General features: G+C 68.4%; 92 protein-coding genes and 2 pseudogenes (1 of these 94 cut by a window edge). 55 read left to right on the top strand and 39 right to left on the bottom strand.

Annotated elements, in window-relative coordinates; translation table 11 throughout:
• From CFP71_RS09885 to infC, 7 genes are all read right to left on the bottom strand, one after another.
• Positions 1–1,505: phenylalanine--tRNA ligase subunit beta (locus tag CFP71_RS09885; protein WP_143267057.1), on the bottom strand; the 1,505-nt coding region annotated here is incomplete at its 3' end.
• On the bottom strand, positions 1,506–2,570 hold the full coding sequence (pheS, locus tag CFP71_RS09880; RefSeq protein ID WP_093933520.1) for a phenylalanine--tRNA ligase subunit alpha: 1,065 nt from the start codon (positions 2,568–2,570) through the stop codon (positions 1,506–1,508).
• A gap of 274 nt (positions 2,571–2,844) precedes the next feature.
• Positions 2,845–3,675 carry a DUF6159 family protein gene (locus CFP71_RS09875; RefSeq protein WP_093933519.1) on the bottom strand — a complete coding sequence of 277 codons (831 nt, stop codon included), beginning with the start codon at positions 3,673–3,675 and terminating at the stop codon, positions 2,845–2,847.
• A 40-nt stretch (positions 3,676–3,715) separates the two neighbouring features.
• Positions 3,716–4,546, bottom strand: coding sequence for a TrmH family RNA methyltransferase (locus CFP71_RS09870; RefSeq protein WP_093933532.1), 831 nt, complete (start codon positions 4,544–4,546; stop codon positions 3,716–3,718).
• Positions 4,543–4,920: a 50S ribosomal protein L20 gene (gene rplT, locus CFP71_RS09865; RefSeq protein WP_005163284.1), complete on the bottom strand. Its 378-nt coding sequence runs from the start codon at positions 4,918–4,920 to the stop codon at positions 4,543–4,545. Before rplT ends, CFP71_RS09870 begins: the two co-directional genes overlap by 4 nt.
• 62 nt (positions 4,921–4,982) lie before the next feature.
• Positions 4,983–5,177 (bottom strand): 50S ribosomal protein L35, encoded by a 195-nt coding sequence (gene rpmI / locus CFP71_RS09860; RefSeq protein WP_007028043.1) that lies wholly within the window; start codon positions 5,175–5,177, stop codon positions 4,983–4,985.
• A 70-nt stretch (positions 5,178–5,247) separates the two neighbouring features.
• On the bottom strand, positions 5,248–5,823 hold the full coding sequence (infC, locus tag CFP71_RS09855) for a translation initiation factor IF-3 (protein WP_051137636.1): 576 nt from the start codon (positions 5,821–5,823) through the stop codon (positions 5,248–5,250).
• 270 nt (positions 5,824–6,093) lie between these two features.
• On the opposite strand from infC, the gene CFP71_RS09850 reads away from it, so the two are divergent.
• The 3 genes from CFP71_RS09850 to CFP71_RS09840 all read left to right on the top strand — a co-directional run bounded on the left by CFP71_RS09850 (position 6,094) and on the right by CFP71_RS09840 (position 8,210).
• Positions 6,094–6,453, top strand: a complete 360-nt coding sequence (locus tag CFP71_RS09850; protein WP_093933518.1) for a DUF1844 domain-containing protein — start codon at positions 6,094–6,096, stop codon at positions 6,451–6,453.
• Between the two features lie 117 nt (positions 6,454–6,570).
• Positions 6,571–7,218, top strand: coding sequence for a GntR family transcriptional regulator (locus CFP71_RS09845; RefSeq protein ID WP_093933517.1), 648 nt, complete (start codon positions 6,571–6,573; stop codon positions 7,216–7,218).
• A complete protein-coding gene (locus CFP71_RS09840) occupies positions 7,215–8,210 on the top strand; it encodes a 1-aminocyclopropane-1-carboxylate deaminase (protein WP_093933516.1) in 996 nt (331 codons plus the stop codon). Before CFP71_RS09845 ends, CFP71_RS09840 begins: the two co-directional genes overlap by 4 nt.
• A gap of 77 nt (positions 8,211–8,287) precedes the next feature.
• Here the strand turns inward: CFP71_RS09840 and CFP71_RS09835 are convergent, their stop codons facing one another.
• The 3 genes from CFP71_RS09835 to CFP71_RS09825 are packed head-to-tail and all read right to left on the bottom strand — an operon-like array spanning position 8,288 to position 10,370.
• Positions 8,288–8,671 (bottom strand): RidA family protein, encoded by a 384-nt coding sequence (locus CFP71_RS09835; RefSeq protein ID WP_093933515.1) that lies wholly within the window; start codon positions 8,669–8,671, stop codon positions 8,288–8,290.
• Entirely contained in the window at positions 8,668–9,432 is a 765-nt protein-coding gene (locus tag CFP71_RS09830) for an IclR family transcriptional regulator (protein WP_093933514.1), read from the bottom strand. Before CFP71_RS09830 ends, CFP71_RS09835 begins: the two co-directional genes overlap by 4 nt.
• Positions 9,429–10,370, bottom strand: a complete 942-nt coding sequence (locus tag CFP71_RS09825) for a sugar kinase (protein WP_244199617.1) — start codon at positions 10,368–10,370, stop codon at positions 9,429–9,431. Before CFP71_RS09825 ends, CFP71_RS09830 begins: the two co-directional genes overlap by 4 nt.
• 150 nt (positions 10,371–10,520) lie before the next feature.
• Here CFP71_RS09825 and CFP71_RS09820 point away from each other — a divergent pair, with 150 nt between their 5' ends.
• The 10 genes and pseudogenes from CFP71_RS09820 to CFP71_RS09775 all read left to right on the top strand — a co-directional run bounded on the left by CFP71_RS09820 (position 10,521) and on the right by CFP71_RS09775 (position 22,833).
• On the top strand, positions 10,521–11,825 hold the full coding sequence (locus CFP71_RS09820; protein WP_093933512.1) for an amino acid deaminase: 1,305 nt from the start codon (positions 10,521–10,523) through the stop codon (positions 11,823–11,825).
• Between the two features lie 205 nt (positions 11,826–12,030).
• Positions 12,031–13,623 carry an N-acyl-D-amino-acid deacylase family protein gene (locus CFP71_RS09815; protein WP_093933511.1) on the top strand — a complete coding sequence of 531 codons (1,593 nt, stop codon included), beginning with the start codon at positions 12,031–12,033 and terminating at the stop codon, positions 13,621–13,623.
• Between the two features lie 87 nt (positions 13,624–13,710).
• Positions 13,711–15,099, top strand: coding sequence for a GntP family permease (locus CFP71_RS09810; protein ID WP_093933510.1), 1,389 nt, complete (start codon positions 13,711–13,713; stop codon positions 15,097–15,099).
• A gap of 27 nt (positions 15,100–15,126) precedes the next feature.
• On the top strand, positions 15,127–16,257 hold the full coding sequence (locus CFP71_RS09805) for a lactonase family protein (RefSeq protein WP_093933509.1): 1,131 nt from the start codon (positions 15,127–15,129) through the stop codon (positions 16,255–16,257).
• A gap of 13 nt (positions 16,258–16,270) precedes the next feature.
• On the top strand, positions 16,271–17,554 hold the full coding sequence (locus CFP71_RS09800) for an extracellular solute-binding protein (RefSeq protein WP_093933508.1): 1,284 nt from the start codon (positions 16,271–16,273) through the stop codon (positions 17,552–17,554).
• Positions 17,555–18,514 (top strand): carbohydrate ABC transporter permease, encoded by a 960-nt coding sequence (locus tag CFP71_RS09795; RefSeq protein WP_093933507.1) that lies wholly within the window; start codon positions 17,555–17,557, stop codon positions 18,512–18,514.
• The gene (locus tag CFP71_RS09790; RefSeq protein WP_093933506.1) at positions 18,505–19,380 is read left to right on the top strand and encodes a carbohydrate ABC transporter permease; all 876 of its coding nucleotides are present in this window, start codon (positions 18,505–18,507) and stop codon (positions 19,378–19,380) included. The genes CFP71_RS09795 and CFP71_RS09790 overlap by 10 nt, the downstream gene beginning before the upstream one ends.
• 1 nt (position 19,381) lies before the next feature.
• Positions 19,382–20,794, top strand: a complete 1,413-nt coding sequence (locus tag CFP71_RS09785) for a beta-N-acetylhexosaminidase (protein ID WP_093933505.1) — start codon at positions 19,382–19,384, stop codon at positions 20,792–20,794.
• 83 nt (positions 20,795–20,877) lie between these two features.
• On the top strand, positions 20,878–21,459 hold the full coding sequence (locus CFP71_RS09780) for a hypothetical protein (protein WP_093933504.1): 582 nt from the start codon (positions 20,878–20,880) through the stop codon (positions 21,457–21,459).
• Positions 21,460–21,580: 121 nt separating this feature from the next.
• A pseudogene (locus tag CFP71_RS09775) lies at positions 21,581–22,833 on the top strand (HNH endonuclease signature motif containing protein).
• Positions 22,834–23,078: 245 nt separating this feature from the next.
• On the opposite strand, the gene CFP71_RS09770 reads toward CFP71_RS09775, so the two are convergent.
• On the bottom strand, positions 23,079–24,152 hold the full coding sequence (locus tag CFP71_RS09770) for a DUF5005 domain-containing protein (protein WP_093933503.1): 1,074 nt from the start codon (positions 24,150–24,152) through the stop codon (positions 23,079–23,081).
• Positions 24,153–24,209: 57 nt separating this feature from the next.
• Between CFP71_RS09770 and CFP71_RS09765 the strand changes: the two genes are divergently transcribed.
• Complete coding sequence (locus tag CFP71_RS09765) at positions 24,210–25,463, top strand: choice-of-anchor Q domain-containing protein (RefSeq protein ID WP_093933502.1); 1,254 nt, start codon at positions 24,210–24,212, stop codon at positions 25,461–25,463.
• Between the two features lie 67 nt (positions 25,464–25,530).
• Here the strand turns inward: CFP71_RS09765 and CFP71_RS09760 are convergent, their stop codons facing one another.
• From CFP71_RS09760 to CFP71_RS09740, 5 genes are all read right to left on the bottom strand, one after another.
• Entirely contained in the window at positions 25,531–26,079 is a 549-nt protein-coding gene (locus tag CFP71_RS09760; protein WP_093933501.1) for a snapalysin family zinc-dependent metalloprotease, read from the bottom strand.
• Positions 26,080–26,231: 152 nt separating this feature from the next.
• Positions 26,232–27,182, bottom strand: a complete 951-nt coding sequence (locus CFP71_RS09755) for an alcohol dehydrogenase catalytic domain-containing protein (protein WP_093933500.1) — start codon at positions 27,180–27,182, stop codon at positions 26,232–26,234.
• 18 nt (positions 27,183–27,200) lie between these two features.
• Positions 27,201–27,566, bottom strand: a complete 366-nt coding sequence (locus CFP71_RS09750; protein ID WP_093933499.1) for a MerR family transcriptional regulator — start codon at positions 27,564–27,566, stop codon at positions 27,201–27,203.
• Between the two features lie 36 nt (positions 27,567–27,602).
• Positions 27,603–28,271, bottom strand: a complete 669-nt coding sequence (locus CFP71_RS09745) for a response regulator (RefSeq protein ID WP_093933498.1) — start codon at positions 28,269–28,271, stop codon at positions 27,603–27,605.
• A complete protein-coding gene (locus CFP71_RS09740; RefSeq protein WP_093933531.1) occupies positions 28,268–29,869 on the bottom strand; it encodes an ATP-binding protein in 1,602 nt (533 codons plus the stop codon). The genes CFP71_RS09745 and CFP71_RS09740 overlap by 4 nt, the downstream gene beginning before the upstream one ends.
• A 210-nt stretch (positions 29,870–30,079) precedes the next feature.
• Here CFP71_RS09740 and CFP71_RS09735 point away from each other — a divergent pair, with 210 nt between their 5' ends.
• Together CFP71_RS09735 and CFP71_RS09730 are read left to right on the top strand one after the other, a co-directional pair.
• Entirely contained in the window at positions 30,080–31,399 is a 1,320-nt protein-coding gene (locus CFP71_RS09735) for a cation:dicarboxylate symporter family transporter (RefSeq protein ID WP_093933497.1), read from the top strand.
• An 82-nt stretch (positions 31,400–31,481) separates the two neighbouring features.
• Entirely contained in the window at positions 31,482–32,063 is a 582-nt protein-coding gene (locus tag CFP71_RS09730; protein WP_093933496.1) for a DUF6000 family protein, read from the top strand.
• On the opposite strand, the gene CFP71_RS09725 is transcribed toward CFP71_RS09730, so the two are convergent.
• The 5 genes from CFP71_RS09725 to CFP71_RS09705 form a co-directional block, all read right to left on the bottom strand.
• The gene (locus tag CFP71_RS09725; RefSeq protein ID WP_093933495.1) at positions 32,053–32,454 is read right to left on the bottom strand and encodes a winged helix-turn-helix transcriptional regulator; all 402 of its coding nucleotides are present in this window, start codon (positions 32,452–32,454) and stop codon (positions 32,053–32,055) included. The genes CFP71_RS09730 and CFP71_RS09725 overlap by 11 nt on opposite strands.
• A 138-nt stretch (positions 32,455–32,592) precedes the next feature.
• The gene (locus CFP71_RS09720; protein WP_244199616.1) at positions 32,593–33,297 is read right to left on the bottom strand and encodes a carbon-nitrogen hydrolase family protein; all 705 of its coding nucleotides are present in this window, start codon (positions 33,295–33,297) and stop codon (positions 32,593–32,595) included.
• 9 nt (positions 33,298–33,306) lie between these two features.
• Positions 33,307–33,768: an SRPBCC family protein gene (locus CFP71_RS09715; protein ID WP_093933494.1), complete on the bottom strand. Its 462-nt coding sequence runs from the start codon at positions 33,766–33,768 to the stop codon at positions 33,307–33,309.
• Positions 33,765–34,475: an anti-sigma factor family protein gene (locus tag CFP71_RS09710; RefSeq protein ID WP_093933493.1), complete on the bottom strand. Its 711-nt coding sequence runs from the start codon at positions 34,473–34,475 to the stop codon at positions 33,765–33,767. The genes CFP71_RS09715 and CFP71_RS09710 overlap by 4 nt, the downstream gene beginning before the upstream one ends.
• Complete coding sequence (locus tag CFP71_RS09705; RefSeq protein ID WP_167406059.1) at positions 34,472–35,023, bottom strand: sigma-70 family RNA polymerase sigma factor; 552 nt, start codon at positions 35,021–35,023, stop codon at positions 34,472–34,474. The genes CFP71_RS09710 and CFP71_RS09705 overlap by 4 nt, the downstream gene beginning before the upstream one ends.
• Before the next feature lie 259 nt (positions 35,024–35,282).
• On the opposite strand from CFP71_RS09705, the gene CFP71_RS09700 reads away from it, so the two are divergent.
• On the top strand, positions 35,283–35,918 hold the full coding sequence (locus CFP71_RS09700; RefSeq protein ID WP_093933492.1) for a fibronectin type III domain-containing protein: 636 nt from the start codon (positions 35,283–35,285) through the stop codon (positions 35,916–35,918).
• A 73-nt stretch (positions 35,919–35,991) separates the two neighbouring features.
• Here the strand turns inward: CFP71_RS09700 and uvrA are convergent, their stop codons facing one another.
• Both uvrA and CFP71_RS09690 read right to left on the bottom strand, forming a co-directional pair.
• Positions 35,992–38,847, bottom strand: coding sequence for an excinuclease ABC subunit UvrA (gene uvrA / locus CFP71_RS09695; protein WP_093933491.1), 2,856 nt, complete (start codon positions 38,845–38,847; stop codon positions 35,992–35,994).
• Between the two features lie 77 nt (positions 38,848–38,924).
• Positions 38,925–40,148 (bottom strand): acyltransferase family protein, encoded by a 1,224-nt coding sequence (locus tag CFP71_RS09690; RefSeq protein ID WP_093933490.1) that lies wholly within the window; start codon positions 40,146–40,148, stop codon positions 38,925–38,927.
• Positions 40,149–40,255: 107 nt separating this feature from the next.
• On the opposite strand from CFP71_RS09690, the gene CFP71_RS09685 reads away from it, so the two are divergent.
• Entirely contained in the window at positions 40,256–40,933 is a 678-nt protein-coding gene (locus CFP71_RS09685; protein ID WP_093933528.1) for an MBL fold metallo-hydrolase, read from the top strand.
• Between the two features lie 50 nt (positions 40,934–40,983).
• Here CFP71_RS09685 and CFP71_RS09680 read toward each other — a convergent pair whose 3' ends face one another.
• Positions 40,984–41,580 (bottom strand): hypothetical protein, encoded by a 597-nt coding sequence (locus tag CFP71_RS09680; protein ID WP_093933489.1) that lies wholly within the window; start codon positions 41,578–41,580, stop codon positions 40,984–40,986.
• Positions 41,581–42,078: 498 nt separating this feature from the next.
• Here CFP71_RS09680 and CFP71_RS09675 point away from each other — a divergent pair, with 498 nt between their 5' ends.
• From CFP71_RS09675 to CFP71_RS09645, 7 genes are all read left to right on the top strand, one after another.
• Positions 42,079–42,483, top strand: coding sequence for a hypothetical protein (locus CFP71_RS09675; protein WP_093933488.1), 405 nt, complete (start codon positions 42,079–42,081; stop codon positions 42,481–42,483).
• A 78-nt stretch (positions 42,484–42,561) separates the two neighbouring features.
• Entirely contained in the window at positions 42,562–43,056 is a 495-nt protein-coding gene (locus tag CFP71_RS09670) for an AMIN-like domain-containing (lipo)protein (protein WP_093933487.1), read from the top strand.
• 190 nt (positions 43,057–43,246) lie between these two features.
• Positions 43,247–43,960, top strand: coding sequence for a HEAT repeat domain-containing protein (locus tag CFP71_RS09665; protein ID WP_093933486.1), 714 nt, complete (start codon positions 43,247–43,249; stop codon positions 43,958–43,960).
• A 36-nt stretch (positions 43,961–43,996) separates the two neighbouring features.
• Positions 43,997–44,683: a hypothetical protein gene (locus CFP71_RS09660; protein WP_005159205.1), complete on the top strand. Its 687-nt coding sequence runs from the start codon at positions 43,997–43,999 to the stop codon at positions 44,681–44,683.
• Positions 44,684–44,840: 157 nt separating this feature from the next.
• A complete protein-coding gene (locus CFP71_RS09655) occupies positions 44,841–47,741 on the top strand; it encodes an alpha-L-fucosidase (protein ID WP_093933485.1) in 2,901 nt (966 codons plus the stop codon).
• A gap of 46 nt (positions 47,742–47,787) precedes the next feature.
• Entirely contained in the window at positions 47,788–48,591 is an 804-nt protein-coding gene (locus CFP71_RS09650) for a MerR family transcriptional regulator (RefSeq protein ID WP_093933484.1), read from the top strand.
• Positions 48,588–49,583 carry a BtrH N-terminal domain-containing protein gene (locus CFP71_RS09645; protein WP_093933483.1) on the top strand — a complete coding sequence of 332 codons (996 nt, stop codon included), beginning with the start codon at positions 48,588–48,590 and terminating at the stop codon, positions 49,581–49,583. Before CFP71_RS09650 ends, CFP71_RS09645 begins: the two co-directional genes overlap by 4 nt.
• Here the strand turns inward: CFP71_RS09645 and CFP71_RS09640 are convergent.
• The 3 genes and pseudogenes from CFP71_RS09640 to CFP71_RS09630 all read right to left on the bottom strand — a co-directional run.
• Complete coding sequence (locus CFP71_RS09640) at positions 49,565–50,362, bottom strand: DUF1684 domain-containing protein (RefSeq protein WP_208635919.1); 798 nt, start codon at positions 50,360–50,362, stop codon at positions 49,565–49,567. The two genes, CFP71_RS09645 and CFP71_RS09640, sit on opposite strands and share 19 nt — an antisense overlap.
• 85 nt (positions 50,363–50,447) lie before the next feature.
• Positions 50,448–50,744 (bottom strand): antibiotic biosynthesis monooxygenase family protein, encoded by a 297-nt coding sequence (locus tag CFP71_RS09635; protein ID WP_093933482.1) that lies wholly within the window; start codon positions 50,742–50,744, stop codon positions 50,448–50,450.
• Positions 50,745–50,989: 245 nt separating this feature from the next.
• A pseudogene (locus CFP71_RS09630) lies at positions 50,990–51,344 on the bottom strand (hypothetical protein); the annotation flags it as partial.
• Between the two features lie 198 nt (positions 51,345–51,542).
• On the opposite strand from CFP71_RS09630, the gene CFP71_RS09625 reads away from it, so the two are divergent.
• From CFP71_RS09625 to CFP71_RS09570, 11 genes are all read left to right on the top strand, one after another.
• A complete protein-coding gene (locus CFP71_RS09625; RefSeq protein WP_093933481.1) occupies positions 51,543–52,796 on the top strand; it encodes a DUF222 domain-containing protein in 1,254 nt (417 codons plus the stop codon).
• Positions 52,797–53,222: 426 nt separating this feature from the next.
• Positions 53,223–53,732 carry a hypothetical protein gene (locus CFP71_RS44880; protein ID WP_244199615.1) on the top strand — a complete coding sequence of 170 codons (510 nt, stop codon included), beginning with the start codon at positions 53,223–53,225 and terminating at the stop codon, positions 53,730–53,732.
• A complete protein-coding gene (locus CFP71_RS09615) occupies positions 53,729–56,026 on the top strand; it encodes a UvrD-helicase domain-containing protein (protein ID WP_244199614.1) in 2,298 nt (765 codons plus the stop codon). The genes CFP71_RS44880 and CFP71_RS09615 overlap by 4 nt, the downstream gene beginning before the upstream one ends.
• Positions 56,027–56,314: 288 nt before the next feature.
• The gene (locus CFP71_RS09605) at positions 56,315–56,692 is read left to right on the top strand and encodes a DUF1801 domain-containing protein (protein ID WP_093933479.1); all 378 of its coding nucleotides are present in this window, start codon (positions 56,315–56,317) and stop codon (positions 56,690–56,692) included.
• Between the two features lie 19 nt (positions 56,693–56,711).
• Complete coding sequence (locus tag CFP71_RS09600; RefSeq protein WP_093933478.1) at positions 56,712–57,098, top strand: YchJ family protein; 387 nt, start codon at positions 56,712–56,714, stop codon at positions 57,096–57,098.
• Between the two features lie 52 nt (positions 57,099–57,150).
• Positions 57,151–58,389 carry a hypothetical protein gene (locus CFP71_RS09595; protein WP_093933477.1) on the top strand — a complete coding sequence of 413 codons (1,239 nt, stop codon included), beginning with the start codon at positions 57,151–57,153 and terminating at the stop codon, positions 58,387–58,389.
• A gap of 125 nt (positions 58,390–58,514) precedes the next feature.
• On the top strand, positions 58,515–61,613 hold the full coding sequence (locus CFP71_RS09590; RefSeq protein ID WP_208635917.1) for a glycosyl hydrolase 2 galactose-binding domain-containing protein: 3,099 nt from the start codon (positions 58,515–58,517) through the stop codon (positions 61,611–61,613).
• 124 nt (positions 61,614–61,737) lie between these two features.
• Positions 61,738–62,142, top strand: a complete 405-nt coding sequence (locus CFP71_RS09585) for a helix-turn-helix transcriptional regulator (RefSeq protein ID WP_093933475.1) — start codon at positions 61,738–61,740, stop codon at positions 62,140–62,142.
• Between the two features lie 5 nt (positions 62,143–62,147).
• Positions 62,148–62,543, top strand: coding sequence for a VOC family protein (locus CFP71_RS09580; RefSeq protein ID WP_093933474.1), 396 nt, complete (start codon positions 62,148–62,150; stop codon positions 62,541–62,543).
• A 40-nt stretch (positions 62,544–62,583) separates the two neighbouring features.
• Positions 62,584–64,455 carry a Na+/H+ antiporter gene (locus tag CFP71_RS09575; RefSeq protein WP_208635916.1) on the top strand — a complete coding sequence of 624 codons (1,872 nt, stop codon included), beginning with the start codon at positions 62,584–62,586 and terminating at the stop codon, positions 64,453–64,455.
• Positions 64,456–64,474: 19 nt separating this feature from the next.
• The gene (locus CFP71_RS09570) at positions 64,475–65,161 is read left to right on the top strand and encodes a histidine phosphatase family protein (protein WP_093933473.1); all 687 of its coding nucleotides are present in this window, start codon (positions 64,475–64,477) and stop codon (positions 65,159–65,161) included.
• On the opposite strand, the gene CFP71_RS09565 is transcribed toward CFP71_RS09570, so the two are convergent.
• Together CFP71_RS09565 and CFP71_RS09560 are read right to left on the bottom strand one after the other, a co-directional pair.
• Positions 65,124–65,891 (bottom strand): ABC transporter permease, encoded by a 768-nt coding sequence (locus CFP71_RS09565; protein ID WP_093933472.1) that lies wholly within the window; start codon positions 65,889–65,891, stop codon positions 65,124–65,126. The genes CFP71_RS09570 and CFP71_RS09565 overlap by 38 nt on opposite strands.
• A gap of 22 nt (positions 65,892–65,913) precedes the next feature.
• Positions 65,914–66,408, bottom strand: coding sequence for an MmpS family transport accessory protein (locus tag CFP71_RS09560; protein WP_093933471.1), 495 nt, complete (start codon positions 66,406–66,408; stop codon positions 65,914–65,916).
• Between the two features lie 239 nt (positions 66,409–66,647).
• Here CFP71_RS09560 and CFP71_RS09555 point away from each other — a divergent pair, with 239 nt between their 5' ends.
• The gene (locus CFP71_RS09555; protein WP_244199613.1) at positions 66,648–67,355 is read left to right on the top strand and encodes a helix-turn-helix domain-containing protein; all 708 of its coding nucleotides are present in this window, start codon (positions 66,648–66,650) and stop codon (positions 67,353–67,355) included.
• Here the strand turns inward: CFP71_RS09555 and CFP71_RS09550 are convergent.
• Positions 67,298–68,785 carry an FGGY-family carbohydrate kinase gene (locus CFP71_RS09550; RefSeq protein WP_093933469.1) on the bottom strand — a complete coding sequence of 496 codons (1,488 nt, stop codon included), beginning with the start codon at positions 68,783–68,785 and terminating at the stop codon, positions 67,298–67,300. The genes CFP71_RS09555 and CFP71_RS09550 overlap by 58 nt on opposite strands.
• Positions 68,786–68,899: 114 nt before the next feature.
• On the opposite strand from CFP71_RS09550, the gene CFP71_RS09545 reads away from it, so the two are divergent.
• The 3 genes from CFP71_RS09545 to CFP71_RS09535 all read left to right on the top strand — a co-directional run bounded on the left by CFP71_RS09545 (position 68,900) and on the right by CFP71_RS09535 (position 71,551).
• The gene (locus CFP71_RS09545) at positions 68,900–69,880 is read left to right on the top strand and encodes a LacI family DNA-binding transcriptional regulator (RefSeq protein ID WP_093933468.1); all 981 of its coding nucleotides are present in this window, start codon (positions 68,900–68,902) and stop codon (positions 69,878–69,880) included.
• Between the two features lie 334 nt (positions 69,881–70,214).
• Positions 70,215–70,796, top strand: a complete 582-nt coding sequence (locus CFP71_RS09540; RefSeq protein WP_093933467.1) for a DNA-binding protein — start codon at positions 70,215–70,217, stop codon at positions 70,794–70,796.
• A 98-nt stretch (positions 70,797–70,894) separates the two neighbouring features.
• Positions 70,895–71,551: an RES family NAD+ phosphorylase gene (locus CFP71_RS09535; protein ID WP_007028108.1), complete on the top strand. Its 657-nt coding sequence runs from the start codon at positions 70,895–70,897 to the stop codon at positions 71,549–71,551.
• 667 nt (positions 71,552–72,218) lie between these two features.
• Here the strand turns inward: CFP71_RS09535 and CFP71_RS09530 are convergent.
• Both CFP71_RS09530 and CFP71_RS09525 read right to left on the bottom strand, forming a co-directional pair.
• Positions 72,219–74,180, bottom strand: coding sequence for a S9 family peptidase (locus CFP71_RS09530; RefSeq protein WP_093933466.1), 1,962 nt, complete (start codon positions 74,178–74,180; stop codon positions 72,219–72,221).
• Positions 74,181–74,210: 30 nt separating this feature from the next.
• Positions 74,211–75,185 carry a TerC/Alx family metal homeostasis membrane protein gene (locus CFP71_RS09525; protein WP_093933465.1) on the bottom strand — a complete coding sequence of 325 codons (975 nt, stop codon included), beginning with the start codon at positions 75,183–75,185 and terminating at the stop codon, positions 74,211–74,213.
• 318 nt (positions 75,186–75,503) lie between these two features.
• On the opposite strand from CFP71_RS09525, the gene CFP71_RS09520 reads away from it, so the two are divergent.
• The 5 genes from CFP71_RS09520 (at position 75,504) to CFP71_RS09500 (ending at position 82,371) form a co-directional block, all read left to right on the top strand.
• The gene (locus CFP71_RS09520) at positions 75,504–78,410 is read left to right on the top strand and encodes an alpha/beta fold hydrolase (protein ID WP_167406054.1); all 2,907 of its coding nucleotides are present in this window, start codon (positions 75,504–75,506) and stop codon (positions 78,408–78,410) included.
• Positions 78,403–79,362, top strand: coding sequence for an ABC transporter permease (locus CFP71_RS09515; RefSeq protein ID WP_052014488.1), 960 nt, complete (start codon positions 78,403–78,405; stop codon positions 79,360–79,362). The genes CFP71_RS09520 and CFP71_RS09515 overlap by 8 nt, the downstream gene beginning before the upstream one ends.
• A 259-nt stretch (positions 79,363–79,621) precedes the next feature.
• The gene (locus CFP71_RS09510; RefSeq protein WP_093933464.1) at positions 79,622–80,044 is read left to right on the top strand and encodes a hypothetical protein; all 423 of its coding nucleotides are present in this window, start codon (positions 79,622–79,624) and stop codon (positions 80,042–80,044) included.
• A 43-nt stretch (positions 80,045–80,087) separates the two neighbouring features.
• Positions 80,088–80,858, top strand: a complete 771-nt coding sequence (locus tag CFP71_RS09505) for an enoyl-CoA hydratase/isomerase family protein (RefSeq protein WP_093933463.1) — start codon at positions 80,088–80,090, stop codon at positions 80,856–80,858.
• A 103-nt stretch (positions 80,859–80,961) separates the two neighbouring features.
• Complete coding sequence (locus CFP71_RS09500; protein ID WP_093933462.1) at positions 80,962–82,371, top strand: S28 family serine protease; 1,410 nt, start codon at positions 80,962–80,964, stop codon at positions 82,369–82,371.
• Between the two features lie 340 nt (positions 82,372–82,711).
• Here the strand turns inward: CFP71_RS09500 and uvrB are convergent, their stop codons facing one another.
• Both uvrB and CFP71_RS09490 read right to left on the bottom strand, forming a co-directional pair.
• Positions 82,712–84,868, bottom strand: a complete 2,157-nt coding sequence (uvrB, locus tag CFP71_RS09495; protein ID WP_093933461.1) for an excinuclease ABC subunit UvrB — start codon at positions 84,866–84,868, stop codon at positions 82,712–82,714.
• Positions 84,869–84,922: 54 nt separating this feature from the next.
• Positions 84,923–86,218, bottom strand: coding sequence for a DUF5685 family protein (locus tag CFP71_RS09490; RefSeq protein ID WP_093933460.1), 1,296 nt, complete (start codon positions 86,216–86,218; stop codon positions 84,923–84,925).
• A gap of 142 nt (positions 86,219–86,360) precedes the next feature.
• Between CFP71_RS09490 and CFP71_RS09485 the strand changes: the two genes are divergently transcribed.
• From CFP71_RS09485 to CFP71_RS09475, 3 genes are all read left to right on the top strand, one after another.
• Complete coding sequence (locus CFP71_RS09485) at positions 86,361–86,876, top strand: ribonuclease FAU-1 family protein (RefSeq protein ID WP_093933523.1); 516 nt, start codon at positions 86,361–86,363, stop codon at positions 86,874–86,876.
• Between the two features lie 138 nt (positions 86,877–87,014).
• Complete coding sequence (locus tag CFP71_RS09480; RefSeq protein WP_093933522.1) at positions 87,015–88,547, top strand: ArnT family glycosyltransferase; 1,533 nt, start codon at positions 87,015–87,017, stop codon at positions 88,545–88,547.
• Between the two features lie 89 nt (positions 88,548–88,636).
• On the top strand, positions 88,637–90,157 hold the full coding sequence (locus tag CFP71_RS09475) for an ArnT family glycosyltransferase (protein ID WP_093933459.1): 1,521 nt from the start codon (positions 88,637–88,639) through the stop codon (positions 90,155–90,157).
• Between the two features lie 3 nt (positions 90,158–90,160).
• Here the strand turns inward: CFP71_RS09475 and coaE are convergent, their stop codons facing one another.
• The gene (gene coaE / locus CFP71_RS09470; RefSeq protein WP_093933458.1) at positions 90,161–91,345 is read right to left on the bottom strand and encodes a dephospho-CoA kinase; all 1,185 of its coding nucleotides are present in this window, start codon (positions 91,343–91,345) and stop codon (positions 90,161–90,163) included.
• Positions 91,346–91,542: 197 nt separating this feature from the next.
• Here coaE and CFP71_RS09465 point away from each other — a divergent pair, with 197 nt between their 5' ends.
• Positions 91,543–91,767: a hypothetical protein gene (locus CFP71_RS09465; RefSeq protein ID WP_093933457.1), complete on the top strand. Its 225-nt coding sequence runs from the start codon at positions 91,543–91,545 to the stop codon at positions 91,765–91,767.
• 150 nt (positions 91,768–91,917) lie between these two features.
• On the opposite strand, the gene rpsA is transcribed toward CFP71_RS09465, so the two are convergent.
• The gene (rpsA, locus tag CFP71_RS09460) at positions 91,918–93,417 is read right to left on the bottom strand and encodes a 30S ribosomal protein S1 (protein ID WP_093933456.1); all 1,500 of its coding nucleotides are present in this window, start codon (positions 93,415–93,417) and stop codon (positions 91,918–91,920) included.
• A gap of 304 nt (positions 93,418–93,721) precedes the next feature.
• Here rpsA and CFP71_RS09455 point away from each other — a divergent pair, with 304 nt between their 5' ends.
• The 6 genes from CFP71_RS09455 (at position 93,722) to CFP71_RS09430 (ending at position 99,765) form a co-directional block, all read left to right on the top strand.
• The gene (locus CFP71_RS09455; protein ID WP_093933455.1) at positions 93,722–94,573 is read left to right on the top strand and encodes a class I SAM-dependent methyltransferase; all 852 of its coding nucleotides are present in this window, start codon (positions 93,722–93,724) and stop codon (positions 94,571–94,573) included.
• On the top strand, positions 94,570–95,472 hold the full coding sequence (locus CFP71_RS09450; protein WP_093933454.1) for a GNAT family N-acetyltransferase: 903 nt from the start codon (positions 94,570–94,572) through the stop codon (positions 95,470–95,472). Before CFP71_RS09455 ends, CFP71_RS09450 begins: the two co-directional genes overlap by 4 nt.
• Before the next feature lie 32 nt (positions 95,473–95,504).
• On the top strand, positions 95,505–96,434 hold the full coding sequence (locus CFP71_RS09445) for a GNAT family N-acetyltransferase (protein WP_093933453.1): 930 nt from the start codon (positions 95,505–95,507) through the stop codon (positions 96,432–96,434).
• A gap of 156 nt (positions 96,435–96,590) precedes the next feature.
• Positions 96,591–97,298, top strand: a complete 708-nt coding sequence (locus CFP71_RS09440) for an ATP-binding cassette domain-containing protein (RefSeq protein WP_093933452.1) — start codon at positions 96,591–96,593, stop codon at positions 97,296–97,298.
• The gene (locus CFP71_RS09435; RefSeq protein ID WP_093933451.1) at positions 97,295–99,190 is read left to right on the top strand and encodes a YhgE/Pip domain-containing protein; all 1,896 of its coding nucleotides are present in this window, start codon (positions 97,295–97,297) and stop codon (positions 99,188–99,190) included. Before CFP71_RS09440 ends, CFP71_RS09435 begins: the two co-directional genes overlap by 4 nt.
• Positions 99,187–99,765, top strand: a complete 579-nt coding sequence (locus CFP71_RS09430) for a TetR/AcrR family transcriptional regulator (RefSeq protein WP_005159342.1) — start codon at positions 99,187–99,189, stop codon at positions 99,763–99,765. Before CFP71_RS09435 ends, CFP71_RS09430 begins: the two co-directional genes overlap by 4 nt.
• A 121-nt stretch (positions 99,766–99,886) precedes the next feature.
• Here CFP71_RS09430 and CFP71_RS09425 read toward each other — a convergent pair whose 3' ends face one another.
• The 3 genes in view from CFP71_RS09425 to CFP71_RS09415 are tightly spaced (at most 10 nt apart) and all read right to left on the bottom strand, a layout consistent with a single transcriptional unit that may run on beyond the window.
• On the bottom strand, positions 99,887–100,213 hold the full coding sequence (locus CFP71_RS09425) for a CU044_2847 family protein (protein ID WP_093933521.1): 327 nt from the start codon (positions 100,211–100,213) through the stop codon (positions 99,887–99,889).
• A 10-nt stretch (positions 100,214–100,223) separates the two neighbouring features.
• Positions 100,224–101,513 (bottom strand): ABC transporter substrate-binding protein, encoded by a 1,290-nt coding sequence (locus CFP71_RS09420; protein WP_093933450.1) that lies wholly within the window; start codon positions 101,511–101,513, stop codon positions 100,224–100,226.
• Positions 101,510–101,585, bottom strand: partial view of a hypothetical protein gene (locus CFP71_RS09415; protein WP_093933449.1) — the final stretch only. Its footprint extends 1,013 nt past the window's final position; the window shows 76 of its 1,089 coding nt (coding positions 1,014–1,089); its start codon lies beyond the right edge, outside the window — the gene reads right to left on this strand; it ends in the stop codon at positions 101,510–101,512. The genes CFP71_RS09420 and CFP71_RS09415 overlap by 4 nt, the downstream gene beginning before the upstream one ends.

Raw genomic sequence — 101,585 nt, 5'->3', positions numbered from 1 at the left:
TCCTCGACCAGGTCGGCGGGCTGCACCAGGTCGCCGCGCCAGCTCGGCGGGACGGCGGTCACCAGCGCGGTGCCGTCCTCGGACGTGCCCACGTTGACCTTGCAGCCGATTTGCGAGAGCCGCTTGACCGTGACACCGCGCTCGTAGCGCACCCCGGCCACCTGGTCGGGCATGCTGATCGGCATGGTCACCGGCTGGTTCGGCTCGACGCCGCCCTCGTCGGTGCGGCCGGGCAGGATCGAGCCCTCGCCGTACTGGCGCAGCAGACGCGCGGCGAATTCGACCGCCACCGCGCAGAGCTGCGGGTCGGTGTAGCGCTCGAAGCGCTTGGCCGCCTCGGAGAACAGCTTGTGACGGCGGGCGGTCCGGCTGATCGACGACGGGTCCCAGTGCGCCGCTTCGAGCAGCACGTCGGTGCTCTCCGGCGTGATCTCGGTCGACGCGCCACCCATCGTGCCCGCCAGCGAGATGACCCCGCTGTCGTCGGCGATGATCACGTCGTCCACGTCGAGTGTGCGCTCGACATCGTCCAAAGTGGTCAGCTTCTCGCCCGGCTTCGCCTTGCGCACCACCAGATCGCCCTTGACCGAACCGGTCGCGAACGCGTGCAGCGGGTGCCCGAGTTCGAGCATGACGTAGTTGGTCACGTCGACCGCGAGCGAGATCGAACGGATCCCCGCCAGCATCAGCCGCCGGCGCATCCACCACGGCGTCGGCGCCGTCGCGTCGAGGTTCTTCACCCGGCGCAGGACGAACCGCTTGCAGCCTTCGGTGTCTTCGAGGCGCACCGGCCAGGCGTCGCTCTCGGCCTCGGGGACCTCGATGGACGCCGGGTCGCCGAACGCGACGTCGAGCGCGTTGGACAGCTCACGGGCCAGGCCGCGGACCGACAGGGTGTACCCGCGGTCCGGGGTCGGCGTCACTTCGAGGACGGTGTCTTCGAGACCGAGCAGCTTGTTCGCGTCCTCGCCCGGGCTGGCGGTGCTCGGGGGCAGCACCAGGATGCCGGAGTGGTCGTCGCCGATGCCGAGTTCGCGCGCGGAGCAGATCATGCCGTCGCTGAGACGGCCGTAGGTCTTGCGCGAGCCGATCTCGAAACCGCCGGGCAGCACCGTACCGGGCAGCGCGACGACGACCAGGTCACCCTCGGCGAAGTTCGTGGCGCCGCAGATGATCCCGCGGGTCCTGATCCCGGCGGGGCCGTCGTCTTCGAACGGACCTTCGTCGTCGTCCTCGTCGTCGTCGAGGTTCTCGTCCGGCTTGTCGGCCTCGGCATCGTCGGACTCGCCGACGTCGACCCGGCAGAACCGGACCGGCTTCTTGAACTCGGTGAGCTCCTCGATCTCGGCGACCCGGCCGACCACGAGCGGGCCGGTGACCGGTTCGAGCTTCCGGACGTCGTCGACCTCGATGCCGATGCGCACGAAGGCGTCGGCCAGATCCTGGGCCGTGACCTCTTCGTCGACGTCGAGGTGTTCGATCAGCCAGCTGGCTGGGACCTTCACTCAGGCCTCCGTTCCGAAGGGCAGGGTGAACCTGATGTCGCCCTCCACCATGTCGCGCATGTCCGGGATTCCGTTGCGGAACTGCAGGGTGCGCTCGATACCCATGCCGAAGGCGAAGCCCGAGTAGACCTCGGGGTCGACGCCGCAGGCACGCAGGACGTTGGGGTTGACCATGCCGCAGCCGCCCCATTCGACCCAGCCCGGTCCGCCCTTCTTCTCCTCGAACCAGACGTCGACCTCGGCCGACGGCTCGGTGAACGGGAAGAAGTGCGGTCGCAGGCGGGTCTTCGAGGTCCCGCCGAACATCGCGCGGGCGAAGGCGTCGAGGGTGCCCTTGAGGTGGGCCATCGTCAGGCCCTTGTCCACCGCGAGTCCTTCGACCTGCGAGAACACCGGGGTGTGCGTGGAGTCGAGCTCGTCGGTGCGGTAGGTGCGGCCGGGGCAGACGACGTAGACGGGCAGGTCGCGGTGCAGCAGCGTGCGGGCCTGCACCGGCGAGGTGTGCGTCCGCAGCACCAGGCCCGAGTCCTCCTCGCCGAGGTAGAACGTGTCCTGGAGCTGGCGCGCGGGGTGGTCCTTGCCGAAGTTCAGGGCGTCGAAGTTGAACCACTCGGCTTCGAGTTCCGGACCGTCGGCGACCTCGTAACCCATCGCGACGAACGCGTCGGCGATGCGCTCCGACAGGGTCGCGATCGGGTGCCGGGCGCCGCGGGGCACGCGGTCCCACGGGAGCGTGACGTCGACGGTCTCCTCGCGGAGCACCTTTTCGTCACGTTCGACTTGGAGCACGGCACGGCGGTCGTCGAAGGCGGCTTGGATGCCCTGGCGCGCCTCGTTGACCCGCTTGCCCGCCTCGGCCTTCTCCTGTTTCGGCAGCGCGCCGATCTCGCGGCGGGCGAGCAGCAGCGGAGACTGGTCCCCGAGGTGAGCGGGCTTGACCGCCGCCAGCGCGTCGAGATCCGCCGCGGCCGCGAAATCCGTCTCGGCCTGCTTGACGGCGGCCGTCAACGTTTCCGGCGCGAGGGCTCCCGCCTGGGGGTCCTGCTTGTCGTTGGCTTCGGACATAACTCCTCGGCGTCCGCTGGGACTGGTCCGGTGCACGCGAGCGCACGCATGGGTTTAGCAGCAGCTGAATTCTATGGGACAGCGAACGACGGCCCCCGATCACCCTCGGGCTGGGCACAGCGTCGCTCAGGAGTGCGAAAAACGCGCTCTACGCCGTAAACAAGGTGCTGGAACGAACACTGCGTTCCATGAGAGCTCCCTTGGTGTCGTGGTGCGACGGCGTGGTGCCCGCGACTCTACGTGGCCGCGGGCACCGAAGCCATTCGTTTCCGGCTCAGCGCCCGGCGAAGGCACCTTCGAAGTCCACCTTGCCGAACTCGTCGGGGACGATGCCGTCGGCGGCGTAGCGGTACAGCGCGGTCTGGTAGATCCCGGCCAGCGTCGTGCAGAGGATGGAGACCAAGAACCCCCACACGAGTGAAATCCCGATGGAGACGACGATCGTGATGGTTCCGCCGAGCAGGAAACCTGCACCCATGAAGACCGCGAATCCGGCCAGCGTCAGCAGGACACCGACCAGCCCGATGCCGAACCTTCCGGCGGCCTGCTCGCCCCAGGTCCGCTTGAGCAGCTCCGCCGAGCGCTTGGCCCCGTGCCGGACACCGGCGTCCTCGATCATCATCACCGGCAGGACCAGATATGTGATCAGGTTCCAGGCGGCTCCGGCCAGCCTGCCGACGATCAGGCCGATGAACCCGAACCGCTGCTCGATCTCCCGCAGGATCAGGGAAACCGTCGCGGTCACCACCGACCAGCCCAGCAGTGGCAGCCATCGGCGGCCTGCTTCGGCCAGCCCCGCGGCCACACGCGGATCGTCACCGCGCAGCGCGACGTCGGCCTGCGAGATGAGGGCGGCGTTGAAGAACACCGTGACGAAAGCGGCCGCGAGGTAGAACAGCCCGATCATCACGTACGAACCGGGCGTCAGCCGGGAGTGGTCGGCGATCTCGGTGTGGGAGATCCAGTAGCCGCTCCCGAGGAAGACCGCGGCGACCAGCAGCCCGGCGACGGCGGCGAGCACCGGGAAGATCGCGAGTTCCTTGCGGGACCGCAGAACTCGCCAAGAAGCACCGAACAAAACGAAAGAACGGGCGATACGCCCCATGATTACCCCAGTGAATCAACGGAAACGGTGACGCCGCAGCTTAACGATCAGTCCGGGACGCCATCGCGTTGGTGTACACGCAGATCGCGGCGGCCGTCGCGAGGTTCAGGCTCTCCGCCCGGCCGTACATCGGGATCTTGACCGCGAGGTCGACAGTCTCCTGGACGCTCCGCGGCAAACCATGTGCCTCGTTGCCGAAAACCCACGCGGTGGGCTCGTCGAAGGTCACTTGATCGAGTTCGGTGTCGGCGTAACCGTGCGCGCCGAGCGTGCGGAGTCCGGCGGCGGAGCAGGCCTTCAAGGCCGCGTCGACGTCCCGGATCCGGGTGATGGCGGGGTGGAACAGGCTGCCGGCGGCCGCGCGGACGCATTTGCCGTTGTGCGGGTCGACGCTGTCCCCCGCGAGGACGACCGCGTCGGCGCCGGCGGCGTCCGCGACCCGGATCACGGTGCCCGCGTTGCCGGGGTCCGCGACGTCGACGAGGACGACGACGAGCTTGGCGCCCGGCTTGAGGACGGTCTCTTGTGGACGGTCGACGAGCGCGCAGACGGCGACGATGCCCTGCGGTGTCACGGTCTCGGACAGTCCGTCGGCGGCGCGGTCGGTGATCGGCGAGACGGGGACACCGGCCTCGCGCGCGGTGACGAGCAGCCGCTCGTGCTGCGCGGCCGCGCGTTCGGTCACGAACAGCTCGTACACCTTGCCGCCGTCTTCGAGGGCGGCCTCGACGGCGTTCGCGCCCTCGGCGAGGAACCGGCCGGTCTTTTCACGCTCGGCCCGGCGCGTGAGCTTGCGCGCGGCAACGACCCGGGGTGTCCGTTCGGTGAACGGAGCCGCCCCGGGTCGCGGAAAAGCGCTGTCGCCGGTCAGGCCGACTTCTTCTCTTCGGTGTTCACGTTCGCCTTGGCCAGCTCGGCCAGCGCGGTGAAGGCGGCGGCGTCGTTGACGGCGAGGTCCGCGAGGATCTTGCGGTCGACCTCGACACCCGCGGCCTTGAGGCCCTGGATGAACCGGTTGTAGGTCACGCCGTTGGCGCGGGCCGCCGCGTTGATACGGGTGATCCACAGCTGGCGGAAGTCACCCTTGCGGGCACGACGGTCCCGGTAGGCGTAGTTCAGCGAGTGAAGCGTCTGCTCCTTCGCCTTGCGGTACAGCCTCGAACGCTGGCCGCGGTAGCCGCTGGCGAGCTCGAGAGTCGCGCGACGCTTCTTCTGGGCGTTGACAGCCCTCTTGACGCGTGCCACTGGTCCATCCTGTCGATCTGGGGGCGCGGCGGGCGCGCCCGGGGTTTACAAGTGCGGGGGTGTCAGCGGCCGAGGAGGCGCTTGACGCGGCCGACGTCGTTCTTGGCGATCTCGGTCGTGCCTTCGAGGCGACGGGTGAGCCTGTTGGACTTCTTCTCCATCAGGTGGCGACGGCCGGCCTTCTGGCGGCGCAGCTTGCCCGAACCCGTGACGCGGACACGCTTGGACGTCCCGCTGTGCGTCTTCATCTTCGGCATTACGTTGTCCTCTTTCGTGCGGCGGCACACCGGGGTGCTCCGGTGTGCCGCTGACATGTGCTGGTCGGCGCTACGCGTCGGCGGGCGGCTCGGACGAATCGTCCTTGGCTGCCTTCGCGGCCTTCTGCGGCTTCACGTTCTTGTGCGGAGCCAACACCATGATCATGTTGCGGCCGTCCTGCTTCGGCGACGACTCGACGAAACCGAGTTCCGTCACCTCGTCGGCGAGCTTCTGCAGCAGCCGGAAACCGAGTTCCGGCCGGGACTGCTCGCGACCACGGAACATGATCGTGACCTTGACCTTGTTGCCTGCCGCGAGGAAGCGCGACACGTGACCCTTCTTGGTCTCGTAGTCGTGCTGATCGATCTTCGGCCGCAGCTTCTGCTCTTTGATGACGGTGAGCTGCTGGTTGCGGCGGGACTCGCGGGCCTTCTGCGCGCTCTCGTACTTGAACTTGCCGAAGTCCATGAGCTTGCATACGGGCGGGCGTGCCTGAGGAGCGACCTCGACGAGATCGAGATCGTTCTCCTGTGCCAGCCGCAGCGCATCTTCGATCCGGACGATGCCGACCTGTTCACCGGCGGGTCCGACGAGGCGGACTTCCGGCACCCGGATTCGGTCGTTGATGCGTGTCTCGGAGCTGATGGGGCCTCCCTGGTTCGAGGTAAATTCTTCTACCGTTTCGACCTGGTGCCCACATGCCGAAGGCCCCGGTACCGTGAGGTACTCGAGGCCCACTCATTCCGATCGCGTTCAGTCTCCAGAACCGAACACACCGCCTCGGACGCCCGAAATCGTCTTTGGCGAGACCGGACCCGGACACCTGGTGTTGCGGCGGTGACGCGGGTGGGAGCGGGGCTCCACTTGCCGCCCCCGATCGCTCGGGGGCTGGTCGCTCGTGGAAGGGTACCAGACGTGTCAGATGAACCCGTTCAGCAACCCCCGTATTCCCCGGACGTCCGCGGCCTGGAGGACATCCCGAGCGTCGAGGTGATCAGCAGGGCGGCCGTCATGCTGCTCTCCGCCGGCGCCGAACGACTCGGCCTCGCCGACGAGGATCCGGCGAACTCACCGCACCGCGACCTCGACGAGGCCCGCCGCCTGATCACCGCCCTCGCCGGGCTGGTGACCGCTTCGGCAGAGTATCTCGGCCTGCACGCGGGCCCGTTGCGCGACGGCCTCCAGTCGTTGCAGAAGGCGTTCCGGGAGGCTTCGGCCGTGCCGGACGCTCCCGGACAGGGTCCGGGCGAGAAGTACACGGGGCCGGTCTACTAGGTCTCCCCGTTCCTCAAGTGTCATGAGGGGTCCCCTTAAGACAAATTTTGTCCCAAGGGGACCCCTCATGACATCCGGCCCTACCAACGAGCCTCACACTCGACTAACATTTTAGATGTGAGTGGGTTAGCGAAGGTGCCGAGGTCCCTCCTGAGGGACGAGGCCTACGAGAACATCCGCCGGGCGATCATCGACGGCACCTTGCCGCCGGGGACGAACCTGCGCGACGGCGACCTGGCCGATCAGCTCGGCTTGTCGAGGGCGCCGGTGCGCCAGGCGCTGCTGAGGCTCATCGAGGACGGCCTCGTCGAGTCGAAGCCGCAGAGCTACACACGCGTGGCCGGGTTCGTCCCCGACGACGTCCGCGACGCGCTCCAGCTGGTGCGCGCGCTGCACGAGTTCGCCGTCCGCGCGGGCGCGCCACGGATGGGGGCCGCCGAGGTCGCGGCGATGCGCGCGGCCAACACCCGGTTTGCCGACGCTATCGCCGCCGGGGACATCGCGGCCGCGATCGCCGCCGACGACGAACTCCACGACGTCCCGGTAGCCGCCGCGCGCAACCGGGCGATCGCCGCGACGCTGGCCCGCTACACACCGCTGCTCCGACGTCTCGAATACGCCCGCTTCGGCTCTCTGCCCGCGCACCGGTCCGTCCAGCGCCACTCTGAACTGGCCGACGCCATCGAAGCGGGCGACGTCGACGCGGCCTGCGCGATCACCGCCACGATCTGGACCGAACTCGAAGCCCTCCTGGAGACGCCATGATCCTCGCCGACTTCCCGCGCTACCCGCTGCTGCTCGGCCCCTCCCCCGTCCACCCGCTCGACCGGCTCACCGCCCACCTCGGCGGCGCGAAGGTCTGGGCGAAACGCGAGGACGTCAATTCCGGTATCGCGTTCGGCGGCAACAAGACCCGGAAGCTCGAATACCTGGTCGCCGACGCGCTCGCTTCCGGGGCGGACACGCTGATCTCGATCGGCGGCGTGCAGTCGAACCACACCCGTCAGGTCGCCGCGGCCGCCGCGCGGGCCGGGCTCAAGGCCGTGCTGGTGCAGGAGAGCTGGGTCGACTGGAACGACCCGCTGTACGACAAGGTCGGCAACATCCAGCTCTCGCGCATCCTCGGCGCGGACATCCGGATGGTCGAGGCCGGATTCGGCGTCGGGTTCAAGGAGAGCTGGGAGAACGCGGTCAAGGAGATCGAAGCCGGCGGCGGGAAGCCGTACGCGATCCCGGCCGGCGGGTCGGACCACCGCCTCGGCGGGCTCGGCTTCGCGAACTGGATCGTCGAGCTCGAAGCGCAGGAAGCCGAACTCGGCGTCTTCTTCGACACAGTGGTCGTGTGCTCGGTCACCGGCAGCACCCAGGCCGGAATGGTCGCCGGGGCCGCGCTGTCGGGCAAGCCGCGGCGGATCCTGGGTATCGACGGATCGGCGAAACCGGCCGAGACCCGCGACCAGGTCACCCGGATCGCCCGGGCGACCGCGGAGTTGATCGGCGCCGGCGAGATCGAAGAGGTCGAGCTGGACGAGCGGTACCACGCCGGGATCTACGGCATCCCGGACGAGTCCACTTTGGACGCGATCCGGACGCTGGCTCGGCTGGAGGGTGTCCTCACCGATCCGGTGTACGAGGGCAAGTCGATGGCGGGGCTGATCGACCTGGTCGCGCGCGGTGAGATCGCGCGGGACTCGAACGTGCTCTTCGCGCACTTGGGCGGGCAGCCCGCGCTGAACGGGTACACGAGCGTGCTCTGACTCCCTGGGGTGTCATGAGGGGTCCCCATAGGACAAGAAATGCCCCATGGGGACCCCTCATGACACACGCGCGGGGATCAGTCCACCACGGCCAGGACGTCGATCTCCACCAGCAGTCCGGCGGGCAGGCCGACATACACGGTGGTGCGGGCCGGGTGCGGGGCCTCGCCGATCAGCTTGTTGTAGACCTCGTTGAACACGCCGAAGTGGTCGACGTCGGTCAGGTACACTCGCACCATCACCGCGTCGGCCAGGCTCGAACCGGCGGCCTCGAGCACCGCTTCGATGTTCTTGAAGGTCTGCTCGGTCTGCTCGCCGACCGTGTCGCCGACGATGGCGCCGGTGGCCGGGTCGAAGGCGACCTGACCGGCCACCTGCAGGATGTTGCCCTTGCGGACCGCCTGCGAGAACGCGGCCACCGGCTTCGGCGCGTTCTCCGTGCTGATCGCGGTCTTGCTCATTCCAACTTCCCCTTTCGGTTCCCCGTCCATCCACTGTGGACGGAAGCTTCTTCGGTGGCGGCCACCAGTTCGGGCACGAGCCCCATCAGGCCGTCGTAGTCCAGCAGGACCTTCGGCACCGAGATCGACGCGGCCGCCAGCACCACGCCGCCCGGCCCCCGGACCGGCGCGGCGACGCAGTGGATGAAGTCCTCGTGTTCGGCGTTGTCCACCGCGTAGCCGCGGTCGGCGACGAGCGCGAGTTCTTTCCCGTACGCCTCGGGCGTGGTGATCGTGTTCGGTGTGCGGACGAAGAAGTCGATCCTCGACACCACGTCCGCCTGTTTCTCCGGCGTCATCGCCGCGACGAGCACCTTGCCGACGGCGGTGCAGTGCAAGGGGGCGCGTTTCCCGATGCGGGAGTACATCCGCACCGAATGCCTGCCCTCGAACTTGTCGATGTAGACGACTTCGCCGTCCTCATAGGACGCGAGGTGGATGGTGTGCCCGGTGCGGGCGTTGAGCCCGGCGAGCGCCGATTGCGCGGTGCGGCGGACATCGCGGTCCTCCAGCGCCTGCTGCGCGAGGTCGAACAGCGCGCTGCCCAGCCGGTAGTACCGCTGCCCTTCCCGGCGCACGAAGTGGTGCGACTCCAGCGTCCGGAGCAGGCGCAGCACGGTCGACTTGTGCACGCCGATCTCCTCGGCGAGCTGATCGAGGGTCTTCGGCTCACGGGCGAGCCCGCTCAGCAGCGTGAGTGCCCTGTCCAGGCTCTGGCTCATCCGCCCACCAATCCCTTGTCCGTCAGCTTCGCCGCCGCCCATGCTGCCTCATCCGCACCGAGGAGCGCTTCGACGACGGATTCCGGCAGTGGCGTCCCCACGTCGTCGTGGGTCAACAGGGTGGCGGCGGCCTGGAGGTGACCGCGCCGCAGCCGCGCCGCCGGGGCGTCGCCGCGCAGGGTGGCGGCGAGGAAGCCGGCCGCGAACGCGTCACCGGCGCCGACCGGCTCCACGACGTCGACCTGGAGCGCGGGCGAGAACAGGGGCGCCTCGTCGCCGTCGATCAGGGTCACGCCGCGTTCCCCGTGCTTGACGACCAGCGTCTTCGGCCCGGGCAGCGCGGTTCGCAGCCGCTCCGGGTCACCGGTCCCCCACACCCGCTCGGCTTCGTCCTCACCGGCGAGCACGATGTCTGCGCGGGCGGCCAATTCGGCCAGCACCGAAGGATCGCGACCGGTCCACAGCGCGGGCCGGAAGTTCACGTCGAACGACACCAGCGTGTCGCCGCGCGGGCGTTCCATCAGGGCGCGCACCAGGTCGAGGCAGCCGTCCGACAGCGCGGGCGTGATCCCGGACAGATGGATGACGCGCACCCCGTCGAGATCGAGTTTCCCCAGCAGCCCGGCGTCCATCCCGGACGCGGCCGACCCCTTGCGGTAGTACCGCACAGGGCTGCCTTGAGCACCGCTTTCCTTGATGTAGAGCCCTGTCGGACGCGTCGGGTCGACCATGACCGCGCTGACGTCCACCCCCGCGGCGGCGATCTCGCGCACCAGCGCGCGACCGAACGGATCGTCGCCGACGGCGCTCACCCACGCGCTGGTGAAACCCAGCGCCGGGAGATGGCAGGCGACGTTCGACTCGGCCCCGCCGATCGTCCGTACCCACTTCCGCACCTCGTCGGGCGGCCCGGATTCGGCCGGTACGAACAAGGCCATCGACTCCCCGATGCACAAAACGTGGGGCGCGCTTGTCACCTTCGCGTCTCCTAGTCGTCACGCCGTTGACCTCTAGCGGACCGGATGCTACACCTATCCCACGCAATATGCGCAACGTCCGTTGCAACATACGCAACCGAGGTGAACCTCATGTTCGAAGCCGGCACCATCGATTCCGCCGCGGTCGCGGCCGTCCGCGAGGAGCGCGTCGACTGGCGCTTCCGCTCGGTCGCGCCCGCGCTGTCGGGACTCACGATCGGCGAAGCCGCCGCCCGCGGCGCGAAGCTGTTCGAGGACGGCTTCTTCGGCCCGTTCGTCGTCCTCGACGAAGAGGCCGTCGAACACAACCTGCGCACGATGGCCGACTGGTGCGCCGAACGTGGTGTCGCGCTGGCGCCGCACGGCAAGACGACGATGGCGCCGCAGCTGTTCGAGCGACAACTCCAGCACGGCTCCTGGGGGATCACCTGCGCGAACGCCGGGCACCTGCGGATCTACCGGGCGTTCGGGGTTTCCCGGATCCTGCTGGCGAACCAGCTTCTCGACCCGTCGGGCTTGAAGTGGCTCGCCGCGGAACTGGACGCCGACGACGACTTCGAGTTCGTCTGCTGGGTCGACTCGGTCCGCGGTGTCGAGCTGATGACCGAAGCCCTGCGCGGTGCCCGCCGCAAGGTGGACGTCCTCGTCGAACTCGGCGCCGAGGGCGGCCGCACCGGTGTCCGCGACACCGAGACCGCGCTCGCCGTCGCCGAAGCCGCGCACGCGAGCCCCGCCCTGCGGCTGCGCGGATCCGGCGGTTACGAGGGCGCGCTCTCCCACCACACCGACGAGAAGTCGCTCCAGCTGATCAGTTCCTATGTGGACGGTCTTCGGGAACTCGTCTTCGCTTTCCACGGCAAGGGCTTGCTCGACGACGCCGGGCAGATCATCGTCACCGGCGGCGGCAGCGCGTACTTCGACCGCGTCGCCGACGAACTCACCAAGGACTGGGGTGACCTGGACGTCCTGCCGATCCTGCGCAGCGGCGCCTACGTGACCCACGACGACGGCTTCTACCGCGTGATCTCCCCGCTGGGCGAGCACCCGCGGATCGAGGGCGTCGCCTCGTTCCGTCCCGCGCTGCGCGCCTGGGCCCAGGTGACGTCGAAGCCGACGGACGAACTCGCCCTGCTCACCATCGGCAAACGCGACGCCTCCTTCGACGAAGGCATGCCCGAGCCGCGCCTGATCCGCAAGAGCGGCGGAGCACCCTCCGTGCTCGAAGGTCACTCCATCCAGAAGATGAACGACCAGCACGCGTTCCTCACCCTGCCCGAGTCGTCACCGGTCGAGGTCGGCGACTGGATCGCCCTCGGTCTGTCGCATCCCTGCACCGTGTTCGACAAGTGGCCCCTCATCCCGGTCGTCGGCCCCGACGGCGAGACCGTGCTCGATTTCGTCCGCACCCACTTCTGAGTTGCCTGGTGAACCCGCGACCGCGATCGACGTCGGCAGGGCGCTGCCTGGTCATCCACATCACGGATGCGGATACGGCGCCCTGCCACCGCGATAGCGGGGCCTTCGGCCGGGCGGGTTCACGTTCGGTCACCTGTACAGGTCGACTTTCAGCTCCGCCAACACACCCTGATCCGTCCTCCACCGCCGCAGAGGAAGAATCATCATGGACATCGTCGTCCGCTCCGCACTGGTCGCCGACGGCACCGGGGATCCGCTCACCAGGCACGACGTGGGCATCTCCGGTGGCCGGATCGCCAGTGTCGCCGAACCCGGCTCGCTCGCGGGCCGTCGCACCATCGACGCCGACGGACTCGTGCTCGCGCCCGGGTTCATCGACATGCATTCGCATTCCGATCTCCAGCTGCTTGCCAACCCTGATCACCTCGCGAAGCTCTCCCAGGGCGTCACGACCGAGGTTCTCGGGCAGGACGGGCTCTCCTACGCGCCCGTGAACGACGACGTCCTCGCGTCGTTGCGCCAGCAGCTCGCCGGATGGAACGACGATCCGGCCGGCTTCGACTGGAACTGGCGCTCGGTCGGCGAGTACCTGGACCGGCTGGACGCCGGGGTCGCGGTCAACGCGGCCTACCTGGTGCCGCAGGGGACCGTCCGGATGCTCACCGTCGGCTGGGAAGACCGGCCCGCGACCGAAGCCGAGATGAACGCGATGAAGGAACTCGTCGCGACCGGTCTCGCCGAAGGCGCGATGGGCATGTCGTCCGGGCTCACCTACACGCCGGGGATGTACGCCACCACCGAAGAACTCGTCGAACTGTGCCGGGTCGTCGGAGAGAACGGCGGTTTCTACAGTCCGCACCACCGCAGCTACGGCAAGGGCGCGCTCGAAGCGTTCGGCGAGATGGTCGACGTCTCCCGCCGTTCGGGCTGCCCGCTGCACCTCGCGCACGCCACCATGAACTTCTCGGTGAACAAGGGCAAGGCGGGAAACCTGCTGGAGCTGCTCGACGAAGCGCTCGACGACGGCTGCGACATCACGCTCGACACCTATCCCTACCTTCCCGGCGCCACGTACCTCTCCGCGCTGCTGCCGAGCTGGTCCACCGAGGGCGGGCTCGACGCCACGCTGGCCCGTCTGTCCGATGTGGACACCCGCGAGCGGATCCGCACCGAGATCGAGGAGACCGGCTCGGACGGCGCGCACGGCGTGCCGATCGACTGGGAGGCCATCGAGATCAACGGTGTCCGCCGGGACGAGAACTCCCACCTCGTCGGACATTCCGTCGCCGCGTCGGCGCAGCGGGCCGGGAAACCGGCCGCGGAGCTGTACTTCGACGTCCTGCTCTCGGAAAAGCTCGGCACGTCCTGCCTGATGCACGTCGGGCACGAGGAGAACGTCCAGGCGATCATGCGGCACCGCACGCACACCGGCGGCAGTGACGGCCTCCTCGTCGGCGCGCGGCCGCATCCCCGCGCCTGGGGCACGTTCCCGCGCTATCTCGCGCGCTACGTCCGCGAGCTCGGCGTCCTCGACCTCGCCGAATGCGTCGCCCACCTCACCGGCCGCGCCGCGCGGCGCCTGCGGCTGACCGACCGGGGACTCGTCCGCGCCGGATACGCGGCCGACCTCGTGCTGTTCGACCCGGAAACCGTCGCCGACACCGCCACGTTCGACGAGCCGCGGCAGCAGGCCGCCGGTATCCCCCATGTCTTCGTCAACGGTGTCGCCGCCATCGACGATGGTCAACCGACCGGCGCCCTCGCCGGCCATTCGCTCAGAGCTAGTCGGCGGAGCTGACATGTATCTACCCGAAGTGACCACACGCTCGAACCCACCTCGTCAATCGCGGGTTCACCAACAAACACAGAACCCCGGGAGTGCCCGATGATCGACTGGCTCCAACATTCGACGGGAGGTCTCCTGACCCTCGCCGCCGTCTCGATCGCGGTGTTGTTGTTCCTCATCATCAAAGTCAAACTCGAGCCCTTCATCGCGCTGATCGTGGTCGGCCTGCTGACCGCGCTGGCCGCCGGCCTGCCGGTCGTCCAGATCGTCGGGTCCGCACAGAAGGCATCGGATTCCCTGCTGGAAAAGGGTTTCGGCGGGATCCTCGGGCATATCGCCGCGATCATCGGGCTCGGCACCATTCTCGGGTCCATTTTGGAGCGCTCCGGCGGGGCACAGGTGCTCACCAGTGCGCTGCTGCGGGCCATCGGTGAGAAGCGGGCCCCGTTGGCGATGGGTCTCGCGGGCTTCGTCTTCGGCATCCCGGTGTTCTTCGACATCGGTATCTTCGTGCTGGCACCACTGGTCTACGTCGCCGCCAAACAGGGCGGCCGTTCGCTGGTGCTGTACGCGTTGCCGCTGCTCGCCGGTCTTTCGATCACGCACGCGTTCCTCCCGCCGCACCCCGGCCCGGTCGCCGCGGCGGGCCTGCTGCACGTGGAACTCGGCTGGATCATCCTGATGGGCCTGGTCTGCGGCATTCCCGCGTTCCTCGTCGGCGGCGTGGTGTACTCGACGTGGATCGGCAAGCGGATCGACGTACCCGTTCCCGCCGAATTCCTTGTCGCGGAAGAAGAAGGCGAAAAGGAGACGAACCCGCCGTCGCTCGGGCTGGTGCTGGGGATCATCGCGGTCCCGTTGGTGCTGATCCTCGCCGGTACCTTCGGCAGCATCTGGCTTCCCAAGGCCTCGGCGGCCGCCGGTGTCGCCGCGTTCATCGGTACCCCGGCGGTCGCGCTGACGGTCTCGGTGCTGCTCGCGTCGTGGCTGCTCGGCCTGCGCCGCGGCTTGACGGGCAAGGACTTGAGCGAGCTTTCGGCGAAGTCGCTGCGCCCGGTCGCGATGATCCTGCTGGTGGTCGGCGCGGGCGCGTTCTTCGGCGCCGTGCTGTCCGCGACGGGGATCGGAAAGGCTGTCGCGGGATCGCTGGACAACGCCGGTCTCCCGGTCATCCTGGCGGCGTACGTCATCAGTTGCGGTATGCGCATCGCGCAGGGTTCGGCGACGGTCGCGATCGTGACCACGAGCGGTATCGTCGCGCCGACCGTGGCGACGCTGGGCTACTCGCAGATGCAGCTCGCCCTGCTGGTCGTGGCGATTTCCGCCGGGTCGATCATCGCCTCTCACGTGAACGACGGCGGTTTCTGGATCATCTCGCGCTACTTCAACATGACCGTTCCGCAGACCCTGAAAACCTGGACCGTCCTGGAAACCGTCCTTTCCGTTTCCGGTTTCGGCGTGGCAGCATTGCTCATGGCAGTGGTTTAAACCACCTGAAAGCTGGGAGAGATCACGATGACCGGACTCGATCGACGCACCTTCCTCGGCGCCGTCGGAGCGGCTGGACTCACCACCGTTCTCGGTTCCCACCTCGCGAACGCCTCCGAACAGACCTGTGGACCGAAGGGAACCGGGGCCATCTACGTCAGCAGCTACACCAGTTCCGGGCACGGGCTCGATGTCGCTCACCGGGACGCGGCCACGAACGCGGTGGTCGTCGACCGGACGATCCCGGGAGTCAGCAACGCTTCCTGGTTCGACATCAGCGCCGACCGCAAGACGCTCTACGTGACCAATGAGGACGAGAACGGGCAGATCTCCGCGCTCAGCCTCACTGATCCGGCGAAGCCCAAGCTGCTCAACAAGAAATCGGCGAAGGGCCAGCACCCGACGCATCTGTGCGTCCACTCGAGCCAGAAGTACGTACTGGCCGCGAACTACAGCAGCGGCAGCGTCGTCGTCCTCCCGATCCTCGCGGGCGGAAAGCTCGGCGACGTCGTCGATCTGGCCCAGCACAAGGGCGCCGAGCGTGCCGCGCACGCGCACCAGGTGGTCAACGACCCCACCGGCAAGTGGGTGCTCTCGGTCGACCTCGGCGCGGACTCCGTCTACGTCTACAAACTCGACGTCGCCACCGGGAAACTGAAGCTGAACCAGCAGCTGAAGCTCCCCTCGGGTGCCGGGCCGCGTCACCTCGTCTTCCACCCGAATGGCAGGTACGCGTACATCCTCGGCGAACTGCGCGCCGAGGTGACTGTCGCGGCGTGGAACCCGGCCACCGGGAAACTGACCGCCGGACAGGTCGTCAAGGCCGTTCCGGCGGGCACGCCCGGCGAGCAGTACCCGGGCGAGATCACCACGTCCAAGGACGGGAAGTTCGTCTACGCGTCCGTGCGCGGGTCCGACACGATCGCGTCGTTCGGCGTCGGTGAGGACGGAAAGTCCTTGACGCTGCTGAACAACGCGCCCGTCGGCGGCGTCTACCCGCGGCACATCACCCTGGATCCGACCGAAAGCTGGTTCTACGTCTCCAGCGACAAGTCCGGCACGCTGAGCTGGCTGCCGCGTGATCCCACCACCGGTCTCCCGGGGGCCGTCGCCGGAAAACTGGCGCTCCCCCAGGTCAATTCCGTCTTTTTCGCATAAGGAGAGAAATTCCATGAGAACTCGCGTGCTCATCGCGGGCCTCGCGGCGGTGGGCCTCGTCGCGGCCTGCGCGCCGGCCCAGAACACCCCCGCCGCGAGCGGCGGTGACGAAAAGACCGGCACCGTCCGGGTCTGGCTGTTCGACGAAGCCAACCGCGCGCCGAAGGAGGCCGCGGTCAAGGAGGCGATCGCCGAGTTCAAGGCGGCGCATTCGGGTGTCGAGGTCGACGTCCAGTGGATCCCGGTGGAAGGCCGCGCGGACAAGTTCTCCGGCGCCTTCAACGACCCCGCGAGCGCGCCGGACGTCGCCGAGTTCGGCAACACCGACGTCTCCAGCTACGCCGCCACCGGCGCGCTGGCCGACCTGACCGGCGACCTCTCGTCGTGGAAGGAAGGGGCGGACATCCTCCCGGCGGTGCTGGAAACCGCGAAGTCCGGCGGCAAGACTTACGGGCTCCCCTGGTTCACCGGCATCCGCGCCTTGTACTACCGCACGGATCTCTTCGCCGAACTCGGTCTGAAGCCGCCCACGACGCTGGCGGAACTGACCGAGACCGCGAAGACGATCCGCGCCAAGAAGCCGGAGCTGTACGGCATCTCCGTCGGTGGCAAGTACACCTACGCGATGCTTCCGTTCCTGTGGGCACACGGCGGCGAGATCGCCAAGCAGGACGGCGACAAGTGGAAGTCCACTGTGGACTCCGAGCAGGCCAAGGCCGGCGTGACGGCGTACTCGAACCTGCTGAAGGCGGACATCTGCCCGCCCGAGCAGTGCGCCAACCTCACCGGGACGCAGAGCATCACGGCGTTCGCCGGTGGCAAGGCGGGCATGTCGATCGGTGGTGACTTCAACCGCAAGGCCGTCGAGGCCGGCCAGGTGAAGGGCAAGTACGCGATCATCCCGATCCCGGGCACCGAGGCGGGCAAGATCGCCCCGGCGTTCGCGGGCGGCAACCTGCTCGGCGTGTTCAACGCGACCAAGCGCAAGAGCCTCGCGGTCGAGTTCACCGAACTGCTCGGTGGCGCGAAGTACCAGGAGAAGATGTACGTCGCCATGGGCAACCTGCCCACGCTCGGCAGCGTCCAGCAGAAGCTCGCCGCGAGCGACCCGTCGGTCAAGCCGTTCGTCGACACGCTCACCGCGGGCACGAAGTTCGTCCCCGCCACCGCGGCCTGGTCGAAGATCGACGCGCAGAACGTCTTGCCGACCGCGATCCAGCAGATCGCGACCGGCGGCAAAGACCCGGCGGCCGCGCTCGCGACCGCGTCCGCCGAGATGAACAAGGCGTTCGGCTAAGTGGTCACCAAGGAAATCCCCCGCACCACGGCTCCGGCCGTCCCGGCACGGCGGTCGCCCCGCCGTCGCCGGGACGGGCGGGCCGCCCTGCTCTACCTGGCGCCCGGCGGCATCCTGCTGCTGGCGATGCTGGTGTACCCGATCTACCAGCTCGTGCTGATCTCGTTCTACGACTACGGCCAGCCGCAGGCGGTCGGGAACGCGCCGCTGGTGTTCCTCGGCTTCCAGAACTACACCGATCTCCTGCAGAACCTCCAGTTCTGGGAGGTGCTGGCCAAGACCCTCGGCTTCACCGCGGTCTGCGTCGTCGGGAGTCTCGCGCTCGGGACGGGCCTCGCCGTCCTGGCGACCCGGGTCCGCACCTGGGCACGGGTCCCGCTGTTCCTGGCGGCGCTGGCCGCCTGGGCGACCCCGGCGATGGCGGGATCGTACGTCTGGCTGTTCCTGTTCGACGCCGACTTCGGCCTGGTGAACGAGGTGCTTTCGGGCCTCGGGTTCACCGGGATGGCGAACCACTCCTGGACCTTCGACACCTACAGCACGTTCGGGCTGGTGGCCGCCGAGGTCATCTGGTGCTCGTTCCCGTTCGTCATGGTGACGATGTACGCGGGGCTCAAGGGCGTGCCGGAGGAGGTCATCGAGGCCGCGTACCTCGACGGCGCGTCGACCTGGCGCACGACGTGGTCGATCACGCTGCCGATGGTGCGGCCGCTGCTGACCATCGCCACCATCCAGTCGATCATCTGGGACTTCAAGATCTTCACCCAGATCTATGTGATGACCAACGGCGGCGGCGTGGCCGGGCGCAACCTCGTGCTCAACGTCTTCGCCTATCAACAGGCCTTCGCCGGACAGGAATACGGTCTCGGCGCGGCGCTCGGAGTCGTGATGACCTTGCTGCTGCTGTCCATCACCGGGCTGTACGTCCGGTCGCAACGCCGGAGCGCGGGATGGGTGTGACGACGGCGCCGAAGACTCGGCGGGTCAAGCGGCCCGGCAGGCTGATCGCCGAGATCATCTGCGTGGTGATCGCGGGGATGGTCGCGTTCCCGGTGTACTGGATGGTGCTTTCGGCGTTCAAGCCCACCGGGCAGATCCAGGCGGAGAACCCCCGCCCCTGGACGCTCACGCCGACACTGGAGCACTTCGAGCGGGTGCTCAGCGGCGAGGGCTTCGCGATGTTCTTCTTGAACAGCGTGATCGTGGCCGTCGTGGTGGTGGCGTTGTCGCTGCTGCTGTCGTTCCTCTCGGCGGTCGCGCTGACGAGGTTCAACTTCAAGGGCCGGACCGTCCTGCTGGTGATGGTGCTGGTGGCGCAGATGGTGCCGGTCGAGGCGCTGACCATTCCGCTGTTCTTCCTGATGCGGTCGGTCGGCGACGTCGCGCCCGCGTTCGGCACCAACCACCTCGGCTCGCTGATCCTGGTACACCTGGCGTTCAGCCTGCCGTTCGCGATCTGGATGCTGCGCGGGTTCGTCGCCGCGGTGCCGCAGGAGCTGGAGGAGGCGTCGAAGATCGACGGGGCGAGCCGCATGCGGTTCACCTGGCAGATCCTCTTCCCGCTGGTGGCGCCCGGGCTGGTGGCGATCAGCGTGCTGGCGTTCATCCACGCGTGGAACGACTTCCTGTTCGCCAAGACGTTCATCATCTCCAACACCGAGAACCAGACGCTCCCGCTGGCGATCCTGGTGTTCTTCAAACCGGAGGACACCGACTGGGGCGCGGTGATGGCGGGCTCGACCCTGATGACCATCCCGGTGCTGGTGTTCTTCATTCTCGTGCAACGACGACTCGTGTCCGTCATGGGCGGCGCGGTGAAGGGCTGACATGCCTGGCTTCGAAACTCTGCTCCCCCGTCCCGTCTCGGTGGAACCGCTGCCGGGACAGTGTTCCGTACCGTCCGAAGTGGATGTGCGGACCGACGAACTGCTGCCGGCCGAGGGCTACCGGCTGGAGATCGACCCGTCCGGCGTGACCTTGCACGCGGCCGACGCGGCGGGCGAGTTCTACGGCCGCCAGACGCTCCGGCAGCTCATCGGGCCGGACGCGTTCCGGGCGACTTCGATCCACAGTGGACAACGGACGATCCCGTGCGGTGTGGTCACCGACCACCCGCGGTTCGGCTGGCGTGGCTGTCTTCTCGACGTCGCGAGGAACTTCCGGACCAAGGCCGAGGTGCTGCGGTTCATCGACCTGATCGCCGCGCACAAGCTCAACGTGCTCAACCTGCACCTGACCGACGACCAGGGCTGGCGGATCGAGATCGCCGAGTTCCCCAAGCTGACCGAGGTCGGCGGCTGGCGGAAGTCGTCCATGGTCGGTCGGCACGACGGGCCGGAGCGCGACGGGCGGCCGCACGGCGGGTTCTACACAGTCGACGACCTCCGTGAGATCGTCGCGTACGCCGCCGAGCGTTCGGTGACGGTCGTCCCGGAGGTCGACATCCCCGGGCACGCGCGGGCCGCGATCGCCGCCTATCCCGAACTCGGACCGGAAACAGACGAACCGTGGGAGGTGTGGACGAGCTGGGGCATCAGCACGTCGCTGCTGAACACGGAGAAGTCCACCGTGGACTTCTTCAAGCGCGTCTTCGACCACGTACTGGACATCTTCCCGTCGGAGGTCATCGCCCTCGGCGGTGACGAAGTCCCCGGCGCGACCGAGGAACACGGCTGGTTCGTCCGCGAGATCGCCCAGCACCTGGTCGAGCGGGGACGTCGTCCCCTCGGCTGGGACGAGGTGCTCGAAGCGGGTGACCTGCCGCCGATGGTCATCGGCTCCTGGCAGAGCGAGGCGGCAGGGGCGCGCGCCGCGGCCGCCGGTCACGACGTCGTCATGTGTCCCGAGGACCACGTCTACCTGGACCACCGGCAGTCCGATCACCCCGACGAGCCGATCCCCGTCGGCTACCTGAGCACACTGGAGAGCTTCTACGGCTACGAGCCGGTGCCGTCCGATTTCCCCGAGGGGAAGTCGATTCTCGGCGCGCAGGCTCAGGTGTGGGCGGAGCATCTCGACAACGTGCGGCGAGTGGATTACGTCGCCTTCCCGCGTCTGTGCGCTTTCGCCGAGGTGGCGTGGAGCGACCCGGCGGGGCGGGACTACGCGGAGTTCCTGCCGCGCCTGCGGGACCACCACCTGCCGCGACTGGACGCGCTGGGCGTCGAATACCGGCCGCTCGACGGGCCGCAGCCGTGGCAAACGCGGCCGGGGGTTCCGGGCCGTCCGCGCCAGAAGTAAGCGACCACCTGTCCGTGAAGGCCTCCTTGAGGGACCCTGGGTCCCTCAAGGAGGCCTTCACGGACTTGCGCCATTATGGGGTGATGAGTGATCAGTCCGAGCGGTGGGTCGACGCCACCCAGCTTCCTGAAGAACTCGTAGCTCTCATCGACACCCTCCGTCCCGGCGAGGACGTGCGTATCACCCGGAACGGCGAGACCATCGGGACGATTTCCGGCGCTGTTCAAGAAGAACCGGCTCCTTCGACGGACTCCGAGGACATCACCGTCGTGGCCACCGCCATGAAGCTGTCAGCGTCGGCGCGGGACTCGTTGTCCGAGCGACTCGGCCCCGGTTACCTCGTCCTGGACCTGCACTCGGCTCCCCCGACCGTCGACGTGCTGCTGGTCCCGCCCGCCAGCCCACAGCTGATCGGCAACTTCCGGGCGCTGTATCCGAAGGCCCGGATCGTGATCACGGAGATCGAGGACGCCGAACTCGGGGTCAAGTACGAAGGCCCGGTTCGCCGCCTCCTCGACGCGGGTGCCGAGGCCTATCTGCCGTCGAGCACGATCCCGCGACTGGCCGAGCAGCTGGACCGCACGATGACCCAGCTGAACCAGCTGACCGGTGGTACGTCGGCTCCCCTGACCATCGAATCGCCGCGGGATCGCGCCTTGGAGTGAATGGTGCGGTCATATCGGCTAATACCAGCTGATTGCCATCACTCTTAAGAGGCGAATATGCCGACTAGCAGTCACATAAAATTACGAACACGTGTTCGAAATTTTGGTGTATTATGGAATTGTGTCCGAGACCTTCCTTCCCGAACTCCCGCAGGAGTTGTGGCGTGCCGGCAAGCTGGAGCTTGCCCATGGCGTGCAGCAGTTTCTGCAGTTGATGCGGGTCGCGTCCGCTGCTCTGGGGCAGTTTTTGGCGGAGGTCGAGTCGCGGGGTTCGAAGGACTTGTATGGCTATGGGTCGACGGCGGCGTGGTTCGCCGATGTGGCTGGGTTGTCCCGGGGTGAGGCGCAGTCGGTGGTGAAGCGGGCGGTCGCGTTGAATCCGACTCGTGCTTTGGATGGCACGGAGGTTCCGGCTTTCGCGCCCACTGTGGGCGCGGCGGCTGCTGAGGGCATGATCGGGGATGAGCGGATCGACCAGATCTTGGAGATCTTGGGAAAGATCCCGGCCGATACGTCGGTGGAGGATCGGGAGAGTGCGGAGAAGATCCTCGGGAACCTGGGCCGTGGCGCTGGGCCCCGGCAGGTGACGAAGGCTGGCGAGGACATCCTCGGCTGGCTGGATCCCGACGGGAACGAACCCAAAGAACCTGAGCCGAAGCAGCCGCACCGCGAGATCACCATCGAGCGCCGTCGAGACGGGTTCTGGAAACTGACCGGCCTGCTGGATGACGAGCTGGGAGCTCGTACCGCCGCCGCACTGGAGGCGTACGCGAAGCCGCGTCCGGTGGACGAATTCGGGCAAGCTGACTTGCGGATGAAGTGTGAACGCCTGGGCGATGCGTGGGCCGAGCTTCTTGATTTGGCGATCGCGTGCCCGGATCAGCCTGGCACGAGCGGGTATCGGACGTTGGTGCACGTGACCATCGGCTTGGAGGAGCTGAAGTCCGGGATCGGGAAAGCCTGCCTCGACTTCGTCGGGACCATGACCGCCCGCGAGGCGCGGATGGCCGCTTGCGACTGTCTGATGCTTCCCGTGGTGCTCAACGCCGCAGGGGAACCCCTCGATGTGGGACGGCTGAGACGGTTCGTCACCCCAGGCCAACGCCGCGCCTTGAACATCCGGGACCGGGGCTGCGCGTTCCCGGATGTCACCGAAAACCCAAGAACTGCCACGCCCACCACATTCACCACTGGGCAGACGGCGGACCCACCGACCTCCGCAACCTCGTCCTTCTCTGCGGCTTCCACCACCGCCTGATCCACCACGGCGACTGGCAAGTCCACATAGCCGCCGACGGACTACCGGAATTCATCCCGCCCCAGTACCTGGACCCGCTACAACGAACCCGGCGCAACACCCTCCACCGCGCCTGAACCCCTGCATCACCCGAGGAGCCCGCCAGCCAACCCGGCGACGGGCCCCTCGGCATGCCCACAGGCGCCACCGACCTGGTTCAAGTGGTCGTGAGTGGCGATTCGGTTCATTTAGAGAAAAGGCAAAGGTGGCGTGTTGTCTGTTCCCGGTCCTTGTTCCCAATGTCGCATTCGAGACGCTCAGCGACACAAATGCGACATTGGGAACATCCCCCGCCGAGACCCCGAATCGCGATCACCGGGAGTCACTCCCCAAAAGGTAGTGCCGGCGGCCAAACGACCTCCACGAACCGCGGCCGGTAGATCCGCGCGTCCGCGATGTTGTCGGCGTGGTCGAGCGAGTTCACGTTGTACGACACCATGAGTTTCCCGGGACGGCTCAGCTGCGGATGCGCGGTCGCGTCGTAGACGATCCGCCGGTCGCTTGCCTCGGGTGCCCGGTAAAGGGTCCGCGGAGCACCAAACGGACCCGTCGGCGAACCGGCGGTGTAGGCGAGCATCACCGGACTGAAGCCGGGACTGGTGTCCATGGTGATCAGCACGTACTCGCCACCGATCCGGGTCACCGAGAACGCCGTCCCGACCCCGGACAACATGCGGGCGGAGTCCTCCTCGTGGGACGACCAACCGAAGCCGGTCCAGAACTGCCACGGTCCGCGAAGACCACCGGCAGGCACCCTGGCCAGCCGCAGATGCCCCTCTTCGGCGCCGTAGATGTAGGTGTACCCGCCGTCTTCGAGCAGCTCCGATCCCCACGCGACCTTGTCACCCACCGGGATCACCAGCAGCTCGGACGGCGTCAGCGCGGGCAGCCGGAAGGTGGCCAGCGAGGTCCCGGTGCTCCGGAAATCGAGTCCACCGGGCCCCGTCGTCCTGTACCGGTTGTAGAGCACCCGCAGGACGTCGCCCTCGACGACGCCGTCACCGACCCAGTAGTACTCGCCCGATCCGGGAAGCGCGATCAAGGGCTCCGGATCATCGGCGGTGCCGCCGTGCAGTGTCTCACCCAGTGTTCCATCAGGCCGCTGGACGACCAGGGTGTTGCGGGCGATCGGACTGTCCGGCGGGCGGCTGTGGTCCGGGTTCACCCTGCCGAGGAACGTGTCCGAGAACAGCCACGCGGTGCGGCCGTCCGGCAGCGGCACTGACACCGTGCGATCCCCGCCGGTCCAGTGCCCGCCCTGGTCGCCATAGGCGTTCCAGAGTTCGTTCGGGCCGACGGAGGTCTCGGGCGGCGGCGCGGACGCGATGCCGCTGCTCGCCACCACGGCGCTGAACAGCAACGCGGCCACGAAGAGAATCCGTGACGGCCGGCGCATCGGATCATGATAAGTCTTTGTACGAGCCTTGTGCGGCAAGTGGTTACGGTCCGCGGAATGTCCTGGAAACTGCTTTCCGTGAGTGTGCTCGCCGCTCTCGCGTGCACCGGATTCACGACGGCCGAAGCCGCTTCGAAGACCTACTACGTCGACCAGGTCACCGGCAGTGACACCGCGAGCGGCACCTCGCAGCAGGCCCCGTGGAAGTCCTTGGCGAAGGTCTCCTCGACCACGTTCGCACCCGGTGACACCGTGCTGCTGCGGCGCGGCGGGGCCTGGACCGGCGGGCTCGCCGTCAAAGGCTCGGGCGTCACGATCGGCGCGTACGGCACCGGCGCCCGCCCGATCGTCAAGGGCAACGCCGAAGCGTGCGTCGACCTACCCGGCGACGACAACGTGGTGCAGGACCTCCAGATCGGCGTCGCGGCCGACGCCGGGCGCTGTTCGTGGGCCGGGGTGAAGGTCTCCGGTGACCGGAACAAGGTGCTGTCGAACCTGATCACCGGCGCCGGTGCGGGCGTGTACATCGCGCCGTCCGCCGACCACACCGAGGTCACGCAGAACGACCTTGTCGACAACAACCACATGACCGTCGTGACCCCAGGCGGCAACGACGATTCCGGCGCGTTCGCCGTGCTGGTGCAGGGCAACGACTCCGACATCGGCTGGAACCGGATCAGCGGCTCGATCGCGAAGGCCGACGACTTCGGCGGTCTCGACGGCGCCGCGGTCGAGATCTTCTACGGGTCCCGCAACGTCATCCACCACAACATCTCCGAGGACAACGAGACCTTCACCGAACTCGGCACGGACGCGAAGGACCCGGACGGCGTCTCGGCAGGCAACGTCTTCGAGTACAACGCGGTCTTCGGCGCCAAGACGCGCGGCGGGATCATCACGCGCGGCGCCGAGGACGGCAACGGGCCGGTGCTCGGCACGGTGTTCCGCAACAACTCGCTGCGGCTCCCGAACGCGGAGTCGGAGGGGTTCGTCTGCTACGGCGGATGCACGAACCAGATGCTGACGATGACGCAGAACGTCGTCCAGGCGGCGTACAAGGTCGGCTACGCGGACCCGACCTTCACCGCGACCGATCACAACGTCTACTTCGGCGGGCTTCGCCAGTTCACGGCGGGCGCGACGGACAAGGTCGCGGATCCGAAGTTCACCTCGGTCACGAACCTCGTCCTGCGGGCGGGCAGCCCGGCGATCGACCTCGGAACCACGAAGTACGACGACCGGGACGTAGACGGCAATCCGGTCTTCGCCGGGGCGCGGGTCGACGCGGGCGCCTATGAGTTCCAGGGCTAGAACGCCGTGAAGGCCTCCTTCCCCACCTTGCGAGAGGGGAAGGAGGCCTTCACAAAGCGTGAGAGCGTCAGTAGTTGTAGATGCGCTGCATGGCGCCCGCCGCGACGAGCCCGTTGGCCCACAGCGAGTTCACCCGCGAGACTTCCTGGGCGTTCGGCTTCGCGTTGGTGCAGGACGGGCCGGGGCCACCGCCGGACATCAGTTCGGAGCACGGGCCCTGGTAGTTGTCCGGCAGGCCGAGCGCGTGGCCGGTCTCGTGCGCGGCGATCCGCGTCTGGTCGTACTGCTGCGCCTGCGTGTAGTCGATGAAGATCGTGCCACGGCCGTGGCCGTCGGTCTGGGCGTACGAACCCCGGGGGTCGTTGCCTTCGGTGTAGCGCAGGGTGGCGCCCGACGAGCTCTCCTGGAGCTTCACGTTGGACACCGAGTTGTTCCAGTTCGCCGCGCCCGCCTGGATGGCGGCACGGAAGCTGGGCGCTCCCGAGGCGTCGTAGTAGACCGTGGTCGTCGCGGCGGTCTGCTGAGCCGGCTCGACCGCGGCGGCCTGGCCCGCGGTCACCGGGACGGCGAGCAGCGCCAAGCTCACGGACGCGGAGACGAAGAACTTCCTTGCCATGGACCCACTCCTTGTGAGGACAACGGAATGGTTGGTGAATTTAGGAGCCTCCGCCGCGGCTGGGCACCAACTTTCGTCGCGTCAGCCAGCTGGTGATTTACCAACACTTTCGTCTATTGACATGCGCATGTCCGCATACAACGATGCCGCGCTCAAGGCCGGAGCACGAGCTTGCCCGAGGTCGCCCGCGCCTCCAGTTCCGCGAGCGCCTTCGGCCCGTCCGCGAGGTCGTACACCGTCGGTGTTCCCGGAGCGCAGACGCCGACGGCGATCAGCTCCCGCAGCTCGTCCATCAGCTCCGCGAAGATCGTCGGCGCTTGCTCGATCAGGACGCCGAGATGCAGGCCGATCAGGTGGATCTGATGCCGGAAGTTCAAATCCCGGTTGGTGATCGCGACCTCTCCCCCGGCGACGCCGTAGACCACGACGCGTCCGGTGACCCGTTTGGCGGCGGCGAGGCTCACGGTGAACGTCGTCCCGCCGACCGATTCGAGCACGAGGTCCACCGCTTCCACCTCCGCGCCGTAGTCGAGGACGCGATCGGCGCCCAGCGCCCGCACCGAGTCGTGCTTGCCTGGCGAGGTGATGCCGATGACGGTGGCCCCGTAATGCTTGGCCAGCCGGACCGCGGCCTGGCCGACCCCGCCGGCCGCCGCCTGCACCAGCACCGTCTCACCGGCCGCCACCCGCCCCAGCGGCTTGAGCGCGGCGAGCGCGGTGACCCAGTTCAGGATCAGCCCGATCGCCTGTTCGTCCGACCAGCCCTCCGGCACGGGGACCGCGCCGGCCGCGGGCATGACCATGCACTCGGCGAAGGCACCGCCACCAGTCCCGACGACATGGTCGCCGATCCGCGGTGACAGCACGCCGTCTCCGGCTGCGACGACCTCACCGGCCGCTTCGAACCCGGCGACGTACGGCGCTTCCGGGCCACCCGCGTAGGTTCCCCGCGTCTGCATGACATCGGCGAAGTTGACACCGGCGGCGGCGACCTTCACCAGGATTTCGCCTGGTCCCGGCGCCGGGACGGGCACATCGGTGATCAGGTGGAGATCGTCAGGGCCGTTCGCGGATTCCTGTCGCAGCGCGCGCATCGAAGTCATGTCCGCACGCTAAAACCCTCACGTTTGTGTCAGGGTCAAGTCGCGGAGGTACGCGTCGAGGGCGTCGCGATTGCGGGTCATGAGCGCGATCCGGCGATCGAGGACTTCCCGCTGCCGCGCGACCTCGTCGATCATGTACTCGCACGGCACTTTCGGCCGGACGTCTCCGGGCCCGTCGAGATACGGGAGGACCTCGCGGATCAGCCTCGTCGGCAGTCCCGCGTCGAGCATCCCGCGGATCTGGAGGACGGCCCCGACCGAGCCGTCGCAGAAGTCGCGGTAGCCGTTGCCTTCCCTGCCCGGGCTGATCAAGCCCTCTTCCTCGTAGTAGCGCAGCGCACGGACGCTGACCCCGGTCTTCCGCGCGAGTTCGCCGATCTTCACTCGTCCACGGTAGCCGTCGCGACGCGGTATAGGTCGTTATACGGTCTTCGGTTTGTACCAGACCTCGGGGCGGCCGACCTGGCCGTAGCGGGGCTCGCGCTGGGCGAGACCGTTGTCCGCCAAGTACTCGAGGTAGCGCCGCGCGGTGACGCGGGAGGCGCCGATCGCGGTCGCGGCCGCCCCGGCGGAGAGTCCGTCCGCCGACGAGGCGAGGACTTCGGTGATCGCCTCCAGGGTCTGCCCGCTCATCCCCTTCGGCAGTGCCTGCCGCTCGGTGGTGCGCAGCGTGCCGAGCGCGCGGTCGATCTCGGCCTGCCCGGTGACCTCGCCCGAAGCGCCGTGGAACTCGGCGTAGCGTTCCAATTTCTCGCGCAGGGAAGCGAAAGTGAACGGTTTCAGCAGGTACTGCACCACGCCGACCGACACGGCGGCCTTGACCAGCGCCAGATCACGCGCCGAGGTCACCGCGATGACGTCGATCGGGAGACCGGCCGCGCGCAGCGACCGGCAGACCGCGAGCCCGTGCGTGTCCGGCAGGTAGAAGTCCAGCAGCACCAGGTCGACCGGCTCGCGTTCGCAGAACCGCAACGCGTCGCCGCCGGAATGGACGACGCCGGACACGGTGAAGCCCGGCATCCTCTCGACGTACACCCGATGCGCGTCGGCGGCCACCGGTTCGTCCTCGACGACCAGCACCTTGATCATCGCGTTGACTCCCTCGGCAACCACACGGTGAACACCGCGCCCTCGTCGCGGCCGACGTCGATGGTCCCACCGTGCCGTCGCACCGCCTGCCCCACCAGCGCCAAACCGAGCCCGTGCCCGTCCTCCGGTTTGGTGGACCAGCCGCGCCGGAACACCTCTTCGACGTCTTCGACACCAGGGCCGGTGTCCGCGACCCGCAGCAGCAACCCGTCGGCGTCGGAACGCACGGTGACCTCGACTCCCGGGCGTCCACCCTCGCCCGCGTTCCCCGCCGCCGCGTCGATCCCGTTGTCGATCAGGTTGCCGAGGATGGTCACCAGGTCTCGCGGCGGGACGCCGGTGTCCGAATCCTCCATCACGGTGTCGGGCGTGATCGTGAACTCGACGCCGCGTTCGCTCGCCTCGGCCGCTTTGCCCAGCAGCAACGCCGCCAGCACGGGTTCGGCGACCGCGCCGACCACGCGATCGGTGAGTTCCTGCGCCAGCGCGAGTTCTTCGGTCGCGAACTCGACGGCCTGTTCGGGGCGGCCGATCTCGACCAGCGAAACGACGGTGTGGAGCCGGTTCGCCGCTTCGTGCGCCTGCGACCGCAGCGCCTCGGCCAGTCCGCGCACCGTGGTCAGTTCCCCTGTCAGCTCCTGGAGTTCCGTGTGGTCACGCAGGATCACGACGGTGCCCATCGCCTCCCCTCGCGAACGCACCGGCGCCGTGCTCACGACGAGCACCCGGGCTTCGGTGAGGTGGAGTTCGTCGGTGCGCTCCTCCCCCGACGTGAACGCTTCGACGAGGTCTTCGGGAATGTCCAATGCGGACAGCTCCCGGCCGACCGGATCGTCGGCGACGCCCAGCAGCGCGCGGGCGCCGTCGTTGCACAGCACCACCCGGCCGTCGCCGCCGACGAGCAGCAGTCCCTCACGCATCGAATGCAGGACGGCTTCGTGGTACTCGAACAGGTTGCTCAGTTCCTCGGGCGCGATCCCCCTGGTCTGCCGCCGGAGCCGGGCGCTGACCAGATAGCTGCCGATCCCGCCGACCACCAGCACCGCCACCGCGACCCCGATCAACGGCCACAGGCGTTCGCGCAATTCGGCGTCGATCGCTTCGACGGTGATGCCGACCGACACCAGCGCGACGACCTGTCCCGCGGCGCCGCGCACCGGGACCACCACGCGTTCGGAAGGGCCGAGAGAACCCGCGTAGGTCTCGACGACCTTGCCGCCGCGCTGTGCCTCGCCGATGTTGCCGATGAACGGCTGCCCGATCAGCTCCGGATTCGGGTGGGTGTAGCGGATCCCGTTCGTGTCCATGATGGTCACGAAATCCACTTCCGTGTCCGAGCGGACACTCTGCGCGAACGGCTGGAGTGTCCGGGTGGGCTCCGATGTGGACAGTGCGGCGAGCACGCCGGGCGCGTCCGCCACCGCTTCGGCGACCGCGGTCACCTTGTCCCGCGCCCGGTCTTCGGTGGCCCGTACGGAATCGAGGTAGGCGAAGGTGACGCCGGCCGCGACGAGCACGAAAAGCACGACGAGCTGCAGAATCAGCAGCTGACGGGCGAGACTGCCGCGCCTGGTCCGGATCCGCGTCGTCGAGGGCACCCGCTCATACCAGCACACCGACACCGGTACCGCTTCACATGCCCGGGACGGAATTCCCTAAAAGGCACTCGTGCGAACTCAATGAACACAACCGTGACCCAGCTCACCTGACCGAGTGATAGTGATGGGCAATCCCCACGAACACCCCCCCCTGAGCTGGAGGCAAAGGTGCCTACAACGCCGGAAGCGGCGCCCCGACGCCGCGACAAGATGCACTACCTGTACATGGCCGTGATCGCGGCGGTCGTCCTCGGCGTCATCGTCGGATTCGCCGCGCCGGATCTGGCCAAGGAGCTCAAGCCGCTCGGCACGGGCTTCGTCAACCTGATCAAGATGATGATCTCCCCCATCATCTTCTGCACCATCGTGCTCGGCATCGGATCGGTGGCGAAGGCCGCGAAGGTCGGCAAGGTCGGGTTGCTGTCGCTCGGCTACTTCCTGATGATGTCGACCTTCGCGCTCGCGATCGGTCTCGTCGTGGGCAACCTGCTGCACCCGGGCGAGGGCCTGCATCTCGATCCCGCCGCCGCGGCGAAGGCGCACACGCAGGCCGAGGGCGGCGAAGGCACCGTCGACTTCCTGATGGGCATCATCCCGACCAGCTTCGGTTCCGCGTTCACGGAAGGCCAGGTGCTGCAGACGCTTCTGGTCGCCCTGCTCGCCGGATTCGCCGTCCAGAAGCTCGGCACCAAGGGCGAGCCGATCCGCCGCGGTATCGAGCACATCCAGCGGCTGGTGTTCCGGATCCTCGCCATGATCATGTGGGTGGCTCCGGTGGGCGCGTTCGGCGCGATCGCCGCGGTGGTCGGCGAGACCGGCTGGGGCGCGCTGCGCAGCCTCGCCGTCATCATGATCGGCTTCTACCTGACCTGCCTGGTGTTCGTGTTCGGCGTGCTCGGCACCGTCCTGTGGCTCGGCGCCCGGGTCAACATCTTCACGCTGCTCCGCTACCTCGGCCGTGAATTCCTGCTGATCCTCTCGACCTCGTCGTCCGAATCGGCCCTGCCGCGCCTGATCGCGAAGATGGAGCACCTCGGCGTCTCCAAGCCCGTCGTCGGCATCACCGTGCCCACCGGGTACTCGTTCAACCTCGACGGCACGGCCATCTACCTGACGATGGCGACCTTGTTCATCGCGACCGCCCAGGATCAGCCCCTGGGCGTCGGCGAGCAGATCTCCTTGCTGCTGTTCATGATCATCGCGTCGAAGGGCGCGGCGGGCGTGAGCGGCGCCGGTATCGCCACCCTCGCCGGCGGCCTCCAGTCGCACCGGCCGGAACTGGTCGACGGCGTCGGGTTCATCCTCGGCATCGACCGGTTCATGTCCGAAGCCCGCGCGCTGACGAACTTCGCGGGCAACGCCGTCGCGACCGTCCTGGTCGGAACGTGGACCAAGGAGTTCGACCGCGACCAGGCCAACCGGGTCTTCAGCGGTCAGGCCCCGTTCGACGAAGCCACCCTGATCGACGACCACTCCGACACCTCCAAGGAGCCTGACGGAGACCGGGAGAAGACCGTGGCGCACGCGTAGCGCCCGGCGACGAACCGTAACCGCGGTGCGAGGGTCCCCCGTCCTCGCACCGCGGTTCTTCTTTTCTGGAAAACTCCAGGCCATGCCGGACGCCATCGACCGCTACGTGATCTCGCGGTACTCGAAGCTGTTGCACGGCAACTTCGCCGGGATGATGAGTGATCCCGAGCGCGAGATCTTCTTGGGCGACCTCGTCGAGGACGCGCGCCGGATCACCGACGAAGACCTGGAAACGCTGCTCGACGACGGCTGGCGGCCACGCATCACCGCGGCCTGGCTGATCGGCGCCGACCGCCGGACCGCGTGGCGCGGGCGCGTCCGCGAACTGTTCCTGGAAAGCGGCATGGTCTTCGCCGGGCAGGGCTACTGTTTCGCGCTCGCCCGGTTCGGCACGATCGCCGACGCCGAGATCCTCGTGTCCTATCTGGACCATTACCTCGCGCGGCCGGACCTGCGCTACGACCAGGCGTGGGCGCTCGCGGCGCTGCACCACATCGACGCCGACCTCAGGACGGCTTACACGTCACGCTATCTGCGGCCGGGCGGTCTCTGGGAGAGCTGGTCCGCGAAGAACAGCACGGACCTGCCGTTCCACAAGATGTACTTCGACATGCTGTGCTCGCACGTCCAGCGGGCCGTGCACGCGGCCGATGTCAGGCGCTGACCTTCTCGTCGTAGACGACGCGCGACGCGGCGATCGATTCGCGGTGCCGTTCCGCCCAGCTCAGCAAACCGCTCAGTGACGCGTACAGCTCCTTCGCCATCGCCGTGGCCTCGTACTCCACCTTCGGCGGCACTGTCGGGTACACGGTGCGCACGAGCAGGCCGTCGCGTTCGAGGTTCCGCAACGTCAGGGTGAGCATCCGCCGGCTGATCCCCTCCACCGATCGCTCCAGCTCGGTGAACCGCACCGGACCGCGGGTGGCCTCCAGCAGGATGCCGATCGCCCACTTGCCGCTGATCCGGTTGATCACCTCGAGCACGGTGCACACCTCGAGTTTTTCCGGGTCGACCACCCTGGCCTGCGCGGTCACATCGTTGTTCCCCTGGGACATGAAAGTGCCTCCTTCCGGCACGGAACAGAGTCACACAAGATGGGCGCTGTTACAAGTGATGCACCAAGGCCTCACCTGGGGAAAGAGGTTCGTTCTCGCCGCCCTCGTCGCGGCCGTCTTCCTGCGCGAAAAGAAGGCTCAGGAGGTGATCGTCGCGTAAGCCCACTCGGAGACTTCGCCGCCAAGGCGTACTTCGGCGGCGCCTCCGGGCTTCCAGACCCCGCTGCCGCCGAACGCGGCCATCCCGCCGGTCTTGCCGGAGTACTGGGAGAGCACGACCCACATCCCGTGCCCGGCCGCGACGCCGACCTGGTCGAGCAGCCGTTGTTCCTGTCCCTCGCTGAACAGGGCGCTGAGGACGTAGACCTCGGCTCCCGCTTCGGCGAGTTCCCGCGAGTGGTCCGGATTCGCGGCGTCGAGGCAGATCGCGAGGCCGAGACGCCTGCCACCGACGTCGACGATCACCTGTCGCGTGCCTGGTTCGAACAGCTCGTCCTCGCTGTCGTGCAGATTCCGTTTCGCATAGGTGGCAACGGTTTCGCCGCGCGCACCGATGATGAGCGAACCGATGTACCGACGGCCGTCTTCCACCAGCGGAAGCCCGATGACGGCGTGGACACCACTCGCCCGGCAGGCCTCCCGGAGCGGTTCGAGGCGCGGGTCGTCCGCTGTCAGCCAGAGCCCCGGGTCGGCGGCGAGCGCCTCGAACTCCAAGCCGGTCAGGGAGAGCTCGGGGAAGACGCAGAGGTCGGCCTCCGCGATCCGGAGGAGCCTCGCGTGCTCGGCGATGTTCGCGGAAAGGTCCGCGGGGACGGTGAACGGCTGCACGACAGCGACACGCATGGCCCGAGCCTAGGCGAGATACCCCCGCAAGCCGTGTTGTCCCCGTCTCATCATGAGCGCGTGGTTGATCCGGAAGACCGGCCTGGCGATGCGATCGAGCTTGCGCAGCAACGGTTTCCGGGCCTCGACCTCCTGCGTGATCTCCAGGAGGGTGCCGTCACCCACCGAGGTCAGGACGCCCGCCAGCATCCCTTCGAGATCGCCGCTGAGCAGGACCCGCACCCGGCCCTCGTGCTCGTCCTGACGGTCGCGATGCATCCGGACGGTCAGCGCGTACGGCAGCCTGGACCGGCAGACGAGTTCGGCGGTGTCCTCGTCGACCTTGCTGACCGAACGGACATCGCGCCACCACAGCGGATACGCGGCGAGGTCGACGACGGCGTCGAAGACCGCCTTGGGCGAGGCGGGAAGCACCCACGTGTCGCGGAAGCGGTACCAACCGCCTCCGCGACCCGTGAGCGAGCCCGTCATACCCGCGCCGACACCAGGTTCCGGCCGTCCATGGTCACGACGTCGACCGAAGCCACGTCGTCCGGGGCGACCAGCGCCGAACCGTCGATCCCGGTGCCCTCGCGTTCGCCCTTCGCGGAAACCAGCCAGCTGCCCGCGTTGACCCGCTCGCCGCTCTTGGTCACCACGACGAGCTGGCATTTCTCGCCCGCTCGGACACCTTCCGCCTTCGCGTGGAGCCGGACCCAGCCCATCGCCGGGGCCACCCGGACCGCCAGTTGCACACCCGTTTCCCGGTTGGTCGCCGCGATGTCGCGGGTGCCGGGGACCGGGGCGGTCGCCGTCGGCACCGGCAAGGCCACCGTCGACGGTTCGGGCGACGTCTGCCGCCCGACCAGCACACCCGCGCCCAGCGCCACGACGACCAGCACGGCCGCGCCGGCCAAAGCCAGGACCCGTCGCGGTTTGCGCTCCTGGGTGCCTTCTTCTTCGCGAACCTGGCGGAGCGTGCGCTGCAAAAGCAGGTCGCCGCCGTCGGGAGGTCCTTCGAGGAACGCCTCCGGCGGAACCTCGTCGAGGTGATACCGCAGTTCCGAGAGCTCGCGCACCTCACGCCGGCACGCGGGGCAGCTCGCGAGATGCGTCTCGAACGTGGCCGCTTCCGCCGCCGTGAGCCCGCCGAGGACGTAGGCGGCGAGCTGGCCCTGGTCGTGTCCCACCGCACTCATCGCGCTACCTCCTTCCCTGGTCCCGACATCACGGCTCTGAGCGCCCGTAACGCGTAATAAGATCTCGACTTAACGGTACCCGGGGCCACGCCCAGGGACTGCGCCGCTTCGGCCACCGTCCGGCCCCGGTAGTAGATCTCCACCAGGACGTCACGATGTTCCGGGGAAAGACCGTCCATCGCGCCGAGCACGGCCATGGAGTCCACCACGCTCTGCGCGTGGTCCCGTTCCACCGCCGGGGTCGGCGCTCCCTCTTCGGGCTCCGGCACTTCCGGCGGCCGCGCCGCCCTGGCCCGCGCGCGGTCGGTGATGATGTTCCGGGCGACCGTGAGCAGCCAGCCCCGCACCGATCCCTTCGCGTCGTTCTCCAGGTCTTCGGCGTGTTTCCACGCCCGCACCAAGGTCTCCTGCACGACGTCCTCCGCGGCCGCGCGGTCCCCGGTCAGCCTTGTCGCGTACGCCAGCAGGCTTCGCCCGTGTTCGGCGTACAAGTGCCGGACCAAGTCCTCGCCTTTGGCCTTTTTGGGCCGCCAGCCTCCGATCGCCACTCGCGTCCTCCCGACGGTCTTCTGGGTCGGCGAGGACAGTACTGCAACCCGCAGGGGCAGAGTGGATCGTTCGGCGCGCGCCGCGATCGAACTGTGCATCGGCACCGGCCTCTCCTCGGTTCTCCATGGCCGCCTCCTCTTGCCTCCCACACGGACCGCGCGGGGCCGCGGTTCAACCGGGTCTTGTCGATCACCGGACGCGCTCGTATGCTGACGCCTCCGGATCCCGCCGCCGCCTGATTCCCGGGAGGGACGAGGCGTGCCAAGGAAACTCGCGGCCGTTCTGCTGGCGGTCGCTTTCGTGTCGGGATGCGGTGCGGAACCCGGTTTCACCGCGACGCTGACCGATCCGGTGAACGTCGACCTGAGCTGGCCGGACGACGATCCGGACGTCGCGGGCAGGATCGTCGAATACACCACCGATCCGCACGGTGAGTACACGATCCTGCGGTTCGTGCCGCCTCGGCAGACGACCTACCGGCATCCGGATCTGATGCCGGAAACGCGGTTCTACTACCGGATCCGGCCCTTCTACGGCGCCGTGTCGGACGCTGTCACGGTTTCCGGAGTCGCCACCCCGGCCTCGTCCGGACCTCCCGTGTCCTTGCGGGCGGGCGATCGCTCGGCCGCTCCGGCGTCGTTCCGGGCCGAGCCCGCGCCGGAGGCGATGGTGCGGTTCAGCTGGGCGGACCGCTCCAGCGACGAGGACGGTTTCCTCGTGGAGATCGAGAAACCCGGCACGGACGGTTTCGTGCCGATCGAGATGTCGGATCCGGGGACGACGTCGGCCGGGCTCGCCTCGATGCCGGGCGAGGAAGGCGCCTCGTACCGGCTGCGCGCCTTCTACTACGGGCCCGCTTCGCCCGTCTTGGACCGGACCACGGGGAAGGGCTAGTCCGCGCGCGCAATGAAGGGGCCTTTCATAGCAAATTTTGCTATGAAAGGCCCCTTCATTGCACTTGGTGACCTCAGGCGAGAACGGTCTTCAGGAACTCACCGGTGTAGCTCTCCTCCACCGAGGCGACGTGCTCCGGCGTGCCCTCCGCGATCACGGTGCCACCGCCGGAACCACCCTCGGGGCCCATGTCGATGATCCAGTCCGAGGTCTTGATGACGTCGAGGTTGTGCTCGATGACGATCACCGTGTTGCCCTTGTCCACCAGGCCGTTGATCACGCCGATCAGCTTGCTGATGTCCTCGAAGTGCAGACCGGTGGTCGGCTCGTCGAGGATGTAGACCGTCTTGCCGGTGGACCGCTTCTGCAGTTCGCTGGCCAGCTTGACGCGCTGCGCCTCACCGCCCGACAGCGTCGGCGCGGGCTGCCCGAGCCGGACGTAGCCGAGGCCGACGTCGACGAGGGTCGCCAGGTGCCGGTGGATCGCCTTGATCGGCTCGAAGAACTCGGCCGCCTCCTCGATCGGCATGTTCAGCACGTCGGAGACGGTCTTGCCCTTGTAGTGCACCTCGAGGGTCTCGCGGTTGTACCGGTCGCCCTTGCAGACCTCGCAGGGGACGTAGACGTCCGGCAGGAAGTTCATCTCGATCTTGATCGTGCCGTCACCGGCGCAGGCCTCGCACCGGCCGCCCTTGACGTTGAAGGAGAACCGGCCCTGCTGGTAACCGCGCACCTTAGCCTCGGTGGTCGCGGCGAACAGCTTGCGCACGTGATCCCAGACGCCGGTGTACGTCGCTGGGTTGGACCGCGGCGTGCGGCCGATCGGCGACTGGTCGACGCGGACCAGCTTGTCGACGCCTCCCAAGCCGTTCACGCGGGTGTGACGGCCCGGCACCTGGCGGGCGCCGTTGAGCTTGTTCGCCAGCACCGTCGCGAGGATGTCGTTGACCAGGGTGGACTTCCCGGAACCCGAGACACCGGTGACCGACACGAGGCAGCCGAGCGGGAACGACACGTCGAGCCCGCGCAGGTTGTGCTCGCGCGCGCCGACGACGGTCAGCTGACGCTTCTTGTCGATCGGGCGCCGGATCGCCGGGACCTCGATCTTGGTGCGTCCCGACAGGTACGCGCCGGTGATCGATTCCTTGTTCCGCAGGATCTTCTTGTACGGTCCACTGTGGACGATGTGGCCGCCGTGCTCCCCCGCGCCGGGGCCGATGTCGACCACCCAGTCGCTGGAGCGGATGGTGTCCTCGTCGTGCTCGACGACGATCAGCGTGTTGCCGAGGTCGCGCAGCCGGACCAGCGTCTCGATCAGCCGGTGGTTGTCCCGCTGGTGCAGGCCGATCGACGGCTCGTCCAGCACGTACAGCACGCCGACCAGACCGGAACCGATCTGCGTGGCGAGCCGGATGCGCTGCGCCTCGCCGCCGGACAGCGTCCCGGAGGCACGGTCGAGCGAGAGGTAGTTGAGGCCGACGTCGAGGAGGAAGCGCAGCCGCGCCTGGATCTCCTTGAGCACCGCGCCCGCGATGACCTGCTCGCGCTTGCCGAGCTCGAGCTCGTCGAGGAACCGCGACGCCTCCGCGATCGAGAGTGCGCACACCTCGGCGATCGACCGGTCGCCCTGTGTCTTGTGCTCCAGGGTGACCGCGAGGATCTCCGGCTTGAGCCGCGTGCCCTGACAGGCCGGGCACGGCACCTCGCGCATGTAGCCCTCGTACCGCTCGCGCATGTAGTCGGACTCGGTCTGCTCCTGGCGCCGCTCGAGGAACGGGATGACGCCCTCGAAGCTCGCGTAGTACGAACGCTGGCGGCCGTAGCGGTTCTTGTAGCGGACGTGGACCTGCTCGTCGACGCCGTGCAGGACGGCCTTCTGGACCTTCGCCGGCAGCTTGCGCCACGGGGTGTCCATCCGGAAGCCGATGGTCTCCGAAAGCGATTCGAGCAGCCGGATGAAGTAGTCCGCGCTCTGGCCGCCCGCCCACGGCGCGATGGCGCCCTCACCGAGCGACATCTCGTCGTCCGGGACCACGAGCTCCGGATCGACCTCCTTGCGGACGCCGATACCGGTGCAGTCGGGGCAGGCACCGTAGGGCGCGTTGAAGGAGAACGAGCGCGGCTCGAGGTCCTCGATCGCCAGCGGGTGGCCATTGGGGCAGGCGAGGTTCTCGGAGAAGCCGCGCACGCGGTGCGGGTCGTTCTCCGGGAGGTCGACGAACTCCAGCTCGATCAGGCCGTCGGCCAGCCGCAGCGCGGTCTCGACCGAGTCGGTGAGCCGCTGCCGCGAGCTCGTCTTCACCGAAAGCCTGTCGATGATGACGGCGATCTGGTGCTTTTCCTGCTTCTTCAGCTTCGGCGGGTCGGTGAGCGGGTGGATCGTCCCGTCGACCACGACACGCGCGTAACCCTGCTGCTGCAGGTTCTCGAAGAGGTCGACGTACTCCCCCTTGCGCCCGCGCACGACCGGCGCGAGCACCTGGAAGCGGGTGCCCTCCTCCATGGCGAGCACCTGGTCGACGATCTGCTGCGGGGTCTGCTTGCTGATCGCCTCGCCGCACTGCGGGCAGTGCGCCTTGCCGGCGCGGGCGTAGAGCAGGCGCAGGTAGTCGTAGACCTCGGTGATGGTGCCGACGGTCGAACGCGGGTTGCGCGACGTGGACTTCTGGTCGATCGACACCGCGGGCGACAGGCCCTCGATGAAGTCGACGTCCGGCTTGTCCATCTGGCCGAGGAACTGGCGCGCGTACGCCGACAGCGACTCGACGTAGCGGCGCTGCCCTTCGGCGAAGATGGTGTCGAAAGCGAGGCTCGACTTCCCGGACCCGGACAGACCGGTGAACACGATCAGGCTGTCGCGGGGCAGGTCGAGATCCACTCCGCGGAGGTTGTGCTCGCGGGCGCCGCGAACAACGAGGCGATCAGCCACGCCAGGGTCCCTTCAGGTTTCATTCTCAGCTGCGGTCGCCGGCCCGGTCGATAGCTGCACGGGCGGCCGCATCCATGCTACGAGGCACCACCGACAGAAACTGGTTCTGAGTCTCTGAACTGCGGTTTTCCAGGCTTATCGCGTCGATCCCGGCGAGCGGTGAGCCACCGGTGGACCGGCCGCTCCACGCCCGCGGTGATCGCCCAGCCCCCCAGGACGGCGGCGGCCAGCACGAGCGGGAGACGAAGCCAGCCGGGGACGCCGACGTTCAGCAGGGCACGGGCCAGGATGTATCCGAGTTCCTGGTGCACCAGATAAAGACCATACGAGATGCCCGCGAGCCAGGTGACAGCCGGGGCGATCCTGGAGAGGCCGGGGAGCCGCCAGTCCGGCCCGCGCGCGGCCAGGCACACCAGCAGCAGCATGATCGCGAACCCGACGAGCGACGGCCAGCGCTCCGGATCGTTGGGCAGGGCCTGGTGGAACGGGAAGACCTGCAGGTCCTGCGCGGCGCAGGCGGCGATCACGAAGAGCGCGAGGTGCCAGTGCGCCAGCCGTCGTTTCGCCCACAGCCAGATCGCGATCCCGATGGCGAAGACGTGCACGCGATGCAGGCCCAAACCGTAGTAGAAGGTCTCGACGAGCTTCGGCGTGGAGACCGGGTCGAACACGACGAACCGCAGGAAGAGCGGCACCAGGATCAGCGCCCAGAGCAGCCCGACGGTGAGCCGGTGGGTGCGCCAGCGACGGGGCCACAGCAGGGCCGCGGCGGTGAACGCGACGAGCTGGACCGGCAGCGTCCAGTAGGCGCCGTCGAGGTAGTAGAAGAGTTCGTACCGCCAGCCCCATTCCTGGACCATGCCCAGGTTGGCGAGCAGATCGGCGCCGGTGGGGATGTACCAGGGCGAGGGATCGGTCGGCGGCCCCTGCGGAACGCCGAACAGGAATCCGGAGAGGCCGGGCGGGAACGGCAGGCCGCTGAACCGGATCGTCGCGTACCGGGCGACGACGTAGGTGACTGTCACCGCCACCAGGTACGCGGGCACCAGCCGCGCCACCCGGTTCCACAGCCACCGCCGAGGTTCACCCTTTCGAAGGCTCGCGCACACGAAGAAGGCGGAGATCACCAAAAGGATGGCGGCTCCGAACTGGGCGGTCACCCGGAAGGGGTACCCCACCAGTTCCGGGTGCAGGAGAGCACCCTGATGAGTGACATGCCCGAGCATGACCGCGAAGACGGCGACAACGCGAAGGACGTCCCAGCTGATCTTGCGCGGGGTGCGCGGTGAGGCGTCGGGCACGGGTGTCCTGTGGTTCGGCTGGCGGGGCGACGCGAGCCTACGGCCTGACCCTGTGCGGCGCCTGTGCGGGTGGAACCGATTGCAGGGGAACGACTACCGTGTGCACCGTGAACATCGTCGAGACCTACACCGGGCACGTCGAACCCGGCGGAGACGCCACCCGTCGCACCCTGGACGCGCTCACCATCACGAAGCTGTCGGTCGGTCCGATGGACAACAACGCCTATCTGCTCGTCTGCCGCGCCGAGAACGAGGCGCTGCTGATCGACGCCGCGAACGATCCGGAACGCATCTCCGACCTCATCGGCCACGGCCCCGACCGTCCCGCGCTGAGGACCGTCGTGACCACCCATCAGCACCAGGACCACTGGCAGGCCCTCGGCGCCGTCGCCGGCGCGAACGGCTCGAACACCGCCGCCCACCCGCTCGACGCCGAACCGCTGCCGATCCCGCCGGACTTCCTCGTCGAACACGGCGACACACTCAAGGTCGGGCAGGTCGTCCTCGAGGTGATTCACCTGCGCGGCCACACCCCCGGCTCGATCGCGTTGCTGTACCGCGACCCGGCGGGACACCCGCACCTGTTCACCGGCGACTCGCTCTTCCCAGGCGGTGTCGGGAAGACCGGTTCGCCTTCGGATTTCACTTCGCTGCTGGACGATGTCTCGTCGCGGATCTTCGACGAGCTGCCGGACGAGACGTGGTTCTACCCGGGGCACGGGGACGACTCGACGCTGGGCGAGCAGCGGGGACACCTCGCGGAGTGGCGCGAACGCGGATGGTGAGCTGACGGCCTTTCCGAACGGTGCTGCCCTTCGCTGGGCGGCCCCTTCGTTCAGGACCGGGCCCAGCGGAACGCGATGCCGTATTCCTTTTGTGGTCGACAGGTACCCACGAAAGTGTGCTCCACGGCTCCTCGCCGGATCTCGAGAAGACGTCCATCTCCGACAGGAGGGGAGACCATACGCTCTCGCTCGTCTTGTTCCGCGTACCACCAGCAGGCCTCGGGGACACAGTCGTCGAAGGTGACACTAACGCTCAGCCCTCGGATCACTCTGCCCTCACTGTCGACCACGCTCGGCGCGATCCCGCCATAGTCGACGGCGACATTGATCCAGTGTCGTTCCGCGTCGAGATCTTCGTCGCACGCGAGGGAAACGAACTCGTGACGCTCCCCTTTTCGCAGTGGTTCCGGAAAGCGCAGGTCCACGGCCGGCGGGTCCCCAGGGCGGCCGCCCGGCGCGGCCTCCACACAGCAACCGAAGATCGCTTTGACGGGAATGGCCTGCATATCGCCGGACCACCCGGTCAGAGCCCTCGTCGCGTAGCCGCCGACCCCGTTTTCACAAGCGATGACGTTCCGCACCGTCAGCCTGCGATATGCAACTCTGCGCCGCATCTCCACGATCACCATGAGGCGTTCCAAGAACATCGACTGTGCTCCAGCGGAGGGTGTCCGGCGACGGGCAGTTCGAGGCTCAGCCGGCGAGGCCTGCGCGATCTCGACGTAGGGTCTCCAAGCCTTCTCCGCACCGGAGAGCATCGCCAGGTTCCTTGCCAGACGAGCGGGCAGCTCGTCACTCGTCTCCCGACGCCAAGTATCACTTATCGGTGTGGTCGCCGGATATCCAACGCAGTCTCTCTCCAGTTGGATCACCATGAAGTCCTCCACTATTCGCGGCAGTGATCGACAATTCGCGGTGCGACAGGACAATGACCAAAATCCGAGAGCCCGTTCTTGAGGCCAAGAACTTCTCCTGTCCCTGAAGGTCAGAGGCGATGAAAGCTGTCGCCAATCATCGCGCCTACGGTGTACTAGTACACCATCCACGAACGATCCGGCAAGGAGCACACGAAGTTGATCAGAGCTTCTATGACATGAGAGTCAGCCGTAGTAACGTTCCCGCGCATCGGCCCGAACCACGGCGCGATGCCGTACCACGGATGTGACCACGTCACAGCGGTCGCCATCGGCGGCCGGCTCCTCGCGTCCGAAGTTCCGGCACACAGCGGCAACGGCGAGATCGCCGGACCGGATTGCTCCCCGTCCGCGTGGTCCGTCGTCGCCAAGGCGTTCCGAAGCACCGGCGGCTTCCTGCCGAAGGAATTCAGCGACTACACCGGAGAACCCGCGCTGTGCACCGGAATCGTGGGCGGCACAGCGATTCTGCTCGGCTCACAGGACGACAGCCACCGGGACGAGGACCGGAGATTCACACATCTCATCGCGTCCGCGAAAAGCGATCTCCACTACATGCGTTCGCTCGCCCAGCGAGTGAGAAACCCTTTTCCAGTGGACTTCGAGATCGCTCGACGTCAATTCGGCGATCAGTAACGATCGAGCGAAGAATACAACCTCCGCGCCACGACGGACGTCTTTCCGGAACCAACTCTCCGGCAGGAGGTCATCGTCATGACCGGTACTCTCCGGCGCGCGCTCGGGGCGCTCGCCGCCACCACCCTCATGCTCACCGGCGCCATCACCGCGGCAGCGCCCGCTTCCGTCGCGGCCCAGGCGATCCCCACGATGACCGGGATTCGCACCGGCCAGAACCCCGGCTTCGACCGGGTCGTGCTCGACCTGACCGCGGGGCCCGCGCCCGCCGTCCGGTACGACCTCGTCGACGAGCTGATCGCCGACGGCTCGGGCGAGATCGTGTGGCTGACCGGGGAATACTTCATCGCTGTCGCCGCGACTCCGGCGGCCGCGCACGACGACGCCGGGAATCCGACCTATCCCGGACCGCAGAAGTTCCGGACCCGGAACCTCCACAATGTCATGGCGGTCGCGGTCACCGGTGACTACGAGGGCACGTTGTCCATCGGTCTCGGCGTCCGGTCCAGGACGCCGGTCACCGTGTTCACCCTGACTTCGCCGAACCGGGTCGTCATCGACGTCCGTCATTGATCACGAGCGGGAATCCGTGAAGGCTTTTCGCCGAACGCGCAGTTTCCGGTGAGCAAAATTCTTTTCGGATTCCCGCGGTGAAAATCCCGTTCTGCCCGATGGGGCGATTTTTCCGAAATCCAGGTATCTGCCGCCCGGTGTAGCGTTCCTTCCTTCCGTCAGCATCACCGCCGATGCGAAGGAGAACCTCATGCCGACCCCACGCAACCCCGACACCCCGTCCTTGGGCCCGGGTGGTGACAACCTCGAAGCGGGCCCGGGAAGTTCGGGTCTGGGAAGCTTCTCGAACAGCGAAATCGGCGAGCTGGTGACCCAGGCCGCCGAAACCATGGCCGCGTCCGGCGAGGACGCCGAGCGCAATTACCAGCGGAGCCTCGACAGGCTTCGCGAGCGCGCGGACGACGTCGTCCCAGCCCTCGGCGAGCAGTACGACGCCCTGTCCGAGGAGCAGTACCTGGAGCGCTGGGGCCTGGTCCAGCTGCTCACCGACCTGCGGCACGCGGCCGCCGTTCCGGCGCTCGAAAACGTGCTGCGCCAGCCGATCCCGCCGGAGCGTTCCGACGACCCGGCACACGGGATCAGCACCGTCGGCGAAGAGGTGATCATCCGCACCACCGCCGTGGAAGCGTTGGCACGCCTGGCATCCGCCGGAGACAGCGCGGCCAAGGACCTGCTGCTGCGGCAGGTCCGGCACGAGGTGTTCACCGTGCGGCGCGCGGCGGTCCAGGCCATCGCCGAGGTCGGTGACACCGAGCTCACCGCCCGGGTGCGCGAGGAGCTGAGCGGCACCGAGGACGAGCGCCTGCTGAACATCCGGCGGGTCGACGTCCGCGGTGTCCCGCAGGCCGTCGGCGGCCGGTACGTGAAGGACAAGCAGACCGACGACGTGCCTCCGCCCTCCTGAACCGAACGAATTCCTTCTACAGACAGGTGATCTCCGATGGCCACTTGCAGCTACACCGTGCCTGACAAGAACGTGACCGGGGACAATTTCTACGGCGCCTCGATCTGCAATCAGACCTACATCGACTATTTCTGGAACACCTACGGCTTCGCGGGCAACAAGGACTACTGGGACGACGGCTTCGGCTGGGAAGACGCGTGCAACACCGACAAGCCGCTCGCGCGGACGTTCAACGCGTGCTATCTGCTGACCTATTCGGCGCAGGATTACCAGAACGACGCCTATTCCGGCGCGATGCTGAACTGGGCGCGCCGCTACGTCCGCGACAACTGCGACGACCTCCGTTCGCTCTGTGGCGACGGCAGTGCCATCGCGCGCTCGTTCAAAGGGGCGTTCGTCGACGACCGGATCGAGTTGTACCTGGGTTTCTGGTACTCCAAGGACGTTCCCGGCCGCGCGGAGACGTTGATCCACGAATCGCGGCATCAGGGCGGGAAACCGCACAACGCGAACTTCCCGGCGGGTTCGGTGTTCGGCGCCGGCAAGAGCGGCGCCGACTCCACGTGGGGCTACGAGGGCGCCTGGATGTACGGCGCGCTCTACCTGTGGTGGTTCTTCGCCCAGGGCGCCCGCACGACGTCGGCGTTGCGTGAACGAGCCCGCCAGCGCGGGAACCTCGTGATCGACAACGCTTTCGCGACCCACCCCGGCTTCAACATCTGAGTCAAGCCCGGCAAGCCCTCTCGTACTGCAGACGAGAGGGCTTCGTCGCGCGACACCTCCGACGACTAGAGCTATGTCCCGCTCAACGGGGCTTGACCGCCGAGATATCTGCCGCAATCATCGGATCTCTCGGCAACCACGCCCTAGATGAGAGCGGATGGTCATGAGAGTTCACCGCACCGCCTGGCTCGCCCTGGTCCTCGCCCTGGTGGCGGGTCTGCTCACCACGCCGCCGGCGAGCGCGGAACTGCACCATCCCCGCCAGAAATGGCTGCGCGAGGCCACCGCGGGGCTCTTCCTCCACTGGGGCATGTTCACCGCGCCACGGCAGACCGACTGCGCCGCCTGGGAACGTGCCGTCACCGACGGCGGCTGGAGCGCCGACTACTGGGTGGACGAGGCCCGCAAACTCGGCGCCTCCTACATCGTGCTCGCCACCTTCCACAGCAGGCTGGGCTACGCGCGGCCGTGGCCGTCGGCGATCCCGGGCAGCTGCGCCACGCGTCGCGACCTCCTCGGCGAGCTCGTCAAGGCCGGAAACGCCAAAGGTATCCGGACGATCCTCTACATGACCGACGATCCCCAGTGGCACAAGGAAACCGGCGTCGAGTCGCTGGATTCCGCCGCGTACTCCGCCTACAAGGGCAAGCAGGTCGACCTGACCACCCGCCCCGGTTTCGGCGAGTACAGCTACGACCTCTTCCACGAGGTCATGGACCGCTACGCGGACCTCGCCGGGTTCTGGATCGACAACGACAACGACTATTGGGAGAAGAACAAGCTCTACGAACAGATCCGTGAGAAACGACCGTCCTGGTTGCTGAGCAACAACAACGAGGACACGCCGATCATGGACACCGTCAGCAACGAGCAGAAGACCGGCATCACCCCGCCGTACGACTACCCGCAGGCCGCGTTCACCCCGATGCCGCGGCTCACCGAGGCCGACTACAAGCTGCCGACCAATGGCGGCTGGTGGTACGACGGTACCGATCAGGCCGTCGACTTCCGGCTGTCCACCGGTCGCTACATCACCAACGCGGGTTCGTCGATGAAGTCGCTGATGGCCGAAACCCCGATGGTGAACGGGAAGTTCCCGCCGCAGCAGGAGGCATACAACAACTTCATGGCGAGCTGGGTGCCCCCGATCAAATCCTCCCTGCAGGGCAAAGAGGGCGGCGGGTACATGTACGGCGGGATGCAGCCCGGCTTCTGGAACGACGGCGCGCACGGCGTCATCACCGTCGAGCCCGGCGCCGGGACGCAGTATTTGCACGTGGTCACCCGCCCGAGCACCGATCTGCTCCGCCTGCGCGACAACGGCTACCAGGTGACCAAGGTGTCCGACGTGCGCACCGGGAAACCGCTGCGTTTCAGTCAGTCCGCCGGGTATCTGACCATTGTGGACATCAAGGACTGGGACACCTACGACACGGTGTTCAAGGTCGAAACCGCCGGGCAGCGGCACTTCCTCGACTCCCGGACGATCAAGGCGACCGCTTCGTCCTCGCGCGCGGGTCACCCGGCGTCGAACCTCGTCGACGGGAACTTCGAGAACTACTGGGACGCCGACGGCAAGCAACCGGTCTCCCTGACCTTGGATCTCGGCAAGCGGCGGACGGCGGCGTATCTCGCGGTGAACCAGCGCGAGATGTCGCCGACGCACGCGCGCGAATCGTTCGGCAGGCCGGAGGACTCGTCCCGGATCAAGGACTATCGCGTCTACGTCAGCGACGACGGCCGGAACTGGGGCGCCCCGGTGCGCACCGGGGCGATGCCGAGCGCTCGCGGCGTGCAGTTCATCGATTTCGGCGAACGGCAGACCCGTTTCGTCAAACTCGAGGTGCTGAACACCTGGTCCGGCCCGCAGGCGAAACCCTTCTACCGGCAATTGGCGATCGACGAGATCAAGGTGGCGTCCGGCTACCCGACGTCGCTTCCGGGTGACCGGGCTCCGCTGGAGGCCGAGTCCTTCCGCAACGACCACGACGGCCGCGCCCGCCTCGGCTGGTGCACCTCGTGCTCCGGATCGTTCCAGGTCACCGGGCTCGGCGGCGGCCCGCGCAACTCGGTCACCTATCCGGGGGTGACGGTCGCGGAGGCCGGGACGTACCGGCTTCAGCTCGACACCTCGGCCGGGCCCGCGACGTCGGTATCGGTGAGCGTCAACGGTGGTGCGCCCGTCGAGACCGCGATCGACGACGGCACACCGGGAACCGTGGCCTCGACGGCGATCCCCGTCGCCTTGAACGCCGGGGGAAACACACTCAAGGTGTTCAGCAAAGCCACGCCGGGGCCGGGCCTCGACCGGATCGCGATCGCTCCCCTGCCGCCGTCGTCCTACATCCCGAAGACGACCCTGACCGTCGAACCCGGTGGCGTCCAATGGCTTTCCCCGGGGCGGCAGTCCTTGCGGGTCAACGCGAAGCTGCGACTCGACGCCGATGACGCGATCGGCGAGGTCACGCTGGCTCCGGTCGTCCCGACGGGCTGGAGCGTGCAGGGCGCTCCGGCGAAAGCGGGGTCCATGCGCGTCGGGAACGAACTCGAAGCGTCCTGGACGCTGGTGCCGCCCGAAGGCGTCACCGCGGCCGACATCCCGGTCACCGCGTCGTTCGACCTCCTCGGCCGCACGAAATCCGTGAGCAAGCCGGTGCGGGTGAGCCCGCGACCGGCGGACCGGGTCTTCATGCGCGAGGCCGAAGATTCGGCGAACGACGTCGGCGGCGCGGGCGTCACGAACTGCGGGGTCTGCTCAGGCGGCCAGAAGGTCCGCAACATCGGCGGCGATCCGGACTCGTTCGTGCGGTTCGACGACGTCACCGTGCCCGAGACCAGGCGCTACACCCTCCACATCGACTTCACCGTCAACGGGCCGCGCTCGTACTTCGTCACGGTCAACGGCGGCGCTCCGGTCGAGGTGAAGGTCGATGGCGCCGGCAACAACACCCAGCTCACGACGTCGGTGCCGGTCGAACTGAAGGCGGGAGCGAACACGATCAAGCTGTCCAACGACCACGCGTCCGCCCCGGATCTCGATCGGCTGTCACTGGGGTGAGCTACCGGGTTGACCCTCTCCCCGGGAGAGGGTTCAGGCTGTTCCCATGACGACCTTGATGCCGATCGGCGTGTTCGCGCACGCCACCAGGCTGTCGGTCCGCGCGCTGCGGAACTACGACCGGCTCGGGCTGCTGGTGCCAGCCAGGATCGACCCCGGCTCCGGGTACCGCCGGTACTCGCTGGAGCAGTTCGCCCGCGCGGGCTTGATCCGGCGGCTGCGGGAACTGGAGGTGCCGCTGGCGGAGATCGCCGAGATCCTCGACGCGGGTACCCCGGACGAGGTGAAGGCCGCGATCAAACGGCACCACGACCGGGTGGCCGCGCGGGCCGCGGAACTCGCGGCGATCAGCGGCGGGCTCGACTCCGTCCTCGCCGAGCCGACGCGGTGGCTGCACGTCTACGAGCGCGTGCGCACGCCGCAGCCGATCGCCCGCCTGACGATCCAGACCCCGCTGAGCGGCCTGGCCGAGCGGATCGGTCCCGCCTACGCCCGGCTGTTCGCGGCGCTCGACGCTCAAGGCGTCATGCCGTCCGGCCCGCCCGGGACCCGCTATCGCACCGATGATCCCGACGAGCTGTCCGTCGAACTGTTCGTCCCGGTGGACGGGCCGGTGCGGGACGACGGCGAGATCGGTTCCGCCGAGCTTCCCGGTGGCCTGCTCGCCGCGACGATCCACGAGGGCGGCTACGAAGACGTCGAGGCGGCCTACCGATCGCTGGGCCGCTGGATCGCCGAACGCGACCGCGTCCCGACCGGGCCCGCCGAGGAGTTGTACCTGGTGGCGCCCGGCCCGGCGGTCGCGCCCGAGGCCTACCGCACCGAGATCGCCTGGCCGGTGACCGCGTGATCCTCGACGGCGTCAAGACCGAGGGCGGGGAGCACTGCGAGACCAGCACCCTCGACGTCCTCCTGCGGCACGCCGGGGTCGAGCTGTCCGAGCCGATGCTGTTCGGGCTGGGTGAAGGGCTGGGCTTCATCTACTGGGACGGGAAGAATCTGCCGTTCCCCTTTCTCGGCGGGCGCGCGAAACCCGCCGAGATCACCCGGAAGCTGGCTGAACGCCTCGGACTCACCTTGCGGGTCAAGGAAACGACGTCGGCGCGCACAGCGTGGCGGAACGTGGCCGAGCAGATCGAAGCCGGTTTCCCCGTCGGTCTTCAGCTCGACTCGTACCACCTCGAGTACTTCACCTCGAAAGTCCACTTCGGAGGACACTTCGCGGCTTTGTACGGCTACGACGGCGAGAACGCCTTCCTCGTCGACACCACGCAGCAAGGCGGTGCCGTGTCGACGTCATTGACGAGTCTGGAGCGCGCCCGCGGCGAAAAGGGACCGATGACGGCGAAGAACCGCTCGTTCACCATCGGCGTGGACGCACCCCTTGTCCCGCTCGCCGACGCCGTCCGCACGGCGGTACGGGCCAACGCGGCGGAGTTCCTGAACCCGCCCATCGCCAACCTCGGGTATCGCGGGATCGGCAAGGCCGCCGTCCAGGTGCGAAAATGGCTGGAGCGCAGCAGCGAACCGGCCCGCGACCTTCCGCAGGCCGCCGTCCTGATGGAGCGGGCGGGGACCGGCGGTGCGCTCTTCCGCCGGATCTACCGGGACTTCCTCGAAGAGTGCACGACACTCGTCGACGACGCCGGTCTCCGCACAGCGTATGAGAAGTACCGCGAGATCGTTCCACTGTGGACAGAGGTCGCGCGATTGTTCGCACAGGCCGGGGAAACCGGCGACGCCCGACGGCTCGCCGACGCGTCCGCCATCCTGTCCGAGCTGGCTCAGCGCGAACAGGAGGCGATGACGGCTCTGGCGACGGTTCAGCGTGGGCGCTCGTAGGGCAGCTTCTCCCCCGCTTCCACCGCGAACGGGAGGTTGTTGCCCGCCGGCGGCAAGGGGCACGTGGCGAAATCGGTGAACGCGCACGGGAGATTCGTCGCGCGGGTGAAGTCGAGGACTACAGAGCCGTTTTCATCCGGCGGAGGCACCGCGAGCGACCGGTTCGCCGCGTAGGTGGTGATGCCGCTCGTGGCGTCGGTGAACAGGATGAGCAGACCGTCCTTCTTGCCGTTGAACGCGGTGAGCGTGTGCTCCACGCCGTCGTGTTCGAACCGCACGATGCCCGGGGAGACGTAGACGTGACTGAGTCCTTCGACGACGGCGCCGACAGTGGTCGGTTTCGGCTCGTCGAAGGCCTCGAAGGTCCCGGTCAGCACCCAGGCCGCGTCGGGTTCGTACGCCGGGATACCGCGGAAAGCGTTCAGCACCGGCGCTTTCGGGTCGTGCGTGCGGATCAGGTAACCGCCACGGCGCGCGACCTCGATCTCGATGTCCCCCGCGACGACCCGGGTGGTCGCACCGCTGTTGACCAGCTCGAAGCGCCGGACGCCGGTGAGCCGTTCGCCGTCGTGGGAGAGGTCCGCGCCCTGCGGGTCGAGGTAGGCCGCGTCCGTGTCCTGCCACCACAGTCCGGGCAGGCCCTCGTAGGCGCGCGGCTTGTCCTCGAGCCAGTCGAGCGAGACCAGGGCGAGCCAGCCGAGCGGGTCGGCGAGGTCTCGCTCGCGCTGGGTCTTCCAGTCCTGCCAGTCCCGCGTGAAGGTGTCCAGGCTTGTGCTCATCGGCGATCCCTTCCGTGACCTTGCTCGTTCTCCCAGGTCAACGATGTGCGGACGGCGATATTTCGTGTCCCAGGATGTGGGCGCGTCAGGCCCGGTAGTCGTCGGTTACGCCCTCCTCGGCGGAGATCAGCTCGGCGATGGGCGCGAAGAAGGCCTTGATCCCGGGCAGGTTCGCCCCCTTCTCCCGCGACGCGGCGAAGTCCTCGGAGGAACGCCACCACACGACGTCGAGCCAGGTCTCGTCGTCGACCCGGATCAGCTGGGCATCGAGGAAACCCTCCCGGTCGGCCCGGAAGTCGGCGAGCATCGCGGCACGGGCCTGGAGCAGTTCGGCCGCGCGGTCGGCCGGGACCTTGAAGCGGGTCAGTTCGACTGTCGTCATGGTGCCGATGCTAAGCGACCCGCCCTCCCGGTGGCGGCCTTCTGGAGCTCACTGGCTGAATGCGGAGAGGCGCCCTATTGTTGTCGCGGTTTTCCAGCGGATACGCAGGCGGCAGGCTCGGTCGGCGCAGATCCGGCGGGGCCGCCGCCGGGACGGTGGGATCTGGTGGATCTGCGGCATCAGCTGGGTGATGTTCCCTGCCCCCTTTAACGCACCAACATGCGATCCGTGCCCACTAAGGGGTCCTAACAGATTGAGTGGGACTTGAGTCTGCGCCAGCAGATGATGGCGCAGCCGAGGGTAAGGAAGGCGTCGTGGAGGTCGTCACGGATCTCCCAGCGGATGCGTAGCCGCCGAAACCAGTGCAGCAGGGCGAAGGCGCCCTCGACGACCCAGCGATGAACACCGAGGCCGGAGCCGTGTTCCTGGCCTCGGCGGGCGACGAGAGGCGTGATGGCCCATTTTAACGTCCGCACATGCGATGCATCAAAGGCTGCCCGTGACCAGTCCAGTTGGCCCGCCGCGTGCAGTTCCGCCAGCAGCAGCTCGTGCAACTGCTGCCACATCCCGCAACCGCCGCCAGCACATCACGATCGCCCCCCACGGACGCCGCTGTCCCACCAGCTCACCCCTCACAGAACGATCACCGAGACACGGCATCAAACCACACCCCAAGATCATTCTGTTACGACCCCTAATTGCGAAGCTTGCCGATTCACTCTTAAGTGGGAACTGCGCGGGTTCGCGGTAACACAAAATTACGAACACGTGTTCGAGGAATAGGTGTATTATGGAGGGGTGTCCGAGACCTTCCTTCCCGAACTCCCGCAGGAGTTGTGGCGTGCCGGCAAGCTGGAGCTTGCTCATGGCGTGCAGCAGTTCTTGCAGTTGATGCGGGTCGCCTCCGCCGCTCTGGGGCAATTCCTGGCGGAGGTCGAGTCTCGGGGTTCGAAAGACTTGTATGGCTATGGGTCGACGGCGGCGTGGTTCGCCGATGTGGCTGGGCTGTCGCGGGGTGAGGCGCAGTCAGTGGTGAAGCGGGCGATCGCCTTGAACCCGACCCGAAATCTCGACGGGACCGAGGTTCCGGCGTTTGCGCCCACTGTGGGCGCGGCGGCTGCTGAGGGCGTCATCGGGGATGAGCGGATCGACCAGATCCTGGAAACCCTGGGGAGACTCCCGTCCGATACATCGGCCGAGGATCGGGAAAGCGCGGAGAAGATCCTCGGCAACCTGGGCCGTGGCGCGGGCCCCCGGCAGGTGACGAAGGCCGCCGAGGACATCCTCGGCTGGCTCGACCCGGACGGCAACGAACCCAAAGAACCCGAACCGAAACAGCCCCGCCGCGAAATCACCCTGGAACGCCGCCGAGACGGGTTCTGGAAACTCACCGGCCTCCTCGATGACGAGCTGGGGGCTCGCACCGCCGCCGCCCTGGAGGCGTATGCGAAGCCGCGTCCAGTGGACGAATTCGGACAAGCTGATCTGCGCATGAAATGCGAGCGTCAGGGCGATGCGTGGGCCGAGCTCCTCGATCTGGCGATCGCCTGCCCGGATCAGCCCGGTACCAGCGGATACCGGACCTTGGTGCACGTGACCATCGGCCTGGAAGAACTCAAATCCGGGATCGGAAAGGCGTGTCTCGATTTTGTCGGCGAGATGACCGCCCGCGAGGCGCGGATGGCCGCGTGCGACTGCCTGATGCTCCCCGTGGTCATGAACGCCGCCGGGGAACCCCTCGACGTAGGGCGACTACGACGGTTCGTCACCCCAGGCCAGAGACGCGCACTCAACATCCGCGATCAGGGCTGCGCGTTCCCCGGCTGTCACCGAAAACCCAAGAACTGCCACGCCCACCACATTCATCACTGGGCAGACGGCGGACCCACCGACCTCCGCAACCTCGTCCTCCTCTGCGGCTTCCACCACCGCCTGATCCACCACGGCGACTGGCAAGTCCACATAGCAGCCGACGGACTACCGGAATTCATTCCACCCCAGTACTTGGACCCGCTACAACGAACCCGGCGCAACACCCTCCACCGCGCCTGAACTCCCCGCATGACCCGAGGAGCCCGCCAGCCACACCGGCGACGGGCCCCTCGGCATGCCCACGGAACAAGCGCCGGGAACTGGCGATGCAGGAATCGCGACAAGGGCGACCCCGGCCGTCGATACCCCCGCCGACCGCCGAGCGGGGAAGAATCCGGACGTTCAGCGTCCGAAATCCTCCCCCGTCACACACCCTGACCGAAACGAACCCAAGCCCAGCAGCTACGCAAATACCCCGCATGACCCGAGGAGCCCGCCGGCCAGATCGGCGACTGGCTCCTCGTCCTGCCCGAAACTGTTCGGTACCGGCGGGAACCCGAATTTCGGCTGCGCCATTCGGGCGTATTCATGGGCAAGTCCTCGTTCCTTTCTCTTCGTCCGGAGCAAGATCACCCGTTCCGGACTTGGGAGGGGACGGAACGCAGCATGGTGAATCAGCCACGTGGGCCGGATGGTCGCTGGATCAAATACAAGTACGGCGCGGGCGCGCTGGTCACGGCGGGCGTAGTCGTGGCCGCCACGAACGGAATAGGTGGAGCCTCTCTGGATTCCGCCGCGGGCCAGGCGCTGAAAGGAAAGAGCTCCAGTAAGAAATCCGCGCAGAAGGGCCGCCATTCCGAAGCATGGCAACGTTTGGGCTGGCGCCGGCTCAAGAAGCAAGCCAAGCGGGAACTGAAATGCGGACCGCGTTCCTTCGGCGAGGTCCAGCGCTTCTTCCTGCGCCACCCGTGCGTCGATCTCGACCGCATGTTCGTCACCGTCGCCGACGGGGCAGGCAGCACCATCTCCGTGTCCGTCGCGTGGGTGAAGATGCCGAAGGCGAGCGACCTGAAACGCCTCATCGACAAGGACGGCACCGGCAACGTCATCCGCCGTCGAAGTCGCGGTCGAATTCCCCGCACCTTGAACCACCACCGACGAACGGAACACAGGTGAGCAGGAGCGCACACGCCAGAAGGCAACTCGAAATCCAGGCCCGGCAGTTGCTCGAGAGAGCCTTCCCCGGCCTGGACTCGCTACACCGTAATGTGCTCATCGCCCTGCTCAGCCGGACCGATGCCGGCTGGCGGCTGCTGATCAAGACGTCGCTCCCCTCGGGGGACAGCCGAACCGCGGACGCCTTCTTGATCGGGTACACCGGCGTGTTCGCTCTTCTGATCACGGACGAAGCACCGGACAACGAGACCGCGAACCAGGTCCTGCGTCACGCGAAAGAGCGCTTCGCCGGGATTCCCGGGCAGCAAGGCCGGTCCCTGGCCGAGACCGCCATCCATCTCGTGGTGATCGGACGGGGCGCGGGGAGTCCCCGTCGGGACGGCGTCCACTGGGCGCTGACCGAGTCGAGCCTCGACCGGATCTTCCGGCGGGACGCGCTCCATCTCGACAAACGGCTGATCGCCGCCATCGCGGAGCAGGCGGAACGAAGACTGCGCGGCTACCGCTCCCTGGCCGTCCAGCAGCAGGAGCGCGGACCTGGCACGGCCGGTCTGCTGGACGTCGCCGAACTGATCGACGACCAGCTCGGCGCGGCTCAGAGGCGACCGTTCGATTCGTGGCTCACCTTCCTGCATCCACAGCAGAACGCCATCGTCAAACGCCACTACTCGGGCCCCGCGCGGATCAGCGGCCCGGCGGGAACCGGCAAGACCGTCGTCGCTCTCCATCGGCTCAGGCATCTCGCCCGCCTCGACACCGGGCCACTGCTGTTCACGACATACGTCCACTCGCTGCCCTCCGTGATCAAGACGGCCTTCGACCGGCTCGCCCCGGAGTTGGACGGCCGTGTCGAGTTCACGAACCTGCATGGCTGGGTCCGCCGTTTCCTCTCCGAGCGCGACGTGCCGGTGCGGGTGGATCGGCGCAAGATCGATACGGCGTTCAGCTTCGCGTGGATGGCCAACCGAGAGAAACTGCAGGTCATCGAACCGAGCTTCGACTACTGGCGCACCGAAGTGGACCGGGTGATCAAGGGCAGGGGGATCACGACGCTTCACGACTACGTCGCGGTACGGCGGCGCGGGCGGATCCTGCGGCTCGACGCGAACCAGAAGGCGCTTGTCTGGGACCTCTACACGCACTACCAGCGAGGATTGGCCGAAAGGGACGTGCACGACTACAACGATCTGATCGAACTCGGCCGCGCGGAACTCGCGGACCGGCCGCTCGAAACGCCGTACGCGGGAGTCGTCGTCGACGAGGTGCAGGACATCCCTCTGTGCGGCTTGCGACTGCTGAACGACCTCGCGGGCGACGGGCCGAACAGGCTGTTGCTCGTCGGGGACGGCCAGCAACAGGTCTATCCCGGTGGCTGGCGGTTGTCCGACGCCGGCATCCCGGTCCAGGGCCGCGGCGAAATCCTGAAGGTCAACTACCGCAACCGTGCCGAGGTCCTGAGTTTCGCACGCCGATTCGACGCGACCAACCGGGTCGACGACCTCGACGGCGCGGACGGCGTCACCCTGCGCGCGGCCGAGTCCGCCAGTGAGGGCGGAGTGACCGAGACCTGGCGCGGCACCTCCGGCGAACTGTCCGGCGCGCTGGTCGAAGCGGTCCGAAACCTGCCGGTGCGCCCTGACCATTCGGCGCTGATCGTCTTCCACCACAAGGACCTGAGCCGGTGCGCCGAGATCTTGCGCAAGGCGGGGATCCCGACGCTGGCGTTGGAGCACTACTCCGGCGCGACCGACGGCAAGCTCAAGATCGGCACCGTGCATCGGGCGAAGGGCCTGGACTTCGAAGCCGTTCTGGTACTTGAGAACACGCACGAGAGCGTGACCGGCAGCGAGGCCGAAGAGGAACGCCGTGAGTTGCGCGGCAGGCAGCATCTGGTCGCGGCGACCAGGGCTCGCGATTTCCTCTGGTGGGGCGTACTCGACGACACCGCGCCCGAGCAGGCCGAGAAGACCGAGCAGTCCGAGAAGGCCGAGAACGCGGCGAAGGCCGTGGAGACCGAGGACGACTGCGTTCACGACATGCCCATTTCCTGGTGCTCGCTCTGCCGCAAACCGCCGCCGAGCGTCCTCCCCCACGGTTACCGGACTTCCGGAGGAACCGCGTACCACAACGACCCCGACTGCACGTGGCTGCGAAAGGGCCAGGGAAGCGCGCACCGACAGGGCATGAACGTCCACGACGTCACCCGTCTCGCCTGGGGATCGGTCACTCCGGGCAAGCTCGAGCCGTGCGAGTTCTGCTGCAGTCCACAATGGATGCGACGTCACGGCCACTGACCGAAGGGGAGCCCCATAGACGACCAGACCGATCTGCCGTCCGGCATCGGCAAACCGGCGACGCGTGCCTTCGCCGCCGCCGGCTACACGCGACTGGAGCACTTCACCCACGTCACCGACGCCGAACTCGCGAGCCTGCACGGCGTCGGCCCCAAAGCGCTCCGCATCATCCGCGAGGCGCTGGAAACCCGAGGTCGCACACCCGAACCCGCCGAATAATTTTTTTGTCTTGACAACTTCACCCTTCGGACGGTTAGCTAAGCACACACCGATCGAAGGGACCAAGTCATGGCCAAGTTCGCGAACGTCGACGACTACCTCGCCGCTCTCCCCGAGGGTCTGCGTGAGGTCGCCACCGCGCTGCGCCCGATCGTCAACGCCGCCTTGCCCAGCGCCATCGAGGCGATGTACCACGGCTCCCCGACCTGGAGCGCGGGCGAAGCCGTGGGCAAGAACCTCGTCTGCCTGGTGAAGGCGTACTCGTCATACGTCACCTTCGCCCTCTGGAAGGGCCAGCTTGTCGACGACGAGTCCGGCAGGCTCGAGGCGAGCGCACGGGAAATGGCACACGTCAAGCTGCGCTCGGTCGAGGACATCGATGCCGACCTGTTCACCGGCTGGCTCAAGCAGGCACGAGACCTCGAAGCCCCCGCCGGAGCACGGTGACACAATCGGCGGCGTGCCTGTGATCACCGACGAATCCCGTTGCCCGTGCGGCCTCGGCGAGCCCTATGGCGTTTGCTGCGGCCGTTTCCACCGGGGAGCCGCGACAGCGCCGACCGCCGAACTCCTGATGCGGTCGCGGTTCAGCGCGTTCGCCGCCGGTGACACCGCGTACCTCATCGCGACCTGGCATCCGAAGACCAGGCCCGTGGACCTCGAACTCGACCCGGGGCAGCGCTGGACCTTCCTGGAGATCCTCGGCAAGACCGGCGGCGGGCTGCTGGAGAACGAGGGCACGGTCGAGTTCCGGGCGCACTACCGGCAGGACCGCCGGGCGGACAGCATGCACGAGAACAGCCGCTTCGTCCGCGCCGACGGGAAGTGGATCTACGTCGCGCCCGTCGCCTGAGTTCCATCAACTCGCCCAATCAGGCTTCCCTCGCGTGATAAACAAGGTGGCGATGGGAAAACTGACCCGCCGGGCGAGGGCGAAGGCCGACTACTACGCCTACTCGGCCGCTCGTGAGTGGCCGGTCGCGGCGTCCGGGATCGGCGTGGTCCTCGGCGCGGCGACGATCCTCCCCAGCGCGATCGGCATCGTGCTTTCGGTGCTGGCACTGGCCTTGGGGACGGCCACCTTCGTCAGGGATCTCCGGCTGCTGCGGGCACGCTGGGCCGGGTTCGAGTTCAGCGCGATCGCCGCCCCGTTCCCCACCGCCGAACTGCCGCCTCCGCCCGCGTATCCGGGAGCGAAGTATCTCGCCGTACCCGCGCGGGGAACGGCGCTCGTCAGCGACCCGATCGACGAGGCACTGTCGGCGGGGAACTTCCGGATCGCCGTCTCCGAGGAGCCGTATCGCCTGCCGCCCAAGCTCAAGGCGACCGCGCCGCACGTCCTTCCCCTGCGAGCGAAGGGCCGCGTGCTGTTCAACGGCCCCATCGTCGGCATGCGCGGCGAGCCGCTTCCGGCGGCGAGCGCCGCTCCTGCCCCGATCCGGCTGCATCGCGCGCGGTTCTTCGACGCCGTGTGCTCCAACGAACTGGCGACCCTGCGGATCACCAGGAAGGACACCGGCGAGGAGTACGACCTCCGCCGCGAAGAACTGGCCGACTCCTCGGGCAGCCTGCGCACGCTCGCGAGCAGCGAACTGGCCGACCTGGTCGGCGTCTCGACCATCGCGTTCACCTCCGACGGCAAACTGGTCGTGGTGCTCCAGTCCCGGCGGAACTCGGCGAGCGCGATGCTGCTCGCGCCGTCGGGCAGCGGCTCCCTCGAACCCCAGGACCTCGACACCGCCGACGGCGGACGCCGCCGGATGCTGCACACGGCGGTGATCGCCGGGATGGAACGGGAACTGCGCGAAGAGACCGGCGTCCTGCCCGGCGAGATCGTTTCGACCCGGCTGACCGGGTTCGCGCGCTGGATGGAACGCGGCGCGAAGCCGGAGTTCTTCGGGATCACCGAGCTTTCCGTGGACGGCGACACCCTGCGGACACGTCGCACCCGTGGCGCCGAAAAGCTGTTCAGCGAGGGCGCGAACGTGCTCGACGTCGACCTCGCCGCGCTGGGCGAAGAGCTCTCCGCCGGGACGGCCGTCGCCGAGGCGTCGACGTTGCCGGCGAGAGTGCGTGACGACGCCTCCCTGCCCTTGTTGCTGTGCTTGCGCGCCGCCGCACTCCGGCGGACTCTCCACCACTGACGAACCCGGTGCAAGGGTCTGGCCTTGCCGTGATGTGACGGCTACCATCTCCCCCAACATTGTTAGGGAACTTTCTTAACGATTTCCGCCCAGGTCCGCCGCCGTGTGCCCAAGGAGGCGCGCTCGTGAGTTTTCGGCAGAAGAGAACCCGGATCCCGTTACTGGCCATGACCGTCACCGCGCTGGCCGCGGCGGTCTGCGGGGTGACCACCGCTCCCGCCGCCACCGGCGCGGAAGCGGCCGTCCCGCTGTCCGTCGGCGCCGCCGCGGGCAACGCCACCCCGATCCCCGGCTACGTGATCCAGTCCTCGGCACAGGTCAGTGACGACTCGGCGGTGTCGAAGCCGGGCTTCCCCACCGCCGGCTGGTACCCGGTGTCGTCGCGCTCGACGGTCTACGCCGGACTGCTGCAGAACGGCAAGTACGCCGACCCGTTCTACTCCACGAACATGAAGAACGTGCCGACGGCGCAGTTCACCGTGCCGTGGTGGTACCGCACCGACCTGAACGTCGAAGACACCTCGCAGCGCACGTACCTCGACTTCAGCGGTGTCCTCTCGAAGGCCGACGTCTGGGTCAACGGCACCCGGATCGCGACGAAGGACCAGGTCAACGGCGCCTACACCCGCCACGACCTCGACATCACCGAGCACGTCCGCCAGGGCGTCAACAGCGTCGCGTTCAAGGTCTACCCCAACGATCCCAACAACGACCTCTCGATGGGCTGGATCGACTGGGCGCAGACCCCGCCGGACCAGAACATGGGCATCGTGCGCGACGTCCTCGTCCGGCGCGGCGGCCCGGTGGCGCTGCGCAGCGCCCACGTGGTCCAGAAGCTGAACTCCTCGCTCAGCCACGCCGACCTCACGGTGAAGGCCGACGTCCGCAACGACTCGGCGAACGCGGTGCAGACCACCGTCGCCGGAACGGTCGCGGGAAAGCCGGTCAGCCAGACGGTTTCGCTGGCCGCGAAGGAACGCAAGACCGTCACCTTCCCGGTCGTCGGCCTGGACAACCCGAACGTATGGTGGCCCGCCGGAATGGGCGGCCAGAACCGGTACGACCTCGACCTGACCGCGAGTGTCGGCGGCACGGCCTCCGACGCCTCGAAGTCGAAGTTCGGCGTCCGTGACGTCAAGGCGACGCTGAACTCCAGCGGTGGACGGCAGTACAGCGTCAACGGCAAGCCGCTGCTGATCCGCGGCGGTGGCTACACACCGGACCTCTTCCTGCGCTGGAGCGAGACCGCGGCGGCCGACAAACTCAAGTACGTGCTGAACCTCGGGCTCAACACGGTCCGGCTGGAAGGCCACATCGAACCGGACGAGTTCTTCGACATCGCCGACGACCTCGGCGTGCTGACGATGCCCGGCTGGGAATGCTGCGACAAGTGGGAAGGCCAGGTCAACGGCGAGGAGAAGGGCGAGCCGTGGGTCGAGTCGGACTACCCGATCGCCAAGGCGTCGATGTTCTCCGAGGCCGAGCGCCTGCGTGACCACCCGAGCGTCATCTCCTTCCACATCGGCAGCGACTTCGCGCCGGACAAGCGGATCGAACAGGGTTACCTCGACGCGATGAAGGCCGCCGACTTCCAGCCCCCGGTGATCCCGGCGGCGTCGGCGAGGCCGTCCCCCATCACCGGCGCGTCCGGCATGAAAATGAACGGCCCGTACGACTACGTCCCGCCGGTGTACTGGTACGACAAGTCGCAGAAGGACCGTGGCGGCGCGTGGAGCTTCAACTCCGAGACCAGCGCCGGCGTCGACATCCCGACGATGGACACCCTGAAGCGGATGATGTCGGCCAGCGAGCTCGAAACGATGTGGAAGAACCCGTCGGCCGCGCAGTACCACCGCTCGTCCTCGGCGACCTTCGGGAACCTGAAGCTGTTCGGCAACGCCCTCACCAAGCGCTACGGCGCCCCGGCCGACCTGAACGACTTCGTGCGGAAGTCGCAGCTCGCGCAGTACGAGAACGTGCGTGCGGAGTTCGAGTCGCATTCCCGCAACTACACGGACTCGACCAATCCGTCGACCGGGTTGATCTACTGGATGCTCAACAGCCCGTGGACTTCGCTGCACTGGCAGCTGTTCGACGCCTACATGGACCAGAACGGCGCGTACTACGGGGCGAAGAAGGCCAACGAGCCGCTGCACATCCAGTACTCGCACGACAACCGCTCGGTCGTGGTGATCAACCAGACGTCGAACGCGGTGAGCGGGCTGACGGCGACCACGAAGCTGTACAACCTCGACGGCACCGAGAAGTACAGCAACACCAAGACCGGACTGTCGGTCGGCGCGCTGGGCGCCAAGTCCACCGCCGTCACCGTCCCCTCGGTGAGCGGGCTGTCGACGACCTACCTGGCGAAGCTGGTGCTCACCGACTCCTCCGGCAAGGAGGTCAGCCGGAACGTGTACTGGCTCTCCACCAAGGCGGACACGCTGAACTGGAGCGGCAGCGACTGGTACTACACGCCGCAGTCGGCCTACGCCGATCTGTCCGGGCTGAAGAACCTCGGGCAGTCCGCCGTCGGCGTGACGGCGAAATCGGTCGCCGGTTCCGACGGCACCACCACGACGACCGTGACGCTGAAGAACACCTCGGGCGGCAAGCTCCCGGCGTTCTACGTCGACTCGAAGGTCGTGGACGCCGCGGGCAAGCCGGTGCTCCCGGTGGAGTGGAACGACAACGCGGTGAGCCTGTGGCCGGGTGAAACGACCACGCTGACCGCGAAGTACCGCACCGCCGACCTCAAGGGCTCCAAGCCTTCGGTACGGGTCTCGGGCTGGAACACCGGCACGCAGACCGTTCCCGCCGACGGCTCCGGCCCCGGTCCGAACAACCCGGTCGACTACCAGGCCGAGGACGCCACGGTCGTCCGGGGCGCGGTGGAGTCCAACCACGCCGGGTTCACCGGCAGCGGGTTCGTCAACTACGACAACGTGGCGGGCAGCTCGGTCGAGTGGACGGTCACCGTGCCGTCCGCGGGCACCTACGACGTCGTCGTCCGGTACGCCAACGGGACCTCGGCGGACCGGCCGCTGGACTTCTCCGTCAACGGCTCGATCAGCGCGTCGGGTGTCGGCTTCGGCGGCACCGGCGCCTGGCCGAACTGGACGACCAGAACCGTCAAGATGACCTTGGCGGCGGGGCAGAACAAGATCAAGGCGGTCGCCACCACGGCGAACGGCGGTCCCAACGTCGACAAGATCACCCTCTAGCACGGGGAGTCGCCAACGGCCCCCTTCGCCACCCGGCGAAGGGGGCCTTTTCCGTTCCGGCGTGGGTTAGGCTTTCCGGGTGAACGGACAGCGTGACCCAGGCCCGCGCCTGCGAGACCTCGCGATGTTGCGACGCGTCCGCGACCGGATCGACCGGGACTACGCCCAGCCGCTGGACGTCGAGGCGCTCGCCCGCGGCGTGCACGTCTCGGCCGGGCACCTGAGCCGGGAATTCCGCGCCGCGTACGGCGAATCGCCCTACAGCTACCTGATGACCCGCCGGATCGAGCGGGCCATGATGCTGCTGCGGCGCGGGGACATGTCGGTCACCGAGGTCTGCTTCGACGTCGGTTTCTCGTCGCTGGGCACTTTCAGCACGCGATTCTCCGAGCTGGTCGGCGTCTCGCCGAGCGCCTACCGCAAGCAGGCGGCGGAAGAGGGCCGCGGCATGCCCGGCTGCGTCGTCAAACAGGTCATGCGGCCGATCAGGAATAGAGAAGCGGCCTCCCGTCGCCCCGACCTACCTTGAGTCGCATGATCCTCTCGATTCACGCGTCCTTCCTCCCCGCCGACGATCTCGAGGCTTCCCTCTCCTTCTATCGCGACATCCTGGGCTTCGAGACGCGGGACGAAGGTCCGCACCGGGTTGCCGTCGGCCCGCCGGGGCAGCCGCGGACGTCGATCGTGCTCCACTCCCCCGCCGCGGGCCCGGAGCTCACCGACGAGGAACGCGCCACGGTCGCCGAACTGATGGCCAAGGGCACCTACGGGGCCATCGTGCTGTCCACCTCGGACCTGATCGACACCTTCGACCGGATCCAGGCCACGGGGGCCGACGTCGTCCAGGAGCCGATGGAACAGCCTTACGGCGTCCGCGACTGCGCTTTCCGCGACCCGGCGGGCAACCTGGTGCGTATCGAACAGCGGTAGCCGGGCCTCGGTGCGCGCGCACCGGGGCTCTCGGGTGATGATGAGCGGCGTGGAGATCGCGGTAGAACTCGTGGCACTGGTGGTGGCCGTCCTCCTGGTCACCGCCGCGGCGCGGAAACTCGACTGGTCGGCGCCCCTGTGCCTGATCGCGGTGGGGGTCGTCGCCTCGTACGTCCCGGGCATCCCGGAGTACGAGCTGGATCCGGAGGTCGTGCTGCTGGGGCTGTTGCCCCCGCTTCTCTACGCGACCGCGATCCGCACGTCGCTGATCGACTTCCGCCGCAATCGCGGGCCGATCCTGCTGCTGTCGGTGGGGCTCGTCATCTTCACCACGGCGGCGGTCGGGGTCGTGGCGTGGCTGGTGATCCCCGGTCTGCCGCTCGCCGCCGGGCTCGCGATCGGCGCGGTGGTCGCGCCGCCCGACGCGGTCGCGGCCACCGCCGTCGCCCGCAAGGTCGGGATGCCGCGCAAGCTGACCCGGCTGCTGGAGGGCGAAAGCCTGTTCAACGACGCGGCCGCGCTGGTCGCGTTGCGGACCGCCATCGCGGCCATCGCGGGCTCGGTCAGCGTGTGGCAGGCCGGTGGTGACTTCCTGCTGGCCGCGGGTGGCGGGCTGGTGATCGGTTTCGCCGTCGGCGCGCTCGCCGCGCTGATCCGCACCCGCCTCGAAGATCCGGTCACCGACACCGCGCTTTCGCTGGTGGTCCCGTTCGTCGCGTATCTGGCCGCCGAGGCGATCCACGGTTCCGGCGTGATCTCCGTGGTCGTCGCGGGCCTGATCCTCGGGCACAAGGCCCCGAGCATGCTCTCGGGCCGCTCGCGGCTGGCCAGCAGGCTGAACTGGCAGACCATCCAGTTCCTGCTGGAGAACATCGTCTTCCTGCTGATCGGCCTGCAGGTCCGCCGGATCATGACCGAGGTCGGCGACAGCGGGCTGAGCGTGCCGGAACTGATCCTGATCTGCGCCGCCACCCTGGCCGCGACCATCGTCGCCCGGATCCTCTGGATGGCCGGGATCGGCCTGGCGCGGCGGACCTTCCGCCGTCACGCCTGGCCGTGGCGGTACTCGGCGGTGATCGCCTGGGCCGGGATGCGCGGCGTCGTCACTCTCGCGGCCGCGTTCGTACTGCCCGCGGACACCCCGCAGCGGGCCGTGCTGGTGCTGGTCGCGTTCGTCGTCGTGGCGGGAACGCTGCTGCTGCACGGGACGACGCTGCCGGTCCTGGTCCGCCGCCTGAAACTGCCGCCGCCCGACCCCGCCGAGGACGCGCTGCAGGAAGCGGCCGTCATCAACACCATGACCAGGGCCGCGCTCGACGAACTGGAGAAGATCCGCACCGTCGAAGATCCCGACGACATCGTCGAACGCCTGCGCAGCCGGCTCCAGCACCGGTCGGACTCGGCCTGGGAGGAGCTCGGCAGGCAGAGCGCCCTGACCGAAACGCCGAGCGACGTCTATCGGCGCCTGCGGATGAGGCTGCTGGAGGTCGAACGGGAGAAGTTCCTGGAGGCGCGCGACTCCGGGATGGCCGATGATGATGTCCTGCGCCGGATCCTCGAACGCCTCGACATCGAGGAATCCATGCTGGACAGAGAAGAGGAGGAGACCGTGCCGGACTCCGATCGGGAACTGCGCACCCCCGCCGCGACGGCGGGATCGTGCAAGCATCTGACCAAGGAGTGGCCCGCGGCCGAACCCAGCTCGCCCGATGTGTGCGCGGTCTGCGTCGAGAACGGGATGACCTGGGTCCACCTGCGCGAATGCGTCAAATGCGGGAACGTCGCCTGCTGCGACTCCTCGCCGGGCAAACACGCGACCGAGCACTTCCACGAGACCCTCCACCCGGTGATGCGCAGCCACGAACCGGGCGAGACCTGGCGCTGGTGTTTCGTGGACAAACAGCTCGGTTGACTCGGTATCGTCGGCGGACATGAGCACCCCTGAGCAGGAAGTCGAATACCGCCAGCACCGCTTTTCACCCCCGCCCGGCGCGACCGAGATCTTCCTTGTCCGCCATGGCGAATCGGCGCCGGCGAAGGGCGACGATCCGTTCGACCTCGTCGACGGGCAGGCCGACCCGGACCTCGCGCCGGAGGGCCGGGACCACGCCGAGCGGGTCGGGCGCCGGCTGGCGGACGAGCGGATCGCCGCGCTGTACGTGACGACGCTGCGCCGGACGTCCCAGACAGCGGCGCCGCTGGCGGCGAAGCTCGGGCTCACGCCGGAGGTCGAAGCCGACCTGCGAGAGATCCACCTCGGCGACTGGGAGAACGGGCTCTTCCGGCGCTACACCCACGAAGGTCATCCGATCGTCGAGCGGCTGTGGCGGGAACAGCGCTGGGACGTCATCCCGGGGGCCGAGACGATGGAGTCGTTCGGCGGCCGGATCAAGGCGGCCGTCGGCAGGCTCGCGGCGGCCAACCCGGACCGCCGGATCGCCGTGTTCACCCACGGCGGTGTCATCGGCGAGGTCTTCGCCCAGGCGAGCGCCGCCGGGAACCGGTTCGCGTTCCTCGGGGCGGACAACGGCTCGATCTCGCATCTGGTGGTGTCGGGCGACGACTGGATGGTGCGCCGGTTCAACGACACGTCACATCTTCAGTCGCCTTTCGGCTGATCCGGCCCGCCGCGACCAGGTGCACGACGACCAGCACCGCGACGGCCTCCGCGGCCAGCAGTCCGATGAGCACGAGCACCTGGGTCACGCCTGCTTGAAGCGGCCCGGCGCCACCGAGGAGGACACCGACGTAGGCGCCGGGCAGGGTCACCAGGCCGACCGTCCTCGTCTGGTCGAGCGCGGGGATCAGCGCCTGTCCCGCCGACGGCCGGCAGATCTCCAGCGCGGCCGGGCGGCGGAGGAAACCCAGCGCCAGCGCGGCTTCGTACTCGCCGTGCCGGGACACGAGTTCGTCCAAGGCGCGCCTCGCCGCCTGGGAGGTCGCGGACATAGCGCCGCCGATGACGATCCCGGCGATCGGCACGATCGCGATGGGCCGCCACGGGACCACCCCGGTCGCGAGCACGAGGGTCAGCACCGGCACCACGCCGGACGCGATGGCGAGCGCGACCCACGCGAGGTCCTTGGCCACGCCGATCCGGCGCGCGGAGGTGATCGCGGCGATCGCGAACATCAGCAGCACGAACCCGCCGGTCAGCCAGCCCGATTCCAGGATCCCGACGATCACCAGCGAAACGGCGGCGAGCTGCACGACGGCGCGCGCGGCCGCGAACAGCACCGCCTTGCCCTGCCCCAGCTGCCCGAACCGCACCACCGCCGCGCCGAAGATCGCCAGCACGGCCAGGACCACGGCGAGCACCGGGCCGAACGCGATCGCACCATCCGTCACGCGGACGATCCTGCCGCAGGAATCAGGACGTACAGGTCACCGGCGCGCCCGCCGCGGGGGCGGTGCGGTCACTGACGACTTCGCCGTCGACGAGGATCCTGCATCGCAGCGCGCCACTACCCGAGCCTTGCGCGGAGAGGCTGTAGAACTCGTCGCGGCCTTCCTGACTCGCGCGCTCGAACGTGGTGCTCCACGGCGCCGTCACGTCGGTCTTCTGCATGAGTTCCGAGCCCTGCGCGACATAGGTGACGTTCTGGGCGCCCTTCGCGCCGGAAAGTTCGTAGACGACCAGGTGCGTCACGGCGCGCACGGCGGCCGCGGCCTGCTCGACCTGTTCCACCTGCGGCGCGGGCGGGTTCTGCACCGGCCGCGAGGCCTTCGGCAGCACATAGCTGGTCAGGGTGACGGCGACGGCCATCACGCCCAGCACGACCACGATGGTCCCGAGCGGCTTCAGCCTGCCCGGGGCTCCCTGTCCCGGCGCCGATGCCGGAGGGGTCGCGGTGGGAACACCCATGGAGAGGTCTTCTCTCGTCCGAGCGCACTTCCGTCGAGTGCGTCGACTACTTCTCGCTGGAAGGTGACTCCGCGTTAGCCGTTATCGGGAAGAAACCCGATATTCACCCTTTTGGGTGTCCCGGTGAGCGAAGAGCACCTGGTCATAGGGCGGTTGGCGTAAACACAGTGAGCCGAACAGCTCACTTTGAGTGATATGACTGCTCGATACCGTCGTACCCCCGCGGCATCATGGCAAGCGTGTATCGGGAGACGACGGCGCCCGGCGGACTGCGGGACGTGGTGCGCTGCCTGTGGGAGGACACGGGCCGGGCGCCGAAGCGGATCGTGCCCGACGGCTGCGTCGATCTGGTGGCATGCGGCGGCGAGGTGTTCGTCGCGGGGCCGGACACCACGGCCTGGACCTGGGAGACACCGCCCGGCACCCGGGCGTACGGCGTGCGCTTCGTCCCCGGCAGGGCGCGCGACGTCCTGGGGCTGGGCGCCGACGAGCTGCGCGACCGGCGTGTCCCCCTCGGCGACCTCTGGGGCAAGGAAGGCGAACTGCTGGCCGAGCGGGTGCTTTGCGGCGGCGTTTCGCTGGCCGACGTCGTCGCACGACGCCGAGCGGACGGCGCCGACCGGGAGATCTCGGAGCTGATCGCCAGGCTCGACGGCGGCGTCCCCCGGGTTTCCGCCGCGCTGGACCGGTTCGCGACGGGAGAACGGCAGCTGCGGCGGCGGTTCACCCTCGCGGTCGGCTACGGCCCGGCGACGTACCTGCGGGTCACCCGGTTCCAGCGCGCCATCGGCCTCGCGCCGACGGCGCCGGATCTCGCGTCGCTGGCGTTTTCGGCGGGCTACGCCGATCAAGCCCACCTGAGCCGGGATTGCCGGGAGTTCGCCGGGGTTCAAGCGAGGGAGTTCTTCCGCGCCAAGAAGTGCGCTATGTCCATTGTGGACCGGTAAAGCGCGCGGTAGTGCGGGTAGAACTCGTCGTAGACATCGGCGTCCGCGCCGGGACGGACGACCTCGGTGACCGGGTTCCAGGCTCCGGCATCCGGCTCCCACCCCAGGGCGTGGGCCGCGAGAACGGCGTCACCGAACGCCGCGCCGACGGTTTCCGCGGGAATCTCCTGCTCGATCCGCGCGACGTCGCTGACGATCCGCGTCCACACCCCGCCCCGCGTACCACCACCGACGGCGACGAACCGGCGTGCGCCGCCCCCGGCTTCGCGCATGGCCTCGAGGTTGTGCCGCACCCCGTACGCCGTCCCTTCCAGCGCCGCGCGGTACAGCTCGGCGCCACCGTGCGCGGTGGTGAGCCCGGCGATGACGCCGCGCGCGTCCGGATCCGGTATCGGTGTCCGTTCCCCGGCGAAGTACGGCAGCATCAGCAATCCGCGGCTGCCGGCCGGAACCTCGCCCGCCGCCGCGACGAGTTCCCCGAACTCGCCGCCGACGAGCCCCCGCAGCCAGTCGGTGATCGCGCCGGACGTGGCCATCCCCGCCGCGAGTGAATAGGTGTCCGGGAACGCGCCTCGCGTCGTCCACAACCCCGGCACGGGGCGGGGATCGGAGAGCATCTGGATCAGGAACATCGTGGTGCCGTACATGAGCATCGTGTCGCCTGGCGCGGTGACACCGGCGCTCGTCGCCTCCGCCCAGGCGTCCACGGTGCCCGCCGTCACCGGGATCCCTTGTGGCAAGCCGGTTTCCGCGGCCGCCCCGGCGGTGATCGAGCCGACCACCTCGGTCGGCCACGCGAGCCGGGGCAGCTCGATGCCCGGAGCGATCGCGGCGACCCGGTCCGGCGCCCACCGGGCCTCGCGCAGGTCGTACATCGGGTCGCATTGACTCGCGGAGTGATGGTCGAGAACGTATTCACCGGTCAGCCTCAGGACAAGGAACGAACTCGCCATCAAGAACAACTTCGCGCGTTCGAACACGTCCGGCTCGTTCTTGGCCAGCCAGCGCCATTTCGGTCCGACGGCCTGCGAGCCGAGTGCGCTCCCACCCCGTTCCACAATGGATTCTTCGCCGAATTCCCGGTCGAGTTCACGGATTTCGTCATAGGCACGGGTGTCGACGCCGTAAAGGATCGCCGGGCGCAACGGTTTCCCGGAAGCGTCCGCGGGCAGGAGCACCGGGCCGATGCCGCTGACCGACACTCCGATGATGGGATGATCCCCGGCGCCCGCCGAGAGTTCCCTTGCCAGTACGAGGAAGTCTTGCCACCACACGGTTTCGGCGTCGTGCTCGAACCAGCCCGGACGGGGCCGTGCGGTATCGTGTCGCCGGGACGCTCGCGCCACCACGGTGCCCCGGGAATCGACGAGGACACCTTTGGAACTCGAGGTGCCGATGTCGATGCCGAGCACCAGGCCCGGTTCCCCCACGAGACCCCCGAACTTTCCGGCACGAGTAGCGCGATCAGCGGATGGTAACGATTGTCGGTCAAGCTATTCTTCCCGTGCGAAGGTGTCAACACACCTGCAGAAGGGGAGGTCACGGTGGCCACCATCAACGACGTGGCGGCGAAGGCCGGGGTTTCGACGGCGACCGTGTCGAGGACGCTCAACGGTAAGTCCACTGTGGACCCGGTGCTCGCGGCACGGGTACAGGCCGCCGCGGCGGAATTGGGATATCACCCGAACGGGCTGGCGCGAAATCTGCGCCGTCAGGAAACCGCGGTCCTCGCGCTCATCATCTCCGACGTGGAGAACCCGTTCTTCACCGCGATCGCCCGCGGCGTGGAGGACATCGCGCAGACCGCGGGCTACTCGGTGGTGCTGTGCAACGCCGACGACAACGAGGAGAAGGAGCGGCGCTACATCGACGTCGCCCTGCAGGAGCGGGTCGCCGGCGTGGTGCTCTCCCCCACCGGCCGGGCCACCAACGTCGACAGGCTGACCGAACGCGGCACGCCCGTGGTCGCCGTCGACCGGCCGCTGCTGGAGAACACCGGCGACCAGGTGCTGGTCGACACCCGGCTCGCCGCCCACGAGGCGACACGGCACCTGCTCGACGGCGGATACCGGCGAGTCGCCTGCGTCAGCGGTCCGCCCGGGGTGCGCACGGCCGAAGACCGGCTGGCCGGCTACACCGACGCCGTCGGTGCCGAAAACGCGCTCACACGGCGCGCCGAGTTCCGCGCCGAGGGCGGCAGGCTCGCCGCGCTCAGCCTGCTCGACGAGCCCGAACCGCCGGACGCGCTGCTGGTCGGCAACAGCACGATGGCGATCGGCGTCCTGGAGGCGCTGGCCTCACGTGGACTGCGCTCGGGCCAGGACGTGGGGATCGTGTCGTTCGACGACGCGCCGTGGACGACCCTGATCGATCCGCCGCTGACGGTGGTCGCCCAGCCCGCGAACGAGGTGGGCCGGGTCGCCGCCGAACTGCTGCTGGCCCGGATCGGCGACAGCACGCGCAAGGCCACGACGACCACGTTGCAGGCGAAGCTGATCGTGCGCCGCAGCTCACGGCGCGACTGACCCCGGAGATCCCAGGTGCACGACGTGCCTGGGCGACCGGCTCGCACCGGCCGCCCAGGAACGCCCCACCCCCTTGTTCCCCCAAGCCGGCCCCACACCAGCCGGGTTCTCCGAAGCGGTGGGAAGAAATCGTTTACCTTCCGGAAGGTAAATTCCCGCATACGACCTGTCAAGCCGGATCCCTGGACAAGCTCGCCCGATCCGGGCACACTATTGCGACATTGCCTACTGCGCGTGTGTGATTCCGTGCACTCTGTGTTCATCTCTGGTGAATTCCCCCACGAAATCGAGATGAGACCGCACGAACCCGCACAGACGAGTTACTCTAGGCGCTATGTCGATAGCGCTCGAGAACGTCCTCGCCAAGGCGGGCCTCAAGGTCGACGCCGACGAGTTCCTGACTCTCGTCGAGGACGCCGCGCGGAGGCTCTCCCCGCCGAACCCCGATCCGTCGCATTACTTCTCGGCGGACCAGCGGGCCGCGCTCACCGACGTCGGCCTGGACCTCTCCCCCCGCAGCGAGGACGAACCGGACTTCCGTGCCCGCACGGTCGCCGCGCACGCCGTGCTCGCCGATTCCGCGCTCAGCGTGCTGGAAGCGGCCAAAGCCCTCGGCGTGGACGACAGCCGCATCCGCCACCGTCTGAAGGAAGGCAGGCTCACCGGCTGGAAGGACCAAGGCTGGCGGCTGCCCTCCTGGCAGTTCACCGGCTCGGGGGTCCTGCCCGGCCTGGAGGTCGTGCTGCGCGCCGTCCCCGAAGACCAGCCCGCGCTGGTCGTCGCCGCCTTCATGAGCACCCCGCAGTCCGATCTGGTGATCAACGACCACCCCGCCACCCCCCGCCAGTGGCTGCTCTCCGGCGGAGACCCCGAACATGTTGCAAAGCTGGTAGCCACTCTGGGGTCGCCGTTCTAAGGTGTCTTGCCCGACGACGGAAAATTTCAGTCGGGGGTAGGCCGTAGGCTGACCCCATCGAGCAAGATCACCCGACAAGGACGGACGACTCCCGAGGTATGGCCCGGCTCCCCCTGCCGCCCGCGCGCTCTGTCCTGGTCAAGGAGCTGCACCGCACCAACGACGTGGTGACGGTGCACCCCGGCACCAGGCTGGTCAGGATCTTCACCGCGCACGGCAACCACCCCCAGCAGTGGAATTCGTTCCGCTACAGCGGACCGCTCCCGCACGGCCGTTTCGACCCGCAGACGCCGGGTCGCGGCGGACGCCCGGTCACCGACCCCGGGAACGGCGTCCTGTACTTCGGCCTCACCGTGCGCACCAGCATCGCGGAGGTCTTCCAGACCACGTCGACGGTCGACCGCAAATCCCGCGGACCGCGCCTGGTCGTCGTCCGGCCCACCCGCACCCTGCGGCTGCTCGACCTCGCCGGCCTGTGGCCGACCCGAGTCGGCGCCTCGCAGGAGATCTCCAGCGGCCCGAAGAAGATCACCCAGGCCTGGGCGCGCGCCATCCGCGCCGCCTTCGGCGATCTCGACGGTGTCTGGTACCGGTCTTCCATGGACTCCGGCGGCCCCGCTCTCGCGTTGTGGGACCCGCCCGCCGGGAACTCGCTGCCGGTCGCGCCGGACGTCCTGCTCCCTTTGGACCACCCGGGGCTCGACGTCCCGCTGGGCCGGGTGTGCGAGGAACTGAATTACACGCTGCTGTCGTGAGCGGCAAGAACGATTCCATTCAGCGGCAAGTCGAATACGACATGGTCGATCCTGCCGAGCAGGCCTTCTTCGCTGCCTTGAGGGCAGGAGTCCGGGCCGGTCGGTGGACCGGCGCGACCCGAGCGTCCACTTAGGACGTTCAGCGTCGATTGGGCGTCCGCTTTATGCCCGTATGGGCCGTTCTGAGTGAGGTCGTGAGTGGTAAAGAGGGTTCTAACCCTCTTTACCACTCACGACCCCTTCGCAAAGTCACGCAAAGCACCCAAAACGGGCGTATCAGCTGGGAAAACCCGCTCTTGTGGACGGTCAAGGTCGCGCGGACCAGTTCAGGCCGTGCCGCCAAGGCCCAGCTCGGCAGGAGACTCGATCACGTAAAACTTGCCTCGCCTCTCGATAATCGTCCCCACCTCTCACGAGGTTCAAGGGTTCGGTCCATGAAGGGCTCATTGCCTACCCTGAAGGTAGCAAAGGAGGCCTTCACTACCTTCGTGATCGCCCCAGGAACACCAGCAGTCACAACCGGCCCCTTCCCCGGTACATGAAGGCCCCCTCCCTTACGCCTAGCGCAAGGAAGGGGCCTTCATGTACCGCAAGCGGGCAGGAGCGCCGGTACCGCATCGGTCCGGGGGTCGTGAGTGGAGAGGCAGGTTCTCACCCCTCGCGAGGGTCAGAGGTGACGGCCCCACCACTCGAGCACGGCGTCGAACCGCTGCACCCGGTGCCGCGGCTGCCCCGAACGCGTGAGTTCGTGCCCCTCGCCGGGGAACAGCAGGAACTCCGCGGCGACGCCGTTCCGCCGCAGTGCCACGTACATCCGCTGCGCCTGCTCCAGCGGGCATCGCCAGTCCTGCTCGGAATGCGCGACCATGAACGGGATGTCGATCTTCCCCGCGTAGGTCAGCGGGCTGCGCTTACGCTGCTCTTCGGGGTCCTCACCGACGTACCCGTCGGCGAAGAACCAGCCGATGTCGGAACTGCCGACGAAGGAGTCCCAGGCGTTGACCGCGCGCTCGCTCCACGCGGCGCGGAACCGGCCGCCGTGGTGCGCGGCGAGCCAGCTGGTCATGAAGCCGCCGTACGAGCCGCCCATCACGCCGACGCGATCACTGTCCAAATCGGACTGTTTCAGCGCTTCGTCCAGCAGTGCCAGCAGGTCGTCCGCGTCCACCGTGCCCAGGCCGTGGACGATGCTCCGGCCGTGACTCTCGCCGTAGCCGGCGGAACCGCGCGGATTCCCCAGGATGACGGCGTAGCCCGCGTCGGCGAGCACCTGCGCCTCGTCGAAGACCTTCCATTCGTAGGGCGCGAACGGTCCGCCGTGGATCATCAGGACCACCGGATGCGGTCCCTCGCCCTCGGGCCGGACGATCCAGCCGTGCGCCGGGTAGCCGTCGGGCGCGGTCGCGTCCAGCTCCTCCAGCGGCCGGATCCCGGTGTCCCGCAACGCCTTCGAGTAATCGGTGAGCACGCGGGATTCGCCCCCCGACAGGAGGACGACGTCACCGGAGCTCTCGGGCGTCCCGATCACCGCGGCGATCCGCGTGCCGTCGACGACGAACGACTTCACCGCGGCGCGTTCGCCCGCCAGGTACCGCAACGACTTCAGCTCGGACAGTTCGCCCTCGAGCGGGACGGCGCGCAATTCGGCGGCGCCGCGGGTGCGGACCACGACGAGCGCTTCGTCGCCGAGGACGACCGGAGGCCCGGCGGCGTTGTCGCAGTCCACCGTTTCGACGTCGGTCAGCCGCCGCGCGGACGAGGGCTCGTCCCCGGCAGGCCACGGCGCGTGCCAGAGCCCGGTGTTGCGGGCGATCTCCTCCGCGCCGGGGAATTCGGTGCCGTAGAACAGGATCGATCCGTCCGGGGCGGAGACCGGTTTGGCCGCGGTGCCCTGGGTCCGGACCAGCAGCCGGGGTTCGCCGCCCCCGGCGGGTACGGCGTAGACGTCCGAGCGGACGGTGTCCTCGACGGCCCAGCCACGGGGCGCGACGATCAGGACGGACTCACCGTCGACCGTCCACGACGGATGCTCGACGTCGGCCCGGTCGTCGGTCAGCGGCGCGAGGTCCGCGGGCGCGGCCTCGTCCAGCGCGGCGACGGCGTCCACTACGAACAGCCGCTGCGGACGGTCGTTGAGGAAGCCGGTGTCGTCGACCCGGTAGAAGAGATTCGTGATGTGCCGCGGAGCTTCTTCGCCCGGCTCCGGGGTTTCGCCGTCCGCGTTCTCCGTGCCGTAGCGGCCCTGCTCGGGCACGCGCGCGACGAAGGCGATCCGGCGGGAATCCGGCGCCCAGACCGGGACGCCCGCGCCGAGGGGCAGGTCGGTGATCCGCTTCGCGTCACCCCCGGCCGCGGCGATCACGTGCACCTGCGGCTTGGCCTGGCGACCGGCGCCCTCCCCCGCCCGGAGGAAGGCGACCCACCGGCCGTCCGGGGAGATGACGGGGGCGGAGTCCTTGGTCCCGTGGGTCCAAGGGCCTTCCCCGCCACCGCCGAGGTCGACCTCGCGCAGGCCACCGCGGTAGCTGTTCGTCTTCAGATCGGGCCTGCTCACCGCGGTGAGCAGCAGGTCGCCGCGCAGCGCGGGGGTGCCGGGGACCGTCAGGGCTTCGATGTCAACGGGACGCACGGCCCCGACGGTACCCGATCCTTAGCAGTTCTAACTACTGATTGAAGACTCCTGCTCGGCGGCTTCGACCTTCTTAGCCTTCGCGAGGCTGGCCAGCGTCGTCACGGTCAGGACCACGACGATGACACCCAGGGACACCCAGTTGTTGATGTCCAGCCAGTCCGGCACGGCGCCGTACTCGTGCAGCGCGTGCAGGAACAGCTTGGCGCCGATGAAGGCAAGGATCACCGCGAGGCCGTAGGACAGGTACACCAGCTTGGTGACCAGGCCACCGAGCAGGAAGTACAGCTGCCGCAGGCCCATCAGCGCGAACGCGTTGGCGGTGAAGACCAGGAAGGCCTCCTGCGTGATACCGAAGATGGCCGGGATCGAGTCGACGGCGAACAGCAGGTCCGCGCTGCCGATCGCGACGATCACCAGGAACATCGGGGTGATCCAGCGCTTGCCGTCCTTCTTCACGAAGGACTTGTGCCCGTGCCACTCGTTGGTGACCGGGAAGAGTTTGCGCACCCAGCGGGTGAGGGCGTTCTCCTCGTATTCCTCTTCTTCGTCCTTGTTGCGGATCATGCTGATCGCGGTCCAGATGAGGACGGCGCCAAAGAGGAAGAAGACCCAGACGAACTGCGCGATCAGCGCGGCGCCCACGGCGATGAACACGCTGCGCATGGCGAGCGCGAGCAGGATGCCGATCAGCAGCACGCGGTGCTGGTGGATCGCGGGCACCTTGAACGACGTCATGATGATCATGAAGATGAACAGGTTGTCGACGCTCAGCGAGTACTCGGTGATGTACCCGGTGAAGAACTCGACACCCGGGTCGTGTCCCCCGAAGACCCAGACGCCGATGCCGAACGCGATGGCCACGGCGACGTAGAAGATGACCCACCGGGCGGCCTCGCCGGTGGTGACCTCATGCGGCTTGCGATCGACGATGATCAGGTCGAGCGCGATCAACGCGAGCAGACCGCCGATGGTGGCGATCCATAGCCACAGGGGAACAGACATGTAACCAACCCTCCGGATAGTGCACAGCAGCAACTAACCGGAGGTCTCTTCCGCCGGTGCGAAACCGGCCGACGGTGCCGGGGGCCCGCGAAGACCACCGTGCTGACGACACCGCCGCGAAGGAATACTCCCCTCACAGCTGGTCCAGTTTGACCTGTCTGTACGCATGACGCCAGTTAAGGTTGCCCTTGTCACCAAGATGGTCGCGTAACTCCCGTCACACTGACCTCTTTCCGCTCCTTGAGTACCCGTTCTGATGGCGTGACAACCCCACCCTTGTGTGGTCTGTGTGTGCTGGGAAGGCGACTCTCAGGTTCGGTGAAATACGGTCATTCCGTGCCCCGAATCCCGCTCCCTCGCACGCGAGGCGCGAAGCTCACCGCGCTCGCCGCGGTCGTGGTGGTCCTGGCCGCCGCGGCCGTCGTGTGGACGAACAGCGAACCAGCCCCGTCCGCGGTCAAAACCCAGGAAGCGACCCTCGACCTGCCCGAATCCCCGGGCTCACCCGAGGTCGTCAAGATCGACACGACCACGTACCTCCCCGAGCGGACCCCCGCTCCCGCCGTGCTGCTCGCCCACGGTTTCGGCGGCGACAAGAACAGTGTCGCCACCGAGGCCCGCGAGCTCGCCGAGAAGGGTTTCGTCGTACTCGCCTGGTCCGCGCGCGGCTTCGGCCGCAGCACCGGGAAGATCGCGCTGAACGACCCCGACCGCGAAGTCGCCGACGCCCGGAAGCTGATCGACAACCTGGCTTCACGGCCCGAGGTCCTCAGCGAGAACGGAGACCCGAAGGTGGCCGTGTCCGGCGCTTCGTACGGCGGCGCGCTGTCGCTGCTGCTCGCCGGGACCGACAAACGGGTCGACGCGATCGCGCCGGTGATCACCTACAACGACCTCGCTCAGGGGCTCGTCCCGAACGCCGCCTCGGCCGCGCCGCCGACGGCGACCACTCCCGCCGCCGGCGCGTACACCGCCGACGGTGTCTTCAAGAGGTCGTGGGCGGGCATCTTCTTCTCCGCCGGTTCCGGCGCGGCGCAGAGTGGCTCCCCCGCCAACGACGCTCCCGAAGCCGGTGACGAGACGAGCGAATCCGGTGCGTCGCAGGGCGCGGGCGCGGCGGGTGCCGCGGCGCAGTCCCTGCCGCTCGGCGGTCCGAACGGGCAGCGGCCGCCGTCCGGCCCGGCCGACCCTTGTGGACGGTTCACCGCCGACGTCTGCCAGGCCTACACCGAACTCGCCACCACCGGGAAAGCGAGCCAGAAGACCGTCGATCTGCTCCGCCGTGTCTCCCCCGCGTCCGTGACGGACAAGATCACCGTGCCGACCCTGCTGGTGCAGGGCGAAAGCGACACGCTGTTCGGGCTGGACCAGTCCGACGCGACCGCCCGGCAGATCGCCGCGGCGGGCGGCAAGGTCCGCACGGTCTGGTACTCCGGCGGCCACGACGGCGGGAAGCCCGGGCAGAAGCTGCGGGCGCAGATCGCCGACTTCCTCAAGTTCTCCCTCACCGGCCAGGGCACCGATCCCGGCACCGGTTTCAGCTACGACATCCAGGGCACCCTGCGGGCCAACGGCGCCCCTTCGGTCCGGACCGTCACCGCTCCGGCGTACCCGGGAGCCACCGGGGACGCCACCGAACGGCGGCGGTTCACGCTCGAAGGCCCGGCCCAGCCGATCGTCCGGCCCGCGGGCGGCAACCCCGCCGCGGTGAGCGGGATCCCCGGCCTGAACGGGGCGGTGGCGGGTTCGTCCCGGCTGTCCGGACTGTTCAGTGTGGACCCGCCCGGCCAGGCCGCGCAGTTCGCGACGCGACCGCTCGACGCGCAGACGATCGTGGCCGGTTCGTCCACGGTCCGCCTGCGGATCTCGGCGGGGCCCGGGGCCGCCCCGCAGAAGGAAGCCGTCCTCTTCGCGAAGCTCTACGACGTCAACTCGGAAGGTGTCCGCACGCTTCCGGCCAACGCGGTCGCGCCCTTCCGGGTTTCCGGTCTGCCCGCCGACGGCGGCCCGGTCGAGGTGACGGTGACCCTGCCGGGCATCGTGCGGCCCCTGGAAGCCGGGCACACGCTCCGGCTGGTCGTCGGCACGACGGACCAGGCTTTCGCGACGCCGGTCGAACCCGCGGTGTTCCGCGTCGAACTGGCGGACGGCGGACAGCTCGGCGTCCCGGTCGTCCACGGCACTTCGGTCGGCGCGGGCGCGCCCACCGCGCAGCTGCTCGGGATCGCCGGAACCCTGCTCGCGGGTATCGCGATCACGGTGATCGCCGCGTTCCGCCGCCGCCGCGCGCACGACGTCGACGAGAGCCTGGCGAAGACGCCGCTGGTGATCGAAGGACTGCGCAAGGCCTACGCGGGCGGTTTCGTCGCGGTGAAGGACCTGTCGTTCCGGGTCGAACCCGGTCAGGTGCTCGGCCTGCTCGGGCCGAACGGCGCCGGCAAGACGACGACCCTGCGCATGCTGATGGGGCTCATCACCCCGACGGCGGGCACCATCCGCGTGTTCGGCCACCTGATCGCGCCCGGCGCGCCGGTGCTGTCCCGGATCGGGTCCTTTGTGGAGGGTTCGGGTTTCCTGCCGCACTTGTCCGGCAAGGAAAACCTGGAACTGTACTGGGCGAGCACGGGCCGTCCGGCGGACAGGGCGCACTTCGCCGAGGCACTGGAGATCGCCGGTCTCGGTGACGCGGTGAACCGGCGGGTGCGCACCTACAGCCAGGGCATGCGGCAGCGGCTCGCGATCGCGCAGGCGATGCTCGGCCTGCCGGAGCTCATGGTGCTCGACGAGCCGACCAACGGGCTCGACCCGCCACAGATCCACCAGATGCGCGAGGTGCTCCAGCGGTACGCCGCGACCGGACGCACCGTGGTGGTGTCGAGCCACCTGCTGGCCGAGGTCGAGCAGACCTGTACGCACGTGGTCGTGATGCACCGCGGCATGCTGGTCGCCTCGGGCGAGGTCGGCGAACTGGCCGCGTCCAGCGGCGAGGCGACGTTCCGGGTCGACAAGCCCGCCGAAGCGGCCGAAGCGCTGCGGAAGGTCGGCGGCGTCTCCGGCGTCGACGTCGACGGGGAACTGGTCCACGCGGATCTCGACGGTCTCGCCCGCGCCGAGGCGGTCGCCGCCCTCGTGCGGGCCGGGGTCGCGGTCGAGCAGGCCGGGCCGCGGCGCCGTCTGGAAGACGCGTTCCTGCAGCTGGTCGGAGAGGACTCGAAGGGTGAGTAAGACCAATGGTTCCGGCCCGGCGACCCGGGCGGATCACGGCGTGCACACCGATCCGGCGGCACTGCTGGAGCTGACCGAGGTCGCGTCGCACGAGCGGACCGAGGTCGGTCCCGACGGGGCGGTGGCGGGCTACCGCGCCGACCGGACGCTGCGGCTCGGCGTCGAACTGAAGCGGCAGCTCAAACGACGGCGGACCCAGCTCATGCTGGGGTTCGTCGCGCTGCTGCCGTTCGTCCTGGTGATCGCCTTCGAGATCGGGCAGGCCAACCCGAACCGCCGCAGCGGCGGGTTCGTCGACCTCGCCACCGCGAGCGCGCCGAACTTCGTGGTGCTCGCGCTGTTCGTGTCCGGCACGTTCCTGCTCCCGATGATCGTGGCGCTGTTCTACGGCGACACGATCGCGAGCGAGGCGTCCTGGTCGAGCCTGAAGTATCTGCTCGCGATGCCGGTCCCCCGGCACCGGGTGCTGCGGCAGAAGGCGATCGTCTCCGGGATCCTGTCCGCGGCCGCGCTGATCCTGTTGCCGCTGGTGTCGCTGGTGGTGGGCGTCATCTGGTACGGCGCGGGCGACGCCATCAGCCCGACCGGGGACGCGGTGTCGTTCAGCGACAGCCTCGTCGCCATGGGTCTGGCGACGATCTACATCATCCTCCAATTGGCGTGGGTGGCCGGTCTGGCGATGCTGCTCTCGGTCGCCACCGACGCCCCGCTGGGTGCCGTCGGCGGCGCTGTCATCGTCGCGATCGTTTCGCAGATCCTCGACCAGATCACCGCGCTGGAAGGGCTTCGGGACTATCTGCCGACGCATTTCGCGTTCTCGTGGATGGATCTCATCTCGACCGACATCGACTGGACGAACATGGCCAACGGGATGTTGTCGGCGGCGTTGTACGGCACGGTGTTCTTCCTCCTGGCAGGCCGCCGGTTCGCGACGAAGGACATCACCAGCTGAGAGCGTTTTCGCACCGGGAAATCACCGGGGTCCACCGGGAAGACGAAATATTCTTCCCTGGTGGGCCCCGGTTTTCACTGGCCGTGGCGACCTTCACCCATTAGCGGCGGTAATCGGTGTTTCATGCGCATGAGACCATTGATTTTTCCGATCATCGACTCATTGGGTGAAAAGTTCGCATTCATCTTCGGCACTCCCTGAGAAATCCTTATCTTCAGGGGAAAGGTGCCCGAAGCGAGCAGAAAGCGGGGACGTGACCATGACCCAGTCACTGGAGATCCCGGTTCAGGAATTCTCCCTTGCTTGGACGATGACCGCGGACAAGGGCGGCCGGGTGGGATTCGCCGCCTCCGGTCAGGTGACGTTGCTCGACAACAAGCGGTTCTACAAGATCGACGGGGTCCTCTACATCTCCGAGGGCAGCGCCTACTGCCGCGACATCGGCAACCCGCACCTTTTCGTCCGCCGCAACGGCGTCGAGGAGAGCGGCAGGCAGTGGGGCTGGGAGACCATCTGCAACCGCAAGTCCTGCAGCAGGCTGTGCGCGATGGACGCGTACTTCGTCCGCACCGGCTACTGGGCGCCCGCCGACAAGGCCATCCAGCTGAGCATCGGGGCCGAATCCGGCTGGAACCGCAAGCGGTCCTTCAGCCCGACGATCACCGTGCGTCTCGACGATTAGCGGTCCACTGTAGATCTCCACCGGCTCGGGTACGGTCGGGCTCATGGCCACCTCCTCGATCCGCGTGGACGACGAAGGCGGGATCGCCGTCGTCACCCTGCAGCACGGCAAGGCGAACACCCTCGACACGGAGTTCTGCCAGGAGCTGATCCTCAGGCTCGAAGACGTCCAGCTGGGCGGCTATCGCGGTGTCGTGCTGACCGGCACCGGCGGCATCTTCTCGGCGGGCGTCGACCTGCGGCGGGTGCACGACGGCGGCGCGGGCTACATCGAGGACTTCCTGCCCGCGCTGTCGGACGCGTTCCTGTCGGTGTTCGGCTTCCCCGGCCCGGTGGTCGCGGCCGTCAACGGTCACGCGATCGCCGGCGGGGCGGTCCTGGCCGCCGCCTGCGACCGCCGTGTCCTCGCCGACGGCCCGAGCCGGATGGGGATCACCGAACTGCTCGTCGGGGTGCCGTTCCCGTTGGCGGCGCTGGAGATCCTGCGTTCCGGGTTCGGCGCCGACATCCTCGCCGAACTCGCGTTCCTCGGCGAGACCCACCTGCCTGGAGACGCGCTCCGGCTCGGCCTGGTGAACGAGGTGACCGAGCCCGAAAACGTCGTGGGACGGGCGGTGGAGGTGGCGAGGAAGCTCGCCGAGATCCCCGCCGCCGCGTACGCGCACACGAAGGCGCAACTGCACCGGCCGTTCCACGAGCGCATCGCCGAACACCGCACCGGCGACGACGCCCACGTCCTCGAACTGTGGAGCTCTTCCGAGGCGCTCGCGGCCATCAAGGCCTACGTCGACAGGGTGCTCCGCGGGGCGAAGTGACGGTGTCCCGATCATCGGGACACCGTCCGGATAGGCGATTGCCCACCGGCGGGGACTCTGTGAGTATCCGACCGCTCAACAGGTCCCGATGGGGAGGGCATGGATGCGGAAACTCACGGCCGCTTGGTCGGTTCTGGCGATCGCCGTTCTCGCACTGGCCGGGTCGACCCCGGCCGCGCAGGCGGCACCCGAAGACATCAAGGAAGCGCTGGGCCGGGTCCCCGGCCTGACCGTCGTCTCGGAGAACCCGGCGCCGACCGGGTACCGGTTCTTCAAACTCACCTACACCCAGCCCGTCGACCACCGCAGGCCGGGCGCCGGCACCTTCCAGCAGCGATTCACCTTGCTGCACAAGGAATTCCGCTCGCCGACCGTGGTGTACACGAGCGGGTACAACGTGTCGGAAGCGGCCAACCGCTCGGAGCCGACGCAGATCGTCGACGGCAACCAGCTGTCGATGGAGTACCGCTTCTTCACCCCCTCGCGGCCGGAGCACCCGGACTGGGGCAAGCAGCTGACGATCTGGCAGGCCGCCGCCGACCAGCACCGCGCGGTGGAGGCGTTCAAGCGGCTCTACCCGGGCAAGTGGCTCGCGACCGGCGGCAGCAAGGGCGGCATGACGGCGACCTACTTCCGTAGGTTCTTCCCGAACGACGTCGACGCGACGATCCCCTACGTCGCGCCCAACGACGTCATCAATTCGCGCGACCGGTACAACCGGTTCCTGGCGAACGTGGGCAACGACCCGGCGTGCCGTTCGGCGCTCAAGGCGATCCAGCGTGACGTGCTGACGCGACGCTCGGAGTTCGCGGCCCTGGCCGCCGCCGACGCGGCCAAGAACGGCTACACCTTCAAGACCGTCGGCTCGGCCGACGTGTCGCTGGAGATCTCGGTGATCGACTCGTACTTCGCCTTCTGGCAGTACCAGCGGCAGTCGGACTGCGCGACGATCCCGAAGGCCGGTGCCCCGGCGGCCCAGGTCTACGCCTGGTTCGAACGGGTCGAGAGCCTCAACACCTACTCGGATCAGAACCTCGAGATCTACGTCCCCTACTACTTCCAGGCGGCGTACCAGCTCGGCGCCCCCGAGTCCTACGAAGACTATCTCCGGGATGTGCTGCGCTACCCGGGCCGCAACGTGTCGCGGACGTTCGTGCCGCGGTCGGTCGACATCCCCCGGTTCGACCACCTGGCCATGCCGGACATCGACTTCTGGGTGAAGTCGCAGGGTAAGCGGCTGATGTTCGTCTACGGCGGAAACGACCCGTGGGGTGCCGAGCCGTTCCAGCTCGGCTTCGGCACGAAGGACTCCTACACCTACACGGTGCCGGGCGGGAACCACGGCGCCCGGATCTCGCAGCTTCCCGCGGCCCAGGCCGCCGAAGCGACGAACACCGTGCGGCGCTGGGCCGGTCTGCCTCCGGTCTCACCCGGCGTCAGCACGCGTTCGGTGCCCGCCGGGTTCCCGGACTTCGACGCGGACCTGACGATGGTGGAGCGCCCGCGCCTCTGAACAGGCCGCCGGGAGGGCACGCGTGCCCTCCCGGAAGGCGTTGCGAAAGCCACTTTCACAACCTTCAACGTTGCGAAAGTGGCTTTCGCAACACCACCTTCCCGCTGGCACGCACCTGGCCGCGCCGGGCCTGACCGGCAATACAGGCTGGGGGCCAAAGCGGAAATCGCGTGTTCGGGCTGGACAGGCGACCTCGCGTGTTCAGAGACGGAACTCGCGTGATCAAACGCCGCTCACTTGAGATCGCCGTCTGCTCACGCGAGTTCCGCCTTCAAACACGCGACTTCCGCCTTCAATCACGCGAGTTCCGCGTCTGATCACGCGAGTTCCGCGTCGCGGGCTACTTGATGCCGGCCGCGTCCATCCCGCGCAGCTCCTTCTTCAGGTCCGAGACCTCGTCCCGCAGGCGGGCGGCGAGCTCGAACTGAAGGTCGCGGGCGGCCTGCATCATCTGGTCGGTCATCTGCTGGATGAGGTCGGCCAGTTCGGCGCGCGGCATACCGGCGACGTCCTTGTCGGCGAGCATCCCGGAGCTGCGCACGCGGTCGCCCTGCTCGGGCTTCTTGCCGCGGGAGGCGTTCCGGCCCGAACCGCCGACGGCGACGGACTCCGTGTCCTCCGCCTCGCTGTAGACGCGGTCCAGGATGTCGGCGATCTTCTTCCGCAGCGGCTGCGGGTCGACACCCCGCTCCTCGTTGTAGGCGACCTGCTTGGCGCGACGGCGATCGGTCTCGTCGATGGCGTGCTGCATCGAGTCGGTGATCTTGTCCGCGTACATGTGCACCTCGCCCGACACGTTTCGCGCCGCGCGGCCGATCGTCTGGATCAGCGAGGTACCGCTGCGGAGGAAGCCTTCCTTGTCCGCGTCGAGGATCGCGACCAGCGAGACCTCGGGCAGGTCGAGCCCCTCACGGAGCAGGTTGATGCCGACCAGTACGTCGAAATCGCCCGCGCGCAGCTGCCGCAGCAGCTCGACGCGGCGCAGCGTGTCCACCTCGGAGTGCAGGTACCGCACCCGGATGCCCAGCTCCAGCAGATAGTCGGTGAGGTCCTCGGCCATCTTCTTGGTGAGCGTGGTGACCAGGACGCGCTCGTCCTTCTCGGCCCTGTCGCGGATCTCGTGCACCAGGTCGTCGATCTGGCCCTCGGTGGGCTTCACGACCACCTTCGGGTCGACCAGGCCGGTGGGCCGGATGACCTGCTCGACGAACTCGCCGCCGGCCTGTCCCATCTCGTACGGCCCCGGCGTCGCGGACAGATACACCGTCTGCCCGATCCGGTCGCTGAACTCCTCCCAGGTCAGCGGCCGGTTGTCGACCGCGCTGGGCAGCCGGAACCCGAAGTCGACCAGGTTCCGCTTCCGTGACATGTCGCCCTCGAACATGCCGCCGATCTGCGGGACCGTCTGATGCGACTCGTCGATGACCAGCAGGAAGTCGTCCGGGAAGTAGTCGATCAGGGTGGCGGGCGCGGATCCGGCGGCGCGGCCGTCGATGTGCCGCGAGTAGTTCTCGATGCCGGAGCAGAACCCGACCTGGCGCATCATCTCGATGTCGTACGCGGTCCGCATCCGCAGCCGCTGCGCTTCGAGCAGCTTGCCCTGCTTCTCCAGCTCGGCCAGCCGCTGCTCCAGCTCGGCCTCGATACTGTGGATGGCCTTCTCCATCCGCTCCGGGCCCGCGACGTAGTGCGTGGCCGGGAAGATGCGGACCTCGTCGACCTCTTTCACGATGTCGCCGGTGAGCGGGTGCAGGTAGTACAGCTTCTCGATCTCGTCGCCGAAGAACTCGACGCGGATCGCGAGCTCCTCGTACGCCGGGATGATCTCGACCGTGTCGCCGCGGGCGCGGAAGGTACCGCGCGCGAAGGCGATGTCGTTGCGGGTGTACTGCACGTCCACCAGCGCGCGGAGGAAGACGTCGCGGTCGAGCTGCTCGCCGACCTTCAGCTTCGTCGACCTGTCGAGGTACGACTGCGGCGTGCCCAGACCGTAGATGCACGAGACACTCGCGACCACGATGACGTCACGCCGGGACAGCAGGTTCATCGTCGCGGAGTGCCGCAGCCGCTCGACGTCGTCGTTGATCGACGAGTCCTTCTCGATGTAGGTGTCCGTCTGCGCGATGTACGCCTCGGGCTGGTAGTAGTCGTAGTAGCTGACGAAGTATTCGACCGCGTTGTGCGGGAACAGCTCCTTCAGCTCGTTCGCCAGCTGCGCGGCGAGGGTCTTATTCGGCGCCATGACCAGCGTCGGCCGCTGGACGCGCTCGATCAGCCAGGCCGTCGTCGCCGACTTGCCGGTACCCGTGGCACCGAGCAGCACGACGTCCTTCTCGCCCGCGTTGACCCGGCGTTCGAGCTCGTCGATGGCCGCCGGCTGGTCACCGGCGGGCTTGTACTCGCTGACCACCTCGAACCGGCCGCCGGTCCGGGGGATGTCCGTGACGGGGCGGAAGTCGGACTGGGCGAGCACGGGGTGTTCGGATGCGAAAGCCACGGGAACCAGAGTAGGCGCTGGGTCCGACAGTTTCCGGTTCGCCTGGTCGACGCCCTACGAACAGTCACAGCAGGAACAACAGTCGCAGCAGTCACAGCCACTGCAGTCGCCGTTGATACAGGCGTCGTGCGGCTTCCCGCTCCACGGGCCGGGGAACGGGTCACGGCAGCAGAACTGGCAGGAGCAGCACATGTAGGTGGCCACGGCGCAGCCGAAGAAGAAACCCCGCGGCCGAGGCGGCACCCGGAACTTCGGCGTCCAGCAGGCCCCGCCCTGGCCGTCGACCGGACCGCCACCGCTGTGCTTCCCCCTCTTGGGCGGCTCCTGGGGCGGGCCTCCGCCACCGGGAGCGCCCGGCGGCGGAGGCGGCGGCTGGTGGTGACCGCCCTGCGGGTACTGCTGTGGTTGCTGAGGCTGGTGGGGATGCTGTTGCGGCCGCGGGCCGGGGCCGATCCAGCCCGGCGGCGGCTGCTGCGGACCGTGGCCGTGCCCGATGAGCCCGTGTCCGAACGAGCGTCGCACCGCCTGCCGGAGTTCGTGCACCAGCAGCGCGTGGACGAGCTTGGGCTGGTCGAACCGCACCTCGCGAAGGGCGAGCTCGACGCCGAGCACGGCGTCGTCGCACAGCCGCCGGGCCTCGGCGAGCCCGGTGCCGGTGGCCGTCAGCGGGTTCCAGGCGCCGGCCGCCTCGTCCTCGGCGAGGTCCTCGACGGCGTCGAGGAGATGCGCGGCCCTGCCGAACAGGCGTCCGGCCTCGGCCAGCGGCGCGGCGTTCTCCGGGCGGCCCGCCAGCGTGGCGGTGTACGCGAACGCGGCCGACGTCGCCAGCTCGGCGGGTTCGGTGGCGAGCACCGCCGAATCACCGAGGCGGACGGCGCGTTCGATCTCGCCCTGCCGGTCGACGGCCTCGGTCAGGACCGCCGTGTCGAACCCGATCCGGTTGCCCGTGCGGCTCCCCTGATCCGCCCAGCGCGTCGCGACCCGCTTCGCGGCGAGAGAGACGGAGCGCCGCGCGAAGGCGCCGTCGCGGTCCTCGACGTGGTCGGTGATCTTCGCCGACGCCAGCACCAGGGAGACCGCCGCCGCGAGCTGGGCTCCGCCGCCCTTCGCGACCGAAGTTCCCTTCATCGCCCGAAGCGGGCATGGACCGGCGTCGCGACGTCCCTCCGCACGCGGCGACTGGGCTTCGACGAGCGCCGAGATGATCAACCCGTCGTAGTTCGTCACCATTCGGGCGAGATGTCCGTGTTCGTCCCGCAACGCCAGGCAAAGACCGCACAGATGGGCGAGCCAATCCGCGTGCAATCCGGCGGAAAGCCGGTGACGGCACGGCCTGATGATCCCGAACATACGTTGACTCCCACTCACCCCTCCGGCGGAACCAGCGCACCCTATCCGGCCGGTGGTCCCCGCTTCCCCGGAATCACGAAACCGTGATCGTCCACCCGGTTGGGCGGTGTTCGCGGACGCCGTGGCCTTCCAAGATGGGCGCATGACCGCGCTGCACCCGCCCAAGGTCGAGTACTTCGACCCGGCCGCGAAGACCAACACGGACCCCAAGGGCGTCGTGAGGGACGTCGAGGAATACCGCGAAGAACCCTTCGGCCTCTACATGGCGCGGCCGGCCCCGGGACGGAAACAGTTCCGCTACCTCGAGTCCTGGCTGCTGCCGGAGCTCGGCCTGCGGATCACCGACTTCTGGTTCAACCCCGGCCACGAACGCGATCAGGACTTCTACCTCGACGTCGTCGACGTCCACCGTGAAGGCGGTGTCTGGGTCGCCACCGACCTCTACCTCGACCTCGTCCTGCGGGACAAGAAATCGGTCCAGGTGATCGACACCGACGAACTCCTCGGCGCGGTCACCTCCGGGCTGCTCTCCCTCGCCGACGGCGAACGCGCGCTCGGCGTCAGTCACGCGACCGTCGACGGGCTGGCCACCCACGGGCACGACCTGCGCGGCTGGCTGTCCATAAAGGACATCACGCTCGCCTGGAGACGACATTGAGCCGTCCGCATCAACCGATCGGTTGATGCGGCCTTATCCCTTGGACGAACGGTTACTGACCGGGTGATGGATTCCCGGAAAGACGTCCTCACGGGACTCTCGATCACGAGCGAAACCGATCGAGAGGGGGCGGAATCCATGGTCGTCGAGACCGGGGGACTCCGGGAAAGGAACGGCGAACGAGAACACGCGGGGATCGCGCCGTTCGCCGGGAAACCGGTGCTGGCCATCGCCGGGGCGATGGGGGCGGTGCTCGCGGCGACGGCGGGCCGCTACGGCTATTTCGGCGACGAACTGTACTTCCTGGCAGCCGGCCGTCATCTGGACTGGGGGTATGCCGACCAGCCGCCACTGTTGCCGCTGCTGGCACGCCTGATGGCCGCGTTCGGCGCCGATTCGCCATTCGTCCTGCGGATCCCGGCGATGCTCGCGATGGTCGCCGGGGTCGTGCTGACCGCGTTGATCGCCAGGGAACTGGGCGGTGGCCGCCGGGCGCAGACGATCGCGGCGGCGACCTTCGCGGTGTCGGTCCAGATGCTCGGCAGCGGGCACTACTTGGCGACCAGCACCCTCGACCCGTTCCTGTGGACGCTGCTGATCTGGCTGCTCGTCCGCTGGACGCGGACCCGCGTGGACGGACTCCTGCTCTGGAGCGGCGTGGTGACCGGCTTCGCACTGAACACGAAGTTCCTCATCGGGGCGTTCTGGGTAGTCGCGCTGGCCGCCGCGGCCGTCTTCGGCCCTCGCGACCTGGTCCGCCGTCCGGCGCTCTGGCTCGGCGCGCTGATCGCCGCCGCGATGGTCACGCCCACGCTCGTCTGGCAGGCGGCGAACGGCTGGCCGCAGCTGACCATGGGCGCGGCGATCTCCCGGGAGGTCTCGGAAGGCTGGGGCGGACGGGCCACGTTCGTCCCGACACTGGTGATGAGCGCGGGGGTCCCGGTGGGGATGATCCTCGTCTGCTACGGCCTGTGGCGGCTGCTGCGGTCCGAACGCCTGCGGCCGCACCGGTTCCTGGGGTGGACAGCGCTCGGCGTACTCGCCCTGTTCCTGCTGGCGAACGGGCGCTACTACTACGCGGCGGGGATGTTCGCCCCGCTGTTCGCCGCCGCCGCGGTGGAGCTCGAAGCGGGACAGGCGTCGAAGTACTGGCGCTGGATCGCGACCTGGCCGGTGTACCTCGTGGCCGCGGTGATCGCGATCCCGCAGACGCTCCCGGTCCTCCCGCGCGACGAGCTGGCGAACGCCCCCGAGTGGGCGCGGCCGGGCCTGGCTCACGAGGAGATCGGCTGGCGGGAGATCACCGAATCGGTGGCCCAGGCGTATCGCGCCGTTCCGGACCCGGCCCGCACCGGCGTCATCGCGGCGAAGTACTGGCAGGCCGCCGCCATCGACCACTATGGACCGGACCTGGGCCTTCCGTCACCGTCGAGCCCCAACCGCGGCTACGCGACGTTGCCGAGGCCGCCGGAATCGGCCCGGGACATCCTGTTCGTCGGGAACGATCCGTCGGTGCTTGTGCCGTACTTCACGCAGGTGCGCGAGGCCGGCGCGCTCGACAACCGGGCCGGAGTCCCGAATTCGAGTCAGGGCATGAAGATCTGGCTGGCCACCGGCCGGACCGGGAGCTGGGACACGGTGTGGCCGGAACTCACGGACTGGGGCTTCTGAACCTCACCGGTCCTCTCACGACCGACGCACCACGCCGGTGGCACGTAAGGTGCGAGAGGACCGGCACCCGAGGGATCTGTGAGGACTGGATGGAAGCCGCCAGCGCGGCCGAAACACCGACCGCGTCCGGTGTGGCGTTCGCCCGGCTCCCGGTGGCGCTGCTCGCCGCCGCGGCCGCGGCGGCGCTGCTGGCGACGGCGTGGCGGTACGGCTACTTCGGCGACGAACTGTACTTCCTCTCCGCCGGGAAGCGGCTGGCCTGGGGATACGCCGACCAGCCACCGGTACTCCCGTTCCTGGCCCTGCTGATGGACTCCCTCGCGCCGGGCAATGTCTTCGTGTTCCGTCTCCCCGCCGTCCTCGCGACGGCCGCCGGTGTCGTGTTCACCGGGCTCATCGCCTACGAGATGGGCGGAGACCGCCGCGCGCAGACCCGCGCCGCCGCCGCGTACGCGATCTGCGGGCAGTTCCTCGGCAGCGGGCACTACCTGGCCACCTCGACGATCGACCCGGCCCTGTGGGCGCTCATCGCCTGGCTGCTCGTGCGGTGGATGCGGACCCGGGACGACAACCTGTTGCTGTGGCTGGGCGCCGCCACCGCCGTCGCGCTGAACGTCAAGCTCCTCGTCGCGACTTTCTGGGTCGCCGCCGGGGTCGCGATCCTCGTCCTCGGCCCCCGGGATCTCTTGCGCAGGCCCAAACTCTGGATCGGCGCGGCCATCTCCGCGCTCTCGCTCGTGCCCACCCTCTGGTGGCAGGCCGCGAACGGCTGGCCACAGCTGGAGATGGGCGACGTCATCGCGCACGAGACCACCGGCGGCTGGAGCGGCCGCGCCGGGTTCCTGCCCGCCCTGCTGACCGGCGCCGGTCTCGGCATCGGCGTCGTCGGTGTCCTTTATGGACTCTGGGTCCTGATGTTCTCGGCGAAGCTGCGGGAGTTCCGGTTCCTCGGCTGGGCGACCGTCGGCGTGATCGCGCTGTTCATCCTGTCCAACGGCCGGTACTACTACGCGGCGGGGATGTTCGGCGTCCTGTGGGCGGGCGCGGCTGTCCACTTCGGACAGTCGAAGCCTTCATCGTGGTTCCGCTGGATCCCGACCTGGCCGGTGTTCGTGCTTTCCGCGCTGTACACCCTCCCCTACGCGCTGCCGGTGTGGCCCGTCGCCTGGATCGCCGAGGGCCGGGACGTCCCGCGCCCGGCGTACGCGCTGGAGGAGATCGGCTGGCCGGACCTCGCCCGTTCGGTCGCGGACGCCTATCACCGGCTCCCGCCGGAGCAGCGGGCACGCACCACGCTCGTGACCGCCGGGTACTGGCAGGCCGGAGCGCTGGACCGGTACGGCGCCGACTACGGACTTCCCGCCGCGTACAGCCCCAGCCGGGGCTTCTGGTACTTCGGCCACCCGCCCGAGACCGCGGACAGCGTGCTGTTCGTCGGGCCCGATCCGGCACGGCTGCTGCACTCGTTCACCGACGCCCGGATCGTTTCCCGGGTCGGCAACGACCTCGGTGTCCGCAACGTGAGCCGTGAGATGCCGATCTGGCTCGTCACCGGTCGCACGGAATCCTGGGCGTCCTCGTGGCCGGGATTGCGGGAGTTCCGGGTGTAGCCGCTACGGGGTCCAGCCCGTCGACGCGGCCCACGCGTCGGCCCGGCCGAAGGCCGCGTCGACCCAGACCTGCTTTTCGTCGGTGTACCGCTCGACGGTCCCGTCGCCGGCGTGCTTCGCGGCCATGGCGTTCTTGACCGCCGCGTAGGCGTCGCGTTCGTCCGGGTTCTGCCGCAGCCACTCCGGGAACAGCAGCGCGAGCCGCCAGGCAGGCGTTTCCTGGGACCGGACGTGCAGGTTGACCGGGCGGCGCGGGTCGCCGCCGAAGTGGAACCGCTTGGGCCAGGTGCCCTCTTCACCGTGCGCGTCGTCGAACCACTCACCCTCCGCGCGCGGGAACCCGGCGTCGGAGAGCACGTCGGCCAGCTCGTCGGCCTTGTCCGTGGTGGACACCGTCAGCTGAAGGTCGAGGATGTCCTTGGCGGGCAGCCCCGGCACGGAGGTCGAACCGATGTGGTCGACGCGCACGGCGTTGTCACCCACCACCACACGGATCCGGGCGAGCGCCCGCTCCGCCTGCACCGGCCACGTCGGGTCGTATTCCGCGATCTTCGGCGACATCGGCGCCCGCGGCTTGCGGAGCCGCACGTTCGCTTCGAACGGGGTCAGCCTGTCCGCCCACAACGCGTCGACGTCGGCGAGCACGATGTCGGGTGCCCCGCTGTTGTCGAACCAGACGTCGGCCACCGCCCGGCGCTGATCGGTCGTGGCCTGCGCCTTGATCCTGGCGCGCGCGTCGGACTCGGCCATCCCCCGCGCCTCGACCAGACGGCGGACCCTGACCTCTTCGGGGGCGTCGACCATGACGACGAGGTGGTACATCGGCGCGAGGCCGCCTTCGACCAGCAGCGGGATGTCGTGGACGACGATCGCGTCCGGCGCCGCGGCCGCCATCAGCTCGGCCGTCCGGGCGCCGACCCTCGGATGGACGATCGAGTTCAGCCGCTTGCGGGAATCTTCGTCCGCGAACGCCTTCGCGGCCAGCGCGGGGCGATCGAGCGAGCCGTCGGCCGCGAGGATGTCTTCCCCGAACGCCTCGACCAGCCCGGCGAGCCCCGGTGTCCCCGGCTCGACGACCTCCCTGGCGATCTTGTCGGAGTCGATGAGGACGGCGCCGTGCTCGGAAAGCCGGTTCGCCACCGTCGATTTTCCGGCGCCGATCCCGCCGGTCAGGCCCACACGCAGCATGTCGATCAGCCTAGTGGCGCAATCCAAGGTGACCGCGCAGGGTCATCGAATGGGTACATCCGGCACAGAAGGATGCAAAAGGCAAGATCATCGTGACGCGCGACTCAACCATTTCGAGTGACACGCCGGGCGGTTACCCGGCTTCGGCGGCTCGATTGCGTACCGTGCGCGGCGAAGGTAGCCCACACGGAGGAAAGATGGCAGACGGCAAGCACGTCGGAAGGCACCGGCTCGGATCGCCGGGCCTGGTGCACTGTGTCCTCCATCGTCCCGTGGCCGAGGCCCTCGCCGAATACCGGCGCACATGGCTGAGCGCACTCCTGGTCCCCGCCAAGCACAGCTTCGCCGGACTCCGCCGCAAGGCCCGCGCGGCCGCCCTCGAACGCATCTGGGTGCCGGCCGTCCGGCCCGCCACTTCCTGACCCTCTTCGCCAACCCCCGCGTTTAGTCCTCTGGATGCGGTAGTTCGCATGCGCAACTACCGCATCCAGAGGACTAAACGCGAAAGACAGCGGCCCCGGTCCGAGGTGGACCGGGGCCGCTGTCTGTCAGCTACTGGCTGAGCGCCTGGATCACGCGCCGCCCGACAGCTTCTCGCGGAGAGCCGCGAGCTGCTCGTCGCTGGCGAGCGTGCCGCCGCTCTTGGCCTCGGCCGGAGCGGAGGTGTAGCTCTGCTCGCCCGAGTCGCCGGAGGTGACGCCGGTCGCGGCGTCGGCCGCGGCTTCCGCGTCGGCCTCGGCGGCCTTGACGACCTGCTTCATGTGAGCCTCGTAGCGGGTGTGAGCCTCGGCGTACTGACGCTCCCACTCCTCACGCTGCTTGTCGAAGCCTTCCTGCCACTCCTGGGTGTCCGGGTCGAAGCCCTCGGGGTAGATGTAGTTCCCCTCGGTGTCGTACTCGGCGGCCATGCCGTACTGAGTGGGGTCGAACTCGGTCTCCGGCGTGACGCCCTCGTTCGCCTGCTTCAGCGACAGCGAGATGCGACGACGCTCGAGGTCGATGTCGATGACCTTGACCATCACGTCGCCGTTGACCTGGACGACCTGCTCCGGGATCTCCACGTGGCGCTCGGCCAGCTCGGAGATGTGCACCAGGCCCTCGATGCCCTCCTCGACGCGCACGAACGCGCCGAACGGGACGAGCTTGGTGACCTTGCCCGGCACGATCTGGCCGATCGCGTGGGTGCGGGCGAACTGACGCCACGGGTCTTCCTGGGTCGCCTTCAGCGACAGCGAGACGCGCTCGCGGTCCATGTCGACGTCCAGAACCTCGACCGTGACCTCCTGGCCGACCTCGACGACCTCGGACGGGTGGTCGATGTGCTTCCAGGACAGCTCGGAGACGTGCACCAGGCCGTCGACGCCACCCAGGTCCACGAAGGCACCGAAGTTGACGATGGACGACACGACGCCCTTGCGGACCTGGCCCTTGGCGAGCGCGTTGAGGAACTCGCTGCGCACCTCGGACTGGGTCTGCTCCAGGTAGGCGCGGCGGGACAGGACCACGTTGTTGCGGTTCTTGTCCAGCTCGATGATCTTCGCCTCGAGCTCGCGGCCGACGTACGGCTGCAGGTCGCGCACGCGGCGCATCTCGACCAGCGACGCGGGCAGGAAGCCCCGCAGGCCGATGTCCAGGATGAGGCCGCCCTTGACGACCTCGATGACGGTGCCCTTGACGGGCTCGTCCTTCTCCTTGAGCTCCTCGATCGTGCCCCAGGCGCGCTCGTACTGCGCACGCTTCTTGGACAGGATCAGACGGCCTTCCTTGTCCTCCTTCTGGAGAACCAGGGCTTCGACCTCATCGCCGACGGTGACAACCTCAGCCGGGTCGACATCGTGCTTGATGGAGAGCTCACGCGAGGGGATGACACCCTCGGTCTTGTAGCCGATGTCGAGCAGGACCTCGTCACGGTCGACCTTGACGATGGTTCCCTCAACGATGTCGCCGTCGTTGAAGTACTTGATCGTCTTGTCGATCGCAGCGAGGAAGTCTTCCTCCGACCCGATGTCGTTGATAGCGACTTGCTGGGGCCCGGTGGGGGCGGTCGGGGCGGTGGCGGTGTCGGTCGTCATTAGGCGGGTTGCTCCGGTGGATGGGAAGTAGTGGGTTTGCGGTTAGGGCACCATGGGCTCTTCCGGCATGAGGCGACCACATTTGCAAACGTCCACAGGGAACGACCGCGAGCATCACCGCATCCGGTGCGCGACCCCCTGACCCGGACGCTGAGCGAACCGGGGGAAAGAGTAGCGCGAACCCACTGCGCTAACAGATATCCTACGCGGCCCCCTGTACACGGCACAATCAGGGTGCCTACCGCGATCACGGCGGGCGGATAAACTCTCCTCCACAGCCCTGACCTGGGGAAAGGATACCGGTTTGAGTCAGCAGTCCGTCACCGAGCCCGAACGGCACGCCGAGGCCGAGGAACGGCTCGGCACCGCGGGGGTCGCCTACCGGGCGGTCTCCGCGCCGGAGGCGACGGCCGCGAACCTGGCGTGGTGGGACGCCGACGCCGACGACTACCAAGCGACCCACGGCGGCTTCCTCGGCGACGCGGACTTCGTCTGGTGCCCGGAGGGCGTCCGCGAGGCCGACGTCGCGCTTCTGGGTGAAGTCGGCGGCAAGCGGATCCTCGAAGTCGGGTGTGGACAGGCGGCCTGTTCGCGCTGGCTCGCCGCGCAGGGCGCCGAGGCGGTGGCGACCGATCTGTCGGCGGGGATGCTGCGGCACGCGCGGGAGGGCAACGAGCGCACCGGCACCCCCGTGCCGCTCGTGCAGGCGACGGCGGAATCGCTCCCGTTCGCCGACGCGAGCTTCGACGCGGCGTGCTCGGCCTTCGGCGCGGTCCCGTTCGTGGCGTCGGTGGACGTCGTGTTCGCCGAGGTGCACCGGGTGCTCCGGCCGGGCGCCCGCTGGGTGTTCTCGGTGACCCATCCGATGCGCTGGATCTTCCCCGACGACCCCGGGCCGCAGGGCCTCACCGTCACCCAGCCGTATTTCGATCGCACGCCGTACGTCGAGGTCGACGAAGAGGGTGTCGCGACCTACGTCGAGTACCACCGCACCGTCGGCGACTACGTCCGCGCTCTCGCCGACGCCGGTTTCACGCTGACGGACCTCATCGAGCCGGCCTGGCCGGAAGGTCACTCCCGCACCTGGGGGCAGTGGAGCCCCTTGCGCGGCAAGCTCTTCCCGGGCACCGCGATCTTCTGCACCCAGCGGGGATGAGTTCGGCGGCGGGGGTGCAACGGGCACGGTTCGCCGCGCTCGATCCGCTGCTTCCACCGCCGCCCCCGCTCCCGCCCGGCGAGCCCGTCGAAGCGGGCGGCGCCGCCGGGACGATCGCGCACGTGCGGTTCGCGGCGGGTTCCTGGCAACGACTGTGGAGCCCGGCGCACCTCCAGATCCTTTCCGCGTTCCTCCCGCACGACGCCGGCGCGGGGATGAGCGCGCTGCTGTCGGCCTGGCGCGAGCGGATCGCGCTCGCCGACGCCGAACCCGATTCGTCGTGCACGGTCACCTGGCCCAGCCGCGACGTCGTGGTCGCGCGGGCCCTGCTCGACCACGGGCTCGCGCCGCAACTGGCGCTGGCCGTCCGGGCGCCCGCCGCCGGCGAGGCGTACTCCGTGCCCGGTGTGACCGTCCGGGAGTCCTCCGGCGGTGATCTGGAGGAGATCGTCGCCCTGCGCTTCGAAGAACTTCGCTACACCTCGTTCGTCGGTCACGGCGTCGTCCGGCCGGGGGCCGAAGCCCTGCTCGAGGAAGAGGTCCGGCGCGGCTTGCAGTTCGGCGGCCGCGTCTGGATCGCCGAAGAGGAAGGCGTCACCGTGGGGATGGTGACCAGCGGAAAACGCTCGCCGCTCCCCGGTGACGCGCTCGCCGGAAGACTGCCGCCGGGCGAGTGGGGCTACGTCGGCACGCTCGCGGTCACCGCGGCCGCCCGGGGACGCGGGATCGGGCGCGCGCTGACCGCCGCCGCGCACGACGAGCTGTTCTCGCCGTCGCTGCGCGGTACCTTCGTCTCGTACAATCCGGCCAATCCGCTTTCCCCGGTCTTCTGGCACCGGCAGGGTTATCGTCCTCTGTGGACGACGTGGGCGGCCAGCCCCGCCGCGGCCCTGCGGTAGCGGTGACGGGCGCGGCCGACCCTGGGGACGGAATGGAAATCGAGAAGACGTTGTTCGACGCGCACCGCGCACGGTTCGCGACGATCGACAGGCTGCTGCCCGAAGCGGCGCCGCCCCCGGTCGTCGGCGAGCGCGTGGACGCCGCGACCGCGTCGGGCGTCCAGGTCACCGGCGTCGTCCAGCGCCAATTACACGGTCCGGACGACGTGCCCCTGCTCTGGTCGGCCGCCGACGTGCGCCAGCTGTTCCCGTACATCGGGACCACCGGCACCGAGGGTATGGACGTGTTGCTGCGCGCGTGGCGGACGTGGATGGACGCCGAATCACCCGGTGAGGATTCGTCCTGCGTGGTGAACTGGCCGAGCCGGGACGCCGAGGCGATCCGCGCCTTCCTCGACCACGGACTGGTGCCGATGTCGGCGCTCGCCGTGCGCACCGGACGCCACCACGACGAACCGGCCGCCGACGGCGTATGCGTCCGCCGGGCCCGGCGGGACGATTTCGACGACGTGCTCGCGATGGCCGTCTCGACCCACGACTACATCGGCCAGGTCGCCACCAGGCATCGCCCGAACGCCGCCGAACTGCTGGCCCCGGCGCTGGAGCGCGCCCTCGACAAGGACGCACCGCTGCTGTGGCTGGCCGAACGGGACGCCCGCGTCGCCGCGTTCGCGCACGCCGCCTGGATCACCTCGTCACCGGGGTCGGCCGAGGCCGAACTGCTCCCCCACGGCCGCTGGGGCTACGTCAACAACGTCGTCACCGTGCCGGGCCTGCGCGGGAGCGGACTCGGCCGGACCCTGATGTCCGTGGTGCACAAGGAGTTCTCCGCGGACGGCGCGGACGGCACGTATCTCTACTATAACCCGACCAACCCGCTCTCTTCGGTGTTCTGGCACCGGCAGGGCTATCGTCCACTGTGGACGTCCTGGGAGGTCCACCCGGCTTCCGCCCTGCGTTAGCCGAAATGCGCAGTCAGCCGTCCGGTTTGCGGAGGTTTCGTCACTCTTGCGTGTGACGTGGGCCCCCCACGGTTGTGCACCTCCCAGGTCAGGGCTAACTTTTGAACTGACCAGTCAGTTTAAAAGTTCCACGAGTCGCCGACCTGGGAGTTCTTCGTGCGGGTTCAAGCCGACAGGGTGTCCGTGACCGGACCCCACGGCACGTTGCTGTCGCCTACTTCGCTCACCGTTTCGGGTGGTGAGCTGGCGATCGTGCACGGCGAGCCGGGGGTCGGCGTCACGGCCTTCGGGCTGGCGCTGGCCGGCAGATTGAAGCCCGCCACCGGGACGGTGACCGTCGAGGGCGGTGACCCGCGGAAGGTCATCGCCGTCGTCGACTCCCCCGGCGTGAGCGAACCGGACGGCGCGTTGACGCTGCAGGTCGTCGTCGGGGAGGAACTCGAACTGGCGAAACGCCCGGCGAACAAGGCCGCGGTGACGAGCTGGCTGGCCGAGCACGACGCCGCCGCCTTCGCCACCACCCGCTTCGAGAACCTCGAACCGGTGACGCGCACCAGGCTGCTGACCGCGCTCGCCGCGAGCCGCAAGGGAGTCGGCGTCCTCGTGCTCGACACCCCGGACAGGCACACCAGCGACGTCGACAGCTGGGCGCGGCTCGCCCGCGAGTACGCCGAGCGCGGCCTCGCCGTCATCGTGCTCACCGCCACCACCCCGGTTTCGGCCCTGCCGGAGAAGCCCGCCCTGTGCGGCGCTCTCGACCAGCCCGATCCCGTGCGCTGCGCACCCGTCGAAACCCCGGCGGAGACGACGCTGGAAGCGACCGTGGCGGACGACACCGAGAAGACTTCAGGAGACCAGGAATGAACCCCGTCCGGATCGCCGCCAACGAGCTGCGCCGGCTGAGCAGCGGCACCCTGCCGAAGCTCGCCATGGTCGCGCTCGTCCTGGTGCCGCTGCTCTACGCGTCCTTCTACCTCTACGCGAACTACGACCCGTACTCGCGCCTGGACAAGCTGCCCGCCGCCGTCTTCACCTCCGACGCCGGCGCGAAGGACTCGGCGGGCGCGGAACGCAACGTCGGCCGCGAGGTCACCGACGAACTGGTCAAGTCCGGCACGTTCCAGTGGCACGAGGTGTCGCAGGAGGAAGCCCTCAAGGGCGTCCGCAACGACAATTACTCGTTCGCCATCGGCATCCCGCGCGACTTCTCCACCGCGCTGCTGTCCTCGGGCAACCTCCAGCCCCAGCAGGCGACGATCACGCTGACCACCAACGACGCCAACAACTATCTGTCGGGAACCATCGCGAAGCAGGTGGCCGAACAGGTCCGCAAGACGATCGCGGAGAAGGTCGGCAGCGAGGCGGCGGACAAGTTCCTGGTCGGTTTCTCCACGATCTACGGCAAGATCCAGGAGGCCGCGAACGGCGCCTCGCAGCTCGCCGACGGCGCGGGCAAGCTCAAGACGGGCCAGCAGCAACTGGCCGACGGCGCCAACCAGCTCGCCTCCGGCAGCTCCCAGCTCGCGACCGGACTCGGCACCCTGAAATCCAGTACCGCCCAGCTCCCCGCCCAGACGCAGAAACTCGCCGACGGCGCCGGTCAGGTCGCCGACGGGAACCAGAAGGTCTCCGACGCGGCTTCGCTCGCCGCGACGGCGTCCGGCGACATCCAGGGCAAACTCGACGGCTACCGCACCCAGCTCGCGCAGGATCTGCGCGCCGCCGAGGTCCCCGAGGCGAAGGTGCAGGAGATCCTGAGCCGCCTCGACACCCTCCGCTCCCCTGTCGACCAGGCGAACACGAAGATCCAGGGCGCGAACAGCCAGCTCGTCCAGCTCGCTTCCGGCGCACGGCAGGTGTCCGACGGCGCGCACCAGCTGGCCTCGGCCACCCCGCAGCTCACCAGCGGGATCGCGCAGGCCGCCGACGCGTCGACGCAGATCCGTGACGGCGCCGCGAAGCTGAACGACGGCGAGAAGTCCGCCGTCTCCGGCACGACCGAGCTCGCCGACGGCGCGGTGAAACTGCGTGACGGGCTCGCCGCCGGGCTGAAGGAGATCCCGAACCCGGACGATCCCACCCGCGCGGCGACGGCCAACACCATCGCCGACCCGGTCGCGGTCAACTCCTCCGGCGTCGCCTCGGCCGGGACCTACGGCGCGGGTCTGGCCCCGTTCTTCATCTCCCTCGCCACCTGGATCGGTGCGTTCGTGCTGTTCCTGTTGCTGCGCCCGCTCTCCACCCGGGCCCTGACCGCCGGCGCGTCGCCGTTCAAGGTCGCGCTCGGCGGCTGGCTCTCCTCGGCGCTGCTGGGGATCGCGCAGGTGATCGTGCTGTTCGGCGCGGTGACCTGGCTGGTCGGGATCGACGTCGCGCATCCGCTCGGCGCGATCGGGTTCGCGGTCCTGGTGTCGCTCACCTTCACCGCCGTGGTGCACGCGCTCAACTCGTTCTTCGGCGCCGTCGGGAAGTTCCTCGGCCTGGTCCTGCTGGTGCTACAGCTGGTGAGCGCGGGCGGCACGTTCCCCTGGCAGACGATCCCGGACGCGCTGTACCCGCTGCACATCGTGCTGCCGATGGGTTACGCCATCGACGGGTTCCGGCACCTGCTCTACAGTGGCGCCTCGATGGAGATCCTCGGTGACATCGGCGTCCTGGTGGCGTATCTGGTCGGCGGCATCCTGGTCTCGACCCTGGCGGCACGGAAACGGCGCACCTGGACGGTTTCCGCGCTGAAACCCGAGCTCGCGTTGTGAGTCCCCGGGGTGAGGCGACGAAGCAGAAGTTGTTCGAGGCGACCCTGCGGCTGTCCGCCAGCCGCGGCCTCGTCGGGCTGACGGTCGACGACATCGCGGCCGAGGCGAAAGTCGCCAAAGGCACCGTCTACTACAACTTCGGCAGCAAGGACGGTCTTGTCGACGCACTGCTGCGCTACGGCGTCGGCGTGCTCGCGGACCGGCTGCGCGCGGCCACCGGCGACGGCGATCCGATGGACGTCATCTCCGCGCAGGTGGACGGCGCGCTGGAGTTCATCGCCGAATACCCCGGTTTCTCGCAGATCCTGGTGAGCGAGATGTGGCGCACGCCCGGAACGTGGCACGAGACGCTGACGTTGCTGCGCGAGGAGATCATCTCGATCGTGCGCGAACAGCTGCACCGGCTGGACGCCGCCGGGCGGCTCCCCGACGGCGTCCAGATCCCGACGGCGGCGGCCGGGTTGTTCGGCACGATGCTGGTGGTCGCCCTCGACTGGCAGGTGTTCCAGCCGAAGCGGACCCGGGCCGACGTGCGGGAATCGGTGATGGTGCTGGTCCGGGGGCTCGGCCGCTGACGCGGATCACGCGTGATCGAAGCCGGATCTCGCGTGATCAAGGCCGTAACTCGCGTGCTTGAAGGCGGAACACAAGGTGCGGCGCGTGTTCCGGCTCCAAGCACGCGAGTTACGGCTCTGATCACGCGTCTTCGGTCTCCCGGACCCACTTCAGCTTGACCTCGAAGTTCCCTTCCAGCCCCGTTTTCGCGATCACCGCGCCCGCCTGGGCGGTCAGTTTGACGCCGAACTTGAGCTCGACCTCGTCCGGTCCCTTGGCCATCGACCGGAAGGTGTCGAGCGCCGCCGCGGCCGCGTCCCGCACGTTCGCCAGCGCCGCTTCGAAGGATCCTTTGGTGTCCTCGATCAGGTCGTCGCGCCGGGAGACGCGGGAGGTGCCGGGGACGGGGTCGATCTCGACGATCACCGAACCGCCGCCTTCGAGCGGGAACCGCGCCAGGTCGTTCACCGGATCTCCTTCACTGTCCACACGGGATTTTCAGCCACTCGCCCTGTTGAATGCTCTTCTGCACGTCGTCGAGCTGTTTCAGCAGGATGTCCAGCCGGTCACGGTTGCTCAGGTACTCCAGGACGGCACGGTGGAACGCGCCGGTCATCGTCGCGGGCATCAGGTCGGAGGCGTCGAAACACAGGGCCGAGGCCGAGGTGATCGTCTCCGCGACCCGACGGCTCACCTGGTCCGGATAGACGTCGAGGCCGAGCTTCCGATTGGCGGAAAACGCGTTGGCGCGGGGAATCGACGGCCAGATCCGCTGCGCCTTCTCCGAGGCCAGGTACTCGATCAGCTTCCGCGCCTGGGGCGTGTTCCTGAACATGCCCGCCAGGTCGGCGGCGACCTCGGAGACGTCGCGGCCGGGGAAGGAGAGGAAGTCGAAATCGGTGCCGGGCTCGGGGAACGACCCGTCGGGCCGCTTGAAGTTCTGATAGCGGCTCATGATGAACGACGCCTGGTGTTCGAGCGCGCAGCCCGGCGGGTCGGTGAACATCCGCTTGCCCGCGTCGCCGAAGTCGGTCAGCAGCGCGGCCGCGGTGCCACCGCGGATCGAGGCGGGTTCAAGGACGGAACCCCAGTCCAGCCAAGCCTGTTTCACCTCCGGCGAGGTCCACGCCAGCCCGCCGGACGCCCACTGCCGGTACTTCTCGGGCCCCGCCGAATGCAGCAGGATGTCCTCGATCCAGTCCGTTCCCGGCCAGCCCGAAGTGGGCGGGGCGCCCATCCCGACGCACCAGGGCGTGCCGCCCGCGGCGGTCAGCCCGGCGGACAACGCGCGGAGACCTTCGAACGTCGTCGGGCGGATCCCGGTCAGCCGGGCCGGGTCGTACCAGATCAGGCTCTTGAGATCGGCCTTCACCGCGAGCGCGTACAGCTTCTCGGTGCCGATCTTCTGCAGGCTGACCCACTGCGGGCTGAAGGACCGGTTCACGGCGGCGGAGAGGTCGTCGTCGAGCGGCAGCAGGTCACCCGACTTCTGGTATTTCGCCAGCACACCCGCGTTCGGGAGGACGGCCACGTCCGGCGGCGTGCCGCGCTGGACGTCCGAGGCGAGCACCTGGTCGACGGCCCGGGTGCCCTGATAGAGGTAGCCGATCCCGGTGTCGGCCTTGAACGCCTCCAGCACCTGCCGGAACGCCGTCTCCTCCTCCCCGCTCCAGGACGCGAGGACGACGACCGGCCCGTCCTGCGCCGACACCGAGCAACCGCCCGCGATCAGAGACAGCGCCATCACCATGGCCGGCAGGCGTTTCACCGGCGGTACCGGTATTCGTCGATCCGGGCGTGCAGCCCGAGCAGGATCAGTCCGCCCGCGAGCAGGGTGCCC

The sequence above is a fragment of the Amycolatopsis thailandensis genome, from assembly GCF_002234405.1.
GTDB classification, from domain to species: domain Bacteria; phylum Actinomycetota; class Actinomycetes; order Mycobacteriales; family Pseudonocardiaceae; genus Amycolatopsis; species Amycolatopsis thailandensis.
The sequence above is the reverse complement of the archived record's forward strand: the minus strand, read 5'-3'. Positions and strand labels throughout refer to the sequence as shown.

Excerpts from the sequence above, each read along its gene's own strand:
- pheS (WP_093933520.1), bottom strand. The coding sequence starts at position 2,570 with ATGTCCGAAGCCAACGACAAGCAGGACCCCCAGGCGGGAGCCCTCGCG.
- CFP71_RS09875 (WP_093933519.1), bottom strand. The coding sequence starts at position 3,675 with ATGGGGCGTATCGCCCGTTCTTTCGTTTTGTTCGGTGCTTCTTGGCGA.
- rpmI (WP_007028043.1), bottom strand. The coding sequence starts at position 5,177 with ATGCCGAAGATGAAGACGCACAGCGGGACGTCCAAGCGTGTCCGCGTC.
- CFP71_RS09840 (WP_093933516.1), top strand. The coding sequence starts at position 7,215 with ATGATCCTCGCCGACTTCCCGCGCTACCCGCTGCTGCTCGGCCCCTCC.
- CFP71_RS09835 (WP_093933515.1), bottom strand. The coding sequence starts at position 8,671 with ATGAGCAAGACCGCGATCAGCACGGAGAACGCGCCGAAGCCGGTGGCC.
- CFP71_RS09830 (WP_093933514.1), bottom strand. The coding sequence starts at position 9,432 with ATGAGCCAGAGCCTGGACAGGGCACTCACGCTGCTGAGCGGGCTCGCC.
- CFP71_RS09825 (WP_244199617.1), bottom strand. The coding sequence starts at position 10,370 with ATGGCCTTGTTCGTACCGGCCGAATCCGGGCCGCCCGACGAGGTGCGG.
- CFP71_RS09820 (WP_093933512.1), top strand. The coding sequence starts at position 10,521 with ATGTTCGAAGCCGGCACCATCGATTCCGCCGCGGTCGCGGCCGTCCGC.
- CFP71_RS09815 (WP_093933511.1), top strand. The coding sequence starts at position 12,031 with ATGGACATCGTCGTCCGCTCCGCACTGGTCGCCGACGGCACCGGGGAT.
- CFP71_RS09810 (WP_093933510.1), top strand. The coding sequence starts at position 13,711 with ATGATCGACTGGCTCCAACATTCGACGGGAGGTCTCCTGACCCTCGCC.
- CFP71_RS09805 (WP_093933509.1), top strand. The coding sequence starts at position 15,127 with ATGACCGGACTCGATCGACGCACCTTCCTCGGCGCCGTCGGAGCGGCT.
- CFP71_RS09800 (WP_093933508.1), top strand. The coding sequence starts at position 16,271 with ATGAGAACTCGCGTGCTCATCGCGGGCCTCGCGGCGGTGGGCCTCGTC.
- CFP71_RS09790 (WP_093933506.1), top strand. The coding sequence starts at position 18,505 with ATGGGTGTGACGACGGCGCCGAAGACTCGGCGGGTCAAGCGGCCCGGC.
- CFP71_RS09785 (WP_093933505.1), top strand. The coding sequence starts at position 19,382 with ATGCCTGGCTTCGAAACTCTGCTCCCCCGTCCCGTCTCGGTGGAACCG.
- CFP71_RS09780 (WP_093933504.1), top strand. The coding sequence starts at position 20,878 with ATGAGTGATCAGTCCGAGCGGTGGGTCGACGCCACCCAGCTTCCTGAA.
- CFP71_RS09770 (WP_093933503.1), bottom strand. The coding sequence starts at position 24,152 with ATGCGCCGGCCGTCACGGATTCTCTTCGTGGCCGCGTTGCTGTTCAGC.
- CFP71_RS09765 (WP_093933502.1), top strand. The coding sequence starts at position 24,210 with ATGTCCTGGAAACTGCTTTCCGTGAGTGTGCTCGCCGCTCTCGCGTGC.
- CFP71_RS09760 (WP_093933501.1), bottom strand. The coding sequence starts at position 26,079 with ATGGCAAGGAAGTTCTTCGTCTCCGCGTCCGTGAGCTTGGCGCTGCTC.
- CFP71_RS09755 (WP_093933500.1), bottom strand. The coding sequence starts at position 27,182 with ATGACTTCGATGCGCGCGCTGCGACAGGAATCCGCGAACGGCCCTGAC.
- CFP71_RS09745 (WP_093933498.1), bottom strand. The coding sequence starts at position 28,271 with ATGATCAAGGTGCTGGTCGTCGAGGACGAACCGGTGGCCGCCGACGCG.
- CFP71_RS09735 (WP_093933497.1), top strand. The coding sequence starts at position 30,080 with ATGCACTACCTGTACATGGCCGTGATCGCGGCGGTCGTCCTCGGCGTC.
- CFP71_RS09730 (WP_093933496.1), top strand. The coding sequence starts at position 31,482 with ATGCCGGACGCCATCGACCGCTACGTGATCTCGCGGTACTCGAAGCTG.
- CFP71_RS09725 (WP_093933495.1), bottom strand. The coding sequence starts at position 32,454 with ATGTCCCAGGGGAACAACGATGTGACCGCGCAGGCCAGGGTGGTCGAC.
- CFP71_RS09720 (WP_244199616.1), bottom strand. The coding sequence starts at position 33,297 with ATGCGTGTCGCTGTCGTGCAGCCGTTCACCGTCCCCGCGGACCTTTCC.
- CFP71_RS09715 (WP_093933494.1), bottom strand. The coding sequence starts at position 33,768 with ATGACGGGCTCGCTCACGGGTCGCGGAGGCGGTTGGTACCGCTTCCGC.
- CFP71_RS09710 (WP_093933493.1), bottom strand. The coding sequence starts at position 34,475 with ATGAGTGCGGTGGGACACGACCAGGGCCAGCTCGCCGCCTACGTCCTC.
- CFP71_RS09680 (WP_093933489.1), bottom strand. The coding sequence starts at position 41,580 with ATGTTCTTGGAACGCCTCATGGTGATCGTGGAGATGCGGCGCAGAGTT.
- CFP71_RS09675 (WP_093933488.1), top strand. The coding sequence starts at position 42,079 with ATGCCGTACCACGGATGTGACCACGTCACAGCGGTCGCCATCGGCGGC.
- CFP71_RS09670 (WP_093933487.1), top strand. The coding sequence starts at position 42,562 with ATGACCGGTACTCTCCGGCGCGCGCTCGGGGCGCTCGCCGCCACCACC.
- CFP71_RS09665 (WP_093933486.1), top strand. The coding sequence starts at position 43,247 with ATGCCGACCCCACGCAACCCCGACACCCCGTCCTTGGGCCCGGGTGGT.
- CFP71_RS09660 (WP_005159205.1), top strand. The coding sequence starts at position 43,997 with ATGGCCACTTGCAGCTACACCGTGCCTGACAAGAACGTGACCGGGGAC.
- CFP71_RS09655 (WP_093933485.1), top strand. The coding sequence starts at position 44,841 with ATGGTCATGAGAGTTCACCGCACCGCCTGGCTCGCCCTGGTCCTCGCC.
- CFP71_RS09650 (WP_093933484.1), top strand. The coding sequence starts at position 47,788 with ATGACGACCTTGATGCCGATCGGCGTGTTCGCGCACGCCACCAGGCTG.
- CFP71_RS09640 (WP_208635919.1), bottom strand. The coding sequence starts at position 50,362 with ATGAGCACAAGCCTGGACACCTTCACGCGGGACTGGCAGGACTGGAAG.
- CFP71_RS09635 (WP_093933482.1), bottom strand. The coding sequence starts at position 50,744 with ATGACGACAGTCGAACTGACCCGCTTCAAGGTCCCGGCCGACCGCGCG.
- CFP71_RS44880 (WP_244199615.1), top strand. The coding sequence starts at position 53,223 with ATGGTGAATCAGCCACGTGGGCCGGATGGTCGCTGGATCAAATACAAG.
- CFP71_RS09605 (WP_093933479.1), top strand. The coding sequence starts at position 56,315 with ATGGCCAAGTTCGCGAACGTCGACGACTACCTCGCCGCTCTCCCCGAG.
- CFP71_RS09595 (WP_093933477.1), top strand. The coding sequence starts at position 57,151 with ATGGGAAAACTGACCCGCCGGGCGAGGGCGAAGGCCGACTACTACGCC.
- CFP71_RS09585 (WP_093933475.1), top strand. The coding sequence starts at position 61,738 with ATGTTGCGACGCGTCCGCGACCGGATCGACCGGGACTACGCCCAGCCG.
- CFP71_RS09580 (WP_093933474.1), top strand. The coding sequence starts at position 62,148 with ATGATCCTCTCGATTCACGCGTCCTTCCTCCCCGCCGACGATCTCGAG.
- CFP71_RS09575 (WP_208635916.1), top strand. The coding sequence starts at position 62,584 with ATGAGCGGCGTGGAGATCGCGGTAGAACTCGTGGCACTGGTGGTGGCC.
- CFP71_RS09570 (WP_093933473.1), top strand. The coding sequence starts at position 64,475 with ATGAGCACCCCTGAGCAGGAAGTCGAATACCGCCAGCACCGCTTTTCA.
- CFP71_RS09560 (WP_093933471.1), bottom strand. The coding sequence starts at position 66,408 with ATGGGTGTTCCCACCGCGACCCCTCCGGCATCGGCGCCGGGACAGGGA.
- CFP71_RS09540 (WP_093933467.1), top strand. The coding sequence starts at position 70,215 with ATGTCGATAGCGCTCGAGAACGTCCTCGCCAAGGCGGGCCTCAAGGTC.
- CFP71_RS09535 (WP_007028108.1), top strand. The coding sequence starts at position 70,895 with ATGGCCCGGCTCCCCCTGCCGCCCGCGCGCTCTGTCCTGGTCAAGGAG.
- CFP71_RS09525 (WP_093933465.1), bottom strand. The coding sequence starts at position 75,185 with ATGTCTGTTCCCCTGTGGCTATGGATCGCCACCATCGGCGGTCTGCTC.
- CFP71_RS09510 (WP_093933464.1), top strand. The coding sequence starts at position 79,622 with ATGACCCAGTCACTGGAGATCCCGGTTCAGGAATTCTCCCTTGCTTGG.
- CFP71_RS09505 (WP_093933463.1), top strand. The coding sequence starts at position 80,088 with ATGGCCACCTCCTCGATCCGCGTGGACGACGAAGGCGGGATCGCCGTC.
- CFP71_RS09500 (WP_093933462.1), top strand. The coding sequence starts at position 80,962 with ATGCGGAAACTCACGGCCGCTTGGTCGGTTCTGGCGATCGCCGTTCTC.
- CFP71_RS09490 (WP_093933460.1), bottom strand. The coding sequence starts at position 86,218 with ATGTTCGGGATCATCAGGCCGTGCCGTCACCGGCTTTCCGCCGGATTG.
- CFP71_RS09485 (WP_093933523.1), top strand. The coding sequence starts at position 86,361 with ATGACCGCGCTGCACCCGCCCAAGGTCGAGTACTTCGACCCGGCCGCG.
- CFP71_RS09480 (WP_093933522.1), top strand. The coding sequence starts at position 87,015 with ATGGTCGTCGAGACCGGGGGACTCCGGGAAAGGAACGGCGAACGAGAA.
- CFP71_RS09475 (WP_093933459.1), top strand. The coding sequence starts at position 88,637 with ATGGAAGCCGCCAGCGCGGCCGAAACACCGACCGCGTCCGGTGTGGCG.
- coaE (WP_093933458.1), bottom strand. The coding sequence starts at position 91,345 with ATGCTGCGTGTGGGCCTGACCGGCGGGATCGGCGCCGGAAAATCGACG.
- CFP71_RS09465 (WP_093933457.1), top strand. The coding sequence starts at position 91,543 with ATGGCAGACGGCAAGCACGTCGGAAGGCACCGGCTCGGATCGCCGGGC.
- rpsA (WP_093933456.1), bottom strand. The coding sequence starts at position 93,417 with ATGACGACCGACACCGCCACCGCCCCGACCGCCCCCACCGGGCCCCAG.
- CFP71_RS09450 (WP_093933454.1), top strand. The coding sequence starts at position 94,570 with ATGAGTTCGGCGGCGGGGGTGCAACGGGCACGGTTCGCCGCGCTCGAT.
- CFP71_RS09445 (WP_093933453.1), top strand. The coding sequence starts at position 95,505 with ATGGAAATCGAGAAGACGTTGTTCGACGCGCACCGCGCACGGTTCGCG.
- CFP71_RS09435 (WP_093933451.1), top strand. The coding sequence starts at position 97,295 with ATGAACCCCGTCCGGATCGCCGCCAACGAGCTGCGCCGGCTGAGCAGC.